Genomic DNA, 111,093 nt, shown 5'->3' on the forward strand with positions numbered 1-111,093 from the left:
GTTGACGCCGCGATGGCTCGTGCCGAGGAGCATGACCGTCTGCGTGGGGCGTGGCCGCCGCCGCGGGCCGCGACGATGCGAATCCGCCGTGGCCAGATCGGGACAGCGCGATGTTGAAGTTCCTGCTCGCGAAGGCGCGCGCCTCGATCGACGCCGGGATGGACGTTGATACCGCTTTGCTGTAACTCGCGACGCACGCCTGGTTTGAGGGAGGGATCGAGGGCTACGACCGAGGCCAGGCCGATGCCCGGCGGCCTTCGTGCCGCTGATTGAAATGTCCTACCCATTCGTTTCGACACCGGAGGGCAAGGCGATGGACTACGAAGGCGGGCGACTGGAAGCGTCGCCTTTCTCGGTGTTCCACTACACCGACGCTGCCGGTCTGCACGGGATCGTGTCCGGTCGCACGCTGTGGGCATCAGGAGCTGCCGGGTTGAACGACTCAGCCGAGGTCAGACAGGGCTGGGCCGCTGTCGCGGCGTTGCTGGCCGAGCTTCCCGCGACAGGTGCGGCAGACCTACTGCGAATGCGCGCCGAAGATCCGTTGCAGGCCCCGCACGAGGTCTTCGTGTTGAGCGCCTCAACCCGCGGAGACGATGCAGCGCAGTGGCGTCTCTATGCGAGCAGCGGCGCGGGATACGCCGTCGAGCTCGACCCCTCCGTCGGATTGGCTGTCGTCGAGCAGCAGTACCTCCGCAATCCACCACCGTTGTTGGCCACCGTGACCGACTTTGCCGATGTGAGTAGATGGAATGAGGTCCTTTACGACCGGGCGCGAGTGCGGGTCGCTTTGCAAGAGCTGGTCGCGAAGGTCGACGAGGAGCTCGACGGTCTCCCAGCGCCGACGGGCGATCCCGACGTCGACGATGCCTGGTTCGTGACCGAAACGAGCGCGTACAAGCAGATGGCAGAGCTTGCTCATCTGATCAAGGAGCCAGGCTTCTCCGGCGAATCTGAGATGCGCGTCGTTGCCACGTTCGACTGGGGTGACCGGCACGTCCGTTATCGGCCAGGACCGGGCGGTCTGGTCGGCTATGTGCCATTAGCCGTCCCGGGCGCAGACAGGTCCCCCGGTGTGGTCGTCCATCCCGGTGAGGAGCGACTGATCCCAATCCGTTCCGTACGCCTCGGCCCTCGCCTCGGAGCAGGCCACCTCGGAACCGTCACGGCGTTCCTGCGTGCCAACGGTTATCAAGACGTCGAGGTCCGGATGTCCGAGGTGCCATTGAGGTGACAGGCGGCTCATCAAGAGCTAGAGGCTGCTGCACTGATTGGTGCCATGGAGTCAACCGAACTGGGCGCAGACCCGGATGCAGGCTGAGGCGCGACGGTTTCGTTCGAGGCCGAATAGGGGCTGTTAGCAGGGTAGTTCAAGACGGAATGACCGAAGCCGGTTCTCTTCAAGGCATAGGACCATCAGGCGATCGCGGCTGCGGCCCGCTGAGTACCGCCCTCCTTGCTCGGCCGACCCGACATCTGCTCGATCAGCATCGACGCGCGCTCGTCCGAGATGTATCGCCAGCTCTGAGGAGGCTGGAGCGCATGCTTTCGAAGCTCTGCGAGCGGGACAGGGCATTCGGCGGCTGTGACATCGCCGAGTCGGAGCCCGTAGGCGTTGAGGCGACCTCCGAAGTAATCGCTGAACTCGGAGGCCGTGATGCCGGCCGCGTCCTTGTGTTCGTTCCACAGTGCGGTCGGCGTCGCCTGCACGATGTGTTCAACGGTCGCCCAGCCAACGAGCGCTTTGGTGGGCGTGGACGAATAGATCAGAGCGAGTGCGCCCGGCTCGAGAGTTGGCATCGTGCGCCGGAGTTCGATCGTCTTGGTGCCGGTGAGGATGGCCTCGGCGTAGCGCGGTTGGATCGAGATCAGCAAGGCGCGGGAAGGACGTGTTGCCACCTTGGTCGCCCAAGGACGCTTCCGTCCACTGGTCACCTTCGCACCCCCTCTTTGTAGATCCGCTCGTACGACTCGTCAGTTACCCGTTGGGCCGACCGTAGTAGAAGGCTCCGACCATCTGGCCAAAGCGCGCGGAGCAGGTCCAGAGTCACAGGCCTGCTGAACAGCTCGGTCTCGCTGATAAGCAGCGCAGCGGCCTTGCCGTTGCTCGCGGCGGATTCGATGTCGGCCTGCCTCCATACACCGAGGCGGCAGAAGCGGCGGTGGAGCCGCGCGGGCGTGTCGGTGACAACGTCAAGCAGATTGGACGAGGCGAATACGGCGCCGTGTTCCTTACCGCTGACGTACCAAAGGACCCGTGCTGGCGAGCGAACCGGACCTGCGCGGTTGCAGTAGTAGACGTGCTCGCGGGAGAGGCCAAGGTCATCAGCGCGGTTCATCAGCGAGGCGGGGTAGCCGAGCAACTGCGATGAGAACTGAGGTTTGATCGGCACCAGGAAATTGCTGATGCCCTGATCGATGATCTTGGCAGGGGCCCACAGCCGCTCGAACTCCGCCGTCTGGGCCATTGACGGGCTTTCCGGGAGTTCAAGGAAGCGGGCGAGCTCTCCGCCAGCCTGGTCCGCCAGAGACTGCGCCACTGCTGACACCTCTGCCCAAGCGCCAACTGTGGGTATCGCCAACGCGGTCAAACCTTCTTCTCCGCCGTCGAATCCGGCATCCTGCAAAGCCGCAATCACACCGCCGTGCAGATACGGGTCCGTCACCCGGATTACGTGCTGCCCGCCTTGGACCGCGGATTCGCGGAGCAGGTGCGCGACCTGGCGCGCGACCGTTACCTGCAGGTCCCCTCGGCCCACTCGGAGGAATGGGACCTCGAGGCGGTCCTGGTTGACCATGGTCGCCCAAACAGCCTGGAGAACCCCGCTACCGTCGTAGACGGCTGTGCGCACCACGTCCGACGTCGCTCTACCAGCTAGGCCAGCCACAAGGTCCCGAAGGTCCTTGATCCGTTCGCCCGCTGCCTTGTCCAGCAAGAGGTCCAATTCTTCCGGACTCAGACCCCTGTCGAGACGCTTCGTGATGAAGGTGGTCTCCTCCAGTTGCGCAGGACGGTAGGCGATGTCGCCCGCCTCCGCGTGAAGGAAGGTAGGGACCTCGGCCGGGTGCAGCGCGACCACCCCGTGCCGCTCTGCCGCCTCCGCTAGATACATCAGTGCGTTCTTGTCCCGGGTCACATACATGTCGACGCCGTTGGCGTGAGCTTCGGCGATCAGACGTGCGTCCTGCTCAAGGCTCGGGTCCTGGTCACGGAGTCGTTCCGGGACGTCCTGGAGCAGGTCGTCGAGGACGTACTCCGTGGCAGCGCCATCGAGACGCGTGTAGTTGAGCTGCGCATTGAGGAACCGCTTGCGTTCGTCCGCGTCCTTGGTCTTGTAGATCTCCGCCTGGAGTGTCGGCAGGAGGACCACGTTGACCTTGTCGTCGGCGATCAGTGGCGCGATCACCGCGGAGTGCTGGGAACCGGGCCGCCTCTTGGCGGAGTGCAGATCGGAATACACGTTGCTGTCGAGAGCGACTGCGCGCCGGTCGGATCTGGCACGGTCGAGCAAGGTGAACAGGTCGTCGTGTCCATGCGACCGCCACCAGACGGTGAGCGGGTGGCCCTGCTTGCTGCGCCCCGTGACCTGCGTCTGCGCGGTGAATCCGAGGCGGGGCCAGAGTGAGTCAGCGGGCCAGTCCGCGCGGCACTTGAGAACCATGCCCAGCCGGTCCGCGTGTTTGGTACTCACCGCGTCGATCAGACTTCGCGCGAGCCCGCTTTGTCGTGCATCGTCGCTGATGCAGAGTTGGACGACACGGATGATGTCGCGTGGGAGATCGAACAAGCAGTAGCCCGCCACCGAGCCATCGGACCGCCTCGCTAAGGCGATGTGTCCTTGAGTCGCCGCCGCGCGAAAGCCAGCGAAGGGCAGAAAGCCGAGACTCTTGCTGTTCGCGTCACCGAGGGCGGTTATCTCTGCCAAGACCGCGTGGGCGGTGATGGGCTCGATCGCAATGGGGTATGGCCGGGTCACGACCATGATGCTCCATCAATCGCGCAGGCCAGAAACCAGATTTCACCAAACACCTACCGGGATAGCTGAAATGTCGATCATTTCACGGAGAGTCGAGATGCAGGCGAGGGGACTGCTCCACCAACTGGTCAGACTGTCACTAGTTGGTGCAGCAGTCCGTAGAGTCGCGCAGCCGGGTTCGCTACTCCGAAGGGACCCTGGGTAGCGGGCCGGCGGGGCCGGTAGCGGCCTTTCCTCGGCCGCGGAGGCTCGGGCGCTTCCGGTGTAAGGAACGCGAACTTTACGATGATCCCGTCGGGATGTTGCTGTTTACGTGGGTGATCCTGTCCAGTTCGTGCTCATAGTAAGCAAGCATGTGCCGTCGATGAGGGCACAGCGAGCTGTCGGGATGACGCTCCAGCATCACCTGCATCGTGTGTTTGAGGTAGTGCAGCTCGCGCAGCGTGTAGGTCTGCTGGTGTGGTGCCGGATCGGTCGGCTCTTCGAGCACCCCAGGACGCCCGGGCCCCATGCTCGCTCGGTCCGCCGTGCCTGGGCGGCGGCAAGGATCGCGCATCGGTGGGCACGACCAGTGGGCTTGCCGGCGACCTTCGCGAAACTGCGGCGCACATGAGCGGCGCGCCGATACCCTCCGCTGAATGCAAAGGACCGCGAGACGACTGGCGATCCCAGCGCCTGGGAGCGGAGGGCGTGGCCGTGTGGGCCGACACCGAGACTGCATCGATTACATCAACTTCTCCACCGTCGCTGACTCGCTGGTGGAGCTGATCGAGCAGGCCCAAGGCAAGCCCCTGTCCATCGGAGTCTCGGGGGCCTGGGGAGTCGGCAAGTCCCTGCGATCACGACGGAGTGCCGGCCGCCGACCCGTGAACGGATCACCCAGGAAGACTTGAAGTGCGGCGCCGAGCGCGCATTCGGCATCAGCACGTCGACGCTGGTCCATGGAGGCAACGTCGTCGCAGGCGGCGAGCATCGGGCTGGCCTCGCTGAGACGGCGGACGCGGGCCATGTCGAACGAGGTCGATCTGAGCGTGATCGTGCCATCAGGGTCGGGGCGCATCTCGAGGATGCGAACGATGCGGGAGAGTTCGTCGGCCGCGATGTAGCCATCGAGGTGGCCGGGACGGGTTCCGACCAGTAGCGGTCCCAGCCCGTCAGGGTTGGCTAGTCGCTCCTGGATCACGGTCTCTGCGGTGATCGCGGACCGCGCCTACTCCACCGGCGTGATCCGCGCAGAGCTGCGTCGACGTCGGATCACCGCTGTCATCCCACCCAAGAGCGACAACATGGCTGCCCGGAAGAGACGAGGAAGCATGGGCGGACGACCGCACGCATTCGACGCCGAGACCTACAAGGACCGCAACGTGGTCGAGCGGTCCTTCAACGAGGCCAAGCAATGGCGCGGCCTGGCCACCCGCTACGACAAGCTCGCCGTCACCTACCGTGCCGCAGCCACGATCTTCGCGATCATCACCTGGCTACGCACATAGGGGAGACAGGCCTAATTGGCCCTGGGCATCCCCACCGGGGTCAGCAGCGTAGTCAGCCTAGTGCGAGACCAGGAGCCGATCTGAGCGGCCATACGTCGTGGACCTGTCGGCGTTTCAAGGTCGAGGTGACAACGCTGGGACCTAATCGGCGTCGAAATGGCTTCCAGAGCCATCGTCCACTCCCTGCCGTCCCACGGGCCTCCGGCGGATGAATGGACACACCACTGGTCGCCTTGAAGAGTCCAGTCGAGCAAGAGACAACGCCAACGCCAACGGCGCGTTGCCTGATTCACGACAACCTGGTTTGAAACCCCGGCACTCTCGGCGAGCTGCCTTAGCGCGTGAAGGTTCGGTGAGCGCGGCAGTTGAGAGAGGTGCGCATCGGAGACCAATAGGTTCGCGGCGATCGCGTCACACAATCGTTCTGTCGCAGCGTGGGACAAGCCGTGACTGGGGTGCGACCGCGGCGCGTGCTGATAAATCCAAAGATGACCAAGCTCGTGGGCGATGGTGAACCGAGCGCGTTTCGACGATGTGCCCACGCGGATACGGATCTCACCGCCGTTGTCCGGTGAGAGGTGCCCGTCGAAGGTTTGACGCCTGTACGTGACGCGTTGGCCGAGCGCAGCGGCCATTATGGCCACAGGAACCTTTTCGCCGCCAGCGGTTGGCCCGAGCTGAGCGAGCGAGCGAAGTTCCTCGGCGGCTTGACGTGCCCAATGCTGCAGTTGGCGATGGTCGACGCCCGACCCTGCAGTTCGAATCTCAGATACAGGGCGCGATCGGAAGCGAGTGGCGGCGGCGATGAACACCTCGTCCCACGCGGAGGTCGAATCCGGTGCTGTCATCAGTTGCGTCCGTCCAGGCCCGCCTGGTCGAAATATCGGTGCCACAACGCCGCATCGCTGAGTTCGCCCCGGCGCGCGCCGAGGGACGAGAGCTCGATCAGGAGTGCGTCGGCGGCCTGGTAGGCGTCGAGGATCCCCAGTTGGCGCTGTTCGCATGCCTCAGCCATCGCCGCCAGTTCGGGGTCCTCGAAGTGTGGAGCGGGCTGGATCGGGCCTGGAAGGGGAACATCGAGCGCCGCGTGAAGGTCGCCGACACATCCGACGCCCGCTAGCTCAAAGCCGACGGCAGTTTGGAGACTCGCCGTGACCTGCGCATCGGTGAGTCGGACCGTGCTGCTGATGAGGGAGCGTTGCGGCTCGGTGCTGTTGCGCCAGGCGGCGAGCAGCAGTGTCCGCTGACGGACTGTAACTAGTTCGCGGTCTGCCTTGCGGCGTGCGCTGTTGGCGAGCATCCAGTTGCTTGCAGCCATCCATTCGGCGACGAGCTGACCGGCGTGTTGGATGCGGCGTCCGTAGGGAATGAGGGTGACGAGGTCAGGATCGAACCTGTTGGAGAGCCGGCGGTTCTTCTTCAGCACTACGACGGGCAGCCGCAGTTGCTGCGCGATCATGATCTCGGCGCCGACCCCTGAACTGGCGTCGTCACCGAGCCCGAGGTAGACGGTGGCACGGCCCATCCTCACTGCCGCGTCCCCTCGGAGGATGGGGCCGGTCCTCCACGGCTCGTCGGCCCCTGTGTTGGGAGTGGGCGCCAGGACGTGAGCGCCGAGAGGCACGAGCGCCTCGTGAAGATGGCGAACCAGGTAGTCGTCTCGCTCGCGTGCTGGCCGGTCCGCCTCGGAGACCGGGCGGCCCAGAGCCACGACGTCGTTTCGCCTCGGCGGGTGCGTCTCGGGCACGGTCAAGGGCTGATCGGGAGAGCCGTTTACGATCCGAGTGCGCAGCCAGTCGGTGATGTCTTCGCTTGTGAGGTTCGCCAAGTTCCGAAGCCGGCTCAGGGCGGCCTGACTGGTTTTCAGAGGACGCAGGCTGAGTTCAATGTCGTGGCGTTGGGCGACGGACGCGATGACCGCGACCAGACACTCGTCGCGGCGTGTGACTGCGAACTTCTGGTCCGCGGTCAGTGCCCGATGGCACATGCTGCCGAGTGCGTCGATCACGGTCCTGTGCAGGGGCGCGTCGTCTCCCGCGTAGACGATGTTGAGGAGATGTCGCAGCTGGTTCAGGTCGAGCAGCTGAGCTGATGTGATCCGATCCGCTTCCAATACTCCAGCGACGGCGTCGATTGCATCACGAACCGTGTAAAGCATCGCTGCTTCTCCCGTCCAGGCAGGCTCTCTGTCTCTACCTGCATGACCTACGGACTGCACACGCGACGTGGTGCGCGCAGCCACGGCAAATGTCAGCATGTGGGACGCGAGCCGACCACGTCTCACATGCTCCTGCTCGTCCCTGCCCGGAATGGACGTGGGAGCGGGATGACCCTCCGCTAGGCAAATTGCGCTTTGGACAGCCCACGCAAGACTGCATTGTCCGTGGCCTCGCGCCGATAGGCGCGCCCACCTATGCAAGGTGCGGCTCAATGCCGCTTATCAGCAACCACGTCAAGCAGCTCAGCGACTGCGTTCGGCTCAGGATCCTCCGTGAAGGAGATCAATCCAGCCGTGGGGAACTTGTCGTACTTGACTCGTACCACTCCGGGCGTGGACGAGACGAGGTCTGCAACCGTGACCGTTGAGCGGCCGTGCCGCCAGGAACCGCCTGCGTTCTTGGGCAGGCCCACGACAAAACTGAGTTGCAACTTTCCCCCGACAGGCACCATTCCGCTCGCACTGAACCTGTAGCGCACACGTACATCTCGGATCTGATGCCCAGATTCGTCGAGGACCTCGATCGCCCCAATGTGGGTGCTCTCATCGACAGACGCTAGGCGCCCCGGTGCCTTGAAGGTGCCCAGTACGTCGACCGCTCCGGCAAGGTCCTGCGGTGTCGCCGTGGAGTCGGACTTCAAAGTGAACCGGTCACTAAGTACGCGAGCAACTTCCTTCTCGAACAGCGACCCCGATTCCTGGCGCCGACGTGCGGCCTGCCGATCGACGGCCGCGGCGACAAGGTCCAACGCGAACTCGTGGACATCGACACGGAAGTACGTGTCGCCGACGTCGTGCAGAGTGATCGCCCCGACCGACTCGAGGTACAACCGGGTCCCGATCGGGAGCAGTTGGAAACTGACCTGAAGTTCAGGAAGGGACTGACCCTCGTATCGGGCCAACATCATGATCCGGTTGTCGTCGAGCGGGCGGATGGCGGCGGCCGCATCTCGGCCGTCCTTGCGCTTGCGGTGACGCAAACGGTCCAGAACCTCCCGCATCTCTTCACTGACGTCCACTGCGTTCTCCTAGTTAGAGCGACTTACTAGTGATTGATGTGCTGTCCTACAACCGGGAAGGCAACCCCATCCACCCTCCTACGCGGGAAACCCAGGCCTTGGTGCGCTGCAGGGAAACATTTCGTCCGTCCGTGGTACTTCACCTAGTCATCTGTGACTAGGCGCGCAATGATCGAACGGGCCCATGCCAGCATCCGCTGCTCCCTATGCTCAGGCGTTGATCGGATGCGCCGACGCAACCGACGAAGAGAGTTCTGTGGCTCCGGGGGAGATGACACGACCCCAACGTCAGACGGTGCCGGCGTGACCTGGATCGTGTCCAACGCGTCGATCAACGCCAGGAGCTCGGCAGTGCGTCCCTCACGGCGGAGTTGCTCGAAGACCTTCCTGGCCCTAGCCAAGGTCAACGCGGGATCGAGTCCTTGCAGCGCCTCCTCATCGCCTCGAACGAGCCGACCACCCCTAAAGGCGCTCACGAATCGCCCCCGTCGTCGCGCCCCGATAACAACCGGCGCGCCCGATGCAAGGCCCGCACGACAGATGAGTGAGCCAGGTCCAACTCCGCGGCGACCTCGCGCGCGGTCGGATCAGAGTCTCCAGCAGACGCAAGATCCAGCCATGCAATCACCACCCGAAACGTCGTGTCGTCCCCAGATGACCTCAGTTCACGCAGGAGCTGGCGAACAGTCGACAGACTCGCCGACCTATCCAACAAGGCAAGCACTGCCGCATCATCGGTCGCCGGACCAGTCGGGATGGGCTCAACCAGCTTCCGGTCTGCGTCTACAACCCCAGCTCGTGCTCGCCCGAGAACAGGAAACAGGCCCAGTCCTTCTATCAGCGCCGACTGCAGAGCGAGAACCCCAAGCCCTATATTTCGGTCACGTCAGAAGACCGACGCGGGAGACTCCACACAGCTCTGATCCAGAACTACGCATTTGTCGAGGCGCACGGCGGGTGGAATCCTGACGCTCCGCTGATCATGGGAACTTTCTGCTCAAGGCACGTGCTTCCGCTGACTACGACACGGTGCGAGGGGCGTACTACGACGACCTGGGGTCTGGGTGCGCGACCGCAGGACCGATTGCGGTCGTTAGCGCGCTGAAGAAACTAGACTCAGCGGAGGATAACCTCGGCAGTGCTGAGGAGAAGACACTGGGACTTGGCGACGCAACGATTACCTTCCATGAGGCTTTGTTCGCGAAGTACGCGAAGACAATCGGCGACGAGGATGCGGCGGCACAACTTGAAAGAATCGCGGAACGATTCGGCCATGCTGGACTGGCCTTCTTGGCAGTGCAGTTGGGTGTTACGGCGTACCTGCATTGGAATGAGCAGGGCCTGACGGCCGGACAGAAGGCGTATAATGACGTAGGCACTGTCGCGTCCGGCGCGATTGGCGGCACATTGATGAAACTCCTGTGCGGAACGGCAGGCCGCATCTCGTGTGCGGTGGGCACGGTCGTCGTGGGTTCCGTGATCGGCGAAAAGGTGTTCAATAAGTTGCTGTCAATACCGCCGAACAATCCAGGTCAGCCATACCAGCCCACTAGCCAATGTCACCCAGTGATCATCAGCAACTGGCAGGAGCATTGGGATCCGAATCAGGGAGTCTTGGATTGTGAGAACTGATGGAAGACGAAGGTGAGTCGAGGCCGACCTCGAACCTGTGGCTCGCATGCATAATTGGCCTGGCCGGAATGTGGATATTTCGCGATGACCGACACGCTCCGAATGCTATCTGGCTGACCATCGGATGGGTATTCGCAGCGTGGGGGCTCTTGATGGGTGTCTCAACAGGTTTGCGCACAACTTCGGCCGGCGCCCGAACTAGTGCTGGACTGAGCACGGTTTCAAGTCTGTTAGGCGGAGCCGCCGTCGCCGCGTTCATGCTTGATAATCACTCGTATTATCCAGGCTGGGCTGCCAGTGTGTCGGCCCTGTGTATGGGCGTAGGCTTCTGCCTCTCGCTGTTATATGCCCGGGCGCGTTCGCGCACCGGCCCTAGAAGATGATTTCCGTGACTGCCCCCATCGGCGTCGATTACACACACTCAAAGATCGAACCGGTTCTCACGACCGAGATCGCGGGCGCTATAGAGCATCTCCGCCAGCAGAACCCCGGAGTCACGATCTCCAAGCGTGTATGGACGAGAACCAAGCCTGCGCACCGGCGGCCGTCGGCCTGGTTTCCTATTCGCTTGGTGCCGCATCGGTCACAATGAAGGCGGCGCGGGAGGGATCTCTCCTCATGCGTGCGGCAGCGATGATGGATCGCGCTTCGCGGGCAACTGGTGGTCTAGCCTTTGGCGGAGACGTCACCCATGCCGTGAATATTCAGGCCCAACTCGCTATCGGTGAGCAGTAGCTGAGGAGATTCGATGCAGCGCGGTGTTGAAGCGTTGTTTCAACCCGAGGTGTCACGGCGGCGGGCTATCACGACGTCGATCCCATTCTGCAAGGGAGTGCCGTGACCGGGCGAAGCTGGGGCACCGGACGGCCTTTCGATGGCGGGAGCGTCCCGAGCGATTTCGACATCGCGTTGGCGAGCCCCAGCCTCTTGCGTAGGGCATCCGAGTTGGGAATAGGCTTGCGTAGTTCCGGAACGCGCACAGGTCCTCTTTTGGAGGGCGACTTGCAGAACCTCAACCTTTCGAACCTGCAGGTGATCCTGTCGGGCGCTGCGGGCCGTGATGTCAACTTCATGATTTACGGTTCGGACTTGTCCGCCGTCAATCGCGCGCCGAGCGTGAGGATGCCCTGATGAGCCGATATTGGACCCTGGGGTCTACCGACAGTCTCGATGCGGTGGGTAGACATCTGGCAGAGCTGCTCGAGACCGATTTGGAAGAACGTGAAAGTGACTATCGCGGAGGCCGGTACTTGCGCGGGCGGTCGGAGCGCTACTCGGAAGTGATCGTGCAGCGAAACGAGGAGGATGAGGACGGCTTGGCTCTGGAACCACAGCACGTGGAGTTCCCCTACCATCGCGTACGTCGCAGAACGTGACGTGCAACTAGACGGGCCAGACTTCAGCAAACATGGCATCCACGTACTCAGGTTGAGAGAGACGTAAGCCGAGGCGTTCGTTGCTGGCGCGTTTGGCGGGGGATCCGCGTTCGATACGCCCTTGGGGCGCAAGCCGACCCCGCCAACGCCTTACCAGCAGCCCGCGGCCCGCGGCCCAGTGCCGGCCAGACATCACGCCAGACGCCAACCAGCCGTGGGACAGTTCCAAGAGTATTCTGAGTTGCTGAGGACCACATGACACCATTGCGCCAGATGGCGCGGAACTACCCCCTTCTGTTCGCTCTCGGGACAGTCCTTCTAGTGATGATGTGGCATTCCGGGGTTCTCGGTGGCGCCAGCTTCTGGGTGGCCGCATTGGCGGTAGTTCTGCTCTTTGGGTGCGTGGGTGCAGACCAATACCTCCATGCGGCTGGCCATCGACGCGGAGGCCGGGCCATCGCGTTGGGGCTCATTCCCACGGTTCTGTTCGCGTTTGGGATCTACTCCACCGCGAGTCGCCTGAACTCTGAGATGGTTCTTTGGTTCGTAGGCGTCGCGTTCGCATCCTTACCCGTGGGAGCCCTCCTCGCACGGGGGATCGACCTCCTGAACGACGGTGGAGACGGCAGGGAAGTCGGTCCCTAGGTTGCTGGACCGCCTGCGCTGGCGCCGGGGAGCCAGCGACCTCGAATCGATACGTCGTGTCCGTTTTCGCCAGTAAACGGACACCCCGTGCCGGTCGCTCTCGCCCACCCTTGACGCGCGCCGCGGTTGAATCGACCGCTCGATGAGCGGTGTCGTCAGCGTCATGCGAAAGGCCGCCGGGCAGCACGTCGCCCAAGTGATTCACGGAGACCAGGAGGGTCGATTCAGGTTCTCGCACTGGCGGGACCGGGGCCGCGCTCGCTTCGGCGCGCCCTCGATGCTCGGGTGGTCTGGAAGGGCATGGTGACGACGACGAGCGGGAACTGCACCGAGAATGCAACGGTATTGGTGTTAGTCGGGTGGCCGGATGAGTGAGATCTCGCCCGCGGCCGCCGACGTCGCCGGCATGGTGCACACCGGGATCTACTGGCAACGCGAGGTCGACGACCTGGCGCGCTCGGTGTACGTCGCCGACCTCGATGCCACGCCCGCCGGCCCGGAGTTCTTCGTCGAATGGCCGCGCCAGGCCCTCGAGGACCACGCTGAGCTGACGCCGGCCGCTCGTGCCGATCGCGCCGGCGGGCTTCTCGAGACCACGCCCGGGCGCGGCTTAAACCAGATGTACCCGCTCCCGGCCGAGCTGCTTGCCCAGGTCGAGGAAGCGCTCGTCGAGGACCGCCGCGAGCTCGGCCGCACCTCGTCGCGTTCCGGCTTCGTTCGCGAGGCCGTCCTGGTCGCGGTCGAGACGGCACGTCGGCGCCGAGGCGGGACGCTCCCGCCTCCACCGAACCAGCTGCCCAACCGCCGGCCCCGCCGGTTCGGCTGAGGGCCCCGCGGGCACTCGGGGGCGCAGGTCGATGAGGTTCATCTCGAGCGGCCATGAGCACGAGGGGGACATGCCGTGCCTTCTGTGGGTAGCGGGCGAACGCCCGCGCACCAGGACAGGAGGCGTTGCGATGACACTGAGGGTGCAGAGCCCCGACGAGCTGATAGCCGCCGTGGACCACATCATGGGGTTCCACGTCGAGGACTCGATCACGGTGATCCCGGTCAGCCCGGGACTTCCGGGCTCACGGCTCGACCTTCCGACGAACCAGGCCGATCGCACCGAGATGGTCAACACGCTGCTGCGCGCCTACGGCCGAAGCAGTGGCGGCGCCGTCATGGTGATCGGGTTCGCGGACAGCCCGAGCCAGGTCGAGCCGGGCACCCACCAGCTGTGCGAGGCCCTCGCCGGGGTCGGTGTCGGGGTTCGCGGGCGACTGTGGGCCGGCGACCAGCGTTGGACCGACCTGGACAGCGGTGTCAGCGGTATCCGTAGCGCCACGGCGGCGAACAGGATCGCGGCCGAGATGGTGGCTGAGGGTCGCAAGGCCCCGGCGGCGTCGCGGGCGGCGGTCGACCAGGAGTTCATCGGCAACCCCGAGCCGGTCACGCGCTACCTGCCCGCTGTGGCTGGCGACATGGAGAACAGCACCCCGGCGCGGGAACGGCAGTGGGCGATCGGCCGAGCCGAAGCGTTCCTCGAGGACGGCCACAGCCTGACCGACCCGCAGGCGGCTCGCATGCTCGCGTGCTTGCAGTCGGTCACCGTGCGCGACCAACTGTCCCAGCGGATCAGCACCGAGACCGCACACTCCTGGAGCCCGCTGTGGGACAACCTCACCCGCCGGTCACCCGACGAACTGGTCGCCCCGGCCGCAACGCTCTCCGCGATCTCGAACTGGTGCCAGGGAGACGGAGCCCGGGCATGGGCCGCGCTCGACCGCATCCTGGCCGACCAGCGCGCTGCTGACTCGCTTGCCGGCCTCGTTGCGTCGGCTCTCCAGTGCGGCGTGCACCCCGGCGCGTGGGACCAGGCCCGCTCCGCGGCTCCGGTGTACCCGCCGATCGAGAGCCGTGAGATCTCAGACGCCCGCCGACAACCACCAGAACCGACTGGTCTGGCGAACGGGCGCCCGCCCGCCGGGCCTGGCCGATGAACACCATCAACCCGGAAGGAGGGGGACAGGTGGATGCGACCAGACAGACCACCATGCAGGCCAACGGCCGTCCTGATCTGGCGTGGCGCAACCGCGCTCGCTCAGGCGCATCAGGAGGTTCCGTTTCCCTCGAGGAGCAGCTCGCGGCGCTGGCCCTTGACGCAGCGACTCGTTCCCGATTTCGAGTCGACGTTATCCACATCGCCAGCGAGACCCTCTGACGCGGAACCGGGCTGTGGATAAGCGCCAGCCGAGCGCACGAAAGGCGAAGACTCCCACCAAGCCGTGCACCCGGAGAAGGGACTGCCCGTGACCGAGTTGAGCCAAGTCGCTCAAAGCGCCCTTGCCGACGCCGGCGTCGCCACCGATGAATGGACCACCTACGGCGGCTGGCGCACCGAGGTAACAGCTGAGTCGGGGGAACCTCAACGGGTTCCTGAGACCGAGTGGCGCGGTGACAAATGCGGATGCACCGACGACCGTTGCGTCGGCTATCACCACAACGAGCACGAGGAATGCTCGTGTCTGCCTGCACTCCTCGACGACCTCGCCAAGCAGCGGGGGGCCTACGCCATCTGGCAGAGCTGGATCGCGCCGTTCTTCGTCGCCGGGTCCTGCCGCAGCTCGACCGCCATCCGGGTGGCGCGCTCACGCAGCTCGTCGGGGTACTTCCTGGGTGCTGCCATGACTCTCATCCTCCATGGATTGAGAGCCTCCATCAGACCCGGGGCGATTCAGAAGTGTGTTCACCGGCGGCGGAATGGCCTCCTGCAAGGTGTTGAACCGGGCACCGATGGACAAGAAGGCCTCTAGCCGGCAGGAGGCTTGGCTCAGGTCCCTCAGGCTGTCCACGATGTTGGGTGCGAAGCGAGCTCGCAGAAGCAACGCGAATCGAGGCGAAGCACAAGTTCATCCGGCCGCACTGCCCTTGGCAGAACGGCAAGGTCGAACGTTTCAACCGCACTCTGGCGACCGAGTGGATCTACCGCCAGGTGTTCACCACCAACGCCGAACGAGCCGCCGCTCTTGCGCCGTGGCTGGAGCACTACAACACTCAGCGATGCCACAGCGCACTCGGCGGTCCGCCTGGTCAGTCGACTGTCACCAACCTTGATGGCCGCGTACAGCTAGTCGTTGTACTTCGAGGGATGGAACACAGAGAGCTTTGCATAACCGCCGTAGCTGAACTTCGTGCGGGCTTGACCCTTTGGGACAGACAGGTCGAGTTCGTCGGTTGACTGGTAGGTGATCTTTCTGACCCCTCCGCTGCCGATGGCGGTGATGGTGGTGGCGTGGTCGGCGTATGACCAGGTGGGCCAGGTCCAGAAAATCAGGTCTCCGATCCTGCTGCCGCCGAGGTCGCCGGTGCCGTCCCCGGTCGCGTCGTACAACCATTTACCAGCGATGCCATGACGCATGTGCTGTTTGAGGTCTTCGGCCAGGGACCAGGTGCGGCTCCACGACCGCCGAGCGCCCCGCACCGCGTTGAACTCGACGTACCACCAGTCCGTCACCGGAGTGCTCATTACGCTAGTTCCGATACGTGTGGGCGTACCGATCATGGGGAACTGCGCTGCAGTATTGAGGATTCTCGACGCGAACGACGCGCAGCTGCTCATGCTGCCGAATTGGTGGTAGCCGTAGACATGGTTGTGGGCCCAGCGTACGACCGCGTCGCGCCATTCCTTGCCCGTTCCACTCGTGTCAGTCACAGGCACGGTCGTCTTGAGCGCACGCGCATACGTGAGGTCAGGTTGCCAGGAGACCTGCGGGGCACCACTGGTGTCGGTCGTGGTGCTCGGCGGTTCGCCATTGGCGACGGCTTCGAGGTTGCTGTTCAGGTCGCTGACGGCCGTCAGTTGCGGCGTGCCGCCGGTGAAGGTGAGCGCCTTGTCCTGCGACGCCGTCACGTCTGTGGCGACGCCGTTGTTGTCTGTGGCGACGCTCACGGTTGTCACGGCTACCTCGACCTGGGTGCTTCCGTTCGCGAGTGGAACGACCAGGGTGGGGCTAACCGTTGCGGTTGACGGAGTCGTGTTGTCGCTCGGGCCGAGCAACTGTCCAAGGCCGTCAATCGTCGCCTCGGTGGTGCTGACGTCGGTGAGCTGATCGGCGATATTGGTGCTCGAACTGCTCCCAGCAAGTAGCTCGGAAACAGCTTGCGTCGGATCATTCGAGATCGATCCGGCCGCAACGGAGTACTCGGCTGATGCCTGGGTGACGGTAGGAGCCGCCGTTCCGGCGGCGGCGGGAGTCGCCGTCGTGGACGCGTCAGGGCCCTGCCCTGCGGGTGTGGTGGCTCGAACGCTGATGGCGTACTGCGTTCCGTTCGCCAGACCAGATACGACCGCCGAAAGGTTTGCCGTGGTGAGGGTGACTGGCGAGCCGCCGCCAGCCTGGACCGTTACGACATAAGACACGTCTGCCGAGGATCCGCTCGATACGGGCGGTGCCCAGGTGACAAGCAGACCCGCCGTCGCCGCCGATCGCCGCCAGACGACGCGGCGATGTGGGGGGTGTGGGGTCAGCGACATCGACGGTGATGTAGGGCCGGTTCGTCTCGACGCTGTCCGTGGGAGCACCGATCTCGAGAGCGGCGCTGAGTGCCGTCGGCGCCTTGAGAACGATGCCTCCCTTGGGCGCACCGCCGCTGGGCCCAGATGGACAGCAGGTTGGTGATGTCGAAGGTGACGGATCCGTTGGCGTCTGCGGCCTGGGAGTCGATCACGGTGGCGAGATCGTCGTTCTCGATCGGCGCGCCAGCGACTTGCGAGGGGTCGAGAACCTGGTCCTCTTCGATCGCATTGGTGGATGTGCCGTAGGCGTGCAGGTGCAGGGTCGCAGCCACGATCGGGGTGCTGGCGTCAAACTGCGAGACGTCTGGGACGAGGTAGCCCTGGTTGTCCGCGCCCGAGGGGCCGCCAAGGTAGAGGTGGCCCGCCTCGCAAGTCGCACACGGCTGAGTCTGGAGTTGCGTGGCGTTGATCAGAGATGCCGGGAGCCTGACCTGATGCGTCGGGAGTGGGCCGACCGGTGTCCCGAAGTCCGTGGTCTGATGGGCGGTTGGGGCAGAGCACTGATCGACGTGACAGGTCACTACCCACCAATCGATGGGCCCGCGAGTTCCGTAGTCGTTGATGTCGACATAAGTGCTGACCCTCTCGCCGGGGGCATCGGCGACCTTTTCGTAGAACGGTGCCCCTGCGAGCGGGTTCCCGTCGGATCCGTTGACATAGAACTTGGTCACGACGTGGCCCTCTGCTGAGGGTGCCACGGCGCTGAGGTTGAGGGAGCCCGTGGAGTCGGGGAGACTCGTCAGTCCCGTGGCCTGCGCCGGCGCTTGGCTGGCCTCGATCGTGAAGGTGATCTGAGTCCACGGCCCGGCGTTGCCTGATGCGTCGATGGCTCGGACCTTGAAGGTGTGCGAGCCGGCGTCGGGGTACCAGCTGACACCGTCATCGCCAGACGCCGAGGTTGAGGTTGGACCACCGTCCTTGGAGACTTCGTAATGGTCGGTGTTGGCGTTTGCGTCAGCCCAGAACAGCGCGGGTAGGTCTTGTGGCGTGAGCCATGCAGACGTGGCGCCGTCGCGGTAAAGGGGACTGTAGATCGTCACGGGGCCGAGCGAAGCCGTGGGCGTCACTGCAGCGGTAGTGGCTGATTCGGGCCCGGTGCCGGTGCCATTGATGGCCGCAACCGTAAACGTGAAGCTTGACCCCGCGGAGAGGCCCTTCATGGTGGCGGAGGTCTGCATGCCGGTCACGGTTTGGCTCGCGCCGGTTTGGACGTTGGTGACACGGTAGGACGTGATCGGCGAGCGGCCGTCGCTGGAGGGATGGGACCAGGTCACGGTGGCTCCACCCTGCGCGGCGGTGGCGGCCACGTTGGTGGGCGCCGTCGGCAAGGTGGTTCCGGAGAAGTAGCCGTAGACGTCGATGTAGATGTCGACGGTGCCGGATCCGGAGAACCTGACGTCGATGGTTCCACTGGCCGATACGGGAAGGATCGCGGAGTTGACCCCCTTGACGCCGGAATCGACGTAGGTGATGGCGGTGCCCGATCCCCAGTGGTTCTTCAACGGGGTGGGGAATGCGGTGACCTGACCGTTGGCGGTGCCCGTCGGGGACTGGGCCGTGATCACGAGTTGGAGTGCGTTGACGTTGGCAAGGGGGATGCCGTTAGTGCCGGCGATCTGGAACGTCTCGTAGTTTCCTGCCGAAATCGTGTGCGCGCTGGCCGGCTTCGGAGCAGGGGTGGCCACCACTCGCTTCGGCGTCAGCGGGACGTACGCCGACCCCACGGCCCCGTTTGCGGAGGTGTAGTAACCCTGAACGTCGACGAAGAAGTCGGTCGGGGCGCCCGAGTTCTGGACGCTGATCTTCCCCTCTGAATCCAGTTTGGTGACGACCTGGGTTGCAGTCGTTTGCCCGGATGGCGCCTGCACGGCTGTGGCGGCCGGACGTGTGGACGAGGCCGGCCAGACGTACAGGTAAGTATCGCCCGTGGGGTTGACTGCGGTGACGTTGATGACAGCTGCACTCACCCCGGTGGAGGGGATGCCGCCGAGGCCGGCGAGCTTGAACGTACGGGTGCCGCCGGTGCTGATCCGGGACTGGGTAGTGACCAGACCCGTGGTGGAGTCCACGACGCGTTGCTGGGGAAGAGCGAAGAAGCCGGCCGCGCCTGCCCCTGTGGTGGTGTAGTAGGCCTCGACGTCGACCCGGATGCTGACGGTTCCCGACGAGTTGTAGATCGCGATCTTGCCGTCGGAGCTGGGGACCAGCGTAGTGAGATTCGAAGTGCGTTCCCCCGCCTGGTGCCACATCTGACTCGACGCGGGGATGGCGTCACCGGCGGTCCACAGCTTCATGTATCCCTGGGTGGTCGCGGTCGTCGCGGTCACGCTCAACACGACAGCGGTGACGCCAGAGGACGGGACGCCGCCTGTGCCGAGCACGTTGAAGCTCTTCGTCTGATCGCCCGTCATATCCGAGCTCAGCCCCAAGCCAGTGGAGGAGTTGACGATCCGTGCGGGGAGGAGCGGCACGAGCATCGATCCGGCTGGAGTGTCGGCGCGGGCAGATTGGATAGCCATCCCGGGAAGGAGTGCCACAAGCACGGCAACGGTCAGCGCTACAGCGTAAGTGCTGCGGATATGTCCCCAAAACGTCGTCACTGTCTACTTCCCTCACACGTCACGAGATCGCGTCGTCCAGTGGCCGCGACCTTGGCGAGCACATAGCAGCAGAGTGAGCCGGATGTCCGCAGCAGAACAGTCGGATTCATTCGGTTCTGTCCGGACTTTTTCCTGCGCTCCAAAGCGCACAGGCGACGAACTCGCGCATTGAGCACCGCGCCGCGGCTCGACGGACTAGGATCCCGGACGTGAAGATCGTTGGGATCGGCATGTTGCTGACGTCTGTGCTTGTACTGGCAGCACTGTGGCTCGTTCCGTTCAGTCCGGGCAACCCGCAATTCCATATTCAGCACTGCGTCCCGATTCGCGAAGCCTTGCGGCACACGGACATATTCGGCGGCGGCTTCGACATGTGCCACAGCCGTTCTATCGACCGCGTCGTAATCGGCGCCGTCGCGGCCGCCGCGCTCGGCCTTGTCGGGATCGGCATGCTGCTGGCTGGCCGGCAGCGTTCCGCACACCAGGGTTCGGCCTCGTGACATCGAGTTGACCCAGCACCGAAGCGAGCATGCCTCAATCTTTGTGAGAGCACGAGCACGCAGTACCCGCTCAAGTCGGCACGTTTGAGCGCCACGGTGCGAACTCAAGGTGCTAGTTGTACCCCGGCCATGAGGTTGGTACCAGCAGTTCGTTGACGTGAAGAGAAGCTACCGGGCCGCCGCGACGGCGGACCACGAAAACAGCGATCCAGCGGCCATTGCCGCCGTGCATACTCGAGCCGCTACCTGGGTCCAGCGCCACCTGCCTCGTGCGTTGACATTCTCTCTCGACGTCGTCGTCGTCGGCGTACGAGGAATCTCAGTCACCTATCTCGGTCCGGACACCGTCTACATAAGTACGACCCCCGAAGGAGACTGGTACCGCCGGCTGGTCTGGAGCGAAAACACTGACCCGTACGGCTACGTCGTCGATTCGCTCTGATGGTTCGCACTCATATGAGGCCAAGCCCGGAATCGGGACTCACTTGAGGAGATCGTCCTGGCTCCACGATGGCTCCAAATGTCCTCGGGTTGAGCTCTGGGCGGCAACGAGCGCACGCGAAACACCACCGGCATCAGATTCTCGGCGCCATCGGTCGGACCTGCTCGGCTGCAGGCTGGCCGACCCCAAGCGCAATCTCCTCTGGGCAAACACTGGAGGAGATCGGGATGCATGCGCCTGTGCGCACCGTCACGGGGGGCAAGGCGCCCGCGGCGGTCGCCGAGCAGTTGTAGGCCTTGGAAACGGCGCCATCGAGGGCGGCAAGGAGCGCGGGAGGCACCGGCCCGAGGCGGTTATCGCGTGCGGCGATGCTGATGAGCTCTGGACGAATCGTGTCGGCCGAGTCGGGGAGGAGTCCTTCGTCGATATCCGTAGCGAGGCGGTGCACGACCGCGCGCGAGGGCGCGACCAGGTCGGGATCGCGCAATGCGGGCCTGGTTGCCTCGGCGATCTCGACGGCCGCGTCGACGTAGTGGGCGATGACGGGCAGAGCCGCGGCGAGGTCGACTCGTTGGAGGATCACGGCTGTGGGGGCCAGCTGGTCGCCGTTGTGGGTGAGCTCGCGGCAGGCCGAGCGCAGCTGGGCCGCGGTTGCGCCGAGGGCGGGGTCGAGGCGAGTGCCTTGGGGCATGAGGTCGCGCCAGCGGCGGGCAAGGCCCATCCACGCTTCGCCGGCGGCGGTGAGGCGCTGCTCGAGGCGTGTTGGGTCGATGCCGGCGGGCTCGAGGTGTCCGGTCTCGGCCGCGGCGCGGGCGAGGACCAGGGCGGCGCCGAAGAACATGCCTTCGGTGCGGGCGGCGAGGACGAGGTTGCCGGCGTGAGGTGCGGCGACGAGGGTGCGGTGTGCCTGGATGTCGAACCGTGCCAAGGCTTCGCGGAGACGGGGGAGACCTTCCACGGGGGCGGTCCGCTCGTGGGCGAGGGCTTGCGCGTAGTTGCCGGGCTGGAGGTAGGAGCCGAGGACGCGTTCGGCGACGCCGAGCCGGCTAGCCCAGCGCACGCCGGGGCCGACTTCGTAGCGACCGCGGTAGTGGGCCGCAGCGGCCCGCAGGGCCTCGGTTCGGGTTGGGTCGCTGGCGCGCTGTCGCCCGTCTTCGTTGAGGGCGACTACAACGCCGTGGGTGGCGATGTAGAGGGTATGGACGATGCGGGTGCGTGCGGCCTCGAGGTCCTTCTGCACGCGGGGCTGGTGCGGGGCGATCTCGCTGCCGTACTTGTCGACGAGCTGGCGGGCCCGACCGAGGTTGTCGGTGATGCCGTGCATCCGGTGGTCGCCAGGCCCGGCGCCGGGCCACCGGGCGGTGTCGAGGTCGGCCTGGATGGAGCCGGCGAGCTCGGTGACGCGTTCGATCGTGCGGCGGCCGGCGACGCCGGCGTACTCGGGGCCGGGCAAGGCTTTCCAGAGATCGGCGGCCGCGGCGACGGTCTCGGCCCATGCGCGGAGCAGCCCTGGCGCGGCCGCGGCTTCGACGTCGAGGAGGAGTGTGCGGGCTTGGTAGTCAGAGGCGATGAGGAGCTCGCCGACGCTGCGCACATCCCCTGCCGCGGGCTCTGGGGCCACGGTGGGGGCGTGCTTGGGGCTGTGGGCGGTGAAGGTGCCCGGCGCCGGGATAGCGAGGTCAAGCGGCACTGGAGCGTGCCTCTCGTACGAGCTCGGCGACGGTAATGGAGAGGTCGCTGGCGCCGGCCAAACGGGGGTCGAGCTCGCGGGTGAGTTGCTCGGCGGCCTCGAGGACCCGTAGCGGGTCGCTGGACTCGCAGGGGGAGTACTCGAGCACTCTGCGGTCGGGCGGGAGCATCTCGGCGGCTTGGGAGGCGGCCAGGAACGAGCCCAGGCCCAGTGAGTGCAGGGGCGAGTCGATGCCGGCGGTGTCGGCGGCCTCCCAGAGGTGGTCAGCGGCAGATTGGAGGAGGTAAGCGATCTCGCTGAGGGGCTGCCAGAACAGGTCGGGGGTGAGGGTCTTGGCCATGGGTTTGGTCTCCTTCCGGGGGTCTGCGGTCCATCGAAGCCGGATCTGGGCCGGGATGGGGGCTGGGCTGCAAATGGCCTGTGGATAACTGCCTTCTTGTCGGTGGCTGGGCACAAACTGGGGATGGAAGCGTCGTCACCCACAGAAGGCGAGCGGCACGGTCGTGGTGCTCACAAGAGGAGGAAGTCGCTCGAAAGTCACTAGTCCCTGTTGGAGAAGAGGTAGAGCGATGGATATCGGGATCCGGATGTACCGGCTGGGTGCTGTCCTGCCTGGGATCGTGCTCAGCGCCGCGTTGCTGCTGGTCGTCTCGGCCATGCTTCCGGCGACGATGGGTGGGCTGCTGCTGGTCGGATATGTGGCCGCAGCGGTGGTGCTGGCCACTGGTGCGTTCGAGGAGCCGGCTGTCCAGGTGCTGGGGAGTGCCCGTCGCGCCAGCGTCGGGGAGCAGCTGCTGCTCCGGGGCCTCGCGGTGTGGTTGGCCGCTCGCGGGCAGCCGGTGCCGGATCTGTACGTCGGACGCAGTGATCGCGGACGCCCTGCGGCCGAGGCGGTCGGCCGGTGCTCGGTCGTGGTCGCTCCGCGGATCCTGGGTTGGCTGCACCGCGAGCAGGTCTCCCAGGCCGTCGTGGCGACGGTGGTTGCGCAGGCGGCGGCGGGCCTGCGGGTCGGCCCTTCGCGGTTCGACCTCGCGGTACGGCTGCTGACAGCTCCTGGCGCGATGGTTGTGGCCGGGTTCTCCCGGGTAGCGCGCTGGTTCACCTGGGTGCCCGGGGTGCTGGGGCTGTGGCGGGTCAGGGCGATCTTCGGGGGAGTCGCGGTCTGGCAGTGCCTCCAGACGCACCAGGTCACGATCGCGGTCACGACCGGCGTGCTGATCGCTGTCTCCTACAGCGCCCCGGCATGCGCGCGAGCCTGGCGACGTCGATGCGCAGCCGCGGCGGACGAGCTCGTGGCCACTCAGGGTCTGGGCGAGCACCAGGTCGCGGTGCGGTCGGCCGACGAGCCGGGCTCGATCGACCGAGCCGATCGGAACCGTCAGGCGACCGGGTCGGCATCACCAAGGCACGAAGGCGGGGCCTCCTCGACGAGAGCGTTGTACGTGGTGCGTTGACCGGTTCGCTAGTCAGGGTTCACCCCGGGGATGCTCAGATCACCAGCCGTGGGGAGGGATCTGTCGGTCGGCCGACTGAGTTCCGGAGACGTCGCCGTCCCGCGGGGCGTCAAGGCGCCGGCGCGCGACCGCGTCGACGGGCAGCAGGTCGTTGGCTACGACGGACAGGTCGCTAGCCAGGTCGTCGACGTCGGTGGTGCGCAGGTAGCGCATCAGCCGGTCCAAGCGGTCGGTACTGCCGTCATAGGTGGCGGCTAGAGCTTCGGCGAGTTTGTCCAAAGCGGCTTCTCCTGCGGGCGTCAGGGTGATATAGACGTCGTCGCCGGCACGCATCGAGCTCATGAACCTACTCCCTCTGGAGGACCGTGTGCTTGCCGCGGGGTGCGGCTCGGTTGCCCACAGAGGGCATCACGGGCGGTCCTCGTGCTCACCGCTGCTGGGCGGGTGGGGGCTGGTCACAGGCTGGCTCCGGGCGAGGCCGGGGGCCGCCCTCGGCAGGGGATGGCGCTGGTGTCCGGCCACGCGTTGGCGGGCGGCGGTGTCGACGTCGAGTCCTTCCGCTAGTGCGCTCGTCTCGTGACCATGAAGCGCTCTCGGCGACTCGGGAGCAGTCGGCGAGGTGCGATGCTGCCCCGCCGAGTGCTCGATCTGATGCTCAGGCTTGGCGACGTCCGGATCCGGTTAACTCGTTGCCCTTCGGTGAGCACGGGGACACGCGCTGCTGCCTTATGTGGGTAGAGCCGAACCTCGGAGGAACTCAATGGACGTCTATGGGATTGACCATGTATGCGGGGTCGCGCGAGTGTTCAAGTCAGGCCATCGCCGTTCGCCATCGCCCGACCTAATTCTCGTGTCGACGTGCCGAGTAAGGCGAACGCTTCGTGTCTGAGGTCCTCACCCCGGAGCAGGACGCTCGTGCCGTGCGCGCTCTGGCGACCTTCAAGGCAAAGTGCATTGCGTCGCGGGCAGGTCTGTCGCTACAGCAACTCGACGCGGATGGATGGGTTGTCGACGTAGATGCGCGTGACTCCGAAGTCGCGTAGCAGCGCCTGGCGCAACGCGATCGGTGCTTTGTCGTCCCCGAGTCCTTTAGCGAGTTCTGCAAACCGATCGCTGACGGTGCCGAAGAACGGCACGACCTCGATCCGTGTCGCCTGGTCCAGTTCGGCAAGTTCTGACTGAGCGGCGGAGACGACCGCGTCGATGTCTGCTCGAACGGTGGCCAGGTCCGAGTCATCGAGCAAGCCCTTGATTGCGAGTCGCTTTGCATTCGAAAGTTCTGCTTCGGCGGAGGCGATGCGTCCTTGCAGTCGTTCGCGCCGCTTTGCGTCGTTCGAATTCATCCTCACCCCGCGTGTCACCTTCACCTCGACGGTGGTGCCTCCCCGGATGGGCTGGGATGCGATCCCTTTGACGATGTTGTCAGCAAGCATGGTGTTGATCCGAGTGCACGGGCTGAACCCTGCACGATGGATCATCCCGGGACGGATACCTGGGCAGTAAAACCGGATCCGGAGGGTCTTGCACTTCGTCGGGTTGTCTACTCGGGCATACATGCGATGGCCGCACCGCCCACAGAAAACGATCCCGTCGAGAGCACTGTCAGGGGTTACTCGTTTGTTGGCCCGTCGCTGTCCTCGCGCGGCGAGTCTCCGGTCGTTGACCCGCTGCCACAGTTCGGCGTCGATGATCGCGCCCAAGGGCGAATCGCGAGTTACCCGTCCGGGGTCGTCTTCCGCACGCTCGTCGAGGTAAGGCTTGCCGTTCTCGTCGCGAAGGACCTGCTGGCGCCCCCACACCAGCTCGCCCTTGTAGAACGGGTTGTCCAGGATCCCGTTGACGGAGTTCGATGGCCAGGAGTCCTTGCCTGTCTTGGTGGGAACGCCTTCTCGCGTTAGTCGTCGGGCGATCTCCTCCGAGGCGACACCTTGATCGGCCCAGGCGAAGATCTGCACCAGCCACGGGTATTCCTCGGGGTGGAGCTCGGGTACGCCTGAGCGCACTTTGCGGCCACCGACGAAGGCAGGCATGCCGCTTGGCAGTTCGACTCCGTCGACGATAAGTGGCTTCATCCGCACTCCGTAGGGCGGGCGCATGGCAACCGTTGACCCGCTGATCACCTTCGCTCTCAAATTCCGTCTGGTTCGACGGCGGACCTTCAAGACCTCCCCTTTGGCGTTGACCGCCCGCAGGTCGGCGTCGTACATCGCGTCCTCGTCATGGGGATCGATTAGCCCGACGTCCTCGGTGACGAGTGTGATCCCGAGTCGCTTGCAGAGTGAAGTGATCTCTTGACGCTGTCCCACGCCTGCGGTCAGGCGCTCTAGCTCGTTGACGACGACGAATCGCACCTCGCGGTTGGCCTCCAGGTAGGCGAACAGCTCTCGCAATCCGGGGCGGTCGGCGAGGGTTCGAGACACGCCTTCGTCGGTGAACGTCTCTAGGAGAGCGATCCCATGATCGGCCGCGACGCCGTCGTTGATCGATCGCTGCTCGGTTGTTGAGCCCTGCTCCTCTGTTGAGTAGCGGGTGTAGCCGACGCCCAGCCGAGATGTAGGCGTTGCAAGCCGTGGCCGAGTGCTCATGCGTCAGGGTAGGCCGATTACGTTCAAAAAATGAAGAATACGTCCCACTTGGGCTCGAAGCTGAGTCCGGCGGGGTCGAGCTTGGCGATCGCGGCCGCGTCGGGCACTCCCTTGATCGGCTTGGCGAGCATCGGCTGGATCGGCGGCATGACGGGCAGGTCCACGCTCAGGACTCTAGTTCCAGCGACCAGCACAGCCGCGGGATCGCGTGCTACTCCCGGTGTGCGGACCGCAGAGCGCGACGGTAGGCGGTCGGTGCCATGGAGAACCAGGCGTGGGACCGCCGGGTGAAGGCGCTCTGCTCGCTGTAGCCGAGCACGCCGGCGAGCTGTGAGAGCGGCATGTCCGAGTCGCGCAGCAGGTGGGTGGCGACGTCGCGGCGTACCTGGTCGACGAGGCCGTCGAAGGTCTCGGACCGCTCCGCGAGCCGGCGTTGCAGGGTCCGCGGGTGCAGGTCGAGCTGGCGGGCGACGAGGGCGAACTTCAGGCTCCCGGTCGGGAGCAGATGGCGGATAAGGGTGGTCGTGGACCTCACCAGGTCGGCGTCGGTGTCCGCGAGCGCGGAGTCCAGGTAGGAACGCACGACCTTGTGCAGCTCGCCGCCGTGCCCGATGGGCCGGTGGAGGTCGCGTGTGCGCAGCGTGAACCCCATCAAGGGCTCGGCGAACCGGACCTTGGTCCCGAAGTAGCGCAGGTAGTCCTCACGCGCCGTGAGCGGATCGTGCGGGACGTGCACGGCGACCGGCGAGAACCCGCCACCGGCGAGCAGCCGCAGCATCCGGAACGCCACCGCGATGCTGAGCTCGTTCTGCTGGCGGTGGTCGCCCAGTCGATCGAGGATCACGCGGATCTCGAACAGCCTCCGGTCGCGGCCGGCGTCGCTGAGCGACGCCTCGAGAGCGGGGCTGTACGTCGACAGGTAGCGCGAGGCTGCGACCAGGGCGTCGCCGAAGGTCGGTGCGCTCAGTGCGGCTGCGCCGACGGGCCCCAGGATCTCGATGCCCTGACGCAGCGCCAACCGGCGTCCGAAGTCCGGTGCGCCGGTGACGGCTGCGGCGGACTCCATGACCTTCACCAGGGCCCGGAAGCTGATGAACGCGTCGTGATCGCCGACGGCCGCGCGCGGAATGCCGGCCCGGCGCAGCAGCGGGCCTGCGTCGGCGCCGAACGAGGCGACGAGGTCCTCGATGCCCTCCAACGCCGTACCCCGGATGAGGTCCATGTCGCCAAGAGTCAAATCTTTGTCGTCAGATGTCAAGTCGTTGCCGACCGGCCGGTGACATCGTCGGAGCCATCGCCACGGACCTGTGTGCGTGCCCTCTGAAAGGAAATGACATGACGATCTCCGCAACCCCTGGCCCGGTCTTCACAGCGTCCGGATCGCCCCTTCCCGTCGTCGCCCTGCCCCAGGGCGAGCTTCTCTCCATCGACAGCAACGACGTCGCGCTGCTGGAGAACGCGCTCGGGAAGGGCGTCCACTTCAAGCCGCTGCGCCTCGACCTCGAGGCCGGCGAGTGGGTCGTCCTGGCCACCTTCGAGCCCGGCTCGCAGGTGCCGTTCCACTACCACACCGGGGTCGCCGAGGTCTTCACGTTCTCCGGCAGCTGGCACTACCTGGAGTACCCCGAGAGCCCCCAGACCGCGGGCTGCTACCTGTACGAGCCGGGCGGATCGGCGCACACCTTCGTCTGCCCGGCGACGAACACCGAGAACACCACGATCCTCGTGCGCGTGGTCGGAGCCAACATCAACTTCGCCGAGGACGGCACGTTCCACTCGATCCTCGACGCATCGCTCATCAGGTTCGTCGCCGACCAACTCGCGGAGGCCCAGGGCGTCGCGCCGATCAACTACATCGGCGGTGGTGCGGCAGGTATGACGGCCGGCGGATGACGACGCGTCGTACGCCGGGACCGGCGCGCTCCGGCGTTCCGTTAACGCGGAGCACGCGCTGCGGCGCACCCGAGGTAACAGGTGCGACCGACGCGGCCGATCCCGCCGACACGGCCGTGGACCTCCCGGCGGTCGACAAGGTGCCGGCCGGGTAGCGCCGGCTCCGCCAGGACTTCTCGGCAAAGTCTCGAGAACCGACCCATCCGATGTGAGGTGGGTCACGAACTCCTCCACGGCGGCAGTCATCGTGGCTGCCCCTTCTCCACGAGGAGCTCAGATGAAGATGTTCCGTAGTGCACGGGTCCGGCTGGTCGCCGGTCTCACCGTCCTGCTGATGGCCGGTGGCCTCGGCGTCGCGGCCGCCGCTGGTGGTGGTCCGTCGAGCAACGCCATGAGCATGGGTCGCGGCATCCCGGAGTTCGGCCTGACCCGCGCGAACTTCCAGGGCCACACCCTCAACTTCCGCTACACGAAGGGCTTCTTCTGCGACACCTCGGTGTCGGCCCAGTCCTCCAGCGGCTGTGAGGTCGGCAAGAAGTTCCGCAACGCTCCGGCTGCGCACTTCGACCCGCTGTTCGTCCTGGTGCCGCTCGGGTTCAAGCTGCCGGCGATGAGCATGGAGTGCCCGGCCGGCCTGGTCTGCGTGGACCACCCCGGGACCCTGGACCTCACCCGGATCGAGCCCGCGCTCAAGCCGCTGTACCCGACCCTCACCGACGCCCAGCTCACGTCCGCGCTGAAGAACTTCGCCACGCCCGGGCACGACCACTTCATCACCGACCGCAACAACGACCGCCCCGAGTGGTGGGACGTCCGTGTCGTCGGCGTCACCAACAAGGCCGAGTACAACCGGATCGTGGAGCACAAGTCCGCCGGGTATCTCCTCCAGCAGGTCAAGGCCGGCAAGACGACGCCGGTCCTGCGCACCAACCTCTTCCTGTTCTTCTCCGTCCACTGAGTCGGTCCGGGGGGCGGCAGCTGCCGCCCCCCGCACCCGAAAGGGGTGGGTCTCGTGACGAGCTCGCCGAACCTGCCGGCGGTCGCCGCCGGCATCTCGTACGACGAGTGCCGGTCCTGGCGCTCGGACGACCGCTGGCTCGCGGCCACCTGCCTGGTGGTCTGCGCCGGAACGCACATCCCCCTGATCCCCGAGCACCTCGAGGAGGCGCCGTACGCCGGGGTGGCGTTCGTCCTCCTCGTCGTGACCGCGAGCGCGCTCGCGGTGCTGGTGCTGCTCCGCGACACCGCCGCGGTGTGGGCGATGGTCGCGGGGGTGAACGTGCTGGCGGTGGCGGCCTACGTCCTCACCCGCACCGTCGCGCTGCCGCAGCTCGCCGACGACGTCGGCAGCTGGACCGAACCGCTGTCGTTCCCCGCGCTGGGCAGTGAGCTTCTCGCGGTGGCTGTCGTCTGGTCCGCCTGGCAGGCCCGGCGCTCATCCCGAGCAGGAGCGCACGGGGGCCGCGACGACCTCGCGACCCGCGACCCGCGACACCGGTCCCTGCGAGGCTGAAGCGGGCGCGATCGGAGCCGCGCGGCGTTCCGGGTCCACGGTCTGTCACCACCGTCGGGGAGTCCGACGGACGTCGTTCTCAACGACCGTGACCTGGTCTATCGTGCAGGGAACGGGACTCTTGGGAGGGAGTGCCCGACGTATCCGAGTAGCTCGAGGTCTGCTGGGGGTCGGGGGTGACGATGGACAAGACGATGACGGGCGCCGCCACGATGGTGGGAGTCCCACCTGCCGAGGCGACGACCTATGTGGGCCGCGGCGCCGAGATCGCCGACGCCCGCCAGCAGCTGCAGTCGGGACCGCTGGTCACCCTCACCGGTCCCGGTGGCGTCGGCAAGACCCGGCTGGCCCTGCGGCTGTGCGCCATCGTCGGCGGCGACCACCCCGACGGGGTGCTGTTCGTCCCGCTGGCCGAGGTCGTCTCCTCCGACCTGCTGGTGAGCACCGTGGCGGACCTGCTCGACCTGCGTGACTTCAACGGGCGTGCGGTCCTCGACGTGGTGATCGACGCGTTGCGCGACAGCGAGATGCTCGTCGTCCTCGACAACTGCGAGCACCTCATCGAGGCCTGCGCCCAGTTCGTCGAGGCGGTGATCCGGTCCTGCCCGAAGGTCGTCGTGCTCGCCACCAGCCGCCAGTCGCTGGGGATCCCGGGCGAGCGCATCCACCCGGTGCTGCCGCTGGCCACGCCGGAGCCGGGGGAGCGACTCGACAGCCTGGAGAAGTTCGACGCGGTCCGGCTGTTCGTGGAGCGGGCCGAGGCGGTCGTCCCGTCCTTCGCGCTGACCGCCGAGAACGCCCGCGACGTGGTGCGGGTCTGCGACCAGCTCGAGGGGCTGCCGCTCGCCATCGAGCTGGCCGCCATCCGGCTGCGGGTGCTGTCGGTGCGGCAGCTGGCCGACCGGCTGGGCGAGCAGTTCGCCGTGCTCAGCGGCGACAGCCGCAAGATCGGCCCGAACCGCCACGGCACCCTGCGGGCCGTCATCGACTGGAGCCACGAGCGGTGCACCGACGCCGAGCGCCTGCTCTGGGCGCGCGCGTCGGTCTTCGTCGGCGGCTTCGACCTCGACGCCGCCGAGGCGGTCTGCTCGGGCGACGGCCTGCCCGCCGCCGAGGTCCTCGATGTGCTCGACGGCCTGCTCGACAAGTCCATCCTGCTGCGCGACGAGCGCAGCGGTGTCGTGCGCTACCAGATGCTCGAGACCGTGCGGCAGTACGGCGAGGAGCAGCTGGTCGCCGCCGACGAGCTGGTGCCCTTCCGCCGCCGTCACCGCGACTGGTTCCTCGAGCTCGCCCGCCGTTTCCAGGCGGCCTGGCTCGGACCCCACCAGGTCGAGTGGTCGAGCCGGCTGCGCCGCGACCTGGCCAACCTGCGCGCCGCGCTGGAGTTCTGCGCCGGTGACCCGGACGAGGCCACGGTCGGCCTGCAGCTCGCGGTCCACCTGCGCGAGTACTGGCTCGCCGGCGGGTTGTCCCTGGAGAGCCGGCGGCACTTCTCCCGGCTGCTCGACGCGGCCCGCCCCGACGCGAAGTGGCGCACGGACGCGCTCTGGATCGCGGCCTTCGTCGCGATCATCCACGGCGACCGCGCCACCTGGCAGGCCGCGACCGAGGCCGCGGCATCGGCGCCCCCGAGCACGGACACCTCGCCGGCGTACGTCGAGCTGGTGCGGGGCTACGAGGCCCTGATCGGCAACCGGATGCCCGAGGCGGCGTCGTACTTCCTGCGGGCCGACGAGATGTTCACCGAGGAGGGCAGCGATCCCTCCGGTGAGCTGTGGGCCCGCTACAACTACGGCATCGCCACGGTGCTCGCCGGAGATCTCGACGGCGGCCGCGTGGTCCTGCGCCGGTGCATCGCCGAGTACGCCGCCAAGGGCGAGATCTTCTGGCGGTCCTGGGCCGTCTGGTCGCTGGGCGCCGCCGAGCTGCTCGCCGGCGACCTCGAGCAGGCCCGCGAGGCCTGCCAGGAGGTGTTCCGGCTCGAGCGGCAGGTGCGCGATCGGCTGCTCGTCGCGTTCGCGCTGACCGTCAGCGCCGGCGTCGCCGCGCGCAACGGGCGCAGCGTGTCGGCGGCGCGCATCATCGGCGCCGCGGCGGCCGAGTGGAAGGCACTCGGGACCTCGCCGGACTACTACGTCGCCTTCCGCGAGCAGATGAACGCCGACACCGACCGGGTGGTGGCACGCATCGGTGAGGCCGCCGCCCACGCCGCCTTCCTGGAGGGCTACGCGCTCACCGCCGCCGAGGGCATCGCCGCCGCGCTGGAGGACCTCGCCGACGAGGTCCCCGCCGACACCGGTCCCGACGACCTGCTGACCCGCCGCGAGATGGAGATCGCCTGCCTGGTGGCCACGGGCATGACGAACCGGGAGATCGCCGAGCATCTCGTCATCTCGCAGCGGACCGTCGAGACCCACGTCAACCACATCCTCGGCAAGCTCGACTTCGCCAGCCGCACGCAGGTCGCGGCGTGGATCCACGAGCGCTCGAGCAACGCGTCCGACTGATCCGGTCACCGTCCGCCCGCGCCGTCGACACGTCACAACGCCGTGCGGCGGCCGCCGCGCTTTGGTGAGGTGCATGCCAAAGCAAGGTCTCGGTCGGGTAACGGGCGACGCGCGCCCGTCGGGCCGATTGCGACCCGCTCTCGCGCGCGCGAGCCTCGGACGCGGTTCGCCCTGCGCTCGGGCGCACCCTGCCGCGCCCGGAGAGGAAGGGCGTCGTGCGGGGCGGCGGATCCTCAACAGAGGGAATCGGGAGAGAGAACCATGCTCGGAACGAATGGGCGGGCGCGGAGGGCGCTCGCAGCCATCGCAACAGGAGCGGTGGGGGTGGGACTGGCCGTCACGGCGACCGCCGCCCCGGCACACGCCGTGGACCCCGCCACGCTGGACCTTGACTACACCTGCACGTTCCCGCTGATCAACCAGCAGCCCCTGCACGTGCACATCGCCGTCGGACTGCCGGCGACGGTGGACGCGGGCGTGCCCACGCCGCCCTTCGACGTGAACGCGATCGCGACGGTCAGCGCCAACACGACCTCCGGGCTCGCGCTGGTCGGCGGCAAGACGATCGAGGGCTCCGCCATCTCGCACGTCAACCTGCAGGCGCCGTCAGTCAACCTGCCGGACCTCCAGGTCCCGGTCACGATCGCCAAGACCGACGTACCGGCCTCCGGCACGTTCAACGTCGCAGCGGTCGGCCAGACCCCGTCGGTCACGTTCCCGGCGCCGGGCACCGGCACCATCGACGTGGGCGGCCTGAACATGAGGATGACCGTCCGCGACGCGAACGGCCAGCCGATCGCGCTGCCGGGCGGCAACGCGGACGGCTCGTTCAACGCGCCGTGCACGGTCGACGCGGGCCAGAGCACCCGGCTCGCGAGCTTCGACATCACCGGCACCCCGCCGGCCAACACCCCGCCCACCGCGGCCCCTGCGACCGCCTCGACGACCGCCAGCGCTCCGGTCGCGGTGACGCTGCCGGGCTCCGACCCCGACGGTGACGCCCTGACCTACACGGTGGGCACGCCGGCGAACGGCACCGTCAGCGTGGTCGGCAACAAGGCGACGTACAAGCCCAAGGCCGGGTGGATCGGGACCGACAACTTCACCTACACCGTCTCGGACGGAGCCGCTCAGGACACCAACACGGTGACGGTCAAGGTCGGCAAGGCGCCGACCACGACCAAGGCCACCCCCTCGGCGACCAAGGTGAAGATCGGCAAGTCCTTCAAGGTCAAGGTGAAGGTGGTGAGCAAGACCGGCGCCCTGATCCCCGTCGGCGCCGTGAAGCTCGCCTTCAAGAGCCTGGTGCTGGCCAAGGGCTCGCTGTCCGGTGGCGCCGCGGTGCTCACCGTGCCGTCGACGCTCAGCAAGAAGCTGCCCAAGGGCAAGGACACGTTCGTCGCGACCTACCTGGGCAACGCGTACACGACCGGCAGCAGCGCCAAGGTCGTCATCACGATGGTGAAGTAGCGCCCCAGGGCCTGCTGGCCGCGCCCGCGTCGTACCGCTCCCCATGCGGTACGACGCGGGCGCGGCTGCGCCCTTTTTCGATCGGTGGGCCACGGGCGCCGGGCGGCCCGGACACCTCGCCGGAACCGCCCTGCAGCCGCCGTGAGACCTGCGCCACGCCCCGTGACAACGGCGTAACGGCCGATCGGCCCCGCCCCTCACCTGTGTCGCAATCGAGTATCTCGGTTCGGTAACGAACCCCTGCCCGCCACCGAACCGATTGCCGCCGTGAACCGCCCGGTCGGACGTTGAGCACGCCGGACTCCGACAGGAGCGTCTGCCGAACCAGCTTCGCCAGGCCGAGTTGTCACGGGGGGTCCTGGTCTCAACTCACACCCGAGAAGCAGGAGAAACAACAATGGGAATCACGAAGCGACCCTCAAGGGCACTGGCGACCGTGGTCGCTGGCGGCCTCTTGGGCGCAGGTCTGATCGGGGCCGCGGGTGGATCACCCGCCAGCGCGGCGCCGGCCAGCCTGAACCTCAACTACACCTGCACGTTCCCGCTGATCAACCAGCAGGCGCTGAAGGTGGCCATCACGCTCAACCTGCCCGACTCCGTCGCGGCCGGCACCGCCACTCCGCCGTTCGACATCAACGCGGTCGCGACCGTGAGCGCGAACACGACCTCGGGCCTCTCCCTCATCGGGGCGAAGAGCCTCGAGGGCAAGGCCACGGCGCACGCCAACCTGCAGGCGCCCTCGGTCAGCCTGCCGAACCTGGCCGTCCCGGTCACGGTGGCCAAGGCCACCGTCCCGGCCTCGGGTGAGTTCAACCTCAACGCCACCGGGCAGACGCCGTCGATCACCTTCCCGACCGCGGGCACCGGCACCATCGACGTCGGCAACCTGGACCTGGTCATCACCGCGCGGGACGCCAACGGCGCCCCGATCGCCCTGCCGGGCGGCAACGCGGACGGCTCGTTCAACGCGCCGTGCACGGTCGACGCCGGCCAGAGCACCCGCCTGGCCTCGTTCTCGATCACCGGCGGCGGTACGCCGACCCCGACGCCGACGCCGACTCCCACGCCGACGCCGACTCCGACGCCGACTCCGACGCCGACTCCGACCCCCACGCCGACTCCGACGCCGACCCCCACGCCGACCCCCACGCCCACGACCATCCCGTACCACTTCGGTCTCACGGGCAGCTCGTTCATCAAGGGCGCGAACGGCACCGTCCCGCTCACCGGCTCGATCGACGCCAACTACAACCTGTCGACCGGCAGCTACGACGCGGCGCTGGTGCTCAACGACACCAGCGGCTCCTTCAAGATCATGAGCTTCCTGCCCGTGACCGCGAAGGTCGGCTTCAAGCCGGTCAGCACGACCGGCACCCTGCTGAACGGCCACCTGGTCGCGAACGCCTCGACGTACGTGAAGATCCTCAACGTCTCGGCGTTCGGCTTCCCGCTCGGTGGCGGCCCCAGCTGCCAGACCGTGACCCCGGCGAGCATCAAGCTGGAGTCGTCGGCCGACCCGTTCAACCCGCTGGTCGGTGGCCCCATCGCCAGCACCTACACCCTGCCCGCGCTGAACGACCAGTGCGGCTCGTGGGGCTCGATCATCAGCGCGTTCATGTCCGGTGGCGGCAACACCATCACCGCGAAGCTCGCGCCCTGATCGCACCGTGAGCACGTCGGGGGCGCGGCCGACCCCGTGCCCCCGACGTACCACTGACCGGGTCACTGACCGGGACGGCCGCGTCGTCGCTGATCGGCGACGACGCGGCCGCACCAGCAGGACCAGCAGGACCAGCACCGAACCAGAACCACCTGCCAGACGATGGAGGAACCCCGAGATGTGGAACCGCCGCACCACCAGCCTGCTCGCGGCAACCGCAGCAGGACTCACGATCTCCCTGACCGGCTGCGGCGCTGGCTCGCCGGGCGCCGGTGTCGCGCCGCCCGTCAACAGCGCGCACGCGCAGGGCCCCGGGGCTCAGAAGCACGCCCAGAAGCAGGGATCCGCGGCAGGAGCCCCCGCACCGTCGACCGCGCTGGTCTCGTGGGCGGCGGGCATGTGCCGCGTCGTCGCGGCGCACAACCAGAAGGTCACGCCCGCGACGATCAACCGGTCGGACCCGCGCGCCACCATCAACGGCATGTCCCAGATGTTCGGCACCATGGCCGGCATGCTGGCCGCCCAGCACCGGGAGCTGCAGAGGCTCCCGGCACCCACGTCCGCCGCCGACCGTGCCGCCTTCCGGCACGCGCTCGTGCGGCTCTCCCGCGCGGAGGCTGTCATGCGCCGGGCCCAGGGCACCCTGCACCGCGGCAGCGTGGCTCCGTCCCCCGACATCGTGAGCACCCTGCGCGCCGCGGGGTCGATGACCGTCGACGGCAAGGTCTACCCGGGCTTCGTGGTCGACCTGGCCGACCGTGAGCGGCGCCTGCACGCGGCGATCGCCGCGGCATCCGCGTGCGATGCGTTCGCCGTCGCCTGATCGACCGGAGCGGCGAGGTCGCGCCGGCCACGTGCCGGCGCGCCTCGCCGTGGCCGGCGTCCTCGTCGCCGCCTGCCTCGCGACCCTCGCGGGGGCCTCGCAGGCGTCGAGCCCCGGCCGCCTGCCGCCCTGGAGCCCGCCCTCCGACGCGCTGGCCGCGCAGGGCAACGTGGCGAACACCGGCCGGGGCGAGGTGGTCGCGAACAAGCAGTGGTTCCGCGTGCCCGTCACCCCGACCTTCGTCCGTGCGTGGATCAAGGACGACCAGGTCCACGCCGAGGTCTTCGCTCGCACCGGCAAGAGCGGGTACGGCGAGTTCTCGCCGTTCTCGGTGCGCTCGGTGGCCTTCGGCATCGCTCCCGCGGTCGTCACCATCCGGATGAGCCAGCTGCGTCGCGCCGACGGCACCGTCGAGCCCTGGGTCCTGGTGGGCCCGGTGTCGGGCTCCGGCCAGACCCTGCGCGGCCGGGTGGTGCTGGGGGTGACCCGGATGAGCGTGGACGGCCACGACGTCGCCACGCTGCGGGCCGGCTGCCACACCGCGTTCCCCGCCTGGGTCCAGCTGACCGGCCAGGACGGGTACAGCCCGATCAACGGCGGATCCCTGAGCGGCACCATCGACGTGCCCCCGTTCGTGGGCTGTGGCCGCGGCAACGACCAGCTGCTGACCTCCTTCGTCTCCGGCGCGGGGAGCCCGCTGGAGATCCGCCAGGGCAGCATCCTCAGCGGCAACACCCCGGACCCGTTCCCCCTGCCGGGCCGAGGGTGAGCGTCCACCGACCACGTACGTGGGGTGCGTACGCATCTCGGTAGTCGAAGTAAGTGATTTCGTCGATGTAACGGCTCCGCGTTCGCGACAGAGTGACGCTCGACACGCCTGGGGAGTTCTCGGGAGGCGTGCATGCAGCCTCAGGGAGGGGACGCCATGGGCTCGGCCGTGCAGGTCGAAGGGCTCACCAAGAGCTTCGGTCGCCAGACCATCTGGCGGGACGTGTCGTTCACGATCCCCGCCGGAGAGATCACCGCCGTCCTCGGGCCGTCGGGCACCGGCAAGTCGGTGTTCCTCAAGGCGCTGATGGGCCTGGTCCGCCCGGAGGCCGGCTCCGTGCTCATCGACGGCGTCGACGTCGTGACCGCCGGCGACGCCGAGAAGCAGGAGCTGCGGCGGCGCTTCGGTGTGCTCTTCCAGGACGGCGCCCTGTTCGGGTCGATGACCCTGGCCGACAACATCGCCTTCCCGCTGCGTGAGCACGAGCGGATGAGCGCGGCGAAGGTCCGCAGCCGGGTCGGCGACCTGCTCGACCTGGTCGGCCTGACCGGCGAGGAGCACAAGCTGCCGGGCGAGGTGTCCGGCGGCATGCGCAAGCGGGCCGGACTGGCCCGCGCGCTGGTGCTCGAGCCCGAGATCGTGCTGTGCGACGAGCCCGACAGCGGCCTCGACCCGGTGCGGACGTCGTTCCTCGCCCAGCTGCTCGTCGACGTCAACGCGGAGACCGACGCCACCGTCCTCGTCGTCACCCACAACATCGAGATGGCGGCCAGCCTGCCGGACAACCTCGGCATGTTCTACGGACGCGAGCTGATCCTCTTCGGCCCGCGTGAGGCCGTGCTCACCAGCGACGAGCCCGCCGTCGTGCAGTTCCTCGCGGGCCGGATGCAGGGGCCGATCGGGATGGCCGAGGAGGCCGACCGCGGACGGCACCTGCGCCCCGACGACACCCGGCCGTTCTCGACCATCGACACCCTCCCGGTCCAGCTCGAGCCGTCCCCGGGGCTGCCCCCGCGCGCCGGAGCGCTGGCCCGCGCCGAGCGCGTCGAGCAGGCCCCGGAGCTCGAGGACCTGGTCGTACGCCGGCCCCCGGCCGACGTCGAGCGCGCGGCGGTGCCGCTTCCGCCGGCGTACAACCTGGTCGTGCGGGGCCTGCGGGCCGTCGGCGGGCTCTACGCGCTCGGTCTCGATGTCGTGCTGTCGCTGTTCACCCGGCGCCCCTCGGCCCGCGAGACCGTCGAGCAGTTCTGGTTCGTCGCGAGCGTCTCGATCCTGCCCGCGGCCCTGGTGGCGATCCCGTTCGGTGCGGTGATCGCGCTGCAGCTCGGCACGCTGATCGTGCAGATCGGCGCCCAGTCCTTCACCGGCGCCGCGAGCGTCCTGGCCGTCATCCAGCAGGCGGCTCCGATCGTGACCACCCTCGCCATCGCCGGCGCGGGCGGTGCCGCGATCTGCGCGGACCTCGGGGCCCGCACGATCCGCGAGGAGATCGACGCGATGAGGGTGCTCGGCATCTCGCCGGTGCAGCGCCTCGTCGTGCCCCGGGTGCTGGCCTCGATGGGCGTCGCGGCACTGCTCAACGGCCTGGTGTCCGTGGTCGGCGTCGCCGGCGGCTACATCTTCAACGTCGTCCTGCAGGGCGGCACCCCGGGCGCCTACCTCGCCAGCTTCACCGCGCTGGCCCAGGTCGACGACCTGCTCGTGGGCGAGATCAAGGCGGTGCTGTTCGGCTTCATCGCCGGAGTGGTCGCGTCGTACTGCGGCCTGAACCCCGGCTCCGGTCCCAAGGGCGTCGGCGACGCCGTGAACAAGTCCGTGGTGATCACCTTCCTGATGCTGTTCTTCGTCAACTTCGTCACGACCACGCTGTACCTGCAGCTCGTCCCCGCCAAGGGGGCCTGAGCATGCGCGCCCTCATCCGTCGCCCCGTCACCGCCCTCGCCGGCCTCGGCTCGGAGCTGCGCTTCCACGTCCGCGCGATCAGCCGGATCCCCGAGGCCGCCCGCCGCTACCCGCGCGACGTGCTCCGCGTGCTCACCGAGGTCACCTTCGGGCAGGGCGCGCTCGCCGTCATCGGCGGCACCATCGGCGTGATGCTCGGCATGAGCCTGTTCACCGGGACCGTCGTCGGGATGCAGGGGTACGCCGCTCTCAACCAGGTCGGCGCCTCGGTGCTCAACGGCTTCATCTCGGCGTACTTCAACACCCGCGAGATCGCCCCGCTCGTCGCCGCGCTCGCCCTGTCGGCCACCGTGGGCTCGGGCTTCACCGCCCAGCTCGGCGCGATGCGGATCTCGGAGGAGATCGACGCGCTCGAGGTGATGGCGGTGCGCAGCCTGCCCTACCTGGTGACCTGCCGGATGATCGCCGGGTTCATCGCGATCATCCCGCTCTACGTGGTCGGCCTGCTGACCTCCTACATCGGGTCGCGCGCGATCACGGTGTGGTTCTACCACCAGTCGGCGGGCACCTACGACCACTACTTCCGGCTGTTCCTGCCGCCGGTCGACATCCTGCTGTCGTTCCTCAAGGTGCTCGTGTTCGCCGTCGTGGTCATCCTCATCCACTGCTACTACGGCTACCACGCGTCGGGCGGACCCGCCGGTGTCGGCGTCGCGGTCGGTCGCGCGGTGCGGCGCAGCATCGTCACGGTCGCGCTGCTGGACTTCGTGCTGTCGCTGGCCCTGTGGGGCGCCACCACCACGGTGAGGATCGCCGGATGAGGCGCGCGGTCGACGCGGGGCTCGGCCTGGTCTACCTGGGCCTGGCGGGCGTGCTCGTGCTGGTCGCCGCCGCGTCGTACCAGCACGTCTTCTCCGACGACATCACCGTGGTCCTGCACGCGGACGCGGTCGGCAACTCGCTGCGCACCGGGTCGGACGTCACCTACCTCGGGGTCCCCGTCGGCACGGTCGCGAGGATCGAGTCCTCCGCCGACGGCGCCACCCTCACCCTGGACATCGACAGCGACCGCGCCCGCACCATCCCGCGCGCCGTGGTGGCGCAGATGGTGCCGGAGTCGCTGTTCGGCGAGCGCGACGTCAGCCTGGTCCAGGCCGGCGACGCCACCACCGGGCTGCGCGACGGCCAGGTCATCGCGCAGGACTCCTCGGACCGTGCCCTGCAGCTGCAGCAGGTCTTCGACGCGCTGCTGCCGGTGCTCAAGGCCGTCCAGCCCGAGAAGCTCAACGCCACCCTCGGCGCGCTCACGACCGCGCTGCGCGGGCAGGGCCCGGCGATCGGCGACGCGATGGACGCGTGGGGCCGCTACCTGCGCCGCGTCGACCCCGCGATCCCCGCGCTGTCGCAGGACCTCGACCGGCTCGGGTCGGTGGCGAACACCTATGCGGTGGCCACGCCGGACCTGCTCGCGGCGCTGTCCGACCTCGCCACCACCGCGCACACCGTCACCGACATGGACGGCCAGCTGCACGCTCTGTTCACCGCCGTCACCTCCTCCTCCGACACCGCGAGCGGGTGGATCGGCCCGAACAGCGGCACCGTCATCGCGGTGGCAGCCAAGAGCCGCGCGGTCCTCGACGTGCTCGGCCGGTACGCCGCCGAGTTCCCCTGCCTCGCCTCGACCCTGACCGCGATGGTGCCGCGGGTCGACCGGGCCCTCGGTGCCGGGACGTCCCGCCCCGGGCTGCATGTGCGCGCGCAGGTCGTGGCGAGCCGGCGGCCCTACACGTCGGGCCCCTCCCTCTCCAGCGGTACGCCGAGCTGCCCCGACCCGAGCGGCGGCACCCGGTCCGCCCGCGCCTGGGCCGGGCTGATGCTCGGTCCGTCCCTGCGCGCCGCCGGGAGCGACCGATGAGGGGACTCCTGCCGCCGCTGCTCAAGAGCGCCGTGTTCGTGGTCGTCACGACGATCGCCACGCTGGGCCTCGCGTTCACGATCCAGAACGGTGGCTCGGGGACCGGCTCGACGTACCACGCCCTGTTCACCGCGGCCCCGAGCCTCAACGCGGGCGACGACGTGCGGATGGCCGGCGTACGCGTCGGGCAGGTGACCGACGTCGCGATCGCGAACCGCGACCAGGCGCTGGTGACGTTCAAGGTCGATGCCGGTGTCGACCTGACGTCCGACGTGGGTGCGGAGATCCGGTTCCGCAACCTGCTCGGCCAGCGCTACGTCTCGCTCGACCAGGGCACCGCGACCGGCGGGCTGCTCGCCGCGGGCTCGACCATCCCGCTGGAGCGCACCCGGCCGGCCCTGGACCTCACCCAGCTCTTCAACGGCTTCCAGCCGCTGTTCCGGATGCTCTCCCCGCAGGACGTGAACGAGCTGTCGGGGCAGATCATCTCCGTCTTCCAGGGCGAGGGGACCACCGTGTCGAGCCTGATCGCGCACACCGCAGGGCTCACCAGCACGCTGGCCGCGAAGGACCGCATCATCGGCGAGGTCATCGACAACCTCAACCGCGTCCTCGGCACGGTCAGCAGGAACGGCGCCGGCCTGAGCTCGCTGGTCGGATCGCTGCAGCGGCTGGTCACCGGGCTGAACCAGGACCGCTCGACGATCACCAGCGGCATCGCGGGGATCGGCGCGATGACCACGAGCGTGGGCGGCCTGCTGCGCCAGGCGCGGCTGCCGATCCGGTCCACGGTCGTCGACCTCGACCGGCTGGCGGGCAATCTCGCCGCGGCCCGCGGCACCCTGAACCGCACCCTGACCAACCTGCCGCTCAAGCTCGAGCGCCTCGGCCGGACCGTCAGCTACGGCTCCTGGGTCAACTTCTACCTCTGCTCGGTCGGCGGCGACATCCCGGCGGTGCAGGGCTACCTCGGCGGCCTCGGCGTCGACGCTGTCGCGGGGAGGTGCCACTGATGCGGATCAAGCAGTTCGGTGAGCGCAACCCGGCCTGGATCGCCGTGCTCGGCACGATCGCCCTGGCGATGGTCGTCGTGCTGACCTTCTTCTCGTCCTCGCTCCCGGTGATCGGCGGAGGTACGACGTACTCCGCACGCTTCACCGAGGCGGCCGGCCTGACGACCAGCAGCGAGGTCCGCATCGCCGGCGTGAAGGTCGGCAAGGTGACCGACGTCCGCCTCGACGGCGACTCCGTGCTGGTCTCGTTCAAGGTCAAGCACGCGTGGGTGGGCGACCAGACCACGGCCTCCGTCGAGCTCAAGACCCTGCTCGGCCAGAAGTACGTCGAGCTCGAGCCCGCCGGCGACCGGCCCCTCGCCGCCGGCGCGACGATCCCGTTGGAGCGCACGACCGTGCCCTACGACATGAGCACCGCGCTGGAGGGGCTCGCCAGCAGGGTCGGCAGGATCGACGTACCGCAGCTGGCGGCGAGCTTCCGCGCGCTGAGCGCGTCCTTCCAGGGCACGCCGAAGGACATCCGCCGGATGCTGACCGGGCTCACCGCGCTCGCGACCACCATCGGCTCGCGTGACACCCAGCTGGCCGGCCTCATGCGCAACGCGCGGCAGGTGACCGGCCGGTTCGCCGGGCTGGGCGGCCAGCTCGGCCGGATCCTCGCCGACGGCGACCAGCTGATCACGACGCTCGCCGCCCGTCGTACCGCCCTGCACCAGCTGGTGGTCGGCACCGACCTGCTCTCGCGCCAGGTCGCCGGCCTGGTGAACGACAACCGGCGCCGGTTGGCGCCGGCGCTGCGCAAGCTCGACACCGTCGCGCGGATCCTGCAGCACAACGGCGCGCACATCGATCGCGCGCTGCAGCTGCTCGCGCCCTACTACACGATGCTGACCGACGCGTCGGGCTCCGGCCCGTGGGTCGACGGCTACCTGTGCGGGCTGTTCGACAGCAACGGCCGGCCCGAGCTCGACCCGCGCGCGCAGCGCAACTGCCACCCGGGAGGCCGGCGATGATGCCCCGGATCCCCACGCTGCCCCGGAGCACCCGGCTGCGGGCGCTCGCCGCGATCGTGGCGCTGCTCGCGCTGGTCGGCGCTCTCGCCGTCGTGATCACCCGGCCGTTCGCCACGGCCCCGACCCGACTCACCGCCGACTTCACCACCGCGGTGGGCATCTACCAGGGCTCCGACGTCCGGGTCCTCGGGGTGAAGGTCGGCACCGTGACGTCGGTGCGGCCCGAGGGCTCGCAGGTGGTCGTCGCGATGGACGTCGACCCCGACGTGGCGCTGGCGCCCGACACGGGAGCGGTGATCGTCGCACCGACGCTGGTCAGCGACCGCTACGTCCAGCTGACCGAGCCGTGGGTCTCCGGCGACCGCATCGCATCCGGTACGACGATCCCGCTGTCCCGCACGGCGGTGCCCGTCGACGTCGACCAGCTCTACCAGAGCCTGGACCAGGTCGCGTCCCTGCTCGGCCCGCGCGGTGCGAACCGCGACGGTGCGCTGTCACAGCTGATCCGGGTCGCCGACAGGAACCTGCGCGGCAACGGGACCGCGATGCGGACCCTGGTCACCAGCCTCGGCCGGGCCGCGCGCACCCTCACCAGCTCCGGGTCCGACACGTTCGCGAGCTTCCGCAACCTCGACGTCCTCGCCCGTCTGCTGCGCGCCAACGGCCGCCACGTGCGCAATGTGGACGCCGGCCTCGCGGTGGTCACCGGTCAGCTCGCCCGCGACCGCCGCTCGATGAGCTCCGGGATCCGCAACCTCGCCTCGGCGATGGGCATGCTGCGCCGCTTCCTGGTGGACAACAGGTCCCACATCAAGCGATCGGTGGGCTCGCTCAGCTCCACGACCGAGCTGCTGACGGCGCGCCGCAGGTCGCTGGCCCGGCTGCTCCAGGTGCTGCCGGTCGCGCTGCAGAACGTGCTGGCCGCCTATGACCCGGCGCACCGGCTGCTGGTCGGCCGCGGTGATCCCAACGATGTGACGCTGTGGGGCGGGCCTGTCGTCGACGTCACCCGCCACCCCGCGCCGCGACTGCTCCTGCCCGGTGGAGGTGACCGGTGATGCGGCGATCCCTCGCTGTGCTCTGCGGCTGCCTGTGCCTGCTGCTCACCGGCTGCGGCCTGAGCCAGGGCGTGTACGGCGTACGCCTGCCCGGCGGTCCGGACCTCGGCTCCGACCCGGTGACGATCACGGCCGACTTCAGCGACGCGCTCGACCTGGTGCCCCAGTCCAGCGTCAAGCTGGACGACGTGCCCGTGGGCGAGGTGACCGGCATCCGGCTGGCGCCCGACGGCCGCAGCGCCGAGGTGACGATGGCCGTGCGCGGCGGCCTCGGCCTCACCGCGGACACCACCGCGCGCCTCGCGCAGACCAGCCTGCTCGGTGAGAAGTACGTCGCCCTCACGCCCGGCTCGTCCTCGGCACCGCTGGCCGACGGCGCGACGATCGGCCGGCTGGCCACGTCCCAGGCCGTCGACGCCGAGGAGGTGCTCGGCGCGCTGTCGATGCTGCTGACCGGCGGTGGCGTCGGGCAGTTCCAGGACCTCTCCCGCGAGATCCGTGACATCGGTCGCGGCCGCACCGGCGAGATCCGGCTGTTCCTGTCGCGGATGGACCACTTCGTCGCGACCCTGGATCGGCACCGCCGATCCGCGACGCGGGCGATCGAGGGCATGCGCGCGCTGAGCGTCTCCCTCGCCGACAACCGCAGCAGGATCGACACGGCGCTGACCCAGCTCGCTCCCGGCATCACGGCCCTCGAGGGCCAGCGGGCCGACCTGGTCAGGATGCTCACGTCGCTGAACACGCTCAGCGCGGTCACCGTGCGCACCGTCCGCGCCGCCGGCCGCAACATGATCGGCGACCTGCGCTCGCTGCACCCGACGCTGAACGCGCTGGCCCGTGCCGGCTCCGACCTGCCCCGGTCGCTGCAGCTGCTGACCACCTTCCCGTTCAGCGACGCCGTCCTCGACGCGGTCAAGGGCGACTACCTCAACCTGTTCGTGACGATGAACATCGCCGACCGGCGGACCCAGCAGCCCCAGGGCGCGCTGCGGGCGATGCCGCCGGTGCTCCTGTCCGGCCTGAAGGCAGGGGGCCGCTGATGTCGATGCGGAGCATGCGCCTGAAGCTCGCGATCTTCGGTCTCCTGGCGGCGCTGGGCATCACCTACGTCGCGGCCAGCTACGTCGGCGTCGGCCGGATGCTGGGCCTGTCCGGCTACACGGTGACGGCCACGCTGCCGCGGACCGGCGGGCTGTTCCAGAACGGCGAGGTGACCTACCGGGGTGTGCCCGTGGGCCGGGTGGCGCACCTCGAGGCCGGCCCCGACGGCGTACGGGCCTCGCTGCTGATCACCTCCGACGTGCCGATCCCGCGCGACGTGCAGGCGGTGGTCCGCAACCGCTCGGCGATCGGCGAGCAGTACCTCGACCTGCGTCCCTCGAGCGATGCCGGGCCCTACCTGGCCGGCGGCGACACCATCGCCGTCACCGACAGCGGGCTGCCCGTCCGGCTGAACCTGCTGCTGCAGGACATGGTCGACCTCAGCGACTCCCTGCCCACCCACGCCATGAAGCGCGTGGTCGACGAGATGTACGACGCGTCCGCGGGCTCGGCCACCGACCTGCGCAGCCTGCTGCAGACCTCGACCCGGTTCGCCCGGCTTGCCGACGCCAACGCCGGCCCGACGCTGGCGCTGATCAAGGACGTCGCACCGGTGCTGCGCACCCAGCAGCTGGCGGCCGGATCGATCGTGTCCTCCAGCTCCAGCCTGCGTGCGATCGCTGCGACGCTGGCGGGCTCGGACCGCGCGCTGCGCCAGGCGATCCTGCAGGCGCCGGGTGCGGCGCTCCAGGTCCAGCAGCTCTTCGCCGACGTGGGCCAGCCGATGACGATCCTGCTGCGCGACCTGCTCAGTCTCAACGGAGCGCTCGCGCCGCGCAGCCGCGACCTGGAGCGCATCCTGAGCACCGGCCCGCGGGTCGTCGGCGACATCGCCTCGACGCTGCGCGACGGCGCCTTCTCGATGGGCCTGACCACCAACTTCACCGAGCCGCTCCCGTGCCAGCGGGGCTACACCCAGCCCCGGCGTGCCGGCCTGGAGACCGGCGACGTACCCCTCCTGCTGACCGGCGGCTGCACCGCCGGCCCGCGCAGGGGTGCGGCGAGCGCGCGATGACCGACCCCACCCGACGGAGGACAGCCAGATGACCACGATCGTCACCGAGGAGCCGGCCGAGCGCACCAGCGCCGACCGGGTCGCCACCGGGGGAGCGCCCACAGCGCCGGACGGGCACGCCGCGCTGCGCCGGCACGGTGTGGCGGCGCTGGTGGTCTTCCTGCTCTGCGTGGGCCTGCTGGCCTGGAGCTGGGTGCGCTTCGACCGGGCACAGCACGACCCCCGGCGGATCGATGCCGCGACCCGCGACGCGGTGGTGGCGGCGACCACCCGCGACGTCGCCACCCTCAACACCTTCGACAGCGCGCACGTGGGCCAGGCGCTCGCGACCTGGCAGGCCGTGACGACCGGCGACCTGCACGACCAGATGTCGCGGGTCAGCGCCAAGGAGCGCACGGCTCTGGCTGCCACGCGCTCGGTGTCCACCGGCCGGGTGGCCGAGGTGGCCGTGACCGGCCTCGACAGCCACGCCGGCACCGCCGATGCGATGACCTTCGTGACCGTGACGGTGCAGCCCGCCCAGGGTCGCGCGCACGTCCTGCGCCACCGCTACCGCGTCGAGCTGCGCGAGGTGAGCGGCACCTGGCTGGTGTCGAGCATCGTCCCGATCGAGGTGGCACAGCGATGACCACGCGCATCTGGCGGCGGGCCGTCGTCTCGCTCGGTGCCTCCGCGGTGGCCGCGGCCGTGTGCTCCTCGGTCCTGCTGGACCGCACCGGCGCGCTGCACGCGGCCGCCGACGGCAACTCCGCCGTGGCCGACCGTGCCGCGACCAGCCAGGTCGTGCAGGCGGTCCGCGCCGATCTCGCCGCGGTGCTGTCCTACGACTACCGGCACCCCGACCGACCACGGAAGGCCGCGTCGCAGGTCCTGGTCGGCGACGCGCTGCACCAGTACGACCGCCTGTACGGCGCTCTCGCCGGGGTCGGGCGGCAGCAGCGGCTGGTGTACCGGGGATCGCTGCTGGACGTCGGCGTCCAGCGCCTCACCGGCACCGACGCCCAGCTGCTCGTCTTCATGAACCAGATGTCGACACGAGGGACCGACGGAGCCGTGAACGTCGCGCCCACCCAGATCAAGGTCGCGGCCCAACACCTGGAGGGGACATGGAAGATTTCATCGATCGAGCTGCTGTGACCCGAGCGGTCGCACGTCCTCGTGGCGCAGCCCCGCGCGGCGGATGTCCGGGTCTCCCGGCGGAGCTGGCGGCGGTCGCGCGACCCCTGATCGGCCCGATGACCGAGCAGATCGCCAAGGTCATCCAGCAGCGGGTGGCGGCGTACGCCGGGGCGCAGAGCGACTGGAGCGGCGCGATGATCGTCAAGGCGGTCCGGGTCGGCATCACCGACTTCGTCGACCGCATCGCCGGCGAGCGCACCCACCGCGCGGAGGTCGACGACGTGTTCCAGAAGGTCGGCCGGACCGAGGCGCTCAGCGGCCGGTCGCTGGAGCACCTGCGCTCGACCATGCTGATCGCGACCCGCTGCGCGTGGCTCACGATCCATCGCACCTGCCGCGACTACGACATCCCCGACGGGATGCTGGGCCGCATCGGCGACGCGCTGTTCGCCCACATGGACCACCTCGAGCAGCAGATGACGCTGGGCCACCGCGCGGCCGTCATGGAGCTGCAGCACGACTCCCAGCGCTGGCGCGGGTCGCTCGCCGCCGAGCTGCTCGCCGAGAGCCCGACCCGCGACGTCGCCCAGCTGGCCGCCCACACCGGGTGGCGGCTGCCCGACCTGCTGCAGGTGATCGCCATCAGCACCCCGCGCGACGAGCCGATGCCGGACCTCTCCGGGCTCCCCGAGGCGGCGCTGGTCCACCGCGCCCACCCGGTCTCCGCGGTCATCGGCTCTCCCGAGACGATCGAGCGCGCCCGGCACCGGCTGGTCCACCTCCTCGGCTCGGGCACGAGTGCCGCGACCAGCTGGCCGGTCGCCGTCCAGCACGGCGCATCGGCGTTCCGGTGGGCGTCGCGCGCGCTGCAGCTGCGGCACCTGGGCGTGATCCCCGGGACCGGGATGATCGAGTGCGTCGACTTCGTGGCCCAGCTGTGGGTGAACTCCGAGCCGCTGATGCGCGAGCTGGTGATCCAGCGCGAGCTCGCGCCGCTGCTGAGCGAGGCGCCCCGCAGCCGCCAGGTGCTCTCCGAGACGCTGCTGCTCCTGTTGGAGACCGGGGGGAGTGCTCCGGCACTGGCCGCGCGGCTCGGCGTACACCCCCAGACGGTGCGGTACAGGATGCGGCGGCTGCGCGAGCTGTTCGGGGACCGGCTGGACGCGGACGAGAACCTCACCCTGCTGCTGGCCCTGCGCGCGACGCTGCCGCGTTGGCGGGCGGGCTACCTGGACGAGGAGCCGCAGCCCGCGGCCTGAGCCGTCAGCGAGAGGGGGCTGTCCGGGATCTCCCGGACAGCCCCCTCCGACGCTCGGGATCAGTCCCGCGCGAGGCTGGCCGCGTGCAGGGCGACCTCGGTCTCGATCCGCCACTGCGGGTCCTCGAGACGCGCCCCGAAGAGGTCGCGCAGCTGTCGCATGCGGTAGCGCACCGTCTGCGGGTGCACCCCGAGCGCCTCGGCCATGTCGGCGACGTCGCCGCGCAGGCTCAGCCAGCACCCCAGCGTCTCCATCATCCGCTCCCGCCTGCTGGCGGTGAGCCCGTCGAGGGCCGCGAGGTGGTGGGAGCGCAGGCACGCGCCGAGGTGCGGGTGCTCGGTGAGCAGCAGGGACAGCACGTGGTCCTCGGTCCGGGCGACGCTCGTGTGCGTGACCTGGCCGCTCTCCTGCATCCGCAGCAGCCGGCGCGCCCAGTGCAGCGAGTCGGCAGCGTGCTCGGTGGGGACGGGCGGTCCCACGGCGAGCGAGGTCACCTGCAGGGCTCGCCGGAGGTCGTCGCAGACCTGCGGATCGGCGGCGCCGGGCACGAGCAGGATGGTCCGGGTGGTGCTGGTGTCGGTCAGGACCTCGCCGGGGAGGCGACCGGTCTCGACCTCGGCGCCCGGCGCGCGGACGGCGACCACGGCGGTGACCTGCGCGGGCAGCGGCCAGTCGGCGCGCTCCGCGTGCTCGGCGAGGGCCCGCGGGTCGGACGGGCCGTCGATCAGGACGCGGACGAGCTCGCGTCGTGACGCGGCCAGGTCGCCGCGGCTCGCCAGCGCGTCGGTGTGGCCCTCGCGCGCGAGGGCGGTCATCTCGGCGAGGTAGCCGAAGAGCTCGTCGGCGATGCGCGACTGCACCCGGGACGGGACCTGCGCGCGCTCGGCGAGCTGGACGAACCGCCGCCAGGACACCCGTACGCCGACACGCAGCGCCGTCTCCAGCGCGACCAGCCCGTCGGGCTCCCCGGCCTGGAGCCGGCCGAGCTGCCGGCAGATCTCGTCGCGCTCGGGGAGCCGGCGGTAGGGCATCTGCAGCCGGTCCAGGAAGGTCGTGACGTTGAGGGTGACCGCGCGCGCCGCCTGGGCCCGGTGCTGCTCGACGAGGGGTCGCAGCGAGGGGACGACCCGGCAGACGGTGCTCAGGACGTCGGCCGAGAGGGCGGGAAGGTCCGCACGGATGTGGGCGATCACCTGCGGCGGGACGGGCGCCGTCGCGGCTCTCGCGTTCCTCGCGGTCACGGGCAGCGCGGTCACGGTCACGGTCGTCTCCTCGGATCGGTGGCACCGGGCGGCGCCACCGATCCAGGTGTATCCCCGGGCCGGCCGTGCGGCAGCGGCCGGGCGTCGGCCCGCCCGTCGCCGTGTCCGAGCTGTGATCGGGCGTTGTGGCCGCGATGACAAACGGGGCTCCCGGTCCGGGGGCCCCGTTGTCACGCGCAGGGGGCCGGCGTCAGGAGGTGGGCGCCGTCGGCGTGAGCGTCACGTCGACGGTGTTGCCCGGTCCCGGGGCCACCATGTTGAGCGCCGCGGTGGCGTAGCCGCAGTTGGCGAAGCTGGGGAGGCTGTAGCTGCCGGTGAGCGCTCCGCCCTTGACCGGGTCGAACCCGGCGCCCGACCGCAGCGGGATCTGGGCCGGCGTGGTGGTCTGGCAGGAGGCGCCACCGCCCACCGGGAACCCGAACAGCGTGATGCTGGGCAGCCTCACGAGGACCTGCGAGGTCGACGTGAGCCCCGTCGGCGACAGTTGCCCGGTCGTGGATCCGACGGTGGCGAAGGTGACGCTGGCCGTCACCGGCAGGAAGCCGTAGAGCTTGAACGAGGTGGTCGTGGGGCTCAGCCCGAGGGTCGCGGTGAAGGCGCCGGTGCCGGTGGTCAGCGTGGCGGCCACCGTGCCGGAGAGGTGGGCGTCCGAGCCGGGCGCGGCCAGGTGCGTGGTGCCCTGCAGCCCGTAGGTGTAGCTGACCGTGCTCGGCTGGCTGGGCGGCGTCGTCACCTGCACCGCGGACGAGGCCGGCGAGACGTTCCCGGCCGCGTCGTGCGCCTTCACGGTGAAGGAGTACGACGTCGCGGGCGACAGCCCCGACACGGTGGTGCTGGTCCCGGTCACGGTGGCGACCGGGGTGCCGTCGCGGAGGACGTCGTACCCGGTCACGCCGACGTTGTCGGTCGAGCCGGTCCAGCTGAGGTTGGTGGCGGTCGACGTCGTACCGGAGGCGGTGAGGGCGCCCGGTGCCGTCGGCGGGGTCGTGTCCGCGGTGCTGCCGGTGGCCTGCACGGTGGCGACCACGCCACCCTGGCCCGGGTCCAGGGTGCAGTCGGAGTCGAAGGTGTCGAGGCCCGTCGTACGGCCGCCCGCGTCGTGCGGCGTGACGGTGAGCAGCATCGAGTCGATCGTGACGGTCCAGGTGCCGGCGGTCGGGAAGGTGAGCGGCGCGATCGTCGCCGAGGCGTCGACCTGGACCGGCCCGGACGACGGGATCTGGGTGGTCGCGACCTTGGCCGGCACCTTGAGCGGGAGCGCGCTGCCCGACGGGGAGACGAGGGACTCGCTGGTCAGGGCCGTGCCGTCGAGGCTGGCGGCGCCGACGGTGCGCAGGCCGCCCGCGGTCGCGCTGTCGATCGTGGCGACGGCCGTGACGTTCACCTGCCCGGTCGAGGCGCCGGCCGCGATCGACGTCGGCAGGCTGGTGCCGATCTGCAGGGTCACCGGCTGCTGGCCCATCAGCGGGAACGCGCAGTGGAACTGCAATGTGGCGGTGGAGTCGGCGGCCGCGGGGGAGGGGTGCGAGGCGCCGGCGGCGACCGCGGCCGCCGTCAGGGCGGCGCCGCTCGCGGCGACGGCGACGGCCCGACGCACCTGGTGGCGGTTGATCATCGTGGTCCCCTTCAGCAGTTCGTGGTCGCGGGCTTGCCGGCGAACCGGTCGGCGAGGAACGCCATGACGTCGTCGTTGGCCCAGGAGATCGGTGAGATGTGGGACGCCGGGGTCTTCCCGAGGCTGCTGGTGTCGTAGGTCTTCCAGGTCACCTGCACGCCCTTGGCGCAGTAGGTCTTGTGCAGCGCGTCGTCCTGGGCGAAGTCGACGAGACCGTCGGTGGTGCCGTGGTACTCGAGCACCGGCACCGGGACGGCGGTGTTGCCGAGCGTGCTCTGGCTGACCCGGGTCAGCCAGGTGATGTTGCTCAGCGGGTTGGTGGTCGTGTAGTCCGCGAGCGTCTTGCCCTGGTACTTCTGCAGCAGGTCGAGCGCGCAGTCGCCGTTCTCCATCTGCGCGAAGGCCTGCTTGCCCGCGTCGTTGAGATAGCTCTGCAGGTTCAGCTCGGGGTAGGCGTTGTCGAGGCCGATCAGCGCGATGGCCAGCAGGCCGAACCCGCTCGACCCGTTGAGGGGCAGCGCGACCTGCGACAGGTTGCCCGGTACGCCGCCGGCGGCGATCCCCTTCAGCGGCAGGCTCGGTGCGTACGTCGGCTGCAGCTGGCCCGCCCACAGGACGGCAGCACCGCCCTGGGAGTAGCCGCGCAGCGTGACCGGCGAGCTGGCCGACAGGCCGTCGGCGGGCAGCGACTGGGCCGCGCGCACCATGTCGAGGACGGCCGGCCCCATCGCGGGCCCGGTCATGTACGTCGCCGACGGGTCGGCGTGGTAGCCCTCGTAGTCGGGCACCGCGACGGCGTACCCGGCCCGCAGCATGGCGTTGACCGCGGGCTGCTCGTAGAAGGAGCCGCCGGCGATCATCTTCGACGGCGCACAGTTGAACGACAGGCCCTGGGTGCCGGGGGCGAAGCCGACGATCGGGGCGTGCGCCGCGTCGACGCCCTTGGGCACCAGCACCGTCCCGGTCGTCGCGATCGCCGCTCCGCTGGCGTCGGTCGACCGGTACATCACCTGCCACGCGTTCGCGATGGCCTGGGTGGTGCTCGGTCCCGCGGGGGCCACCCGCGACCGGATGACGTCGCCGGGGTTGCCCGCCGGCAGCGGGCTCGGCGGCGTGTAGAACGCGTCATCGAGGGTCGTCGTCGACGCGCTGACCGTGGCCGGGGCTGCGGCCTGCGCGCGGTCGGCCGCGACGCCCGCTCCGCTCAGGGTGACGATCGAGCCGAGCAGTCCGGCCGCGGCCAGCACGGCGTACGAGCGGCGCTGCAGGTGGGCGGGGAGTTCGGGCTTCCTCACGGTCGTTCCTCTCGGTGAGACGTCCTCATCCGCGGATGCTCGCACCGCTCCGCGGGTGTCCGCTGGGGCCGCGGCGGCATCCGGGTGAGGGTTGTCACGGCCGGACAATTCGCGGCCGCGAAGCGCGCGATCCGCGCCAGACAGGCGGCCCGTTAACGCGGAGCGGGCGCTGCGGCGTACCCGAGGTAACAGGGATGACCAGCGCCGCCCCCTTCGATGACGAGGGGGTTGCCGACACCTCCCGTCGGGCCGCGAGGAACGTGCGCACAACGGAACTGAACCGTGATGGTCGGGAAATCGGACCGCCGGATCCGTTCGACATCGTCCTTGTCATGGCACCGGTGATCCGGTGCCGCCGCTCTCGCGCACCGCTCCCGCCGAGACACCCGACCAGCAACGACCGGAATACGACCGGAAAGAGGTCTGATGAGCCTGGACGTCCCCACCACCGTGACGCGGAGGCACGCCGCGGTCGCCGCCGCTCTGTCCGGCGCAGCCCTCGTCGTGGTCGGCTACGCCTCGGGATGGGGGCTGACCCTGCCGGTCGCGGGGAGCGTCGTGGCCGGGTCCGCGCCGGTGACCACCCGGCCCGCAGCACGCCCGGCGGCCGCATCCCCGATGGCGATGCCGGCCCACCACTACGTCGGGTCCGGTCCGGCCGTGGCCCCGGCGGGCTCGGGTCCCACGGCCGCCGCCTCGCCCGCCTCGGCGTCCCCGACGACCTCCCCGACGACCATCCCGACGTCGCCCGCACCGACCTCCGGGCCGAGCAGCCCGCCCTCCTCGCCGGCCGGTGCGGGCGGCGGCTGCACCGGCGTACGCCCGATGCTCCGGACCCTGATCCAGCACGTCGACGCGGGCCACCTCGAGGAGTCGCCCACCCAGCAGGTCGCGGACCTCCTCGACCTCGACCAGTACGCCGCGACCCACACCACGCTCCTCGGCAACCTGCTCCAGCCGCTGCTGGGCGGCGCCTCCAGCGACCTCGAGGTCCTGCTGCAGCACATCGACGCCGGCCACCTCGAGGAGTCGCCCTCCCAACAGGTCGCCGACCTGTTGAAGACCGACCAGTACGTCAAGACCCACACCGTGCTCATCGAGAGCCTGCTGAAGCCGCTCGTCGGCGACAGCACCTGCTGACGAGGAGATGTCCATGCCGACCGTGATGCCGACCGTGATGCCGACCGTGACGCCCCGCACCTCCGTCCGCCTGCTTCTGGCCGCACTCGTCGCGATCCTCGCCGTCCTCGGCATCGGGATCGCGGGCTCGCCGGCCCAGGCCCACAACGAGCTCACGAGGTCCACTCCGGCGAACGGGGCCACCGTCAAGGCCGTCCCGCACTGGGCGACGCTGACCTTCGAGGAGGAGATCGGCGGGCCGCAGGACCTCACCGTCCGTTTCCACGGCCGGAAGCTCGCGATCCAGCGGGTCGCGGGCGACCCGACGGCGGCCCGGGTCGACCTCACGCCGGCACAGGGCGCACGCCGCGTGCTGCTGTCGTGGAGCAACATCGACGCCGAGGACGGGCACGCCAGCAGCGGCACCATCTTCTTCGAGGTCCGTGGCGCCACCGGTGCGTCCCTGGCCGGTACGCCGGCGGCCGGCGACCCCTCCGGACCCGACACCGCCGCCCTCGACCGCTGGTCGGTGCTGTCGCACGTCGTCGGCTACCTCGCCGCGGCGATCTTCCTGGGCGGGCTGCTGTTCGTCGCGCTGCTGTGGCGCGAGGGCGCCGACGAGCGGCGTACCCGGATGATGCTGGGCGGCTCGGTCCTGGCCGGCCTGCTGGCCGCCCTGCTCGGGCTGTGGGTCGACGTCCAGCGACTGCCCACGGCGTCGGTGGGCGACGTGCTGATCAGCGACTACGCCCGCGCCACCACGGGGCTGCTGCTGTTCTGGGTGCTCGCCGCGATCGTCCTCACCGCGCTGCTGCGCGAGGGCCGCGCCGCGGTCGCGAACACCGCCTGGCGGGTGGGCGCCGTCGTCGTCGCCTTCGGCCTGATCCGTACGACGGGCATGACGGCCCACGCGACGCACGCGGCCACCCCGTGGCTGGGTGCCGTCGCCGACTTCCTGCACCTCAGCGGCGTCAGCGCGTGGCTCGGCGGGCTACTGGTGCTGTGCATCGGCCTGCTGCCGCGGCGCGACCTGCGCCAGCTCGCGGCGGTCGTGCCGTCGTACTCCAAGGTCGCCATGATCGCCGTCGGGGCCATCGTCGCCTCCGGGCTGGTGATGCTCTACGAGCTGGCGACCCCGATCGAGCACTTCTGGTCGACGCACTACGCCCACGTGCTGCTGGTCAAGCTCGCGCTGTTCGCCGCCGTGATGGCGGCGGCGATGGGCAGCAAGCGCTGGGTCGACCGCTCCCTGGACCGGGCGGTCGCCGCCGGCAGCACCGCATCGGCACGCTCCTTCGCCACCTCGGTGGCCGTCGAGGCCGTGCTCGCGATCGGCGTCCTGTCGGCCGCGAGCGTGCTCGTGACCTCGAGCCCGGGTGTCTGAGGCACCCCCCACGATCCGCTCGGCAACGGGGCCGGGCACCTCCGCACCACCCATGCACCAATGCAGCACGGAAAGGCTCCCACCATGAGACCAGACCAGCCCCAGCCCCGGATGCCGTCGGCAGGGAAGTGGCGCCTGACGGTGGCACTCGTGGCCGCCGGAGCGGCCGCGGTCTTCTCGCTCAGCCAGATCGGCTCGGCGAGTCAGGCACAGACATCGGCCCACCTGGCGATGACCAAGACCTCGACGAGCACCGCGCGGTCGGCCACCGGTCGCGCCGTCGTGAGGTCGGCGTCGTCGGCCCGGCCCGCGAGCTCCAAGGCGCCCGCCAGCGCGTTGACCATCAAGATCCAGAACTACGCGTTCTCCGTGCCGGCCGCCAAGGTCAAGGTCGGCCAGACGGTCACGTGGATCAACATGGACACCGCACCGCACACCGTCACGGTGAGCTCGGGGCCGGTGAAGTTCACCTCCCCGAACCTGCAGAAGGGCGACACCTTCAGCTACACCTTCACCAAGGCGGGGACCTACTCCTACTACTGCGCCGTCCACCCGGACATGAAGGCGACGGTCACCGTCACGGGCACCAGCACCGGCGGCACCGGTGGCACCGGTGGCACCGGGGGCACCGGCGGGACCGGTGGCACGGGTGGCACGGGTGGCATGGGCGGCATGGGCGGGGGCAGCACCGACTGCACCGGTGCCCGGGTCGCCCTGGACACCTTCCTGCAGCACGTGTACTCCGGCCACCTCGAGGAGAGCCTCGGCCAGCAGGCCGGGGACATCTCGAACGTGGACCAGTACGCCAAGACCCACACGGTCCTGGTGGAGAACCTGCTCAAGCCCCTGGTCGGGGGCGGTGAGGACACGCTGAACACGTTCCTCCAGCACGTCTACGCCGGCCACCTCGACGAGGGACTCGGCCAGCAGGCCGGGGACATCCTCAACCTCGACCAGTACGTCAAGACCCACACCGTCCTGATCGAGAACATGGTCGCTCCGCTCGTCGGAAGCGAGAGCTGCTGACCGGTCCGACCTGCCCGACCTGCCCGGCCCGGCCGACGATCCGTCGGCCGGGCCGGGCACCCGTCCCTCCCACGTCGAAGGGGTCCGCATGTCCCACCCGTCTCCCGCACGCACCCCGGCCGCCCGCACCCGCGCGGCCGTGCTGGTCGCCACCGTCCTCACCGCGCTGCTCGGCGCCCTCGCCCTCGGCGCGAGCCCGGCGCATGCGGCGCAGCACACCATCACCATCAAGCAGTACGCCTTCCAGCCCGGCTCGATGAGCATCCGTCAGGGCGACACGATCACCTGGACCAACCAGGACAGCGTCGGCCACGACGTCGAGGTCACCAACGGCCCGGCGAGCTTCCACTCGCCGATGCTCTCGCAGGGCCAGAGCTGGAGCTTCACCTTCAGCGCCCCGGGGACCTACTCCTACATCTGCAGCGTGCACCCCGACATGCGCGCGACGGTGACGGTGGCCGCCGCCCCGGCCCCGCCCGCCGCGCAGCCGGCAGCGCAGCCACCGGCGCAGCACCAGTCCGCGGCCGGTACGACGACGACCACCCACTCCGGCCGCTCCGCCCCCAGGCACGCCGCCCGGGGCGGCACGAAGCCGGCGAAGCAGCCCGCGGCAGCGCCGACCGCCGCGCCGGCCCCGTCCGTGGTCACACCGGGGACCGACGCCGCCCTGGACCCGTTGCTGCTCGTCGCCGGGCTCGCGGTCGCGGTGGTGGTGTTCTGCCTGCTGCTGCTGACCTCGCGCCCCGAGCGGCCGCTGCTCGCTCCCGCCGACCCGGCGCCCGCTCCCGGGGGCGACCACCGGGCCGACGCCGCCGATCACGACACCGCCGTCGACCTGCCGGCGGTCGACAAGGTGCCGGTCTCGTAGGCGCGTCGATGACTCGTGCCTGCCCCCGGTCTTTGGGGGGTTAACCCCCCTGACGTCGTACGACGGCGACGGGAGAGTGGACGTGCCGGAGCTACCCGGCACCCGACACTTCCTGGGGGACACCGTGAAGACCCATGCCCGTCTCGCCGCTGCGTTCTCGGTCGCCGCGCTGGTCTCTGCCGCCGCCGCAGGGTGCGGCTCCCAGGACGACACCAGCAACGCCACCGATCCCGCGTCAGTGGCGTCGTCGACGCCGACGCTGAGCGCCCAGCAGACCGCCGCGTGCGCGGCTCTGCTCAAGGTGCCGGTCCTCATCCCGCAGATGGGCCACGGCGACGGCCCGCCGAGCCCGAAGGTGCTGGCCAAGGTCGAGACCGCGATGAAGACGATCGCGGGCGGCACGACCGGCCGGGCCCGGGCCGCGGCGACGTCGGTCGCCAGCACGATCGACGAGGCGACGTCGACGAAGAACTTCAAGCTGCTCGAGGCCGACGACTTCCAGGCGAGCCTGCTCGCCCCGGGCGTGGCGGGCGTGACGACCTGCGGCTTCCCGGAGACCGACGCGCGGATCGTCGAGATGGCGCCCATGAAGAAGGGCGACACCCCGATGTTCCACTACCGGGGCGTGCCCGCGACGATGACGGCCGGCACCCACAGCATCAAGATCACCAGTCAGTCCGGCAACTTCCACGAGATGACGTTCGTCCGGGTCAAGGACGCCACCACCAGGCCGAAGGACCTCCTCGACCTGCCGGACAAGCAGTTCGCGAAGGTGGCGGCCGGGGCGCCGTTCCTCACGCTGGTCGCGCCGAAGGGGACGTCGTACCTCAACGTGGACCTCAAGCCGGGTCGCTACATCGTGTTCTGCCACGTGCCGCTGATGGACAAGAAGGGCAACCTGATCATGGGCTCGCGCGGCCCGATCTGGCACTTCGACCTCGGCATGGCCACCGCGCTGACCGTCAGCTGATCCGCCGGAACCAGCGGTGGAACCAGGGATCTCGCGTCGCCGGCTGTTGAGCACGGCCGGCGGCGCGGCCATGGTCGCGGTGCTTCCGGTGCTCGACGGGTGTGGGGCCCGCCGCGCACCGGAAGCCGTGCCGGCGGCCGGCCCGCTCACCGGCCGGCAGGAGTTCGCGCAGACCGGGTTCCTGCTCAACAGCCAGCTCACCCTGCCGCCCCGGTTCACCCGCCCGCTGCCGCCGGCGAGCCCGCTCCCGCCGGTCCGCAGCGACGCCACCACCGACTTCTACGAGCTGGTCGCCAAGCCCGGCGAGGCGGAGATCATCGCCGGCCTCACCACCCCGATCTGGGGGTACGACGGCGGGTTCCCCGGCCCTCTCTTCGAGTCGCACCGCGGCCGGCGCATGAGCGTGCGGCTCACCAACGAGCTGCCGGTGCCGGTCGTGCGCCACCTGCACGGCGGGCTGACGCCGTCGCCGTCGGACGGCTACCCGCTGGACCTGGTCCTGCCGCGCGGCGGCTGGACCCACCCGATCCACCCCGGGGGCCGGATCCACCACGGCGTCCAGGAGCAGGTGTACCCGCTCCCGCAGCGCGCCTCGATGCTCTGGTACCACGACCACCGGATGGACTTCACCGCCCCGCAGGTGTGGAAGGGCCTGGTCGGGATGCACCTGCACCGCGACGACGAGGAGGCCGCGCTCGGCCTGCCCGACGGCGACCACGAGATCCCGCTGATCCTCACCGACCGCTCCTTCGGCCCCTCGGGCGAGCTGCTGTACCCGGCGATGGATCCCACGCTGACGCGGCGGATGGGGGTGCTGCCGAAGTGGGGCAACGGGGTGCTCGGCGACGTCGCCCTCGTCAACGGCATGCACGCCCCCTACGTCGAGGTACGCCGCGGCACCTACCGCCTCCGCATCGCCAACGCCAGCAACGCACGTCGCTACCACCTGACCCTCGATCCGCTGCCCGGGGCGGGGGAGCCGTTCGTCCAGATCGGCACCGACGGCGGCCTGATGGCGGCGCCGATGGTGATCCGCAGCTTCCTGATGAGCCCGGCGGAGCGGGTCGACGTGGTCGTCGACTTCTCCCGCTACGCGGTGGGGGACCGGGTGGTCCTCACCAACGAGCTGGCCTCCGAGCACACGACCCAGCTGCTGCAGTTCCGGGTCGTGGCCGACGACGACCGTCCGGCGTGGCAGCCGCCGGAGCGGTTGGGCGACGTACCGTCCATCGACGCCGGCGCGGCCGTGCGCACGCGGCGGTTCACCTTCTCCCGGGTGCCGATGCACGGCGGTGCGATGTTCCTGATCGCCGGCGAGATGTTCGCCGCCGACGTGGTCGCGGCGGCGCCGCGGCAGGGGGACGTCGAGATCTGGGAGCTGCGCTCGGACCTCGAGCACCCGGTGCACCTGCACAACACACACTTCCGGGTCCTGGGTGACGACGGCCCGGCCGCGCTCAAGGACGTGGTGCCGCTCACTCCGAACGACACCGTCCGGATCGTGGTGCGCTTCGCCAGCTTCCGCGGTCGCTACCTGTTCCACTGTCACAACCTCGAGCACGAGGACATGGGGATGATGGCGACCTACCTGATCCGCTGAGCCGCCGGTCAGGGGTGGGTGAACACGCAGAACGTGTGGCCGGCCGGGTCGGCGTACACCCGCAGCGGCTCCTCGGCATCCTCGGTGCGGTCCAGGCGCACCACCGCACCGAGGGCGAGCAGACGCTCGTGCTGCTCCTCCATCTCCTCGCGCGTCGCCGCCAGGAAGTCCAGGTGCGCCTGCTGCGGCACCTCGCCCGACGGCCAGGTCGTGGCACGCAGCTCCGGCACCTGCTGGAACGAGATCCGGACGCCCTCGGGCCCGATGATGCTCAGCCAGTCGTCGAAGTCGGCGGGGTCGTAGCCGGCGGGGTAGTCCCACCCCGTCAGGGCGCGGTAGAACTCGGCCAGCTCGTGCACGTCGAGGCAGTCGAGGACGACGGATCTCAAGGTCGGGTGGGAGGCCATGTCCCGACCCTGCCACCCACCACCGACAGCGCGCCTGCCTCAGGAAATCGGGCGCGGCCGTGCCGGTCCCGGTGGAACACTGTCGGCCGTGGGTCATGTCGAGGTCGCCGGGGTGCGCTACGAGCTGCCCGACGGCCGGGTGCTGCTCGACGACGTGTCGTTCCGCATCGGCGAGGGCGCCAAGGTGGCCCTGGTGGGCGCGAACGGCGCCGGCAAGACCACGTTGATGCGGATGATCACCGGCCAGCTGCAGCCGCACGCCGGCGCGATCACCCGCTCCGGGGGCCTCGGGGTCATGCACCAGAGCGTCGGTCGCGGCGTCGCCGGCATCGGCGACCCGACCGTCCAGGACCTGCTGCTCAGCGTGGCCCCGGCCCGGGTGCAGGCGGCGGCGCGCGAGGTCGACCGGTGCGAGCTCGCGCTGATGGAGGCCGATGACGAGCGGCTGCAGATGGACTACGCGCACGCGCTGGGGGAGTACGCCGACGCGGGCGGCTACGACATCGAGGTCACGTGGGACGTGGTCACCATGGCCGCCCTGTCGATCCCCTACGACCGTGCCCGGCACCGCAGCCTGTCGACGCTCAGCGGAGGCGAGCAGAAGCGGCTGGTGCTGGAGTACCTGCTGCGCGGGCCGGACGACGTGCTCCTCCTCGACGAGCCGGACAACTTCCTCGACGTGCCGTCCAAGATCTGGCTCGAGGGCCGGATCACCGAGAGCGCGAAGACGATCATGGTGATCAGCCACGACCGCGAGCTGCTCCGCAACACCGCGACCCGCGTGGTGACCGTCGAGCTGGGTGCCGCCGGCAACCTGGTGTGGACCCACCCGGGTGGCTATGCGTCGTACCACCAGGCGCGCACCGACCGCTTCGCGCGCTTCGAGGAGCTGCGCAAGCGGTGGGACGAGGAGCACGCGAAGCTGCGCGAGCAGATGCTGATGTACAAGCAGAAGGCGGCGTACAACAGCGACATGTCCAGCCGCTACCACGCGGCCGAGACCCGCCTGCGCAGGTTCGAGGAGGCCGGGCCGCCGACCGAGCAGCCGCGTCAGCAGAACGTCGTGATGCGGCTGCGCGGCGGACGCACCGGCAAGCGCGCGGTCATCTGTGAGGACCTCGAGCTGACCGGCCTGATGCGGCCCTTCGACCTCGAGGTCTGGTACGGCGAGCGCGTGGCCGTCCTCGGCTCCAACGGCTCGGGCAAGAGCCACTTCCTGCGGCTGCTGGCCGGCGAGCCGGTCGCCCACACCGGCGTCGCGCGCCTCGGCGCCCGGGTCCACCCCGGCTACTTCGTGCAGACCCACGACCACCCCGAGCTGCGTGGCCGCACGCTGCTCGAGATCCTGCACCGCGGCGACGACCACCGCGAGGGCATGGGGCGCGAGGAGGCCAGCCGGGTCCTGGACCGCTACGAGCTCGCCATCGCGGCCGAACAGACCTTCGAGGCCCTCTCCGGCGGGCAGCAGGCGCGCTTCCAGATCCTGCTGCTCGAGCTCTCCGGCGCGACCCTGCTGCTCCTCGACGAGCCGACCGACAACCTCGACGTGCAGAGCGCCGAGGCCTTGGAGGCCGGCCTGGCGGCCTTCGACGGCACGGTCATCGCGGTGACCCACGACCGCTGGTTCGCGCGCGGCTTCGACCGCTTCCTGGTGTACGGCGCCGACGGCACCGTCTACGAGTCCGACGAGCCGGTCTGGGACGAGCGCCGGGTGGTCCGGGGGCGCTGAGCGCTACCGTGGAGCGGGTGGACGACAGCACGCTGGCCCGGTTCCTCGCCCCCGACGGGAGCCTGCGCACGCTGCCGTCCAAGCACTCCAAGCTGCTGGTCGTCCTGGACCACGTGGTGCAGTCCTTCGACCTCGGCGTGGTCTACCCCGAGGCCGAGGTCAACGAGATCCTGCGCCGCTTCCATCCCGATGTGGCCGCGCTGCGTCGGTACCTGGTCGACGACCGGTTCCTCACCCGGCGCGAGGGCCATTACTGGCGGTCGGGCGGGACGGTCGACCTCGACACGGTGTGAGTCGGGTGGGACGGGGGAGCCGCGTGTCGGATTCGAACCGACGGCTTTCGCATTACAAGGGCGACACTCTGGCCAACTGAGTTAACGCGGCGCGTGCCTGTCAGGGCACACGCACATCGTAGTCAGCGGGAGATCGTCGGCGTTCACGCCCCGTTTGGTGCTGCGGTACGTCGATGGGCGACCATGGTGCGAGCCACACACCGCCGACTCGGAAGGCCCCCACCCGTGTCCGTCGCCAAGACCTACAGCCGCCGCATGTTCCTCACCTACCAGGAGCTCATCGACGGGAGCGGGCGTGATCTCGACGCCGCCGTCGACCGCTACGCCGCGGCCAACCGCAACGTGAACCTGGAGCAGCGGATCACCTTCGCGCAGTGGTTCGCGGAGACCGCGCCGCGGGGGACACGCGCCAAGTAGGGCGGGGCGGCCAGCTCAGGGCTGCTCGAACAGGCTCGGGAAAGTGAGCGCCCGCCACGGGCGCCGTCCCCCGACGACCTGGAGTCCGTGCCGCGCGGCGGCGAGGTTGCCGTAGCGGCCGTAGAGCGACAGCAGCAGCGTGCTGGCCGGCGCCTTGATCACGGCGTGCGGCCGGTCGCCCTCGGCTCGCGGCCGGCTGATCGCCGTGCGGTCGACGACGTGGGTGACCCACGGCCGGGCGCCCGGGAGCCGCATCTCGATCAGCACGTCCTTGCCGGCGGCGCGCTCCTGGTCGACGTACCCCGGGATGATCTGCTGGACGCCGGCGAGGACCAGCAGCGCGTCGCGCTCGGGGAGCGTCCACGGCGCCTTCACCGCTCGCGCGATGTCGTAGCCGTGGATGCGGAGCTCGCCGATCCAGTTCGTCGCACCGGACGTTGCGTCGATGAACTCGCCGCCGTGGAACGGGAAGATCCGGCCCTTCCCGACGGCGCCGCGGAGGAAGTGGCTGATCTCGCCGGCGCAGTCCTCGAGGCGGGTGAGGATCTCCGCGTACGGCACGTCGGCGAGGGCAGCGACCTCGGCGTCGTTGATGCTGTCCAGGTCACGCGGGCCCTCCGCCCGCCGGTAGGTGCCGGTGGCCGCGACGCTCGTGTACCGCTGCGCGACGGTGTACACGTGCGCCACGACGTCGCGCACCGACCAGTGCTCGCCCACCCGGGCGGTCGGATCGCTCGACCTCGCGAGCGCGACGAAGTCCTGCCGGGCACGGTTGATCGCCGCCTCGAGCTCGTCGATGTCGGTGTCGGTCATCAGGATCGCGTCGGTGCTCACGGCTGGTCCCCCTCGATTCAACTACTCCATGTTGGAGTAAAGGTACTGCTCCAACATGGAGTACTGTCAAGGAGTGGTTCGGACAAGTTCTTCGTCGTACGCCGTTCTCGGGCTCCTCGCGCTCCGGGACTGGACCGCCTATGAGCTGGTGCAGCAGACCCAGCGCAGCATGCGGCTGTTCTGGCCGCGCTCGGAGGCGCACGTCTATGCCGAGCTGAAGCGGCTCGTCGCCGCCGGGTGGGCCGATGCCGCGGAGGAGCCAGCCGGCAAGCGCAGCCGCACCCGCTACGCGATCACGCCGGAGGGGCGCGATGCGCTCGAGGACTGGCTCGGGACGACGCCGGCCGCGCCTGTGTTCGAGATGGAGGCGGTGCTGCGCCTCTTCTTCGCCGACCAGGGCACGCCGGAGCAGGTGGTCGCCTCGCTCGCCGTGCTGCGCAAGCAGGTCGGTGCCTGGGAGGTCCTCGGGCCCGCCCTCATGCGTCCGTACGTCGAGGGGGAGGGCCCGTTCCCGGAGCGGCTGCACCTGCTGCTGCCGCTCGTCGAGCTCTACCGCGACCTCTTCCGCCTGCTCGGTCGCTGGGCGGAGTCCACCGCGGAGCGTGTGGCCGATTGGGAGGCGACCGGTCCGCGGCCGCCGTCGGACGCGGACATCGCCGAGATCCGGCGCTACATCGCCGAGGCGCATCCCGAATACGAAACCCTTTCGTTCGGAAACTAGAACGCGTTACAGTTAGCGCGCAGTTCCGGCAGCGAGAGGGAATCGAGACATGGCCAAGCGCCCGTCGTACAGCAACGAGGCCGACTACGTGGTGGTCGGCTCCGGCAGCTCCGGAGGCATCATCGCCGCCCGGCTCGCGGAGTCCGGGGCGAGCGTGATCCTGCTCGAGGCCGGCAAGTCCGACGACAAGGGCATGCACGGCTACTTCACCAAGAAGCCCGGCATGATCGGCCCGATGCACTCCGAGCCCAAGCTCGAGAGGCTCTTCGACTGGGGCTACCGCTCGGTGCCGCAGCCGGGCCTGGACGGTCGCCGCATGCCGGCGCCGCGCGGCAAGGTGATGGGCGGGTCGAGCTCGGTCAACGGCATGGTCTACGTGCGCGGCAACCGCGCCAACTACGACTCCTGGGCCGCCGAGGGCAACACCGGCTGGTCGGCCGACGAGGTCAACGCCGCGTTCAAGCGCTACGAGGACTTCGAGGACGGCGAGAACGACTACCGCGGCGCGGGCGGGCCGATCAAGATCACCCGCAACAAGACGCCGCAGGACGCCACGCTGCAGTTCATCCAGGCCACCGCCGACACCCTCGGCGTGAAGATCCTCGATGACTACAACGCTGCGGAGCAGGAGGGCATCTCCCGCATGCAGCAGAACATCAAGGACGGCCTGCGCTACTCCTCGACCCGCGGCCACATCCACCAGCGCAAGCCGCAGGGCCTCGAGGTCCAGACCGAGGTCCTCGCCACGAAGATCGTCATCGAGAACGGCCGCGCCACCGGTGTCCAGGTGCTCGACCAGGGCAAGCACGGCGGCACCCGCCGCGTCGTACGCGCGGGCAGGGAGGTCATCGTCTCCGGTGGCTTCGTCAACAGCCCCCAGCTGCTCATGCTCTCCGGCATCGGCCATGCCGACCACCTGGCCGCCCTCGGCATCGACGTCGTCGCGGACCTGCCTGTCGGCGACAACCTGCACGACCACCTGTTCCACCCGCTGAGCTTCCACGTCCCGTCGGTGCAGTACCGCGGCAACCCGTGGACCTTCTTCAAGGGCATGGCGCGCGACCTCACGGTCGGCGGGTCGTTCCTCGACAACTCGGTCTTCGAGTCGGTCGGCTTCGTGCGCAGCTCGCTGGCCACCAACATCCCCGACATCCAGCTGCACATGCTGCCGTGGGCCTACCCGAGCCCGAACCAGGACGAGCCGATCCGGCACATCCCGGACCCCCGGCCCGCGCTCACGATCTTCTCCACCCTGATCTATCCCAAGAGCCGGGGGACGCTGCGCCTCGCGTCGGCCGACCCGACGGCCGCGCCGCTCATCGACTACGGCTACTTCACCGAGCCCGACGACGTCGAGGTGCTCGCCCAGGGCACCGAGATGATCCGCGAGATCATGGCCGGCGCCGCGTTCGGCGGGGGAGTCAAGGCCGAGATCCACCCGGGCCCGTCGATCCCCAACGGTGCCGAGCTCCGCACGGCACTCAGGAACCGCTCCACCTCGGTCTACCACGGCGTCGGCACCTGCCGGATGGGCGTGGACGACCGCGCGGTGGTCGGCCCGGACCTGAAGGTCCGCGGCATCGAGGGGCTGCGCGTCGCCGACGCCTCGATCATGCCGTCGATCACCGGCGGCAACACCAACGCTCCGTGCTACATGATCGGCGAGCGGGCCGTCGACTTCATCCTGGGTCGGGCATGAGTACGCCGCGCCCCGCATCGATCACCGACGAGCTCCTCGAGCGCCTGGTCTCCCGCGTCCCCGGCCGGACCGGCGCGACGTGGAAGCTCACCGAGGTCTACTCCGGCGACGTACTCGTCGAGCTGCCGCAGTCCACGCCCGAGGACATCGAGGAGGCCTTCGCGCGCGCCCGCAAGGCGCAGGAGCTGTGGGCGCAGTGGCCGGTCAAGCGGCGGCTCGAGGTCTTCGACCGCGCGCACGCGCTGCTTGTCGACAACGCGCACACGACCGCCGACCTGATCCAGGCCGAGAGCGGCAAGAACCGGCGGATGGCGATCGAGGAGACCTGCGACCCGCCGATGATCATCAGCCACTACCTCAAGCGTGCGCCGAAGCTGCTCGCCCCGAAGAAGCACGGCGGGCCGGTCCCGATCGTGTCCTCCTCGACCGAGGTCCGCGTGCCCAAGGGCGTCGTCGGCATCATCGCGCCGTGGAACTTCCCGTTCGCCACGGGCCTCTCCGACGCGATCCCCGCGCTGATGGCCGGGAACGCCGTCGTGGTGAAGCCGGACAACAAGACCGCGCTCTCGCCGCTCTACGGCATCTCCCTGCTGGAGGAGGCGGGCCTGCCGAAGGACCTGTTCCAGGTCGTCTGCGGCGAGGGACCGGACGTCGGCCCGACGCTGATCGACAGCGCGGACTACGTCATGTTCACCGGCTCCACCGCGACCGGTCGCGTGATCGGCGAGCGCGCCGGGAAGAACCTGATCGGCTGCTGCCTCGAGCTCGGCGGCAAGAACCCGATGATCGTCCTCGACGACGTCGACAAGGCCGAGTGGGTGGAGTCGGCGACGTTCGGCGTCTTCGGCAACACCGGCCAGATCTGCATGCACATCGAGCGGATCTACCTGCCCGAGAGCCGGTACGACGAGCTCCGCGACGCCCTCGTCGAGCGCGCGGCCAACCTGCGGATCGGTGCGGCGTACGACTTCGGCCCGGAGATCGGCTCGCTGGTCTCCCCGGACCACATGGAGCGCGTCGCCTCGCACGTGGCCGACGCGGTCGCCAAGGGCGCCAGGGTCCTGACCGGTGGCCGGGCGCGGCCGGACCTCGGCCCGGCGTTCTTCGAGCCGACCGTGCTCGAGGGCGTCACCAAGGACATGCTCGCCGGGTCGACCGAGACCTTCGGCCCGGTCGTCGGCCTGTACCCGTACCGCACGGTCGACGAGGCGGTGAAGCTCGCCAACGACACCGACTACGGCCTCAACGCCTCGGTCTGGAGCGGCTCGATCTCGCGGGCCGAGGAGGTCGCGGCGCGGATCGAGTCCGGCAACGTCAACATCAACGACGCGCTCGCCACGGCGTACGCCTCCAAGGCCTCGCCCTCCGGCGGCGTCAAGAAGTCCGGCGTCGGGGCCCGTCACGGCGACCAGGGCCTGCTCAAGTACACCGACGCCAAGAACGTCGCGGTCCTCAAGAAGCAGGTCCTCGGCGCCCGCCCCGGCCAGGACTACGACGCCTACGTCAAGCAGATGCTGTCCGGCCTGAAGATGATGAAGCGGCTCCACATCCGCTGACCCGCCGTCGTACCTGACGAACGCGTTGGGTCCGGACTGACAACCCACGCGTTCGTCAGGGAGAACGGTCGATCAGGCCTCGATGGCCTCGGGCTTCTCGGACGGGGCGACGCCGGCGATCCGGATCTTGCGCGGCTTCGCCTTCTCCGCGACCGGGACGGCCAGTCGGAGCACGCCGGCCTCGTACGCCGCCTCGATGTGCTCCAGGTCCAGGTTGTCGCCCAGCACCAGCTGGCGGCTGAACTGGCCGTGGACGCGCTCGGAGGCGAGGCGCTGCCAGTCGCCGTTGCCGGCGACGCGCTCGGCCCGCACGGTCAGCACGTTGCGCTCGACGTCGATGTCGATGCTCTCGGGCGCCACGCCGGGCAGGTCGAACTCGATGAGGAACTTGTCGCCCTGGCGCCAGGCGTCCATCGGCATGACGGCCGGGCGGTTGGTGGTGCCGTTGCCGAGCAGCTGGCTCGTCAGCCGGTCGAAGTCACGGAACGGGTCGGTGGTGCGCAGCAACATGGTGCTTCCTCCTTCGCATGTGGGTTGCTTGTCGAGGGGAGATCGATGCGTGAACGATCTGTATTGATCGTTATAGATCATCTGATCCCGTCGTTCAAGCTACGATCGTGCTCAGGATGAGCAGGATGCTCAGGAGGTGAGCCGGATGTCGGAGCGTGCGCGGGGCGTGTTCGCGATCTCGGTCGCGGCCGAGCTGGTCCAGATGGAGGTCCAGAACCTCCGGGTCTATGAGCGGCGCGGCCTGCTCACGCCCGACCGGTCCGCGGGCGGCACGCGCCTCTACAGCCGCGCCGACATCGACACGCTGCACCGCATCCGCGAGCTGCTGGCCGACGGGCTGAACCTGGCCGGGATCCGGCGGGTCCTCGAGCTCGAGGCCGAGCTGGCGCGGGCGCGCGCGGACCTGGCACGCCTGCGCTCGCGTCGGTCCTGAGGCCGCGCGGCCCAAAAATTAGGGTGCATCCCCCATGCGCCAGCCTGAGGCCTAGGACGAGGCTCGACCCAGGCTCGCGAAGGAGGAAGCGATGAGACGCTGGGTGGTAGTGGGGCTCGCGATGACGGTCATCCCGGCGGCGGGCGCGCTCTCGGCACCGGCCCGCGCTTCCGCAGGTACGCCGACGTGGCTGTTCGACTACGGCATCGCTCGTGCGGGCAGCGATCTCATCCCGGCGCTGACCAACGTGACGGCGCTCGGGCCGGGCAGCGACGGGCGCGTCCAGCTGGCCTTCCCCGACCGCGTCGACGAGCTGACAGATGCGGGGGAGCGCAGCCGGACGATGGCGGTCCCGACCCCGGTGGCGGTGTCGTCCGACGGCCACCGGGACTTCGTCGCGCTCGCGGGGGGCAACGGCATCCGGGTCTATCCCGACGACAGCGCCGTTCCCGTCACCTGGGATGCCGGGCGGACCGTCACGGCGATGGCCGTCGAGACGGCGGACCCCGCGTTCGACGAGGAGGTCGTGTGGGTGGCGGACGACCCCGACCCGGGCGCCGGCCCCTCGCCTCGGATCGCGGCCTTCGACTCCACCGGGGACCTGATCACGTCGTTCCCGTCGCGCGTCGCGCACGTCACCGGTCTCGCAGCCCTCCCGAGCGGCACGCTGCTGGCGTTGGACGGACCGGCCGGCGTGGTGCAGCGGCTGACGGCCCAGGGCATCCCGGTCGGTCGCTTCGGCAGCACCGGCGCGGGTGCCGGGCAGGTCAGCTCCCCGCTCGGCATCGCGGCGGACGCGGCGGGGACGGTGTTCATCGCCGATACGGGCAACTCCCGCGTCGACATCTTCGACGGCGCCGGCGACTACCAGGGCCAGTTCGGCGCCCATGTCGACTTCGGGACCGGAGTCGAGCAGATCTACCGCCCCGGCGAGTTCTCCGCTCCGCGCAGCGTCGTCGTGGACTGCATCGGCCGGCTGCACGTGCTCGACGTCGCACCCGTCGGTCCGCAGGGACGGGTCGCCGTCTTCGACGGCGTCGCCGCGCCGACCGGGCACTGCTTCGGGCCGGCCACGGACGGGTTCGCCGGACCGAAGGGCGGCGTCGTCGCCGTGGACCGCGCAGGTGACGTGTACGTCGCGACAGCCGACTCGATCTCGAAGTTCACCGCGTCCGGACGGCTCGTCACCTCATGGGCGTCGCCGGCGAGTGGCTCGGGTCGTTGGACCAGCGCGGCGTCGATCGCGGTCTCCCCGGCCGGGGAGGTCTACCTCGTCGACAGCGAGGCGAAGCGGGTGCTGGAGTTCCACGCGGCCGGGCGCTTCGTCCGCGGCTGGTCCGGAGGCGATGGCTACGGGCCGATCTCGATCGGGGTGCGACCCGCGGACGGACACCTGTTCGTCGTCTACCTGGACCACGCCGTCGACGAGTTCGCGGCGGACGGTCGCTTCGTGGGCCAGCTCAAGCTGGCTCCGCTGGACCGCGTGGACGTCTGGGGATGGCATCTCGGGTTCGACGGAAACACCCTCCTGGTCCCCGTCCAGCAGCAGGGACCCCCCTATCGCACCGCGGTCGAGCGCTTCGACCGCAACGACGGCTACCTGAGCCAGGTTCCCGGCCCCGGCCGGGCTGTCGAGGACGACTTCCTGTTCGGTGTCGCCCCGTATCCAGGCGGGGGCTATCTCCTCGACGCTGCGCCGAGCACAGGATCCGGGTACATCGACGGGATCGCATCGGGGCTGGTCGACGTCAGCCCGAGCGGCACGGTCGGTCGGGTCGCCGAGCCGCTGATCCCGGTGGGCACGGCGCCGAGCGGTGGGCTCGCGGTCGACTGCGCGGGACGGATCATCGGCGACAACTTCGTCACCGGCCGGGTCTTCCGGCTGCAGACGTCGGGCACGGTCTGCCGCTGGCTGCCGACCGCCACGACCGGGCCGGTCACGACCAGCACGACGAGCAGCCTCGTGATCCGCGCAACGGTGAACCCGTCTGCCCAGGTCACCAGGGTCCGCGTGCAGTACGGCGCCACGGCGGCGCACGGCCACGTGACGCCCTGGATCACCCTGCCGAGCGACAACGTCGCCCTGGTCCGGTCCGTCACCCTCGCGGGACTGGCGCACGCGCACCGTTGCCACTACCGGGTGCAGGCAATCAACGCCTCGGGCACGGTTGTCGGCCGCGACGCCACCGGCACGACCCGTTAGGCGACCTGCAGCGACCGCTTCGACAGTCCCATCCAGAAGCCGTCGATCACCTGGATGCCGGGCTCCGAGGGGTCGCTGGCGGCGCCGAGCGTGACGAACAGCGGGCTGTAGTGCTCGACCGTCGGGTGGGCGTACGGCATCCCCGGCGCCTTCGAGCGGTACGCCGCCAGGGTGTCGACGTCGCCGCGGGCCATCGCCTCGCCGGCCCAGGCGTCGAACTCCGTCGACCAGCCGGGCGCGTCGGCCTCGATCCGCCAGTCCTTGAGGAAGGGCAGGCCGTGGGTGAGGAAGCCCGAGCCGATGATCAGCACGCCCTCCTCGCGCAGCGGGCGGAGTCGCTCGCCGAGCGCCAGCAGCCGCTCCGGGTCGTGGGTGGGCAGGGACATCTGCAGCACCGGGATGTCCGCGTCGGGGTACATGATCTTCAGCGGCACCCACGCGCCGTGGTCCAGGCCGCGGGAGGTGTGCTGGTGCACCGGCTCGGTGTCGGGCATCATCGCCGCGATCCGCGCGGCCAGCGCCGTGGAGTCCGGTGTCTGGTAGGTCATCCGGTAGTACTTCTCGGCGAAGCCGCCGAAGTCGTAGACCAGGGGAGCGCCGTTCGCGGACAGCGAGACGGGCGCCGACTCCCAGTGCGCGCTGACGATGAGGATCGCCTTGGGTCGCGGCAGGTCGCCGGCCCAAGCGGCCAGCTGGCCGGACCAGATCGGGTCGTCGAGCAGCGGCGGAGCGCCATGGCCGATGTACAGCGCGGGCATCAGATCGTTCATGACCACTCCAATGGTTGAAGATTGAACTTTATTCCGGCAGGGTCCAGTCGACCGGGGCGGCGCCCTGCTCGACGAGAAGGGTGTTCACCCGGGTGAACGGCCGTGACCCGAAGAACCCGCGCGACGCCGAGAGCGGGGACGGGTGTGCGGACTCGACGTACGGGATCGGGCCGAGGTGCGCCTTGAGGCCCTGGGCGTCGCGACCCCACAGCACCGCCGCCATCGGTACGCCGGCCTCCGCACGTCGTACCAGCGCCGAGATCGCGCACGCGGTGACGTGCTCCCAGCCGCGCCCCCGGTGCGACGCGGGCGCGCCCGGCGCGACCGTCAGCACCCGGTTGAGCAGCATGACGCCCTGCTCGGTCCAGGCGGTCAGGTCGCCGTGGGCGGGCGTCGCGATGCCGACGTCGTTGGCCAGCTCGCGGTAGATGTTGGCCAGCGACCGCGGGATCGGCCGCACGGTCCGCTCCACCGCGAAGCACAGCCCGATCGGGTGCCCCGGCGTCGGGTAGGGATCCTGGCCCACGACCAGCACCCGCACCGAGGCGAGCGGCTGCCGGAAGGCGCGGAAGATGGCGTCGCCCGCGGGCAGGTAGGGCCGGCCGGCGGCGAGCTCGGCACGCAGGAACTCGCCCAGCGCGGCCACGTGCGGCTCGACGGGCGCCAGCGCCTCGGCCCAGTCCGGTGCCATCAGTCCCTTGTCGACCAGTCCGCTGAGCGCACCCATGGCCGCCAAGATACCGGCCAAAAATGCCTTGAGGCGCCCCTCTCCCTCCCAGGGGCGCCGCACAGCAGCTGGGGGCTGCCAGGCATAGCTCCGACGCGGATCTCGAGCGCCGGTCCTCCGGTGGCACTCCGTGACGGGGCCTTCCGGAGGGGCTCCCTCCGGCGGTATCGAGATCCGCGTCGGTAGTGAGAAATCTACGGTTCCCGCGGCGCCCGCGAATCGGGCGGACGTTCGGTCCCCTCTAGTCCTTTGTGACTAGAGATGCCGGGCGAGGGTCCCGGGACCTACTTGGCCAGCGACCGCGACGCGGAGGACGTGTGCCGGCGCTTGCGGTTGGTGCCGATCGCCGCCGGCTTCGCGGGCCCGGTCCCCGAGCCGGGCTCGGGGGCAGGAGCGTCGGTCGACCAGCGCGCGACCCACTCGTCCATCACCAGCCAGGTCGTACGCCGGGCGGCCCGGCCGGTCAGCATCCCCAGGTGCCCGCCGGGCACGATCTCGAAGCGCACCTCCGGAACCCCGGTCAGCAGCGGTACGACGGCGCGGACCGACCCGACCGGCGCGATGCCGTCGGTGGAGCCCGCGAACACCAGCGTCGGCACGGAGATGTCGCCGAGGGAGATGGTGCGGTCGTCGAGCTCGAACTCGCCGGTCGCGAGCTGGTTGCCCTTCGCGAAGCGGTGGTAGAGCTGCCCGAACGTGCGCCCCGGGTAGGCGATCATGTTGTCGGTGAACCGGTCGACGGCCTCGATCTGCGCGAGGAACTCCCGGTCGTCGATGTGGGTGGCGAGCGCGATCGGCTTGGTGATCAGCTTCTGCGCGGCGGAGAGCTGGAAGGCCCACTTCACCAGCGGCTTCGGCGCCCCGCCCATCCACTGGTAGCCCTTGGTGATCGGCCCGCGGCCGTTGAACCAGTTGAGCAGCGGCCGCAGCGGCGCGATCAGCGGCACCTGGGTGATGTCGACCGGCGAGCCGATGACGGTGAGCGACGCGACCGGCAGGTCGCCGGAGCGCTGGTCGGCGAGGGCGAGCATGGAGAAGATGCCGCCCAGGCTCCAGCCCATGACGTGCACGGGCCGGCCGCCTGCGTGCGCGGACACCTCGCGGATGGCGGTCGGGACGACCTCGTCGATCCAGTGCTCCATGCCGAGGCTGCGGTCCTTGAAGGACACCTCGCCGTACTCCAGGAGGTACGTCGGACGCCCCTCGCTCACGAAGTGCTCGACCAGGGAGCACCCGCGGCGCAGGTCGTAGCAGATCGCGGGGGCCGCCAGCGGCGTCACCAGGAGCACCGGGTCGCCCTGCTCCTTGACGGTGCCGACCGGGCGGTAGTGGTAGACCTCGCGCAGCCGGCCCTCGTCGATCAGGGTCCGTGGCATCGGCCGCAGGTCGGCGAGGCCGCCGTACAGGAACTTGTGGGCCACGTTGCTGGCGGCGGCGACGACCTGGTCGGGCCCGGGCGTGAGCCGGCCGACCAGGTTGGCGGGGGCCGAGGTGAGGGAGCGCACGGGCACGAGGTCCATGCGCGAAAACTACCCCCGCACGTCCTTGCTGTGCAGGAAGTGTCCGTCGTCCAGCTCGGTCATGAAGCTCTGCGCCCACGCCTGTACGTCGTGCTGGCGGATCTGCTTGCGCATCGCCTTCATCCGCTTGGTCAGCTCCGACCCGTCCGCGGTGTACGCCGCCAGCAGGGCCGACTTCATCCCGTCGATGTCGTAGGGGTTGACCAGCCACGCCTGCCGCAGCTCGTCAGCGGCGCCCGCGAACTCGCTGAGGACGAGTGCGCCGTCCTCCTCGATCCGGCAGGCGACGTACTCCTTGGCGACCAGGTTCATCCCGTCGCGGTAGGGCGTGACGACCATGATGTCGGCGGCGCGGTAGAAGGCGGCCATCTCCTCGCGCGGGTAGGAGGAGTGCAGGTAGCTGATGACCGGCTTGCCGATCCGGCCGAGGTCGCCGTTGAGCCGGCCGACCAGCCGGTCGATCTCGTCGCGCAGCAGCCGGTACTGCTCGACCTGCTCGCGCGACGGCACCGCGACCTGCACGAACACGGCGTCGTCGACGTCGATGGCGCCGTCGCGGATCAGCTCGCCGAAGGCGCGCAGCCGGGCGTAGATGCCCTTGGTGTAGTCGAGCCGGTCGATGCCGAGGAAGATCTTCTTCGGGTTGCCGAGCAGTTCGCGGATGGTCTTGGCGCGCTGCTCGACGATGGGGGAGTCGGCGAGCTCCTCGAACCCGGCCGCGTCGATCGAGATCGGGAAGGCGGCTGCCCGGACCGTGCGGCCGTCGGGCAGGTAGACGAGGTCGCGGTGGGTCTTGTGCCCGACCCGCTGGCGCACCAGCCGTACGAAGTTCTGGGCCGCACCCGGCAGCTGGAAGCCGACCAGGTCGGCCCCGAGCAGCCCCTCGAGGATCTGGCGGCGCCATGGCAGCTGCTGGAACAGCTCGGCCGGCGGGAAGGGGATGTGCAGGTAGAAGCCGATTCGCAGGTCCGGGCGCAGGTCGCGCAGCATCTGCGGCACCAGCTGCAGCTGGTAGTCGTGCACCCACACGGTCGCGCGCGGGTTGGCGAGCTCGGCGGCCCGCTCCGCGAAGCGGCGGTTGACCTCGACGTACTGGTGCCACCACTCGCGGTGGAACTCCGGCTTGGCGACGACGTCGTGGTAGAGCGGCCACAGGGTGCCGTTGGACATGCCCTCGTAGTGGCGCTCGATCTCCTCGGCCGTCATCGTCATCGGCACCAGGTGGAGGCCGTCGATCTCGAACGGCTCCAGGTGCTGCTCGGTGCCGCCCGGCCAGCCGATCCAGACCCCGTCGCCGGCACGCATGACGGGCTCGATGGCGGACACGAGGCCGCCCGGCGAGGCGCGCCAGGTCATCTTCCCGTCCGGTCCTTCGACCCTGTCGACGGGAAGTCGGTTGGCAACGATGACGAGGTCGTGCGCCACGTCCTTCACCCTAGCCCGACGCGTCCGGGGCCCCGACAGGACCTGCGCCCACCTGGCGGCGGAGGTCGTCGATCTGGCCCAGGATCGTGAGCGTCTGCGCGTGCGGCACCCACGGCGACTCGGTCAGCCCCTGACGCAGGCAGTCGCCGACGTGCGCGACCTCGTTGCCGTAGCCCAGGCCCACCACCGGCTCGGGCGGGTCGAACCGGGTGACCACCGGAGGCGTCCCGCGGGAGGCGAGCCGGTGGAAGGTGAAGTACGCCGGCTGGTGGAAGTCGCCCGGCACCTCGATCCACCCCTGGTCGGTGCCGATCACCGCCGTGTTCGGGGAGTACGACGTCAGGCTGGTCTTCAACTCGGCCAGCACGTCGCCCGGGTAGCGTCCGGCGACCGCCACGTCCACGTCGACCGCACCGGAGGCGTCCAGCGCCCCGGTCGCCCGCAGCTCGTCCGCCTCGCCGAGCATGACGTGCGCGAAGGTCAGCGGGTAGATCCCGATGTCGAGCAGCGCGCCGCCGCCCAGGGCCGGGTTGAGCAGCCGGTGGTCCGGGGCGACGCCGGCCGCGAAGGAGAGGTCCGCGGAGAGGTGGTGGGGCGTGCCGAAGTCGCCGGCCCGCAGTCGCGCGGCCAGGTCGCGCCAGACCGGGTGGCAGGCGCTCCACATCGCCTCCATGAGGAACCGGTCGCCCGCGGACGCGATCAGCGCGGCGGCGCTGGCGCGGTCCAGGGTGAGCGGCTTCTCGCACAGGACCGCCTTGCCGGCGGCCAGCGCGAGCGCGGCGTGCTCGGCGTGCAGGGAGTGCGGGGAGGCGACGTACACGACGTCGACGGCGGGGTCGGCGACCAGGGCCGCGTAGTCGTCGTACGCGCGCGCCTCGGGGTCGTGCTCGGCGGTGAAGGCCCGGGCCCGGGCGAGGTCGCGGGAGCCGACGGCGACCAGGCGCGCGTCCGGCACCAGCGCGAGGTCGCGGGCGAGCTTGGCGGCGATCCGGCCGGGCGCGAGGATCCCCCAGCCGATCGGAGGGGTGGCACTCGAGACGCTCACCTCGTTCACCCTAGTCGGCTCGGCGTGGGAATGACATCGGTGTGATTCGGTCGCTACAGTGGGAGGTCCAGAGCACGCGTATACCGATCCTTGGGGGACAGCACGCGATGAATGCGGAGCGGAGCACCCAGCCCGACCTCGCCGAAGGTGCCGTCGACGGCGCCCTCAGCGAGCGCGATCGGGGCATCTTGGAGTTCGAGCGCCAGTGGTGGAAGTACGCCGGCGCCAAGGAGACCGCGGTCCGCGAGCAGTTCGACATGAGCTCGACGCGCTACTACCAGGTCCTCAACGCGCTCATCGACCGTCCCGAGGCCCTCGAGGCCGACCCGCTGCTCGTCAGGCGGCTGCGCCGGCTGCGCGCCCAGCGCCAGCGCCAGCGCTCCGCCCGTCGACTCGGCTTCGAGGTGTGAGCGTGGGCTCCGTCTCTCGGTCGCACTCGCAGCGCGGTGCCGTGCTGCCCTCCCCGGTCGTCATCCTCAGCATCGTGGCGGTCGCCCTCGCGGCGCTCACCTTCGTGATCACCCGCGGCGACGGCCCGAAGGAGAAGGACATCACCCCGGTCGCGGCGTCGTCCGCCCAGACCACGGGCGCGACCTCCAGCACCCCGACCGCGACCGACACCTCCACTCCGACGGCCACCCCGACCCACAAGCCCAAGGTGATCCACCGCGGGCAGATCGGCGTCGTGGTCTTCAACGACACCTCGATCCGGGGGCTGGCCGGGTCGGTCGGCGCCAAGGTCGCTCAGGCCGGCTGGCACTTCGTCGCCGCCGACAACTGGTACGGCACGGTCGTCTCGACCACCGTCTACTACCCGAAGGGCATGAAGGCCGCCGCCCACCAGCTCGCGCTCGACCTGGGCGTTCAGCGGGTCATGCCGGCCGACATCTCGAGCAACATGAGCACCGCCAACCTGACCCTGATCCTGACCGGCCCGCTGAGCTGAGTCCTCCGGCGGTTGCCGGGTCTCACCGCCTCCATGGTGGGATAGACGCGTGGACTTCTCGTCGAACGAGGGTGAACACCGGTACGCCGCACTCGTGCGGTGTGCGTCGCGCACCCTGATCGGGCTCGACTTCGACGGCACGCTGGCCCCGATCGTGGACGACCCGGCCTCGGCCCACATCCACCCCGACGCCGGCGAGGTCCTCGTCGAGCTGGCACGCGAGGTCGCGGCCATCGCGGTCATCACCGGCCGGCCCGCGCGCCAGGCCCTGGACCTCGGCGGGCTGGAGGAGGTGGGGGACGCCCTGTCCGGGCTGGGCAAGGAGCTCTACCTGTTCGGGCAGTACGGCAACGAGCGGTGGAGCACCCACGAGCGCCGCATCGTCGGCCCGCGCCCCGCCCGTGGCCTGGCCACCTTCGAGCGCGACCTCCCGCGGGTCCTGCGCGAGGCCGGAGCGGCGGACGCCTACATCGAGGACAAGGGCCTCGGCGTCGCGGTGCACACCCGGCGGATGGCCGACCCCGGCGCGGCGTACCAGCGCATCCTGCCGGGCCTGGTCGCGCTCGCCGACCGCACCGGGCTGCACGTCGAGCCGGGCCGCAACGTCGTCGAGATCCGCTCGCCGGGCATCCACAAGGGGCAGGTCGTCGACCTGCTCGTCGACCGGCTGCAGCCCGAGGGGTTCCTGTTCGCGGGCGACGACCTCGGCGACCTGGAGGCGTTCGAGGCGCTCGACCGGCTGCCCGAGCACGGCATCACCCCGCTGCGCGTCTGCTCGGCCTCCGACGAGCAGAGCGCGCTCCTGGCGATGTCCGACGTCGTCGTGGCCGGGCCGGGCGGGGTGCTGGATCTGCTCCGCCGTTTCGCGCAGGACGCCCGCGCCGAGCGCTCCGCGCACCGTTGAGTCTCAACAAGTGGACAGCGGTCCCGGCATGCGAGATTCGGATTCGATGCCATGGCAACCACCCCGTAGTCTGAGCGTGCTCATCCAGAGGGACTGAGGGAACGGCCCGACGACGTCCCGGCAACTGCCGCGAACCTCCCGAACCACACGGTTCGGACGCGGAGCACGGTGCCAATTCCGACCAGGCGGACCAGAGGGGTCCGCCCGGGCAGATGAGAGAGAGGACCCCCATGAGCGCCGCTGTGACCGAGACCGCCACCACCTCCGGTACGCCGGAGGGCCCCCGGGGCCCCCGCGCGGGCGCCTTCGGCAACGCCACCGCCCTGTCGTGTCGGGAGTGCGGCCACCGGGTCGAGCTCGGCCCGTTCTACGCGTGTCCGGAGTGCTTCGGCCCGCTGGAGATCGCCTACGACTTCCCGGCCATCACCCGCGAGGAGATCGAGGCCGGCCCCCGCAACATCTGGCGCTATCAGGCGCTGCTGCCGGTGCCCACCGACATCACGCAGTCGCCCAACATGGAGCCCGGCTTCACCCGGCTGCTCGAGGCCCACAACCTGGGCAAGGCGATCGGCATCGAGAAGCTCTGGGTCAAGGACGACTCGACCAACCCGACCAACTCCTTCAAGGACCGCGTCGTCGCGTGCGCCCTGTCGGCCGCCAACGAGCTCGGCGCGAAGGTCTTCGCCTGCCCCTCGACCGGCAACCTGGCCAACGCGGTGGCCGCCGCGGGCGCCCGCGCCGGCATCCCGACCGTGGTGTTCATCCCGAGCAACCTCGAGCAGCCCAAGCAGGTCAACTCCGCGATCTTCACCGAGAAGCTGGTCGCGGTCGACGGCAACTACGACGACGTGAACAAGCTCGCCCAGGAGATCGCGGCCGAGGAGGAGGGCTGGGCCTTCGTCAACGTCAACGTCCGCCCCTACTACGCCGAGGGCTCCAAGACGCTCGGCTACGAGATCGCCGAGCAGCTCGGCTGGCGCCTGCCCGACCAGATCGTCATCCCGGTCGCGTCCGGCTCGCAGCTGACCAAGGTCGACAAGGCCTTCCAGGAGCTGATCAAGCTCGGCCTGGTCGAGGACAAGCCGTACCGGGTCTTCGGCGCCCAGGCGACCGGCTGCGGCCCGGTCGCGACCGCGTTCAAGGCCGGCGTCGACGCCATCCGCCCGGTCAAGCCCGACACCATCGCCAAGTCGCTCGCGATCGGCAACCCCGCCGACGGCATCTACGTCCTCGACATCACCCGCCGCACCGGCGGCGCGGTGGAGGAGGTCACCGACGACGAGATCCGCGACGGCATCGTGCTCCTCGCGCGCACCGAGGGCATCTTCACCGAGACCGCCGGCGGCACCACGGTCGCGGTCACGAAGAAGCTGGTCGAGTCCGGCCTGCTCGACCCGACGCTGGAGACGGTCGTCATCAACACCGGCCACGGCCTCAAGACGCTCGACGCGATCTCGGGTCAGGTCGGAGCGGCGGCCACCATCGCGCCGTCGTACGACGCCTTCGTGGCCGCCGGCATCGTCTGACCCACCCTCGCGGTCGTCAGGTTGAGGGCGGCCTGTAGGCCGCCCTCAACCTGACGACCCGACGAGATCCAGGGCAAGACGGGTGCTGGCCGGGTAGTCGACCTTGCTGACCGGGGTCCGCGGCACCTCGTCGACGAACAGCACGAGCTTCGGCACCTTGTAGTTGGCGATCAGCGCCCGGCAGTGGTCGCGCAGGTCCTCGGCCGAGACCGTGGTGCCGTCGCGTACCTGCACGAGCGCGGTGACCTGCTGGCCCCACCGCTCATGGGGTACGCCGACCACGACCGCGTCGAAGACGTCCCGGTGCCGCAGCAACACGGCCTCGACCTCCTCGGGGTGCACCTTCTCGCCGCCGGTGTTGATGCACACCGAGCCGCGGCCGAGCACCGTGATCGTGCCGTCGGCCTCGAGCCGGGCGGCGTCGCCGGGGATCGACCAGCGCCGGCCGTCGATCTCGCGGAAGGTCGCGGCGGTCTTCACCGGGTCCTTGTAGTAGCCGAGCGGGATCGGGCCGGAGCGCCCGAGCAGGCCCTCCTCGCCGACCGCGGCCGGCTTCAGGTCGGCGGTGAAGACGCGCACGTCGTCGCCGGCCTGGAACCTCGGCGCCCCCATCTCGCCGTCGGTGCCGTCGTCCACCCGGGACGCGGTCGCGCCCGACTCGGAGGCGCCATAGGTGTCGAGGATGAAGCGCCCGGGCAGGGCCCGGCGGATCTCGGCGCGCACGCCGTCGGACAGGGGAGCGGCCCCGTTGGAGACGGCCGCGAGGGAGGACAGGTCCCACCGCGAGGGCTCCGCCAGGATCGCCTCGGCCACCGGCCGCCCCATCGCGTCGCCCAGGAAGGTCAGCGAGTTCACGCGGGCGTGCTCGACGAGGTCGAGGACGCCGGTCGCGGAGAAGCTGGGCTCGGTGGAGAGCGCGATCGTGTAGCCGGCGACGTGCCCATTGCCGAGGATCCACTGGCTGCCGCCGTGCATCATCGGGCCGCACGCGAGCAGCGTCATCGGGCTCTCGTTGGCCGCGGCCTCAGCACCGAGCGCCTCGACCGACTCGATCGGCGCCCCGAACCGCGCCGAGTTGAGCGCCGCGCGGATGAGGTCCTCGTTGCGCCACACGACGCCCTTGGGGTTGCCGGTGGTGCCGCCGGTGTAGAGCACGTACGGGTCGTCGGCGCTCCGCTCGGCCCGGCGTCCGCCGAGCTCGCGGTCGGTCGAGGCGGCGGCCAGCGCGGCGTCGTACTCCTCACCGAGGACGAGGGTCGACCGCAGCGTCGCGGGCGCCACCTCGCGGACCGCGGCGACGTGCTCGGGTGCGACCAGCGTGGCCACGCAGTCGGCGTTGTCGTAGAGGTAGGCGAGCTCGTCGCGCAGGTACTTGTAGTTGATGTTGATCGGCACGGCCCGGGCCTTGAGGCAGCCGTAGAACGCGTCGACCCACTCGATCCGGTTCGCGGAGTGCACCGCGACGTGCTCGCCCGGCTGCACGCCGAGACCGACCAGCACCCCGGCCAGCCGGGTGGCGCGCTCGTCGATCTCGGCGTAGCTGTAGGTCCGCTCCCGCGTGACGATGCAGGCCCGGTCCGGGACGGCGTCGGCGACCGACTCGAAGACGTCGGCGAGGTTCAGGGGGCGCGCGGTGACCATGCGCCGACTGTAGTAGAACGTGTTCTCGTTCGGTGGCTGTCACACAATGGGACCGTGACCGACCACCGCTACACGCTCGCCGTCACCTGGCAGGGCAACCGAGGCTCCGGGACCAGCGGCTACCGCGACTACGCGCGCGACGTCCTGCTCCGCGCCGAGGGCAAGGCCGACCTGCTCGCCTCCGCCGACCCCGCCTTCCGCGGCGACGCCGGCCGGTGGAACCCCGAGGAGCTCCTCGTCGCCGCGCTCAGCCAGTGCCACCTGCTGTCCTACCTGCACTCCGCGGTCAACCACGGCATCGTCGTCACGGCGTACGACGACGAGCCGGTCGGCACCATGGAGCAGGTCGGCCAGGGCGGCCGGTTCACGTCGGTGGTGCTGCGGCCGCGGGTCACCGTCGCCGACGCGTCGATGGTCGAGGCGGCGCAGGCGATCCACCGCGAGGCCAGCGAGAACTGCTTCATCGCCGCGTCCGTGGGCTTCCCGGTGACCCACGAGCCGACGACCCTCGTCGCTCAGTAGCGCTTCTCCACCGAGGTCACCTTGTCGGTGCTGTCGCGGTGCGCCCTGTCGGTGCCGGCGCCGCCGTTGAGCGTGTCGACGCCGCCGGCCACCGTCTGGAAGTCGTCGTTGCCGGCGCCCCCGAGCAGCAGGTTCGGCGTCGGGCCGCCGACGAGCAGGTCCGCCCCCCTGCCGCCGGTCAGGTTCTCCACGTCGGTGCCGATCCGATCGCCCTCGCCGGCCGCCCCGTCGTCGTAGCGGCCGTTGAGGGAGAGCCGGAGCGCCGCCGACCGCAGGGCGTACGACGCCGTGTCGGTGCCCGTCCCGCCCACGAGCAGATCCGCGCCGTTCGCCGTGGTGCCCTCGGTGAAGGTGTCGTCGCCGGCATAGCCGAACTCGTCGTCGTCGCCGTTGCCGCCGTCGAGGGTGTCCTTGCCCGCGGTCTGCACGTCATTCGGGTCGTCGCCGCGCAGCAGGTCGTCGCCGTCGCCGCCGGACAGCCGGTCGGCCCCGCCCAGGCCCAGCAGGGTGTCGTCACCGCTCCCGCCGGCCAGGTTGTCGGCACCGGTGCCGCCGGTCAGGCGGTCGGGTCCGCCGCGGCCGCTGAGGGTGTCCGCACCGTCGAGGCCGAGGAGGAGGTTGGCGACGCTCGAGCCGACCAGGGTGTCGTTGCCCGCGCCGCCGATCAACGTGGTGACCCGTGATCCGATGTCGTCGCCCTCGCCGGTTGCGCCGTCGTTGGCCTCGTCGTCGGCGGTGAGCGAGACGCCCGTGGTGCGCTGGGAGTAGTCGGCCACGGTGCTGACGCCGTCGGCGGCCGTCACCACGTCGGCGCCGTCGGGGACGGAGTCCGCTGAGAACGTCGCCCCGTCGGCGTCGAGGCCGACGGTGTCGGCGCCATCGCCGGGTTGCACGCCGCACGCGCAGCTCACGGTGAAGGCGTCGGCGAAGGGCGTGCCGATCACGCCCTCCAGGTTGCTCGCGTTGACGACAACCCCGCTGCCCATGGAGAAGGAGGAGTTCGTCGTCGAGACGAATCCCTCCGCGCCCGCGGTCTGACCGCTGAGGTCCAGGGTGTCGTTGCCGCCGCCGGCGTCCCAGGACGGGCCGATCCCGGAGGCTGCCGGGATGAGGGTGTCGTCGCCGTTGCCGGTGCTCACCGAGAAGAGGTCCGCTCCGCTCACGGTGTCGTCGCCGCCGCCGGTGATCACGGTGCCGACGCTGCCGATGTCGTCGTTCTCGCCCGCGGCGCCGTCGTTCGCGACGCCGTCCAGCGACACCGAGACGTCGTCCAACATCCCCTGGTCGTCGTACTGCAGGGTGTCGCTCAGGTCGCCGTTCGTCCCCACGTCCACGGTGTCGGCTCCTGCGTGGGGGGTGAGCACGATCGAGTCGGGCCAACCGTCCGCGCCGGAGCCGGTGCCGCCGGCGTAGTCGTCGTTGCCCTGCCCGTCGTAGATCGTGTCCATACCGCTGCCGCCGGTCACCGTGTCGTTGCCGTCGCCGGCGGTGATCGTGTCGAAGGTCGCGCCGCCGTGGATCACGTCGTTGCCCGCGCCGGTGTCGATCGAGACGTCCTGGCCCTCGTCGAGCGCCGAGATGTCGACGGTGTCGGCACCGGAGCCGGTGTGGAACGACAGCGGTCCCGCGCCGCCGACCGCGAGCTCGTAGGTCATCGGATCGCCGCCGGTGTCGAAGGCACGCGCGCCGCCGGGGGAGGACCGCCACAGCCGCGATGTCGCGGAGCTCGAGGCATCGAGGGTCACGGCGTCGGCGCTCTGGGCGTTGAGGTTGATCGCGTTGATCGACGTCGCGTCGGCCGACGTGAACGGCGCGTCGAGGCGCAGCGTCCAGGTGTGCGGGTTGCTGCTCCCGATGGTCAGCAGGATCCCGGACCCGCCGGAGGCGCTCGGGATCGCGCACGTCGTGAAGTCAGGGCTGGCGACGACCTGCACGGCAGAGGAGTCGCGATAGATCGTGACGGCGTCGACCGCCGTGGTGACCTGGATGGAGAGCGTGTCGCCGACCGTCGTGCAGGTCGCCGCTGCAGCGGCGTGGGCGGGTGCGGTGAGGGCGACCGGCGCCGCCGCGAGCGCCATCGCGGAGAGGGCGACGCAGAGGCGTCGTACCGAAGTCCTGGGCATCCTTTGGACGCTAGAGCGTCGCCTCCCGGCTGTCAGCCGTTCAGGCCCACCTGTCTAGATGGCTCCATGTCCCGCGTTCGTACGGCGCTGGTGTCCGCCGGCGTCCTCTCCGCGGGGGCCGCGCTCACCGCCCACGGCACCCGCGAGCTCCTGCGCCGGCAGGCGGCCGCCGCGCGCCGGATCATCGGCAAGCCGCACGGCGAGGCCGCCCCGGACGCCGACCGCGTCTACAAGAAGAGGTACGGCGACCGCATCGAGCTGCTGGTGCTCGGCGACTCCATCGCGGCCGGCCTCGGTGCCGAGCTGCCGCGGCACACCCTGGGCGCGCGGCTCGCCCGCAAGACGGCCAAGCGGACCGGCCGGGCGGTGCGGCTGCGGACGGCGGCCTTCGTCGGCGCGGAGACGTCGATGCTCGGTGGGCAGCTGGACTCGCTGCCGGCGTCGTACCGTCCCGACCTGGCGATCGTCGTGGTCGGCGGCAACGACGTCACCCACCGGGTGCCGATCGCGGAGTCGGCGCGCGACCTCGCCGACTGCCTGGACCGGCTGTCGGCGCTCGGTGCGGGGGTCGTGGTCGGGACCTGTCCCGATCTCGGTGCGCTGCGGCCGGTGCCGCAGCCGCTGCGGGCCCTCGGCTCGCTGGCCTCGCGCCAGCTGGCGGCCGCCCAGCACGAGGTGGCCCTGGCCCACGGCGCGCGGCCGCTGTCGCTGGCCGAGCTGGTCGGGCCCGACTTCCGCGCCGCGCCGGACGAGATGTTCAGCGCGGACTTCTTCCACCCCTCCTCGTTGGGCTACAAGCGGACGGCCAAGGCGATGCTGCCGGCGGTGCTGGAGGAGCTCGGGCGCTTGCACTCGGTGGGGTCGAGTGCTAAACATGACGCTGGCACTCTCAGCATGAGAGTGCCACCACCGGACCGTCGGGATTGAGGTTCGTGGGGCCGGCGAGAAAGGGTTCGTCGCTCCTGCGCACCTGGCCGTCGCGGGCAGCCCGCCGTTCCGGGACAACCGAACTTCCCAGTGAAGGATCGCCAGGCAATGCCGAAGCTGATTGCTTTCAACGAGGAGGCCCGTCGCGGTCTCGAGCGGGGTATGAACACCCTCGCCGACGCCGTCAAGGTCACCCTCGGCCCCAAGGGCCGCAACGTCGTCCTCGAGAAGAAGTGGGGTGCCCCCACGATCACCAACGATGGTGTGTCCATCGCCAAGGAGATCGAGCTCGAGGACCCCTACGAGAAGATCGGCGCCGAGCTGGTCAAGGAGGTCGCGAAGAAGACCGACGACGTCGCCGGTGACGGTACGACGACGGCGACCGTCCTCGCCCAGGCCCTCGTCAAGGAGGGCCTGCGCAACGTGGCCGCGGGTGCCAACCCGATGGGCCTCAAGCGCGGCATCGAGGCCGCTGTGGCCGCGGTGACCGAGCAGCTGCTGTCCCAGGCCAAGGACGTCGAGACCCGCGAGCAGATCGCGGCCACCGCGACCATCTCCGCCGGTGGCGACACCACCGTCGGCGACGCCATCGCCGAGGCGATGGACAAGGTCGGCAAGGAGGGCGTCATCACGGTCGAGGAGTCGAACACGTTCGGCATCGACCTGGAGCTCACCGAGGGCATGCGGTTCGACAAGGGCTACATCTCGGCGTACTTCGTGACCGACCCGGAGCGCATGGAGACCGTGCTCGAGGACCCCTACGTCCTCATCGCCAACTCCAAGGTCAGCAACGTCAAGGACCTGCTGCCCCTGCTCGAGAAGGTCATGCAGTCCGGCAAGCCGCTGGTCATCATCGCCGAGGACGTCGACGGCGAGGCGCTGTCGACCCTGGTCGTCAACAAGATCCGTGGCACCTTCAAGTCCGTCGCCGTCAAGGCGCCGGGCTTCGGTGACCGCCGCAAGGCCATGCTGCAGGACATCGCGATCCTGACCGGTGGCCAGGTCATCTCCGAGGAGGTCGGCCTCAAGCTGGAGACCGCCGGTCTCGAGCTGCTCGGCCAGGCCCGCAAGGTCGTCATCACCAAGGACGAGACCACCATCGTCGAGGGTGCGGGCGACGCCGGCCAGATCGAGGGCCGGGTCAACCAGATCCGCGCCGAGATCGAGAAGTCGGACTCCGACTACGACCGCGAGAAGCTCCAGGAGCGCCTCGCCAAGCTGGCCGGCGGCGTGGCCGTCATCAAGGTCGGCGCGGCCACCGAGGTCGAGCTCAAGGAGCGCAAGCACCGCATCGAGGACGCCGTGCGCAACGCGAAGGCGGCCGTCGAGGAGGGCATCCTCCCCGGTGGCGGTGTCGCGCTGGTCCAGGCCGGCGCGGTCGCGTTCGACAAGCTCGAGCTCGAGGGTGACGAGGCCACCGGTGCGAACATCGTCAAGGTCGCGCTCACGGCTCCGCTCAAGCAGATCGCGATCAACGCGGGCCTCGAGGGCGGCGTCGTGGCGGAGAAGGTCGCGAACCTTCCCGCCGGCCAGGGCCTGAACGCGGCCACCGGTGAGTACGTCGACATGCTGGGCAACGGCATCATCGACCCCGCCAAGGTGACCCGCTCGGCGCTGCAGAACGCCGCGTCGATCGCCGCGCTGTTCCTCACCACCGAGGCCGTCGTGGCCGACAAGCCGGAGAAGGCCGCGGCCGCTCCGGGTGGCGGCGACATGGGCGGCATGGGCGGCATGGACTTCTGAGTCCATCCCCGACGCAACACCCACAGGGCCCTCGCTTCGGCGGGGGCCCTGTGGCGTTCCCACAACCCGGCGTCGCGATCCCTGGGCCCCGCACCCAACCCGCGACCAACGCCCCGCCCCTAGCCTGAGAGCCATGGACCCCCGTGTCTCCGATCTGGCGCGCCGTCTGGGCGAGACGGGCTACCTCGCGGACGACGACCTGGCGACGGTGCTGTTCCTGGCCCTCGAGATGCGGCGCCCGCTGCTGCTCGAGGGCGAGCCCGGGACCGGCAAGACCGCGCTGGCCGAGGCGGTGGCGGTCGCGATGGACCGCCCGCTGGTGCGGATGCAGTGCTACGAGGGCATCGACGCCACCCAGGCCCTCTACGACTGGGACTTCCCGCGCCAGATCCTGCACCTGCGCGCGCTCGAGGCCCTCGGTGCCGGCGGTGCGGACGTCGCCGAGGCCGAGAAGAGCCTGTACGACGAGCGCTTCCTACTCGCCCGCCCGGTGCTGACCGCGCTGCAGCGCGGGCCGAGCGTGCTGCTGGTCGACGAGGTCGACCGCGCCGACGACGAGTTCGAGGCGTTCCTGCTCGAGGTGCTGTCGACGTACCAGGTGACGATCCCGGAGCTGGGCACGATCGCGGCGACGACGCCGCCGGTCGTGGTGCTCACCTCCAACCGGACCCGCGAGCTGCACGACGCGCTGAAGCGCCGCTGCCTCTACCACTGGATCGACCACCCCGGCCTCGAGCGCGAGGTCGAGATCCTGCGGTCCCGGGCGCCCGAGGTGAGCGCGGAGCTCGCACGGCAGGTGATCGGCGTCGTGCAGCAGCTGCGCTCCGGAGCCGACCTGCTCAAGCCGCCGGGGGTCGCCGAGACCCTGGACTGGGCGCGCGCCCTGCACCACCTCGGCACCACCGAGCTCGACGTGGCGACCGCCGCGCGGACCCTCGGCGCGCTGGTCAAGCACCGCGACGACGCCGACCGGGTGCGAGCCGCCCTCGACCGGATGCTCACGCCATGACCGTGACCGAGGTCCGCGGCGGCGACGAGATCCTGGTCGGCTTCGCGACCGCCCTGCGCGCCGCGGGCGTGGCGGTGACGCCCGACCGCACGCAGGCGTACGTCGCCGCGGTGGCGGCCCTCGGCATCGAGGACCGCGCCGCGACCCGGGTGGCCGGGCACGCGACGCTGTGCGCCCACCCCGACGACCTCGAGCGCCACGACCGGATCTTCGAGGAGTGGTTCTCGACCGACCTCGGCGCCCTGCGCACGCGGCCCCTGGCCCGCAAGGCGACGACGCGGCTGCAGATGGTGCCCGCGGAGGAGCCGAGCGGCGCCGAGCAGGCCGACGACGGCGAGGTCGTGCGCGCGGCCGCGAGCGCCCACGAGGTCCTCCGCCACCGCGACGTCGCCTCGCTGAGCGCCGCGGAGCGCCGCGAGCTCGCCGCCCTGTTCGGCACGCTGCCGGTCGTGCTGCCCCGGCGGCCCGCCTCCCGGCGTACCCCTCACCGCCGGGGCGACGTCGACGTCTCCCGCACCCTGCGTGCCAGCCTGCGCCGGCTGGGGGAGCCGGCCCCGATCCAGCGCCGGCGCCGCGGCACCCGGGTGCGCCGGGTGGTGCTGCTGCTCGACGTCTCCGGCTCGATGCAGGCGTACGCCGATCCGCTGCTCCGCCTCGCCCACCGGATCACCACCGGCTCGGCGAACCCAGGCGCGGTCGAGGTCTTCAGCCTCGGCACCCGGCTGACCCGGCTGACCACCGCGCTCCGGCTGCGCGACCCCGACCGTGCGATCGCGCATGCAGGCGAGCTGGTGCCGGACTGGTCCGGCGGCACCCGGCTGGGGGAGACCCTGGCCGCGTTCAACCGGCGCTGGGGCCGGCGCGGCCTCGCCCGCGGTGCCGTCGTGGTGATCGTCAGCGACGGGTGGGAGCGGGGCGACCCGAGCGCGCTCGGCGACGCGGTCGCCCAGCTGCACCTGCTCGCGCACCGGGTCGTCTGGGTCAACCCGCACCGCGGCCGGCCCGGCTACGAGCCGGTGCAGGGCGGCATCGCCGCGGTGCTGCCGCACGTCGACGACTTCCTGGCGGGCCACTCGCTCGCGACCTACGAGCAGCTGATGGAGGTGGTGCGGCGTGCGTGAGGTGCTGCCGGCGCTGATGGAGTGGTGGGAGGCCGGCGAGACGGTCGGGATGGGCACCGTCGTCGCGACCTTCCGCTCCGCCCCGCGCCCGCCCGGCGCGTCGATGCTCGTCGGCCCCGACGCCTCGGCGGTCGGGTCGGTCTCGGGTGGCTGCGTCGAGGGCGCCGTCTACGACCTCGCCCAGGAGGTCGTCGGCTCGGGTGCCCCCCAGCTGCAGCGGTACGGCGTCTCCGATGACGACGCGTTCGCCGTCGGGCTCGCCTGCGGCGGCATCCTCGACGTGTACGTCGAGAAGGTCGACCGCACCAGCTTCCCCGAGCTCGGCGAGATCGCCGCCGACGTCGCGGCCGGCCGCCCCGTCGCCGTCGCCACCGTGGTCGAGCACCCCGACCCGGGGCGGGTCGGGCTGCGGGCGATCATCCGTCCGGACACCGAGCTCGCCGGGACCCTCGGCTCGCCCCGCGCCGACGACGCCATCCTCGACGACGCCCTGGGCATCCTGGCGACCGGCCACGACGCCCTGCTCACCTACGGCCCGGACGGCGAGCGGCGCGGCGAGGGGATGCGGGTCTTCGTGTGGGCGTTCGCGCCGGCGCCGCGGATGCTGGTGTTCGGGGCGATCGACTTCGCGGCCGCGGTGGCCCGGGTCGGCACCTTCCTCGGCTACCGGGTCACCGTCTGCGACGCCCGGCCGGTCTTCGCCACCAACACCCGCTTCCCCGACGCCGACGAGGTGGTCGTGGAGTGGCCGCACCGCTACCTGGCCGCCGAGCACGAGGCGGGCCGGCTGGACGGCCGCACGGTGGTCGCGGTGCTGACGCACGACCCGAAGTTCGACGTACCGCTGCTGGAGAGGGCGCTGCGGATGCCGGAGCTCGCGTACGTGGGGGCGATGGGCTCCCGGCGTACCCACGAGGACCGGCTGGCGCGGCTCGAGGAGGTCGGGGTGACCGGGGAGGAGCTCGCGCGGCTGCACAGCCCGATCGGTCTGGACATCGGCGCCCGCACCCCCGAGGAGACGGCGATCAGCATCGCCGCGGAGATGGTCGCCGGGCGCTGGGGCGGCACGGGCCAGCCGCTCGCCCGGGGAGAGGGCCGGATCCACGGCGGGGAGGGAGTGTGACCCCGGTCACCCCCGGTGTAGCGTGACGCCATGACGCAGCAGGAGCTGCAGGACAAGCGGCTCGCCACCGTGCGGGCATGGACCGCGTTCATGGCCGAGACCGGCGACTACCGCCGCTTGGTGCGCCCCGAGATCCTCACCAGCTGGCGTCGCTCCCGCGACGCCGTCGACGCCGACCACGTGGCCGCCGCACCCCTCGACGACGAGTCCGAGACGCGCGCGTCGTGGCACGACTCCCCGCTCGAGGTCGCCGTGGAGCGGGTCGAGTCCGAGCTGCGCCGTACGGCGGAGGACGGCGACCTCGTCATCGGCGTCACCGACCAGGAGACGCGCGTGCTGTGGACGTACGGCGGACGCGTCATGCGCCGCCGCGCCGAGAGCGTCAACTTCGTGCCGGGTGGGCGCTGGGACGACCGCTCGGTCGGCACCAACGCCCTCGACCTCGCCAACCGCACGGCCGCACCCGCGATGGTGTTCAGCGCCGAGCACTTCGCGCCGTTCGTCCACCAGTGGGTGTGCTGGGCCGCGCCGGTCCACGACCCGGTGACCGGCACCCGGCTGGGCGTCATCGACCTCTCCACGACCTGGGACCGCACCCACCCGATCGGCCTGGCCACCGCCCGGGTGCTCGCGACCCTGATCGAGCAGGCCATGCCGAGCTCGCGCCACTACGTGCAGGAGGAGACCGCCGACCCCGGTGTCGTGATGACGCTGCTGGGCAACGCGGAGGTCCGCCTGGACGGGCAGCGGCTGCTGCTCACCCGCCGCCAGACCGAGGTCCTCGCGCTGCTCGCGCTGCACCCCGACGGACTCTCGCTGGAGCAGCTCCACGCCGCCCTGTACGGCGACCAGGCCGTCACCTTCTCCACGCTCAAGGCCGAGGTCTCCCACCTGCGCCACGCCCTCGGCGGCCAGCTCTCGTCGCGGCCCTACCGGTTGACCCTCCCGGTCTCCACCGACGTCGACCTCGTCCTCTCCCTGCTGCGCCGGGGCCGGGTCCGCGCGGCCGCGGAGGCGTACGGCGGCGACCTGCTGCCCGGCACCGACTCCCCGGCCCTCATCCAGTACGGCGAGTACGTCGCGGTCGCCGTACGGGAGGCGCTGCTGCGCGATCCGGAGCCGGACGCGGTCGTCCGCTACAGCGAGCTCGCCCCCGACGACACCGAGGTCCTCGAGGTCGCGCTCGCCGCGCTGCTGCGCAACGGCGACGCCCACCACCCCGCGATCCCGCTGCTGCGGGCGCGGTTGGTGGTCGCGCTCGGCTGAGCCCAGGGCCCCAACCGTCCACCAACCCCACCCTCCCTAGCGTGATCGACACCACAGATCTCGCGAGGGGAGCGTCATGACCCGGATCAACCTCACCGTCGACGGACAGCAGGTGGTCGACGACGTCGAGCCACGGATGCTGCTGGTGCAGTACCTCCGCGAGGTGCTCGGCAAGACCGGCACCGTGGTCGGCTGCGACACCAGCAACTGCGGCGCCTGCACGGTCCACCTGAACGGCTCGAGCGTGAAGTCGTGCAACGTCCTGGCCGTCCAGGCCGACGGCGCCGACGTGACCACGATCGAGGGCCTCGCCGGCGAGGACGGCGGGTTGCACCCGGTGCAGGCCGCCTTCCACGAGTGCCACGGCCTGCAGTGCGGCTACTGCACGCCCGGCATGATCATGCAGAGCGTCGACCTGCTCAAGGACAACCCGAATCCCTCCGAGGAGGAGATCCGGCTCGGGCTCGAGGGCAACCTGTGCCGGTGCACGGGCTACCACAACATCGTCCGTGCGGTGCAGGCAGCGGCGGGAGCGGGCTCGTGACCGCCGTGCAGGAGCCGGTGCAGGCCGAGATCGGCCGCGACCGCCGCCGCAAGGAGGACCAGCGCCTGATCACCGGTCGCACCCGCTGGACCGACAACATGGTGCTCCCGGGGATGCTGCACCTGGCGATGGTGCGCAGCCCGCTGCCGCACGCCACCATCACCAGCATCGACACGGCCAACGCCAAGGCCAGCCCGAACGTGGTCGCGGTCCTGACCGGTGCCGACCTCGGCGAGGCGCAGGGCGTGTGCATCAACGCCTGGGCGGTCGTCCCCGACCAGGTCACGCCGACGCACCTGCCGATGCCGATCGACCGGGTCGCGTTCGCCGGCGAGATCGTCGCGGTCGTCGTGGCCCGCAGCGCCGCGGCCGCGCGCGACGCGGTCGAGCTGGTCGAGGTCGAGTACGACGACCTCCCGGCCGCCCTCGACCTCAAGGAGGCCGCCGAGGACACCGTCCTCGCGCACCCCGACCTCGGCACCAACATCTCCGCGGTCTGGGCGTTCGACTCCGGCGAGGCCGGCACCGGCGGCGACGTGGAGGAGGCGATCGCGAAGGCCCGCACCGACGGGATCGTGATCGAGCGGGAGTACCGCCAGCAGCGGCTGATCCCCGCCTTCATGGAGCCTCGCAGCGTCGTGGTCGACCCGACCGGCGAGCAGATCACGATGTGGTCGGCCACCCAGGTCCCGCACATCCTGCGCTTCGCGCTCGCGGCCACGACCGGCGTCCCCGAGTCGAAGATCCGGGTGATCGCGCCCGACGTCGGCGGCGGCTTCGGCGGCAAGCTGCAGCAGACCCCGGAGGAGATGATCGCGTTCGCGGTCGCCCGCCGGATCGGCAAGCCGGTGAAGTACACCGAGACCCGCAGCGAGTCGCTCGTCGCGGCCCACCACGGCCGCGACCAGTGGCAGCGGCTGACCCTGGCCGCGGACAAGGACGGCCACGTCACCGGCCTCAAGGTCGACCTGCTCGCCGACCTCGGTGCGTACGTCGCCATCGTCGGCGGCGGCGTCCCCGTCCTCGGCGCGTTCATGTTCAACGCGATCTACAAGTTCCCGGCGTACCGCTTCCAGACCACGAACGTCCTCACCAACAAGGCCTGGACCGACGCCTACCGCGGCGCCGGCCGGCCGGAGGCGACGTACGCCATCGAGCGGTTGATGGACGAGCTCGCGGCCGAGGTGGGCGTCGACCCTCTGGAGATCCGCGAGCGGAACTGGATCAAGCACGAGGAGTTCCCGTTCACCACGGTCGCGGGCCTGGAGTACGACTCCGGCAACTACGAGGCCGCGACCGCCCGGGCCAAGGAGCTCTTCGGGTACGACGAGCTCCGCGCCGAGCAGCGGCGGCGGCGCGAGAGCGGCGACAAGGTTCAGCTCGGCATCGGCGTCTCGACCTTCACCGAGATGTGCGGCCTCGCCCCCTCCCGGGTCCTGGGCAGCCTCAACTACGGGGCGGGCGGCTGGGAGCACGCGGAGGTGCGGATGCTGCCGACCGGCAAGGTCGAGGTCGTCACCGGGGCCAGCGCCCACGGGCAGGGCCACGAGACAGCGTTCAGCCAGATCGTGGCCGACCGCCTCGGCGTACCGTTCGAGGACGTCGAGGTCCTGCACGGCGACACCGCGATCTCGCACAAGGGCCTGGACACCTACGGCTCGCGCAGCCTGGTCGTCGGCGGCGAGGCGCTGGTGCGGGCCGTCGACAAGGTGATCGAGAAGGCGCGGCCGGTGGCGGCCCACCTGCTCGAGGCCTCGGTGGACGACCTGGAGTTCGGCGGCGGGCGGTTCACCGTGCGCGGCACCGACCAGGGCCTGGCGATCGCGGAGATCGCGGGCGCCGTCTTCGCCGCGCACAACCTGCCCGACGGGATGGAGCCGTCGCTGGACTCGGAGGCGACCTACGACCCGGTCAACTTCAACTACCCGCACGGCACCCACCTGTGCGCGATCGAGGTCGACACCGAGACCGGGCAGGTGAAGATGCGCAAGTACGCCGCCTGCGACGACATCGGGCACATCATCAACCCGCTGATCGTGTCCGGCCAGGTGCACGGCGGGCTGGTCCAGGGCATCGCCCAGGCGCTGTGGGAGGAGGCCGTGTACGACGAGAACGGCACCCTCGTCACGGGGTCCTTCGTCGACTACCTGCTGCCGACCTCGGCCGACACGATCAGCTTCGACCTCGACCACACCACGTCGCCGGCGACCACCAACACGCTCGGCACCAAGGGCGTCGGCGAGGCGGGCACCATCGCGTCCACCCCGGCCGTCGTCAACGCCGTGGTCGACGCGATCCGGCACCTCGGCGTCAACGACATCCGCATGCCCTGCACGCCCGAGCGCGTCTGGCGGGCCATCCAGGAGGGCTCACCCGGGGGCGCCACGACCGGCGCCGCCGCACCCCACTTCGACCCGTCGACGGGCATGAGCGGCACCGTCGACCGCAGCACGGGAGGTGCCCAGTGATCCCCGCAGCCTTCGAGTACGTCGCCCCGGCATCGGTCGAGGAGGCGCTGGCCGCCCTCACCGAGCATGGGGACGACGCGAAGATCATCGCCGGGGGGCAGAGCCTCCTGCCGGTGCTCCGGATGCGGCTCAACGCCCCGGAGTGGGTGATCGACCTGGGCCGGATCGACGCGCTGCGCGGCGTCCGGGACGCGGGCGACCACCTGGTCATCGGTGCGATGACGACCCACCACCACGTGGGCCACGACCCCGCCGTGCGCGAGCACGCGCTGCTGGTGACGGAGGCGCTCGCCGAGCTCGCCGACGCCCAGGTGCGGCACCGGGGGACCTTCGGCGGGGCGCTCGCCCACGCCGACCCGGCGGGAGATCTGGGGGCTCCCGCACTCGCCCTGGGCGCGACGTTCGTGATCCAGGGCCCGGGCGGCACGCGGGAGGTGGCGGCCGACGACTTCTTCGTCGACCTCTTCGAGACCGCGATCGGCGAGGACGAGATCCTCACCGAGGTCCACCTGCCCAAGCGCAGTGGCTGGGGTGCGGCGTACGAGAAGTTCGTGCGGGTGGCGCACCAGTGGCCGATCGTCGCGGTCGCGGCGACGGTGCGGCTCGACGGCGACACCATCGCGGAGGCCCGGGTGGGGCTGACGAACATGGGGTCGACGCCGCTGCGCGCGCGTGCCGTGGAGGATGCGCTGGTCGGGCAGCCCGCCACCGAGGAGGCGGTCGCCGCCGCGGCGGCGCACGCGGCGGACGGCACCGAGCCGCCCAGCGACCTCAACGGCGACGCCGACTACCGCCGCCACCTCGCCACGGTGCTGACGCGGAGGGCCGTCCTGACGGCCGCCGGAAGGAGCTGAGCGTGGAGCTGACCCACTCCTTCGCCGTCCCGTCCTCACTCGACACCACGTGGGCGTCGTTCCAGGACATCGGCGCGCTCGCGGAGTGCTTCCCCGGCGCCCAGGTCACCTCGGTCGGCGAGACCGAGGACGGCGCGCCGACCTTCGAGGGCACCTGCAAGGTCAAGCTCGGCCCGATCGCCCTCGTGTACGCCGGCGCCGGCTCCTTCGTCGAGCGCGACGAGGCCGGCCACCGGTTCGTGGTCGACGCCAAGGGCAGGGACAAGCGCGGCAACGGCACCGCGGGAGCCACGGTCACCGTGACCATGGCGGCCGCGGAGCAGGGCACGCAGGTGGACGTCCGGACCGACCTCGCCATCACCGGCAAGCCCGCGCAGTTCGGGCGTGGGGTGATGCAGGACGTGTCGGACAAGCTGCTCGGGCAGTTCGTGGCGTGCCTCGAGCAGAGATTGGCGGCGGAGCCGGGGGCATCGCCGGCAGATGGGGAGACGGCCCCCGCGGCCGACTCGGTTGCGTCCCCGGCTCCGTCCGCTCCCGCCTCGTCGCCGCCCGCGTCTGCGCCGGGTGGCGACGAGGCGCTGGACCTCGGTGCCGCGGTCCTGCCGATCCTGCTGAAGAGCTACGGCAAGCAGCTCGCCGCCGGTCTGTTGGTGCTGCTCGGCCTGGCCGTCGTCCTCCGCCGGCGCCGCCGCTGAGGTCGCTGGTTTCGATATGTCGCTCGCTGGCGCTCGCTCCTACTCAACCAACGACATGTCGGTGGTTGAGTAGGCCGAGCCGCTAGGCGAGGCCGTATCGCAACCACTCACCAGCTCGGCTGGTAGCCCACCCCGCCGTCGCGGTTCTGCTGGTCCTTGCGGTCCTTGAGACCCTTCCGGTTCTGCTGCTGCAGCCTCTGCTCGCGCTGCTGCTGCTGACGCCGGCGCTTCTCCTGCTGCTGCTTCTCCTGCTGCTTCTGCTGCGGGGTCTTCTTCTTGTCCTGCTGCTGTTGCTTCTTCTTCTGCTGTTCCTGCTTCTTCTTCTGCTGCTGGTTCTGCTGGGTCTTCTTGTGCAGCCGGTCGTCGACGGCCTTGGCGTCCTTGGTCTGGTCCGCCCCACGGCCCGAGTCGGTGGGGCAGTCGCCGTCCTCGAGCGCGGAGATCCCGTCCTGGTAGGCCTTGTTCGCATCGTCGAGGCGGTTCGCCTTCGTGGCCCCGTCGCCGATGGCCTCCTCGGCCAGGGCCAGGTTGATCCGGACGGTGCACTCGTCGCGGTGGGGTACGCCGAGGTCGAGTGCTGCCCGGTAGGCGAGGATCGCGGCGTCGTACTCACCGTCGACGTGTCGCGCCGCTCCCGCGTCGAACGCCGCGAGCCAGTCCTGGAACGGGTTGAGGTGTCCCGCCGAGCGGTAGTGCCCGGCCGCGTCGAGGTAGTGACCGTCCTCGTAGGCGTTGTTGCCGGAGTGCTGGACGGCGAGGAAGCGCAGCACCATCGCGGCGAACAGCAGCGCGGCGACGGCGGGCAGGATGCCGGCGAACATCAGGATCGTGCGGAGCCGGGTCCGCGTCATCGGTCCGCTCATCCCAGTGCCTTCCTGGTGCGCCACACCGCGCGCCAGCCGTCGCGCAGCTCGAGCAGCACCAGCGCGAGCAGCACCAGCCCGAACACCCAGCTCAGGTCGTGGGCCGCCACGCCGTCCTCGTCGCTCGACGCGGACACGTAGCTGGACTTGAACGAGTCGGCGATCTCGCCCATCCCGCCGGGCCGGTCGCGCTGCACGAAGCGCAGCCCGAGCTGCTGCGCGACCGCCTGCAGCGCCTTCGGGTCCTCGTGCGAGATCGCGGTCTGGCCGGTGGCCGGATCGATGATCATCCCCTGGGAGTCACTGAGGTCGTCGGCGTTCGGCATCGGGCCGCCGGCCTCGGTGCCGTAGCCGAGCACGACGCCGCCCTGGACGTACTGCTTCGCGTCGGCCATCGACGTGACCGGTGTGGGGCTGGTGTTCTCGCCGTCGCTGACGAACACGACGACCTGGCGGCGGTCCGGGTACTGCTCCCGGGCGCCCTGCAGGACCTGGATCATCTCCTGCTTGGGGCGGTCGATGCTGGAGCCGATGCCGGCCGTCGGCTGCTCGAGGGTCAGCGTGTCCACGCCCGCGTCGAACGCGTTCGCGTCGTCGGTGAAGGGCAGCTCCAGCCGCGCGTCGAAGCCGAAGGTCAGCAGCGCGAAGCGGGCTCCGGGCAGCGCGGCCGCCAGGGCCTTCAGGTCCTGGCGCACGCCGTCGATCCGGGGCCGGCCGCCGGCGTAGTCCGCGGCGGCCATCGAGCGGGTGCGGTCCACCACGACGAGCACCTGCAGGTCGGCGACCTGGGTCGGCACCTTCGCGTGACCGAAGCCCGGGTGGATGAGCACCAGGATCAGTGCGATCACGATGCCGATCCGCCGCGCGATCAGCAGACCGAGCCTCATCCCCGTGCTCATGCCGGATCCCGGTCGAGGAGGAAGAACAGTCCCTGCACCAACCACACCACGACCAGCAGCCCGACGCCCACCCCGGCGATCACGGTGCCGAGGTGCGGGTCGTCGACGGTCTGGATCAGCGGCGGCTTCTTGATCCGCTTGCCCTCCAGCGCCTCGATGGAGTCGACCACCGTGCCGACGCTGCCGTCCTGGCCGAGCAGGGAGAACGTGCCCCCGGTGGCGAGCACCGCGGCCTTGTACTCCGCGAGCGCGGCCGGGCGCGAGGACGTGGTCGGGGCACAGATGCCGTGCACGATCACGTGGTGCTCCTTGGCGTACGCCGCCGCCTGGCCGAGTGTGAAGACGCCCTTGCCGTAGGGCTCGTTGTCGGTGGCGAGCACGATCGCGCGGGAGCGGCCCTCGTCGGATCGGTCGAAGCGCTGCACGCAGGAGGCCAGCCCGTCGCCGGCCTGGGACGCCGTGTTGTCGTTGATCAGGGTGCCCTCGGTGAACCGCTGGTAGGCGTCGGAGAAGACGTCGTCCGAGGCGAACGCGGCCTGCGCCTTGGTGAGCTGGTCGGTGATGAAGGCGTAGTCGTCGGTCAGCGGGAAGACGGTGACCGCCGTGCCGCTCCAGATCGTGAGCCCCACGCGGTCACCGTGCAGGCCGTCCACGATCTGCTGGAACTGCGCCAGGACGTCGCGGTCGATGGTGATCATCGATCCCGACGAGTCCAGGCACAGCATGATGTCGCGCGAGCTCTCGTCCTGGTCGGTCGTGCGGGTCACCTGCACCCGGCCCGCCAGCACGATCGCGCCGGTCGCGGCGATCAGCGCGGTCAGGGCCAGCGCCGCGCCGAGGGCCACCCGGCGGCGTACCAGCGCACGGAAGCGGGGGAGCGCCGCGAGCCGCGTGGCGTGGGCGACGTACGCCGCAGTGCGGGGTGTGCGGTGCCGCCAGTCGCGCACCCACCAGACCAGCAGCGCCACGACCAGCACGCCGAGCGCGACCATGACCCACGGCCAGTGCAGGTGCCGGCCCGACTCGGTGGCCGTCATCAGCGGCGCCACGTGATCACCAGCCCCCGGGCCTGGCCGAGCGCGTGCTCGAACCGCGCCGCCGCCTCGCCCGCGTCGGGCGCGAACTCGGGCGGGTAGATCTCCTCGATGATGTCGGCCAGCGGGCGGGGAGCGCGCAGCCGGAAGTCGGCCAGCGTCATCGTCCGGGCCGGCAGCGGGGTGATCGCCTCCACGTAGGAGCGGACCACCTCGCTGAGCTGCTGATGGGCCTGCTTGGGCGCGACCTCGCCGGACCGCACGGTGGCCTCGATGGCGTCGAGACGGGCCAGGTGCAGGGCGCGTACGTCGGGCACCACGACCGGCTCCGGCGGGGGCGGCGGAGGGGTCCGGGTGAACCAGGCGACGGCCAGGTAGTAGACGCCGACCAGCAGCAGGCCCAGCAGCGCCAGCCAGATCCAGCGGTCCTGGTAGTCGAGAGGGCCGTGGAACTCCTTCGGAACCCCCACCAGCACCAGCTCAGCGGCGGCGGGCATGGCGATGCCTCTCCAGCAGCCGGAACACCGCGGTCATCGCGGAGTCGGTGTCGCGGACGCGCTCGTGGACGATGCCGAGCTGGTCCAGCCGGCGGCGCAGCCCGTCCTCCTCGGCGCCGACCAGGGCGGCGTACTCCTGCTGCAGCTTGCGATCGCCGCGCAGCCAGGCGGGGACCTCGGTGGCCGCGTCGACGTCGTACAGCGGGGCGCCGGCGTGCGCCAGCGTCGGGTCGAGGTCGCCGATCGTGACGAACAGGATCTCGTGCTGGACGGCCAGCCGGCGCAGCACGTCGGCCAGCGGCTCGGAGATCGCCACCTCGTCGCTGACGATGAGCAGGATCGTGCGGCGGCGTACGACGCGCGCGGTGTAGTGCAGCAGCGCGCACAGGTCGCTCGGCCCGGACGCGAGCGTGGTGCTGTCGTGGATGGTGGCGAGCAGGCGCTCCAGGTGCACCTCGGTCGACCCGCGCGGGCGGGCGTGCTGCGTGGTCGCGTCGCCGTGGACCAGGGACACCAGGTCGCCGTGCCGCACCGCCAGGTAGCCGAGCAGCCCGGACACGAAGATCGCGAGCTCGCGCTTGGCCACCGCCCGGCCGCCCTCGGCCTCGTTGAGCGCGGCCATCGACCGGCCGGTCGAGACGCAGAGCAGCACGGTGTGCTTGCGCTCGGCGACGTACCTCTTGACCAGCAGCTGCCGACCGCGCGCCGACGCCTTCCAGTCGATGTCCTTCACGTCGTCGCCGCGGACGTACTCGCGCAGGTCGTTGAAGTCCATGCCGCGGCCGATCTGCGCGGCGGCGTACTCGCCCTCGAGCAGGCCCAGCGTCTTGCGGTGGGCGTGGATCGTCAGCCGGGCCTTGACCTTCTGCAGGTACGTCATGGCGGGGTCAGGGCGTGGGGATCGTGCGGAACAGCGCGTCGATGATGGTCTCCGGCGCGACCCGGTCGGCCATCGCCTCGAAGGACAGGTGCAGGCGGTGGCGCAGCACGCCGTGGCGCAGCTCGCGGATGTCCTCGGGGATCACGTAGTGGCGGCCCTGGACCAGCGCCATCGCGCGGGCGGCCTGGAAGAACGCGATCGAGCCGCGCGGGCTGGCACCGATCTCCACGTAGTTGCCGAGCTCGGGACCGAGGGTCGCGGTGAGGTTGCGGGTCGCGCGGATGAGGGTGATGACGTAGCGCTTGATCGCCGGGTCGACGTACACCCGGCGGGCGAGGTCCTGCAGGTCGGCGACCTCGGAGGTGGTGATCGCGGGCGCGACCCGGGCCATGTGCTGGCCCAGGGTGCCGTCGTCGAAGCGGTCCAGGACCTGCAGCTCCTCCTGCTCGGAGGGGTAGTCGACGACCTCCTTGATGAGGAACCGGTCCATCTGCGCATGGGGGAGGACGTAGGTGCCCTCCTCCTCGATGGGGTTCTGGGTGGCGAGCACCATGAACGGCTCCGGCAGCGGGTGCACGGTGCCGGCGATCGAGGTCTGCCGCTCCTGCATCGCCTCCAGCAGGGCCGACTGGGTCTTGGCGCTGGCCCGGTTGATCTCGTCGAGGAGCACGAAGTTGGCGTGCACCGGGCCGAGCTGGGTCTCGAACTCGTGGCGGCGCGGGTCGTAGACCTGGGTGCCGATGATGTCGCTCGGCAGCAGGTCCGGGGTGCACTGGATCCGCGAGAAGTGCGCGCTCACCGACCGCGCGAGCGTCGAGGCGGCCAGCGTCTTCGCCAGGCCCGGCACGCTCTCGAGCAGGATGTGCCCCTCCGACAGCAGCGTCACCAGCAGCGCCGTGCGCACCCGGTCCTGGCCGACGACGCGGGTGTTGAACGTGGTCGAGACCCGCCCGAGCATCTCGGTCGCGCGCGCGACGTCGTCAGGTGTCAGTGGACCGACGGCGGGGCGAGCCCCACCGGGGCTGGTGGGGTCGGGGCGCAGCTGCGTCATCTCGGCCGGTCTCCTCTTCGCGGTCTCGGTCGCGGTGTAGGGCGACGCGGTGATCGTCGCCGCGCGCGAGTGCCACCAAACCTACTGTCGGGGGCCCAGGAGGCGGGACCGGTTCTCCCGGTCGCGCGCCATCCGGCGCAGGTCCCGGTCCCGGCGCTCGGCGATGATCGCCGCGAGGACCAGGTCGGGAGGCGCGTCGGCGGGCGGTGGTGGGGCGACGTACGGCGCGACCAGGGCGAGCAGCTCGCCGCCGACCCTGTGCCGCGCGGCCGGATCGATCGTCTCGCCGCGGGAGAGGAACTGGCGCGCGGCGAGCGCCACGCCCGTGGGCAGCGCGGTGATGTCCGCGGACCGTGCCCACGCCGCCAGCTGGGGATGGGCCACGGCGGGCGGGGGCAGGACCAGCGGCTGCCGTTCGCGTACGACGACGGTGCCGGCCGCGAAGTCGCCGAGCCGCTTGCCGCGGGAGCTGATCAGCACGCTGAAGAACGCGGGCACCCCGTAGAAGCTGTAGATCTCGACGAACCCGATGAGCGCGCGGACGAGTGCGTGCTGGAAGCTGATCGCGCCCCCGTCGTCGCGGACCGTCCGCAGGCCGAGTGCGAGATGCCCCACCGACCGGCCACGGGTCAGCGTCTCGAGCGTCACCGGAAGCCCCACGAAGGCGCCGACGGTGGCGAGGACCAGCCCGGCCTGCACCAGCGCGTCGTCCGTGGCGACGGTCGCGGCGAGCAGCAGCAGCACCGAGGCGATCAGCACGGCGAAGGTGATCAGCACGTCGATCAGGCCCGACGCCATCCGCAGCCCGACCGATGCCGGGGGGAGGTCGAGCGCGACGCCTTCGCCGGTGACGAGGTCATCGGCGGTCACGGAGGCGAAGTCCGACAGTGCCATCCCGGGCAACCTATCCTTCGGATGTGCCGCGGATCGACCTGGACGCCTATGTGATCGCGCACCGGCCTGCCTGGCTGCAGCTCGAGCAGCTGGTCAAGCAGCGGCCGCGGTCCGGTCCGGCGGCCGACCGGCTGGTCGACCTGTACCGGGAGGTCGCGACCGACCTGTCCGTCGTCCGCACCTCGGCTCCGGACCCGACCGTCATCGCCTACCTCTCGGCGCTGCTCGGCCGGGCGCGGATCGCGATGCTCGCCTCGCGGGTTCCGCGCTGGCGCGAGGTGGGGCGGTTCTTCACCGAGCGGTTCCCTGCCGCGCTCTACCGGCTGCGCTGGTGGTGGCTCGGCACGCTCGCGGCGAACGTCGCGGTGACCGCGGTGATGATGCTCTGGCTGCTGGACCACCCGCGGGTCGAGCAGAGCCTGCTGTCGCGCGACCAGATGGACCAGCTGGTCAACCACGAGTTCGCGGGCTACTACAGCGCGAACGCGGCGAGCTCGTTCGCCACCCACGTCTGGCTGAACAACTCCTGGGTCGCTGCGCTGTGCATCGCGCTCGGGATCCTCGGGTTCCCCATCGTGCTGCTGCTGTTCAACAACGTCGCGAACCTCGCGATCATCGGCTCGATCATGACGCGGCACGGTCGCGCCGACCTGTTCTGGGGGATGATCCTGCCGCACGGGATGCTCGAGCTGACGGCCGTCTTCGTCGCCGCCGCGACCGGCCTGCAGCTGTTCTGGTCGTGGATCGCCCCCGGTGACGTGTCGAGGACCACCGCGATCGCGCGGGCCGGCCGCTCCGCCGTGACCGTGTCGATGGGCCTGGTCGCGGTGCTCGCGGTGAGCGGTGTCATCGAGGCCTTCGTGACGCCCTCGGGCCTGCCGACGTGGGCGCGCATCGCCATCGGCGTCCTCGCCGAGACCGCCTTCTTCCTCTACGTCTTCCTGGTCGGCCGCGCCGCCGCCCGGCGGGGCGTGACGGGCGACCTCTCGGCCGACCAGCTCGAGGACCGCGTCGCCACCCAGGGCTGACCCCCTCGCGAATCAACCCTCCGGGCCCGCCGAATCAAGCGTTGTGGCCCTTCGAGATCCCGATCGCGAAGGGCCACAAGCCTTGATTCGCGGGGCCGCGAGGGCTGATTCGCGCTAGAGGCGGCCGGCGGCCTTCAGCGCCAGGTAGTGGTCGGCCAGCGCGGGCGGCAGCCGCTCGGCGTCCGCCTCGACGATGTCCACACCGAGGCCGCGCAGCGCGGCGGCGACCCGCTCGCGGGCCTCGAGCTCCTGGGACGCGGCCGCGGCGTCGTACACGCTCTCGGCGGTGACGGCGCCGGCGGCCGACCCGGACGCCAGGGAGGAGAGCCGGGTCAGCTCGGGGTCGCGGACCGAGGCGATCACCACGTGGTGGTGGCGCAACAGGGTCGGCAGCACCGGCAGCAGGCCCTCGGCGATGGCGGAGGGCTCCAGCGGCGTGAGCAGGCACAGCAGTGCCCGGTGCCGGCCGAGCCCGTGGACGGCGCCGGCGAGGGCGTCCCAGTCGGCCTCGACCAGGGTCGGGTCCAGCGGCGCCATGGCGTCCTGGAGCCGCGCCACGATGTCGCGGGCGCCCGCCAGCCGCTCGCGTGAGCGCACCCGCCGGTCGCCGGCCACGAAGTCGACCCGGTCGCCGGCCCGCGCCGCGAGGGCCGCCAGCAGCAGCGTCGCGTCCATCGCCGCGTCCAGCCGGGGCGCGGCGGCGGTCGCGGTGTCGGCGTCGACGCCGCTGCCGACCCGGCCCGCCGACGTACGCCCGGTGTCCAGGACCAGTACGACGCGGCGGTCGCGCTCCGGCTGCCAGGTGCGTACGACGACGTGGGTGCTCCGTGCCGAGGCACGCCAGTCGATCGACCGTACGTCGTCGCCGCGGACGTACTCCCGCAGCGAGTCGAACTCCGTCCCGGCCCCGCGTACCCGCACCGCCGCGCGGCCGTCGAGCTCGCGCAGCCGCGCCAGCCGCGAGGGCAGGTGCTTGCGCGCCCCGAACGGCGGCAGCGCGCGCACCGAGCCGGGCACGTCGTAGGTGCGCTGCCGGGCCGCGAGGCCCAGCGGCCCCCACGACCGGACGGTCACGCCGGCGGCGCGCAGGTCGCCGCGCCGGCGGGGGAGCAGCGGCGTCACCAGCGTGCGCTCCTCGCCCGCGGCCAGCGCGAGGCGGTGCCGGTTCTCCCGCGCCCCGGCGGTGGGCTGCCAGGCGTCGCGCACCTGGAGCCGGATCCGACGACGGGAGCCGTTGGTGACGAGCAGCCGGGAGGTGGCGGGATCGCCGAGCCGGACCGAGCCGGGCTCGTTGCGCCGCAGCCGGACCAGGCGCGGGCTGCGGGCCAGCCACAGGTCGACCAGCGCGAAGAGCACCACGACGAGCGTCCAGAGCGTCACCGTGCCGGCCGTCGGGCGCACCACGACCGCCACCACCCCCAGCAGGAGCAGCAGCGGGACGCGTCCGGAGATGGCCATCGAGTGTCGCGATCAGCGGGGGACCGGCACGGACCCGAGCGCCGAGGCGAGCACCTGCGCGACCCCGACGCCCTCGAGCTCGGCCTCGGGCCGCAGCCCGATGCGGTGGGCGAGGGTCGCGTTCGCGAGCGCCTTGACGTCGTCGGGCGTGACGAAGTCGCGCCCGGACAGCCATGCCCACGCGCGCGCCGCGTGCAGCAGTGCGGTCGCGCCGCGCGGGCTCACGCCGAACAGCACCGACGGCAGCGCCCGGGTCGCGCGCGCGATGTCGACGATGTACGCCGCCACATCGGCCGCCACCTGCACCTCCCCGACCGCGGCCCGGGCGGCGGCGAGGTCGTCGGCCGAGGCCACGGCCGTGACCCCCGCCGCCGCGACGTCGCGCGGGTCGAAGCCGGCCGCGTGCCGCTCCAGGATCGCGACCTCGTCCTCGCGTGGCGGGATCGGCAGGACCACCTTGAGCAGGAACCGGTCGAGCTGGGCCTCGGGCAGCGGATAGGTGCCCTCCTGCTCGACCGGGTTCTGCGTCGCGGCGACCAGGAACGGCCGCGGCAGCGGCCGGGTGACACCGTCGGCCGACACCTGGCCCTCCTCCATCGCCTCCAGCAGCGCGGACTGGGTCTTGGGTGGGGTCCGGTTGATCTCGTCGGCGAGCAGCAGGTTGGTGAAGACCGGCCCCTCGCGGAAGGACAGCTCCCGCGTCGTGCCGTCGATGACCAGCGAGCCGGTGATGTCGCCGGGCATCAGGTCGGGCGTGAACTGCACGCGCCGGGTCTCGACCTCCAGGCTCGCCGCGAGGCTGCGCACCAGCAGCGTCTTGGCGGTCCCGGGGACGCCCTCGAGCAGCACGTGGCCCCCGCACAGCAGCGCGACGAGCAGCCCGGACACGGCGGCGTCCTGCCCGACGACTGCCTTGGCGACCTCCGCCCGGACGGCCAGCAGGCGCTCACGTGGGTCGGTCATCGGCGTACCTCTCGTTCGATGCGCTCGAGCTCCTCGGCCAGGCCGATGAGCTCCTTGTCGGTGGTGGGCTGACGCCCGTAGGTGGTCAGGATGTCGACGACGTACGCCGTCGGGCGGTCCAGCCGCGCCGCGACCTCCGCCGCGATCTCGGCCTCTCCGAGCGATCGGTCCAGGCGCAGCGAGCGCACCACGGACCGCTGCGCGGCACGCCGCAGGATCGCCGCGGCGTGCGCCCGGTCGCCGGTCCGCCGGTAGAGCCGGCCCCGGCTGTACGCCGTCTCCGCAGCCCGTACGACGGCGGGCAGCGGCTCGACGCTCAGCGGACCCAGTCGCCGGCCGCGCCACAGCAGCAGCCCGATCACCGCGATGGCCACGAGCGCCAGCGAGGGCCCGATCCACAGCGGCAGCAGCGACGCGCTGGCGAGCTCGTCGGTCGTGGCGTCGGCCGCGGTGGGGACGTACCAGACCAGATGCGGCCGCTGGCCGAGCAGGCGCAGCGCCACGGCCGCGTCGTCGGCGCGCAGCACCTGGTCGTTGGTGAGCGCCTCGCCGGCGCCGAAGAGCACCACGGCGCCGTCGCGGACGACCGCGGAGCGCTGCGGGCTGCCGAAGCAGCCCGGCCCGCGGTAGGTGATCGCGTGGTCGACGGCCAGTCGCAGGTCGTCGAGGGGTACGCCGACGGAGGCGAAGCACGAGGACGGCAGCTCGGTCCCGTCGACCCGGACGGCCTGCTGCCGCGGGTCGAACCAGCGCACCGTGCGCTGGTCGGGGTCGACCACCACCACGGTCGCACCGGCCGCCGCACCCAGCAGCCGCTGCACGGTGCTCGGCACCAGCTCGTCGGTGCTGGTCACCACTACCGTCGTGTCCGCGCCGGGGCGCAGCTGCTCGAGCTCGGCCGCCGACCGCGCGATCCGCACATGAACGCCCTGGTCGTCCAGCACCCGCGCGACGGCCTGGGCGCCGTTGCTGCCGGGGTTCTGCGGGTCGAGGTCGCCGGGGTGCGCGACGTGGCCGCGCTGCAGCCACACCGTCAGCCCGACCGACACCAGCAGGGCGGCGGCGACGATGAAGGTCCACCGGCTCGGCCGCCAGCCCCGCCCGGCGGCGGGCTGCGCGGCCGGCGGCGCGGCGACGGCCGTCATCGCGCCACCGTCCGGCCGGTGAGCCGCTCGTCGAGGAGGAGTACGCCGGCGGCCTGGTCGCGGGTGGCGGGGTGGTCGCCGTACAGGGCGGCGTCGAAGAGGTCGGCCGCCCGGGCCGTCTCCTCGCCGAGCGCCGGCTCGACGCGGCCCGAGGCCGCGATGGCCCGGACGATCTCGTGCGCGGTGGCCTGGGGGACGTCCTCGATGGTGTCGCGCTCGATCTGGCGCCGCGCGAGCGCCCGGAACGCGTCGACCAGTGCGTCGTCGTACCGTCCCGCGGCGAGGTGGGACTCGGCCCGCGCGCGCAGCTCGGCGGCGGTGGTGGTGCGGTCGGGGAGCACGGCCCGGTCGTCGGCGGCCGAGCGCGCGCTGCGCCGCGCCCGCGACGCGACCAGCAGCACGGCCACGAGCAGCGCCACGACCACCATGATGGTGGCGAGGGTGGTGAGCAGCGGGACCTGGCTGACCGCACCGGTGGTGTGGCTGACCAGCCGGTCGAGCCAGCGCATGATCCGCTGCGGCAGGTCGGAGCGGAGGTACTCGCGTTGGGCGAGCTCGTCGCGGAGCAGGGATCGCGCCTGGTCTCCGCTGGGGTCGAGCGGGGGAGAGGTCATCGGTCGAGCAGCCCGGCCTGGCGCATCAGCTCCACGTCGTACCCCTCCTTGCGGATGCGCTGGTCGAGGTACTGCAGCGTCGCCACGGACGCCTTGAACGGCGCGGTGAAGGCGTTGGACACGATGCTGGAGAGCGCGGACATGATCGAGATGACCAGCAGGGCGTGCGCGGGCGAGGTGAAGAGGATGACCTCACCGATGATCGTGACCGGTGTGCTGATGATCCCGCCGGCGAATCCCGCGACCAGGACGGTGAGCAGCCCGACCCCGAGCACGCGCCAGAACTGGGACCGCGTCAGCGCCACGGCCCGCCGCATCGCGCCGATCACCCCGACCGGCTCGAGCATGAGCGCGACGCTCGACAGCAGGATCACGCGCGTCCAGAACATCACCATGGCGACCAGCAGGCAGATGCCGAGGACGATGCCGACGATCACGGTGACGGCCGTGTCCTGCGTCGTGACCCCGACCAGGACCACCGATCCCACCACGAGCGCCATCGCGCCGAGGGTGCACAGGCTCAGCAGGATCGCGAGGCCGATCAGGCGCCACCGCTTGCCGTGCGTCGCCGCCCACGCCTCCGCGAGCGTGAGACGCCGCCCGACGGCGGCCGCGTGCGTGACGTGGGCGATCATCCCGGTCACGACGATCAGGCCGAGCTGGCTGCCGTAGCCCCCGATCAGCAGCGACACCAGGCTGATGAGGTCGCCGGTGGAGAAGGAGGGCGTCGGGTCGGTGATGTCGTACGTCGCGCCGAGCAGCGCCGCCGTGACGCTGCTGACCAGCACCGGGATGACCATGAACAGTGCGCAGACCAGCACGGTCGCGCCGATGGTGGCGCGCGGGTTGTAGCGGATGATCCGGAAGGCTCCGTCGTACATCGCGCCCAGGTTCAGCGGACGCAGCGGTACGGCGCCGGGGCGGTGGACCGCGGCGAGGACGCCCGGTCCGGGGCGCTGGGGGAGCTGCGCCCACTGGGCCCACTGCTGCTCCGGCGGCTGGCCGGGCGGCGCCGGCGCGCCCGGGGCCGGTGGGACCGGTGGTGTCAGCGGTGCGCCCGGGGGCGGCGGAAAACCTCCCGGCGGCGGGAAGTCCCGGCCCTCCGTCATGCGTTCCCTCCCGCGATTTGGCGCACCCCTCGGCGTTCTGCCAAGATATCCAGGTTGCTCCGGCGTGGGTCGCTGGGGTGCGTCACACCTTGACTACTGAATCGTGTCTCCGCTCGCGGCGAGCTTTCGCTGCGACGAGCGTGCTCAGTGTCTCTGCGCGGCGCTCCGGGTGACCCGATCGGTTCCCGAACCCTACGGGGTCCGGAACGGCCCGCAACAGCAGTTCCCGGCGATCCTCGGATCGTCGCGTGCCTCGCCCAGTGCGACACGCCCGACCTCGGGGGTCGGAGGGGAGCCCACAGATTCCGGTTGGTACGACGAGTAAGGACGAGAGAGACCTATGGCGGGACAGAAGATCCGCATCAGGCTCAAGGCCTATGACCACGAGGTGATCGACACCTCGGCGCGCAAGATCGTTGACACGGTCACCCGTACGGGCGCGAAGGTCGCCGGTCCGGTGCCGCTGCCCACGGAGAAGAACGTCTTCTGCGTCATTCGCTCGCCGCACAAGTACAAGGACTCGCGCGAGCACTTCGAGATGCGGACGCACAAGCGTCTGATCGACATCATCGACCCGACGCCGAAGACCGTCGACAGCCTCATGCGACTCGACCTCCCGGCCGGTGTCGACATCGAGATCAAGCTCTGAGGTCTGAGGGAGCAATCGACATGACTTTCGAACGCAATGTCAAGGGCCTTCTGGGCACCAAGCTGGGCATGACCCAGGTCTGGGACGAGAACAACCGGGTCGTCCCGGTGACCGTGATCGCCGCCCCGACCAACGTCGTCACCCAGGTTCGCCAGCCCGAGCCCGACGGCTACAACGCCATCCAGATCGGCTTCGGCGAGATCGAGGGCCGCAAGGTCAACAAGCCGCAGGCCGGGCACTTCGCCAAGGCCGGCGTCACCCCCCGCCGTCACCTGGTGGAGATCCGTACGGCCGACGCGTCGACGTACGAGATCGGCCAGGAGCTGCCCGTCGACACCTTCGAGGTGGGCGAGGACATCGACGTCACCGGCACCAGCAAGGGCAAGGGCTTCGCCGGTGTCATGAAGCGTCACGGCTTCGCCGGCGTCAGCGCCTCCCACGGTGCGCACCGCAACCACCGCAAGCCGGGCTCCATCGGCGCCTGCGCGACCCCCGGTCGCGTCTTCAAGGGCCTGCGGATGGCCGGTCGCATGGGCTCCGACACCGTCACGACCCAGAACGTCACTGTGCACGCGGTCGACGTGGAGAAGGGCCTGATCCTCATCAAGGGCGCCGTTCCCGGTCCCAAGGGTGGCGTCATCGTCCTCCGCACGGCTGCGAAGAAGGGCTGATCACCATGGCTTCCAAGACTGTTGCCGTCGAGTTCCCCGCCGAGATCTTCGACGTCGAGCTCAACGTGCCGCTGATCCACCAGGTCGTCGTGGCCCAGCAGGCCGCTGCGCGCCAGGGCACGCACGCCACCAAGACCCGCGCCGACGTGCGCGGCGGTGGCCGCAAGCCCTACAAGCAGAAGGGCACCGGCCGCGCCCGCCAGGGCTCGACCCGCGCCCCGCAGTTCGCCGGCGGTGGCGTGGTCCACGGCCCGCAGCCGCGTGACTACAGCCAGCGCACGCCCAAGAAGATGAAGGCCGCCGCTCTCCGTGGCGCCCTGTCCGACCGGGCGCGCAACGAGCGCATCCACGTCGTCGAGTCGCTGATCGGTGGCGACAAGCCGTCGACCAAGACCGCGCTGGCCGCTCTGCTCGAGCTGACCACCCGCCGCAAGTTCCTCGTCGTGCTCGAGCGCAACGACGTCGTCACCTGGCTCTCGCTGCGCAACGCGCCCGAGGTCCACTTGGTGGCCGTCGACCAGCTCAACACCTACGACGTGCTCGCGAGCGACGACGTGGTCTTCTCCAAGGCCGCCTACGACGCGTTCGTGGCGGGCAACGAGTCCACCAAGGAGGGCGACAAGTGAGCACCCTGCACAAGGACCACCGCGACATCCTGATCGCGCCGGTCGTGTCCGAGAAGAGCTACAGCCTCCTCGACGCGAACAAGTACACCTTCCTGGTGCACCCGGACGCGAACAAGACCGAGATCAAGATCGCGGTCGAGAAGGTCTTCAACGTCAAGGTCACCTCGGTGAACACGCTCAACCGCCAGGGCAAGACCCGCCGTACCCGCACCGGCGAGGGCAAGCGCAAGGACACCAAGCGCGCCATCGTCAGCCTGGCCGAGGGTCACCGCATCGACATCTTCGGGGGTCCGGTCGCCTGACCGGGCCACTGGAATCCGTGTAAGGACTGCTGAGACATATGGCTATTCGCAAGTACAAGCCGACCACCCCGGGCCGTCGTGGCTCCTCGGTGGCCGACTTCGTCGAGATCACCCGGACCACGCCGGAGAAGTCGCTGACCCGCCCGCTGCCCAAGACCGGCGGCCGCAACAACCAGGGCCGGATCACCACCCGGCACATCGGTGGCGGTCACAAGCGCGCCTACCGCGTCATCGACTTCCGTCGCTATGACAAGGACGGCGTGCCGGCCAAGGTCGCTCACATCGAGTACGACCCGAACCGCACCGCGCGGATCGCGCTGCTGCACTACGCCGACGGCGAGAAGCGCTACATCATCGCGCCGAAGGGCATCGAGCAGGGCACGGTCATCGAGTCGGGCGTCACCGCCGACATCAAGCCGGGCAACAACCTGCCGCTGCGCAACATCCCGGTCGGTTCGACGATCCACTGCGTCGAGCTGCGCCCGGGCGGCGGCGCCAAGCTGGCCCGCTCGGCCGGCAACAGCGCGCAGCTGGTCGCCCGTGAGGGCAGCCGCGCCACGCTGCGTCTGCCGTCGGGCGAGATGCGGTTCGTCGACGTCCGCTGCCGCGCCACGATCGGCGAGGTCGGCAACGCCGAGCAGTCGAACATCAACTGGGGCAAGGCCGGCCGCATGCGGTGGAAGGGCGTCCGCCCGACCGTCCGCGGTGTCGTCATGAACCCGGTGGACCACCCGCACGGTGGTGGTGAGGGCAAGACCTCCGGTGGTCGCCACCCGGTCAGCCCGTGGGGCAAGCCCGAGGGTCGCACCCGTCGGCGCAAGGCCTCCGACTCCCAGATCATCCGTCGTCGCAAGTCTGGCAAGGGTAGGAAGTAACTGACATGCCTCGCAGCCTGAAGAAGGGCCCCTTCATCGACGGCCACCTCCTGAAGAAGGTGGACGCCGAGAACGAGAAGGGCACCCACAACGTCATCAAGACCTGGTCGCGCCGGTCGATGATCATCCCCTCGATGATCGGTCACACCATCGCGGTCCACGACGGCCGCAAGCACGTGCCGGTGTTCGTGTCCGACTCGATGGTCGGCCACAAGCTCGGCGAGTTCGCGCCGACCCGCACCTACAAGGGTCACGTCAAGGAAGACCGGAAGGGACGCCGTCGATGACCACCACGGAGCGCAACAACATCAGCGCGCGCCGCGAGCGCCTGCTCGGCAACCAGCCGGGTGCCTTCGCGGTCGCCCGCTACCAGCGCATCACCCCGATGAAGGCCCGCCGGGTCGTCGACCTGGTCCGCGGCCTGCCCGTGGACGAGGCCCTGACGCTCCTGCAGTTCGCGCCGCAGGCCGCGT

107 protein-coding genes, 1 tRNA gene, 2 pseudogenes and 1 riboswitch (1 of these 111 running past the window's edge) are annotated in these 111,093 nt (G+C 70.4%); of the genes and pseudogenes, 70 read left to right on the forward strand and 40 right to left on the reverse strand.

Annotated elements, in window-relative coordinates; all coding sequences use genetic code 11:
* Positions 1-50 precede the first annotated feature (50 nt).
* On the forward strand, positions 51-185 hold the full coding sequence (locus ACYU8V_RS01415) for a hypothetical protein (protein WP_460844649.1): 135 nt from the start codon (positions 51-53) through the stop codon (positions 183-185).
* Positions 186-259: 74 nt separating this feature from the next.
* Complete coding sequence (locus ACYU8V_RS01420; RefSeq protein WP_460844650.1) at positions 260-1,234, forward strand: hypothetical protein; 975 nt, start codon at positions 260-262, stop codon at positions 1,232-1,234.
* A gap of 182 nt (positions 1,235-1,416) precedes the next feature.
* On the opposite strand, the gene ACYU8V_RS01425 is transcribed toward ACYU8V_RS01420, so the two are convergent.
* The 3 genes from ACYU8V_RS01425 to ACYU8V_RS01435 all read right to left on the reverse strand — a co-directional run bounded on the left by ACYU8V_RS01425 (position 1,417) and on the right by ACYU8V_RS01435 (position 4,467).
* Entirely contained in the window at positions 1,417-1,935 is a 519-nt protein-coding gene (locus tag ACYU8V_RS01425; RefSeq protein ID WP_460844651.1) for an ASCH domain-containing protein, read from the reverse strand.
* The gene (locus ACYU8V_RS01430) at positions 1,932-3,983 is read right to left on the reverse strand and encodes a PIN domain-containing protein (protein WP_460844652.1); all 2,052 of its coding nucleotides are present in this window, start codon (positions 3,981-3,983) and stop codon (positions 1,932-1,934) included. The genes ACYU8V_RS01425 and ACYU8V_RS01430 overlap by 4 nt, the downstream gene beginning before the upstream one ends.
* A gap of 274 nt (positions 3,984-4,257) precedes the next feature.
* On the reverse strand, positions 4,258-4,467 hold the full coding sequence (locus tag ACYU8V_RS01435) for a hypothetical protein (protein WP_460844653.1): 210 nt from the start codon (positions 4,465-4,467) through the stop codon (positions 4,258-4,260).
* A 148-nt stretch (positions 4,468-4,615) separates the two neighbouring features.
* Between ACYU8V_RS01435 and ACYU8V_RS01440 the strand changes: the two genes are divergently transcribed.
* Both ACYU8V_RS01440 and ACYU8V_RS01445 read left to right on the forward strand, forming a co-directional pair.
* Positions 4,616-4,870 (forward strand): P-loop NTPase fold protein, encoded by a 255-nt coding sequence (locus ACYU8V_RS01440; RefSeq protein WP_460844654.1) that lies wholly within the window; start codon positions 4,616-4,618, stop codon positions 4,868-4,870.
* Positions 4,871-5,170: 300 nt separating this feature from the next.
* A complete protein-coding gene (locus ACYU8V_RS01445) occupies positions 5,171-5,467 on the forward strand; it encodes a transposase (protein WP_460844655.1) in 297 nt (98 codons plus the stop codon).
* Positions 5,468-5,478: 11 nt separating this feature from the next.
* Here ACYU8V_RS01445 and ACYU8V_RS01450 read toward each other — a convergent pair whose 3' ends face one another.
* The 3 genes from ACYU8V_RS01450 to ACYU8V_RS01460 all read right to left on the reverse strand — a co-directional run bounded on the left by ACYU8V_RS01450 (position 5,479) and on the right by ACYU8V_RS01460 (position 8,704).
* Positions 5,479-6,315 (reverse strand): ImmA/IrrE family metallo-endopeptidase, encoded by an 837-nt coding sequence (locus ACYU8V_RS01450; protein WP_460844656.1) that lies wholly within the window; start codon positions 6,313-6,315, stop codon positions 5,479-5,481.
* Positions 6,315-7,625, reverse strand: a complete 1,311-nt coding sequence (locus ACYU8V_RS01455) for a hypothetical protein (RefSeq protein WP_460844657.1) — start codon at positions 7,623-7,625, stop codon at positions 6,315-6,317. The genes ACYU8V_RS01450 and ACYU8V_RS01455 overlap by 1 nt, the downstream gene beginning before the upstream one ends.
* Before the next feature lie 269 nt (positions 7,626-7,894).
* A complete protein-coding gene (locus ACYU8V_RS01460; RefSeq protein ID WP_460844658.1) occupies positions 7,895-8,704 on the reverse strand; it encodes a hypothetical protein in 810 nt (269 codons plus the stop codon).
* A gap of 1,029 nt (positions 8,705-9,733) precedes the next feature.
* On the opposite strand from ACYU8V_RS01460, the gene ACYU8V_RS01465 reads away from it, so the two are divergent.
* From ACYU8V_RS01465 to ACYU8V_RS01490, 6 genes and pseudogenes are all read left to right on the forward strand, one after another.
* Complete coding sequence (locus ACYU8V_RS01465; protein WP_460844659.1) at positions 9,734-10,336, forward strand: hypothetical protein; 603 nt, start codon at positions 9,734-9,736, stop codon at positions 10,334-10,336.
* A gap of 1,002 nt (positions 10,337-11,338) precedes the next feature.
* Positions 11,339-11,467: a hypothetical protein gene (locus ACYU8V_RS01470; RefSeq protein WP_460844660.1), complete on the forward strand. Its 129-nt coding sequence runs from the start codon at positions 11,339-11,341 to the stop codon at positions 11,465-11,467.
* A 1,257-nt stretch (positions 11,468-12,724) separates the two neighbouring features.
* Entirely contained in the window at positions 12,725-13,183 is a 459-nt protein-coding gene (locus ACYU8V_RS01475; protein WP_460844661.1) for a hypothetical protein, read from the forward strand.
* A gap of 31 nt (positions 13,184-13,214) precedes the next feature.
* Positions 13,215-14,339, forward strand: coding sequence for a DUF4192 domain-containing protein (locus ACYU8V_RS01480; protein ID WP_460844662.1), 1,125 nt, complete (start codon positions 13,215-13,217; stop codon positions 14,337-14,339).
* Entirely contained in the window at positions 14,336-14,560 is a 225-nt protein-coding gene (locus tag ACYU8V_RS01485; protein WP_460844663.1) for a hypothetical protein, read from the forward strand. The genes ACYU8V_RS01480 and ACYU8V_RS01485 overlap by 4 nt, the downstream gene beginning before the upstream one ends.
* Before the next feature lie 654 nt (positions 14,561-15,214).
* Positions 15,215-15,470: pseudogene (locus tag ACYU8V_RS01490) on the forward strand (integrase core domain-containing protein); the annotation flags it as partial.
* Here the strand turns inward: ACYU8V_RS01490 and ACYU8V_RS01495 are convergent.
* Positions 15,467-16,873 (reverse strand): amidase domain-containing protein, encoded by a 1,407-nt coding sequence (locus ACYU8V_RS01495; RefSeq protein WP_460844664.1) that lies wholly within the window; start codon positions 16,871-16,873, stop codon positions 15,467-15,469. The pseudogene ACYU8V_RS01490 and the gene ACYU8V_RS01495 overlap by 4 nt on opposite strands.
* Positions 16,864-19,392, reverse strand: coding sequence for a fibronectin type III domain-containing protein (locus ACYU8V_RS01500; protein WP_460844665.1), 2,529 nt, complete (start codon positions 19,390-19,392; stop codon positions 16,864-16,866). Before ACYU8V_RS01500 ends, ACYU8V_RS01495 begins: the two co-directional genes overlap by 10 nt.
* 332 nt (positions 19,393-19,724) lie before the next feature.
* Between ACYU8V_RS01500 and ACYU8V_RS01505 the strand changes: the two genes are divergently transcribed.
* Positions 19,725-20,015, forward strand: coding sequence for a hypothetical protein (locus ACYU8V_RS01505; RefSeq protein WP_460844666.1), 291 nt, complete (start codon positions 19,725-19,727; stop codon positions 20,013-20,015).
* Between the two features lie 157 nt (positions 20,016-20,172).
* Positions 20,173-20,457 (forward strand): hypothetical protein, encoded by a 285-nt coding sequence (locus ACYU8V_RS01510; RefSeq protein WP_460844667.1) that lies wholly within the window; start codon positions 20,173-20,175, stop codon positions 20,455-20,457.
* A 133-nt stretch (positions 20,458-20,590) separates the two neighbouring features.
* On the opposite strand, the gene ACYU8V_RS01515 is transcribed toward ACYU8V_RS01510, so the two are convergent.
* Positions 20,591-22,147, reverse strand: a complete 1,557-nt coding sequence (locus ACYU8V_RS01515) for a hypothetical protein (RefSeq protein ID WP_460844668.1) — start codon at positions 22,145-22,147, stop codon at positions 20,591-20,593.
* Complete coding sequence (locus ACYU8V_RS01520; RefSeq protein WP_460844669.1) at positions 22,137-22,487, reverse strand: hypothetical protein; 351 nt, start codon at positions 22,485-22,487, stop codon at positions 22,137-22,139. The genes ACYU8V_RS01515 and ACYU8V_RS01520 overlap by 11 nt, the downstream gene beginning before the upstream one ends.
* Positions 22,488-22,716: 229 nt before the next feature.
* Between ACYU8V_RS01520 and ACYU8V_RS01525 the strand changes: the two genes are divergently transcribed.
* The gene (locus ACYU8V_RS01525; protein ID WP_460844670.1) at positions 22,717-23,601 is read left to right on the forward strand and encodes a hypothetical protein; all 885 of its coding nucleotides are present in this window, start codon (positions 22,717-22,719) and stop codon (positions 23,599-23,601) included.
* A gap of 39 nt (positions 23,602-23,640) precedes the next feature.
* On the opposite strand, the gene ACYU8V_RS01530 is transcribed toward ACYU8V_RS01525, so the two are convergent.
* From ACYU8V_RS01530 to ACYU8V_RS01545, 4 genes are all read right to left on the reverse strand, one after another.
* Positions 23,641-23,943 (reverse strand): hypothetical protein, encoded by a 303-nt coding sequence (locus ACYU8V_RS01530; RefSeq protein ID WP_460844671.1) that lies wholly within the window; start codon positions 23,941-23,943, stop codon positions 23,641-23,643.
* 635 nt (positions 23,944-24,578) lie between these two features.
* On the reverse strand, positions 24,579-26,186 hold the full coding sequence (locus ACYU8V_RS01535) for a recombinase family protein (protein ID WP_460844672.1): 1,608 nt from the start codon (positions 26,184-26,186) through the stop codon (positions 24,579-24,581).
* Between the two features lie 23 nt (positions 26,187-26,209).
* Positions 26,210-26,350, reverse strand: coding sequence for a hypothetical protein (locus tag ACYU8V_RS01540; RefSeq protein WP_460844673.1), 141 nt, complete (start codon positions 26,348-26,350; stop codon positions 26,210-26,212).
* A 47-nt stretch (positions 26,351-26,397) separates the two neighbouring features.
* Positions 26,398-27,408, reverse strand: coding sequence for an AraC family transcriptional regulator (locus ACYU8V_RS01545; protein WP_460844674.1), 1,011 nt, complete (start codon positions 27,406-27,408; stop codon positions 26,398-26,400).
* A 113-nt stretch (positions 27,409-27,521) separates the two neighbouring features.
* Between ACYU8V_RS01545 and ACYU8V_RS01550 the strand changes: the two genes are divergently transcribed.
* The 20 genes and pseudogenes from ACYU8V_RS01550 (at position 27,522) to ACYU8V_RS01645 (ending at position 48,222) form a co-directional block, all read left to right on the forward strand.
* Complete coding sequence (locus ACYU8V_RS01550; protein WP_460844675.1) at positions 27,522-28,079, forward strand: 2,4'-dihydroxyacetophenone dioxygenase family protein; 558 nt, start codon at positions 27,522-27,524, stop codon at positions 28,077-28,079.
* A 277-nt stretch (positions 28,080-28,356) separates the two neighbouring features.
* Positions 28,357-29,037 carry a hypothetical protein gene (locus ACYU8V_RS01555; RefSeq protein ID WP_460844676.1) on the forward strand — a complete coding sequence of 227 codons (681 nt, stop codon included), beginning with the start codon at positions 28,357-28,359 and terminating at the stop codon, positions 29,035-29,037.
* Between the two features lie 54 nt (positions 29,038-29,091).
* The gene (locus ACYU8V_RS01560; protein ID WP_460844677.1) at positions 29,092-29,592 is read left to right on the forward strand and encodes a hypothetical protein; all 501 of its coding nucleotides are present in this window, start codon (positions 29,092-29,094) and stop codon (positions 29,590-29,592) included.
* Positions 29,593-29,774: 182 nt separating this feature from the next.
* Positions 29,775-32,102 (forward strand): ATP-binding protein, encoded by a 2,328-nt coding sequence (locus ACYU8V_RS01565; RefSeq protein ID WP_460844678.1) that lies wholly within the window; start codon positions 29,775-29,777, stop codon positions 32,100-32,102.
* 324 nt (positions 32,103-32,426) lie between these two features.
* A complete protein-coding gene (locus ACYU8V_RS01570; RefSeq protein ID WP_460844679.1) occupies positions 32,427-33,572 on the forward strand; it encodes a DUF6801 domain-containing protein in 1,146 nt (381 codons plus the stop codon).
* A 454-nt stretch (positions 33,573-34,026) separates the two neighbouring features.
* Entirely contained in the window at positions 34,027-35,232 is a 1,206-nt protein-coding gene (locus ACYU8V_RS01575) for a DUF6801 domain-containing protein (RefSeq protein WP_460844680.1), read from the forward strand.
* 178 nt (positions 35,233-35,410) lie between these two features.
* Positions 35,411-36,055: a hypothetical protein gene (locus tag ACYU8V_RS01580; protein ID WP_460844681.1), complete on the forward strand. Its 645-nt coding sequence runs from the start codon at positions 35,411-35,413 to the stop codon at positions 36,053-36,055.
* A gap of 31 nt (positions 36,056-36,086) precedes the next feature.
* Positions 36,087-36,824 (forward strand): hypothetical protein, encoded by a 738-nt coding sequence (locus ACYU8V_RS01585; RefSeq protein ID WP_460844682.1) that lies wholly within the window; start codon positions 36,087-36,089, stop codon positions 36,822-36,824.
* 156 nt (positions 36,825-36,980) lie between these two features.
* A pseudogene (locus tag ACYU8V_RS01590) lies at positions 36,981-37,526 on the forward strand (ABC transporter ATP-binding protein); the annotation flags it as partial.
* A 435-nt stretch (positions 37,527-37,961) separates the two neighbouring features.
* Complete coding sequence (locus tag ACYU8V_RS01595; protein WP_460844861.1) at positions 37,962-38,726, forward strand: MlaE family ABC transporter permease; 765 nt, start codon at positions 37,962-37,964, stop codon at positions 38,724-38,726.
* A 2-nt stretch (positions 38,727-38,728) separates the two neighbouring features.
* Entirely contained in the window at positions 38,729-39,547 is an 819-nt protein-coding gene (locus tag ACYU8V_RS01600; protein WP_460844683.1) for an MlaE family ABC transporter permease, read from the forward strand.
* On the forward strand, positions 39,544-40,641 hold the full coding sequence (locus ACYU8V_RS01605) for an MCE family protein (protein ID WP_460844684.1): 1,098 nt from the start codon (positions 39,544-39,546) through the stop codon (positions 40,639-40,641). The genes ACYU8V_RS01600 and ACYU8V_RS01605 overlap by 4 nt, the downstream gene beginning before the upstream one ends.
* Positions 40,638-41,654 carry an MCE family protein gene (locus ACYU8V_RS01610; protein ID WP_460844685.1) on the forward strand — a complete coding sequence of 339 codons (1,017 nt, stop codon included), beginning with the start codon at positions 40,638-40,640 and terminating at the stop codon, positions 41,652-41,654. The genes ACYU8V_RS01605 and ACYU8V_RS01610 overlap by 4 nt, the downstream gene beginning before the upstream one ends.
* The gene (locus ACYU8V_RS01615; protein WP_460844686.1) at positions 41,654-42,667 is read left to right on the forward strand and encodes an MCE family protein; all 1,014 of its coding nucleotides are present in this window, start codon (positions 41,654-41,656) and stop codon (positions 42,665-42,667) included. Before ACYU8V_RS01610 ends, ACYU8V_RS01615 begins: the two co-directional genes overlap by 1 nt.
* Complete coding sequence (locus ACYU8V_RS01620) at positions 42,667-43,725, forward strand: MCE family protein (RefSeq protein ID WP_460844687.1); 1,059 nt, start codon at positions 42,667-42,669, stop codon at positions 43,723-43,725. Before ACYU8V_RS01615 ends, ACYU8V_RS01620 begins: the two co-directional genes overlap by 1 nt.
* Positions 43,725-44,768 carry an MCE family protein gene (locus tag ACYU8V_RS01625; RefSeq protein WP_460844688.1) on the forward strand — a complete coding sequence of 348 codons (1,044 nt, stop codon included), beginning with the start codon at positions 43,725-43,727 and terminating at the stop codon, positions 44,766-44,768. Before ACYU8V_RS01620 ends, ACYU8V_RS01625 begins: the two co-directional genes overlap by 1 nt.
* A complete protein-coding gene (locus ACYU8V_RS01630; protein WP_460844689.1) occupies positions 44,768-45,844 on the forward strand; it encodes an MlaD family protein in 1,077 nt (358 codons plus the stop codon). The genes ACYU8V_RS01625 and ACYU8V_RS01630 overlap by 1 nt, the downstream gene beginning before the upstream one ends.
* 28 nt (positions 45,845-45,872) lie before the next feature.
* Entirely contained in the window at positions 45,873-46,472 is a 600-nt protein-coding gene (locus tag ACYU8V_RS01635) for a hypothetical protein (protein ID WP_460844690.1), read from the forward strand.
* Entirely contained in the window at positions 46,469-46,981 is a 513-nt protein-coding gene (locus ACYU8V_RS01640) for a hypothetical protein (RefSeq protein WP_460844691.1), read from the forward strand. The genes ACYU8V_RS01635 and ACYU8V_RS01640 overlap by 4 nt, the downstream gene beginning before the upstream one ends.
* Before the next feature lie 98 nt (positions 46,982-47,079).
* On the forward strand, positions 47,080-48,222 hold the full coding sequence (locus tag ACYU8V_RS01645) for a helix-turn-helix domain-containing protein (protein WP_460844692.1): 1,143 nt from the start codon (positions 47,080-47,082) through the stop codon (positions 48,220-48,222).
* A gap of 59 nt (positions 48,223-48,281) precedes the next feature.
* Here ACYU8V_RS01645 and ACYU8V_RS01650 read toward each other — a convergent pair whose 3' ends face one another.
* The 3 genes from ACYU8V_RS01650 to ACYU8V_RS01660 form a co-directional block, all read right to left on the reverse strand.
* Positions 48,282-49,484, reverse strand: a complete 1,203-nt coding sequence (locus tag ACYU8V_RS01650) for a PucR family transcriptional regulator (RefSeq protein ID WP_460844693.1) — start codon at positions 49,482-49,484, stop codon at positions 48,282-48,284.
* A gap of 190 nt (positions 49,485-49,674) precedes the next feature.
* Positions 49,675-51,099, reverse strand: coding sequence for a DUF6801 domain-containing protein (locus ACYU8V_RS01655; RefSeq protein WP_460844694.1), 1,425 nt, complete (start codon positions 51,097-51,099; stop codon positions 49,675-49,677).
* 11 nt (positions 51,100-51,110) lie between these two features.
* Positions 51,111-52,394, reverse strand: coding sequence for a lipase family protein (locus ACYU8V_RS01660; RefSeq protein ID WP_460844695.1), 1,284 nt, complete (start codon positions 52,392-52,394; stop codon positions 51,111-51,113).
* A gap of 426 nt (positions 52,395-52,820) precedes the next feature.
* Between ACYU8V_RS01660 and ACYU8V_RS01665 the strand changes: the two genes are divergently transcribed.
* The 6 genes from ACYU8V_RS01665 (at position 52,821) to ACYU8V_RS01690 (ending at position 59,361) form a co-directional block, all read left to right on the forward strand.
* On the forward strand, positions 52,821-53,534 hold the full coding sequence (locus ACYU8V_RS01665) for a hypothetical protein (RefSeq protein ID WP_460844696.1): 714 nt from the start codon (positions 52,821-52,823) through the stop codon (positions 53,532-53,534).
* A gap of 13 nt (positions 53,535-53,547) precedes the next feature.
* Positions 53,548-54,897 (forward strand): copper resistance CopC/CopD family protein, encoded by a 1,350-nt coding sequence (locus ACYU8V_RS01670; protein ID WP_460844697.1) that lies wholly within the window; start codon positions 53,548-53,550, stop codon positions 54,895-54,897.
* A gap of 84 nt (positions 54,898-54,981) precedes the next feature.
* Positions 54,982-55,923, forward strand: coding sequence for a cupredoxin domain-containing protein (locus tag ACYU8V_RS01675; RefSeq protein WP_460844698.1), 942 nt, complete (start codon positions 54,982-54,984; stop codon positions 55,921-55,923).
* A gap of 88 nt (positions 55,924-56,011) precedes the next feature.
* Positions 56,012-56,791, forward strand: coding sequence for a cupredoxin domain-containing protein (locus ACYU8V_RS01680; protein WP_460844699.1), 780 nt, complete (start codon positions 56,012-56,014; stop codon positions 56,789-56,791).
* An 82-nt stretch (positions 56,792-56,873) separates the two neighbouring features.
* Positions 56,874-57,761, forward strand: a complete 888-nt coding sequence (locus ACYU8V_RS01685; protein WP_460844700.1) for a hypothetical protein — start codon at positions 56,874-56,876, stop codon at positions 57,759-57,761.
* A 16-nt stretch (positions 57,762-57,777) separates the two neighbouring features.
* Positions 57,778-59,361 (forward strand): multicopper oxidase family protein, encoded by a 1,584-nt coding sequence (locus tag ACYU8V_RS01690; protein ID WP_460844701.1) that lies wholly within the window; start codon positions 57,778-57,780, stop codon positions 59,359-59,361.
* Between the two features lie 8 nt (positions 59,362-59,369).
* Here the strand turns inward: ACYU8V_RS01690 and ACYU8V_RS01695 are convergent, their stop codons facing one another.
* Positions 59,370-59,768, reverse strand: coding sequence for a VOC family protein (locus ACYU8V_RS01695; RefSeq protein ID WP_460844702.1), 399 nt, complete (start codon positions 59,766-59,768; stop codon positions 59,370-59,372).
* A gap of 88 nt (positions 59,769-59,856) precedes the next feature.
* Here ACYU8V_RS01695 and ACYU8V_RS01700 point away from each other — a divergent pair, with 88 nt between their 5' ends.
* Together ACYU8V_RS01700 and ACYU8V_RS01705 are read left to right on the forward strand one after the other, a co-directional pair.
* Positions 59,857-61,497 carry an ABC-F family ATP-binding cassette domain-containing protein gene (locus tag ACYU8V_RS01700; protein ID WP_460844703.1) on the forward strand — a complete coding sequence of 547 codons (1,641 nt, stop codon included), beginning with the start codon at positions 59,857-59,859 and terminating at the stop codon, positions 61,495-61,497.
* 17 nt (positions 61,498-61,514) lie between these two features.
* A complete protein-coding gene (locus tag ACYU8V_RS01705; protein ID WP_460844704.1) occupies positions 61,515-61,790 on the forward strand; it encodes a DUF2087 domain-containing protein in 276 nt (91 codons plus the stop codon).
* Positions 61,791-61,807: 17 nt separating this feature from the next.
* Here ACYU8V_RS01705 and ACYU8V_RS01710 read toward each other — a convergent pair.
* Positions 61,808-61,881: transfer RNA gene (locus tag ACYU8V_RS01710), tRNA-Thr, on the reverse strand.
* Between the two features lie 134 nt (positions 61,882-62,015).
* Between ACYU8V_RS01710 and ACYU8V_RS01715 the strand changes: the two genes are divergently transcribed.
* A complete protein-coding gene (locus tag ACYU8V_RS01715) occupies positions 62,016-62,207 on the forward strand; it encodes a hypothetical protein (protein ID WP_460844705.1) in 192 nt (63 codons plus the stop codon).
* Positions 62,208-62,222: 15 nt separating this feature from the next.
* Here the strand turns inward: ACYU8V_RS01715 and ACYU8V_RS01720 are convergent, their stop codons facing one another.
* Positions 62,223-63,041, reverse strand: a complete 819-nt coding sequence (locus ACYU8V_RS01720; protein WP_460844706.1) for a maleylpyruvate isomerase N-terminal domain-containing protein — start codon at positions 63,039-63,041, stop codon at positions 62,223-62,225.
* A gap of 73 nt (positions 63,042-63,114) precedes the next feature.
* On the opposite strand from ACYU8V_RS01720, the gene ACYU8V_RS01725 reads away from it, so the two are divergent.
* The 3 genes from ACYU8V_RS01725 to ACYU8V_RS01735 are packed head-to-tail and all read left to right on the forward strand — an operon-like array spanning position 63,115 to position 67,017.
* Positions 63,115-63,762, forward strand: coding sequence for a PadR family transcriptional regulator (locus tag ACYU8V_RS01725; protein ID WP_460844707.1), 648 nt, complete (start codon positions 63,115-63,117; stop codon positions 63,760-63,762).
* A gap of 49 nt (positions 63,763-63,811) precedes the next feature.
* Complete coding sequence (locus ACYU8V_RS01730; protein ID WP_460844708.1) at positions 63,812-65,461, forward strand: GMC family oxidoreductase; 1,650 nt, start codon at positions 63,812-63,814, stop codon at positions 65,459-65,461.
* Entirely contained in the window at positions 65,458-67,017 is a 1,560-nt protein-coding gene (locus ACYU8V_RS01735; RefSeq protein WP_460844709.1) for a succinic semialdehyde dehydrogenase, read from the forward strand. The genes ACYU8V_RS01730 and ACYU8V_RS01735 overlap by 4 nt, the downstream gene beginning before the upstream one ends.
* A 72-nt stretch (positions 67,018-67,089) precedes the next feature.
* On the opposite strand, the gene ACYU8V_RS01740 is transcribed toward ACYU8V_RS01735, so the two are convergent.
* Positions 67,090-67,527, reverse strand: coding sequence for an Hsp20/alpha crystallin family protein (locus ACYU8V_RS01740; protein ID WP_460844710.1), 438 nt, complete (start codon positions 67,525-67,527; stop codon positions 67,090-67,092).
* 145 nt (positions 67,528-67,672) lie between these two features.
* On the opposite strand from ACYU8V_RS01740, the gene ACYU8V_RS01745 reads away from it, so the two are divergent.
* On the forward strand, positions 67,673-67,960 hold the full coding sequence (locus ACYU8V_RS01745; RefSeq protein WP_460844711.1) for a MerR family transcriptional regulator: 288 nt from the start codon (positions 67,673-67,675) through the stop codon (positions 67,958-67,960).
* Between the two features lie 91 nt (positions 67,961-68,051).
* Positions 68,052-70,163: a hypothetical protein gene (locus ACYU8V_RS01750; RefSeq protein ID WP_460844712.1), complete on the forward strand. Its 2,112-nt coding sequence runs from the start codon at positions 68,052-68,054 to the stop codon at positions 70,161-70,163.
* Here the strand turns inward: ACYU8V_RS01750 and ACYU8V_RS01755 are convergent.
* From ACYU8V_RS01755 to ACYU8V_RS01775, 5 genes are all read right to left on the reverse strand, one after another.
* Complete coding sequence (locus ACYU8V_RS01755; RefSeq protein WP_460844713.1) at positions 70,160-70,933, reverse strand: dioxygenase family protein; 774 nt, start codon at positions 70,931-70,933, stop codon at positions 70,160-70,162. The genes ACYU8V_RS01750 and ACYU8V_RS01755 overlap by 4 nt on opposite strands.
* Before the next feature lie 28 nt (positions 70,934-70,961).
* Complete coding sequence (locus tag ACYU8V_RS01760; RefSeq protein WP_460844714.1) at positions 70,962-71,660, reverse strand: uracil-DNA glycosylase; 699 nt, start codon at positions 71,658-71,660, stop codon at positions 70,962-70,964.
* A 284-nt stretch (positions 71,661-71,944) separates the two neighbouring features.
* The gene (locus ACYU8V_RS01765) at positions 71,945-73,180 is read right to left on the reverse strand and encodes an alpha/beta fold hydrolase (RefSeq protein ID WP_460844715.1); all 1,236 of its coding nucleotides are present in this window, start codon (positions 73,178-73,180) and stop codon (positions 71,945-71,947) included.
* Positions 73,181-73,189: 9 nt separating this feature from the next.
* The gene (locus tag ACYU8V_RS01770) at positions 73,190-74,614 is read right to left on the reverse strand and encodes an alpha,alpha-trehalose-phosphate synthase (UDP-forming) (protein WP_460844716.1); all 1,425 of its coding nucleotides are present in this window, start codon (positions 74,612-74,614) and stop codon (positions 73,190-73,192) included.
* A 1-nt stretch (position 74,615) separates the two neighbouring features.
* Positions 74,616-75,650, reverse strand: a complete 1,035-nt coding sequence (locus tag ACYU8V_RS01775) for a Gfo/Idh/MocA family protein (RefSeq protein ID WP_460844717.1) — start codon at positions 75,648-75,650, stop codon at positions 74,616-74,618.
* Positions 75,651-75,757: 107 nt separating this feature from the next.
* Between ACYU8V_RS01775 and ACYU8V_RS01780 the strand changes: the two genes are divergently transcribed.
* From ACYU8V_RS01780 to thrC, 4 genes are all read left to right on the forward strand, one after another.
* Positions 75,758-76,060 (forward strand): DUF3263 domain-containing protein, encoded by a 303-nt coding sequence (locus ACYU8V_RS01780; RefSeq protein WP_460844718.1) that lies wholly within the window; start codon positions 75,758-75,760, stop codon positions 76,058-76,060.
* A 2-nt stretch (positions 76,061-76,062) separates the two neighbouring features.
* The gene (locus tag ACYU8V_RS01785) at positions 76,063-76,596 is read left to right on the forward strand and encodes a LytR C-terminal domain-containing protein (protein WP_460844719.1); all 534 of its coding nucleotides are present in this window, start codon (positions 76,063-76,065) and stop codon (positions 76,594-76,596) included.
* A 49-nt stretch (positions 76,597-76,645) separates the two neighbouring features.
* On the forward strand, positions 76,646-77,500 hold the full coding sequence (gene otsB, locus ACYU8V_RS01790) for a trehalose-phosphatase (protein WP_460844720.1): 855 nt from the start codon (positions 76,646-76,648) through the stop codon (positions 77,498-77,500).
* Positions 77,501-77,577: 77 nt separating this feature from the next.
* Positions 77,578-77,719, forward strand: a riboswitch (SAM riboswitch).
* A gap of 11 nt (positions 77,720-77,730) precedes the next feature.
* Complete coding sequence (gene thrC / locus ACYU8V_RS01795) at positions 77,731-79,026, forward strand: threonine synthase (RefSeq protein WP_460844721.1); 1,296 nt, start codon at positions 77,731-77,733, stop codon at positions 79,024-79,026.
* A 45-nt stretch (positions 79,027-79,071) separates the two neighbouring features.
* Here the strand turns inward: thrC and ACYU8V_RS01800 are convergent, their stop codons facing one another.
* Positions 79,072-80,667 carry an AMP-binding protein gene (locus ACYU8V_RS01800; protein ID WP_460844722.1) on the reverse strand — a complete coding sequence of 532 codons (1,596 nt, stop codon included), beginning with the start codon at positions 80,665-80,667 and terminating at the stop codon, positions 79,072-79,074.
* A gap of 54 nt (positions 80,668-80,721) precedes the next feature.
* On the opposite strand from ACYU8V_RS01800, the gene ACYU8V_RS01805 reads away from it, so the two are divergent.
* Positions 80,722-81,189, forward strand: coding sequence for an OsmC family protein (locus ACYU8V_RS01805; protein ID WP_460844723.1), 468 nt, complete (start codon positions 80,722-80,724; stop codon positions 81,187-81,189).
* Here ACYU8V_RS01805 and ACYU8V_RS01810 read toward each other — a convergent pair.
* Positions 81,183-83,312, reverse strand: coding sequence for a hypothetical protein (locus tag ACYU8V_RS01810; protein WP_460844724.1), 2,130 nt, complete (start codon positions 83,310-83,312; stop codon positions 81,183-81,185). The two genes, ACYU8V_RS01805 and ACYU8V_RS01810, sit on opposite strands and share 7 nt — an antisense overlap.
* 66 nt (positions 83,313-83,378) lie before the next feature.
* Here ACYU8V_RS01810 and ACYU8V_RS01815 point away from each other — a divergent pair, with 66 nt between their 5' ends.
* From ACYU8V_RS01815 to ACYU8V_RS01860, 10 genes are all read left to right on the forward strand, one after another.
* A complete protein-coding gene (locus ACYU8V_RS01815) occupies positions 83,379-84,239 on the forward strand; it encodes an SGNH/GDSL hydrolase family protein (protein WP_460844725.1) in 861 nt (286 codons plus the stop codon).
* Between the two features lie 108 nt (positions 84,240-84,347).
* Complete coding sequence (gene groL, locus ACYU8V_RS01820; RefSeq protein ID WP_460844726.1) at positions 84,348-85,982, forward strand: chaperonin GroEL; 1,635 nt, start codon at positions 84,348-84,350, stop codon at positions 85,980-85,982.
* 133 nt (positions 85,983-86,115) lie between these two features.
* Positions 86,116-86,991 (forward strand): AAA family ATPase, encoded by an 876-nt coding sequence (locus tag ACYU8V_RS01825; RefSeq protein ID WP_460844727.1) that lies wholly within the window; start codon positions 86,116-86,118, stop codon positions 86,989-86,991.
* On the forward strand, positions 86,988-88,112 hold the full coding sequence (locus tag ACYU8V_RS01830; protein ID WP_460844728.1) for a vWA domain-containing protein: 1,125 nt from the start codon (positions 86,988-86,990) through the stop codon (positions 88,110-88,112). Before ACYU8V_RS01825 ends, ACYU8V_RS01830 begins: the two co-directional genes overlap by 4 nt.
* Positions 88,105-89,235 carry an XdhC family protein gene (locus tag ACYU8V_RS01835; protein WP_460844729.1) on the forward strand — a complete coding sequence of 377 codons (1,131 nt, stop codon included), beginning with the start codon at positions 88,105-88,107 and terminating at the stop codon, positions 89,233-89,235. The genes ACYU8V_RS01830 and ACYU8V_RS01835 overlap by 8 nt, the downstream gene beginning before the upstream one ends.
* A 30-nt stretch (positions 89,236-89,265) precedes the next feature.
* Complete coding sequence (locus tag ACYU8V_RS01840; RefSeq protein ID WP_460844730.1) at positions 89,266-90,501, forward strand: transcriptional regulator; 1,236 nt, start codon at positions 89,266-89,268, stop codon at positions 90,499-90,501.
* 76 nt (positions 90,502-90,577) lie between these two features.
* Positions 90,578-91,045, forward strand: a complete 468-nt coding sequence (locus ACYU8V_RS01845) for a (2Fe-2S)-binding protein (RefSeq protein ID WP_460844731.1) — start codon at positions 90,578-90,580, stop codon at positions 91,043-91,045.
* The gene (locus ACYU8V_RS01850; RefSeq protein ID WP_460844732.1) at positions 91,042-93,513 is read left to right on the forward strand and encodes a xanthine dehydrogenase family protein molybdopterin-binding subunit; all 2,472 of its coding nucleotides are present in this window, start codon (positions 91,042-91,044) and stop codon (positions 93,511-93,513) included. The genes ACYU8V_RS01845 and ACYU8V_RS01850 overlap by 4 nt, the downstream gene beginning before the upstream one ends.
* Positions 93,510-94,367: an FAD binding domain-containing protein gene (locus ACYU8V_RS01855; RefSeq protein WP_460844733.1), complete on the forward strand. Its 858-nt coding sequence runs from the start codon at positions 93,510-93,512 to the stop codon at positions 94,365-94,367. The genes ACYU8V_RS01850 and ACYU8V_RS01855 overlap by 4 nt, the downstream gene beginning before the upstream one ends.
* Before the next feature lie 2 nt (positions 94,368-94,369).
* A complete protein-coding gene (locus ACYU8V_RS01860; RefSeq protein ID WP_460844734.1) occupies positions 94,370-95,062 on the forward strand; it encodes an SRPBCC family protein in 693 nt (230 codons plus the stop codon).
* Between the two features lie 107 nt (positions 95,063-95,169).
* Here ACYU8V_RS01860 and ACYU8V_RS01865 read toward each other — a convergent pair whose 3' ends face one another.
* The 7 genes from ACYU8V_RS01865 to ACYU8V_RS01895 form a co-directional block, all read right to left on the reverse strand.
* Positions 95,170-95,925, reverse strand: coding sequence for a hypothetical protein (locus ACYU8V_RS01865; protein WP_460844735.1), 756 nt, complete (start codon positions 95,923-95,925; stop codon positions 95,170-95,172).
* Entirely contained in the window at positions 95,922-96,824 is a 903-nt protein-coding gene (locus tag ACYU8V_RS01870; protein WP_460844736.1) for a vWA domain-containing protein, read from the reverse strand. The genes ACYU8V_RS01865 and ACYU8V_RS01870 overlap by 4 nt, the downstream gene beginning before the upstream one ends.
* Positions 96,821-97,861, reverse strand: a complete 1,041-nt coding sequence (locus tag ACYU8V_RS01875) for a VWA domain-containing protein (RefSeq protein WP_460844737.1) — start codon at positions 97,859-97,861, stop codon at positions 96,821-96,823. Before ACYU8V_RS01875 ends, ACYU8V_RS01870 begins: the two co-directional genes overlap by 4 nt.
* The gene (locus ACYU8V_RS01880; protein ID WP_460844738.1) at positions 97,861-98,355 is read right to left on the reverse strand and encodes a hypothetical protein; all 495 of its coding nucleotides are present in this window, start codon (positions 98,353-98,355) and stop codon (positions 97,861-97,863) included. The genes ACYU8V_RS01875 and ACYU8V_RS01880 overlap by 1 nt, the downstream gene beginning before the upstream one ends.
* Positions 98,339-99,235 carry a DUF58 domain-containing protein gene (locus tag ACYU8V_RS01885; RefSeq protein ID WP_460844739.1) on the reverse strand — a complete coding sequence of 299 codons (897 nt, stop codon included), beginning with the start codon at positions 99,233-99,235 and terminating at the stop codon, positions 98,339-98,341. The genes ACYU8V_RS01880 and ACYU8V_RS01885 overlap by 17 nt, the downstream gene beginning before the upstream one ends.
* Positions 99,236-99,242: 7 nt before the next feature.
* Positions 99,243-100,286: an AAA family ATPase gene (locus ACYU8V_RS01890; RefSeq protein WP_460844740.1), complete on the reverse strand. Its 1,044-nt coding sequence runs from the start codon at positions 100,284-100,286 to the stop codon at positions 99,243-99,245.
* An 81-nt stretch (positions 100,287-100,367) separates the two neighbouring features.
* Positions 100,368-101,180 carry an RDD family protein gene (locus tag ACYU8V_RS01895; protein ID WP_460844741.1) on the reverse strand — a complete coding sequence of 271 codons (813 nt, stop codon included), beginning with the start codon at positions 101,178-101,180 and terminating at the stop codon, positions 100,368-100,370.
* A 23-nt stretch (positions 101,181-101,203) separates the two neighbouring features.
* Between ACYU8V_RS01895 and ACYU8V_RS01900 the strand changes: the two genes are divergently transcribed.
* A complete protein-coding gene (locus ACYU8V_RS01900; RefSeq protein WP_460844742.1) occupies positions 101,204-102,208 on the forward strand; it encodes a stage II sporulation protein M in 1,005 nt (334 codons plus the stop codon).
* A 114-nt stretch (positions 102,209-102,322) separates the two neighbouring features.
* Here ACYU8V_RS01900 and ACYU8V_RS01905 read toward each other — a convergent pair whose 3' ends face one another.
* The 5 genes from ACYU8V_RS01905 to ACYU8V_RS01925 are packed head-to-tail and all read right to left on the reverse strand — an operon-like array spanning position 102,323 to position 107,497.
* Positions 102,323-103,666, reverse strand: coding sequence for a DUF58 domain-containing protein (locus tag ACYU8V_RS01905; RefSeq protein WP_460844743.1), 1,344 nt, complete (start codon positions 103,664-103,666; stop codon positions 102,323-102,325).
* Positions 103,667-103,678: 12 nt separating this feature from the next.
* Positions 103,679-104,629, reverse strand: coding sequence for an AAA family ATPase (locus ACYU8V_RS01910; RefSeq protein WP_460844744.1), 951 nt, complete (start codon positions 104,627-104,629; stop codon positions 103,679-103,681).
* A complete protein-coding gene (locus tag ACYU8V_RS01915) occupies positions 104,626-105,774 on the reverse strand; it encodes a DUF4350 domain-containing protein (RefSeq protein WP_460844745.1) in 1,149 nt (382 codons plus the stop codon). Before ACYU8V_RS01915 ends, ACYU8V_RS01910 begins: the two co-directional genes overlap by 4 nt.
* Complete coding sequence (locus tag ACYU8V_RS01920) at positions 105,771-106,388, reverse strand: DUF4129 domain-containing protein (protein ID WP_460844746.1); 618 nt, start codon at positions 106,386-106,388, stop codon at positions 105,771-105,773. The genes ACYU8V_RS01915 and ACYU8V_RS01920 overlap by 4 nt, the downstream gene beginning before the upstream one ends.
* A complete protein-coding gene (locus ACYU8V_RS01925) occupies positions 106,385-107,497 on the reverse strand; it encodes a hypothetical protein (protein ID WP_460844747.1) in 1,113 nt (370 codons plus the stop codon). Before ACYU8V_RS01925 ends, ACYU8V_RS01920 begins: the two co-directional genes overlap by 4 nt.
* 340 nt (positions 107,498-107,837) lie before the next feature.
* On the opposite strand from ACYU8V_RS01925, the gene rpsJ reads away from it, so the two are divergent.
* The 7 genes in view from rpsJ to rplV are tightly spaced (at most 38 nt apart) and all read left to right on the forward strand, a layout consistent with a single transcriptional unit that may run on beyond the window.
* Entirely contained in the window at positions 107,838-108,146 is a 309-nt protein-coding gene (gene rpsJ / locus ACYU8V_RS01930) for a 30S ribosomal protein S10 (RefSeq protein WP_007078637.1), read from the forward strand.
* Positions 108,147-108,166: 20 nt separating this feature from the next.
* Positions 108,167-108,817, forward strand: coding sequence for a 50S ribosomal protein L3 (rplC, locus tag ACYU8V_RS01935; protein WP_460844748.1), 651 nt, complete (start codon positions 108,167-108,169; stop codon positions 108,815-108,817).
* 5 nt (positions 108,818-108,822) lie between these two features.
* Entirely contained in the window at positions 108,823-109,443 is a 621-nt protein-coding gene (rplD, locus tag ACYU8V_RS01940) for a 50S ribosomal protein L4 (protein ID WP_460844749.1), read from the forward strand.
* On the forward strand, positions 109,440-109,745 hold the full coding sequence (gene rplW / locus ACYU8V_RS01945; RefSeq protein ID WP_460844750.1) for a 50S ribosomal protein L23: 306 nt from the start codon (positions 109,440-109,442) through the stop codon (positions 109,743-109,745). Before rplD ends, rplW begins: the two co-directional genes overlap by 4 nt.
* A gap of 38 nt (positions 109,746-109,783) precedes the next feature.
* Entirely contained in the window at positions 109,784-110,620 is an 837-nt protein-coding gene (rplB, locus tag ACYU8V_RS01950; RefSeq protein WP_460844751.1) for a 50S ribosomal protein L2, read from the forward strand.
* Positions 110,621-110,625: 5 nt separating this feature from the next.
* Positions 110,626-110,907, forward strand: coding sequence for a 30S ribosomal protein S19 (gene rpsS / locus ACYU8V_RS01955; protein WP_460791473.1), 282 nt, complete (start codon positions 110,626-110,628; stop codon positions 110,905-110,907).
* Positions 110,904-111,093, forward strand: the beginning of a protein-coding gene (rplV, locus tag ACYU8V_RS01960; protein ID WP_460844752.1) for a 50S ribosomal protein L22. Its footprint extends 218 nt past the window's final position; only the first 190 of its 408 coding nucleotides appear in the window; it begins with the start codon at positions 110,904-110,906; its stop codon lies off the right edge, out of view. Before rpsS ends, rplV begins: the two co-directional genes overlap by 4 nt.

Source organism: Nocardioides ultimimeridianus (assembly GCF_054777895.1).

Excerpts from the sequence above, each read along its gene's own strand:
- ACYU8V_RS01430 (WP_460844652.1), bottom strand. The coding sequence starts at position 3,983 with ATGGTCGTGACCCGGCCATACCCCATTGCGATCGAGCCCATCACCGCC.
- ACYU8V_RS01440 (WP_460844654.1), top strand. The coding sequence starts at position 4,616 with ATGCAAAGGACCGCGAGACGACTGGCGATCCCAGCGCCTGGGAGCGGA.
- ACYU8V_RS01450 (WP_460844656.1), bottom strand. The coding sequence starts at position 6,315 with ATGACAGCACCGGATTCGACCTCCGCGTGGGACGAGGTGTTCATCGCC.
- ACYU8V_RS01455 (WP_460844657.1), bottom strand. The coding sequence starts at position 7,625 with ATGCTTTACACGGTTCGTGATGCAATCGACGCCGTCGCTGGAGTATTG.
- ACYU8V_RS01475 (WP_460844661.1), top strand. The coding sequence starts at position 12,725 with ATGAGTGAGATCTCGCCCGCGGCCGCCGACGTCGCCGGCATGGTGCAC.
- ACYU8V_RS01480 (WP_460844662.1), top strand. The coding sequence starts at position 13,215 with ATGAGGTTCATCTCGAGCGGCCATGAGCACGAGGGGGACATGCCGTGC.
- ACYU8V_RS01485 (WP_460844663.1), top strand. The coding sequence starts at position 14,336 with ATGAACACCATCAACCCGGAAGGAGGGGGACAGGTGGATGCGACCAGA.
- ACYU8V_RS01495 (WP_460844664.1), bottom strand. The coding sequence starts at position 16,873 with ATGTCGCTGACCCCACACCCCCCACATCGCCGCGTCGTCTGGCGGCGA.
- ACYU8V_RS01500 (WP_460844665.1), bottom strand. The coding sequence starts at position 19,392 with ATGCTCGTGCCGCTCCTCCCCGCACGGATCGTCAACTCCTCCACTGGC.
- ACYU8V_RS01520 (WP_460844669.1), bottom strand. The coding sequence starts at position 22,487 with ATGGCCAAGACCCTCACCCCCGACCTGTTCTGGCAGCCCCTCAGCGAG.
- ACYU8V_RS01525 (WP_460844670.1), top strand. The coding sequence starts at position 22,717 with ATGGATATCGGGATCCGGATGTACCGGCTGGGTGCTGTCCTGCCTGGG.
- ACYU8V_RS01530 (WP_460844671.1), bottom strand. The coding sequence starts at position 23,943 with ATGAGCTCGATGCGTGCCGGCGACGACGTCTATATCACCCTGACGCCC.
- ACYU8V_RS01535 (WP_460844672.1), bottom strand. The coding sequence starts at position 26,186 with ATGAGCACTCGGCCACGGCTTGCAACGCCTACATCTCGGCTGGGCGTC.
- ACYU8V_RS01545 (WP_460844674.1), bottom strand. The coding sequence starts at position 27,408 with ATGGACCTCATCCGGGGTACGGCGTTGGAGGGCATCGAGGACCTCGTC.
- ACYU8V_RS01550 (WP_460844675.1), top strand. The coding sequence starts at position 27,522 with ATGACGATCTCCGCAACCCCTGGCCCGGTCTTCACAGCGTCCGGATCG.
- ACYU8V_RS01555 (WP_460844676.1), top strand. The coding sequence starts at position 28,357 with ATGAAGATGTTCCGTAGTGCACGGGTCCGGCTGGTCGCCGGTCTCACC.
- ACYU8V_RS01565 (WP_460844678.1), top strand. The coding sequence starts at position 29,775 with ATGGACAAGACGATGACGGGCGCCGCCACGATGGTGGGAGTCCCACCT.
- ACYU8V_RS01580 (WP_460844681.1), top strand. The coding sequence starts at position 35,411 with ATGTGGAACCGCCGCACCACCAGCCTGCTCGCGGCAACCGCAGCAGGA.
- ACYU8V_RS01600 (WP_460844683.1), top strand. The coding sequence starts at position 38,729 with ATGCGCGCCCTCATCCGTCGCCCCGTCACCGCCCTCGCCGGCCTCGGC.
- ACYU8V_RS01605 (WP_460844684.1), top strand. The coding sequence starts at position 39,544 with ATGAGGCGCGCGGTCGACGCGGGGCTCGGCCTGGTCTACCTGGGCCTG.
- ACYU8V_RS01610 (WP_460844685.1), top strand. The coding sequence starts at position 40,638 with ATGAGGGGACTCCTGCCGCCGCTGCTCAAGAGCGCCGTGTTCGTGGTC.
- ACYU8V_RS01615 (WP_460844686.1), top strand. The coding sequence starts at position 41,654 with ATGCGGATCAAGCAGTTCGGTGAGCGCAACCCGGCCTGGATCGCCGTG.
- ACYU8V_RS01620 (WP_460844687.1), top strand. The coding sequence starts at position 42,667 with ATGCCCCGGATCCCCACGCTGCCCCGGAGCACCCGGCTGCGGGCGCTC.
- ACYU8V_RS01625 (WP_460844688.1), top strand. The coding sequence starts at position 43,725 with ATGCGGCGATCCCTCGCTGTGCTCTGCGGCTGCCTGTGCCTGCTGCTC.
- ACYU8V_RS01630 (WP_460844689.1), top strand. The coding sequence starts at position 44,768 with ATGTCGATGCGGAGCATGCGCCTGAAGCTCGCGATCTTCGGTCTCCTG.
- ACYU8V_RS01635 (WP_460844690.1), top strand. The coding sequence starts at position 45,873 with ATGACCACGATCGTCACCGAGGAGCCGGCCGAGCGCACCAGCGCCGAC.
- ACYU8V_RS01640 (WP_460844691.1), top strand. The coding sequence starts at position 46,469 with ATGACCACGCGCATCTGGCGGCGGGCCGTCGTCTCGCTCGGTGCCTCC.
- ACYU8V_RS01645 (WP_460844692.1), top strand. The coding sequence starts at position 47,080 with ATGACCGAGCAGATCGCCAAGGTCATCCAGCAGCGGGTGGCGGCGTAC.
- ACYU8V_RS01655 (WP_460844694.1), bottom strand. The coding sequence starts at position 51,099 with ATGATCAACCGCCACCAGGTGCGTCGGGCCGTCGCCGTCGCCGCGAGC.
- ACYU8V_RS01665 (WP_460844696.1), top strand. The coding sequence starts at position 52,821 with ATGAGCCTGGACGTCCCCACCACCGTGACGCGGAGGCACGCCGCGGTC.
- ACYU8V_RS01670 (WP_460844697.1), top strand. The coding sequence starts at position 53,548 with ATGCCGACCGTGATGCCGACCGTGATGCCGACCGTGACGCCCCGCACC.
- ACYU8V_RS01675 (WP_460844698.1), top strand. The coding sequence starts at position 54,982 with ATGAGACCAGACCAGCCCCAGCCCCGGATGCCGTCGGCAGGGAAGTGG.
- ACYU8V_RS01680 (WP_460844699.1), top strand. The coding sequence starts at position 56,012 with ATGTCCCACCCGTCTCCCGCACGCACCCCGGCCGCCCGCACCCGCGCG.
- ACYU8V_RS01695 (WP_460844702.1), bottom strand. The coding sequence starts at position 59,768 with ATGGCCTCCCACCCGACCTTGAGATCCGTCGTCCTCGACTGCCTCGAC.
- ACYU8V_RS01730 (WP_460844708.1), top strand. The coding sequence starts at position 63,812 with ATGGCCAAGCGCCCGTCGTACAGCAACGAGGCCGACTACGTGGTGGTC.
- ACYU8V_RS01735 (WP_460844709.1), top strand. The coding sequence starts at position 65,458 with ATGAGTACGCCGCGCCCCGCATCGATCACCGACGAGCTCCTCGAGCGC.
- ACYU8V_RS01740 (WP_460844710.1), bottom strand. The coding sequence starts at position 67,527 with ATGTTGCTGCGCACCACCGACCCGTTCCGTGACTTCGACCGGCTGACG.
- ACYU8V_RS01745 (WP_460844711.1), top strand. The coding sequence starts at position 67,673 with ATGTCGGAGCGTGCGCGGGGCGTGTTCGCGATCTCGGTCGCGGCCGAG.
- ACYU8V_RS01750 (WP_460844712.1), top strand. The coding sequence starts at position 68,052 with ATGAGACGCTGGGTGGTAGTGGGGCTCGCGATGACGGTCATCCCGGCG.
- ACYU8V_RS01755 (WP_460844713.1), bottom strand. The coding sequence starts at position 70,933 with ATGAACGATCTGATGCCCGCGCTGTACATCGGCCATGGCGCTCCGCCG.
- ACYU8V_RS01760 (WP_460844714.1), bottom strand. The coding sequence starts at position 71,660 with ATGGGTGCGCTCAGCGGACTGGTCGACAAGGGACTGATGGCACCGGAC.
- ACYU8V_RS01765 (WP_460844715.1), bottom strand. The coding sequence starts at position 73,180 with ATGGACCTCGTGCCCGTGCGCTCCCTCACCTCGGCCCCCGCCAACCTG.
- ACYU8V_RS01780 (WP_460844718.1), top strand. The coding sequence starts at position 75,758 with ATGAATGCGGAGCGGAGCACCCAGCCCGACCTCGCCGAAGGTGCCGTC.
- thrC (WP_460844721.1), top strand. The coding sequence starts at position 77,731 with ATGAGCGCCGCTGTGACCGAGACCGCCACCACCTCCGGTACGCCGGAG.
- ACYU8V_RS01800 (WP_460844722.1), bottom strand. The coding sequence starts at position 80,667 with ATGGTCACCGCGCGCCCCCTGAACCTCGCCGACGTCTTCGAGTCGGTC.
- ACYU8V_RS01810 (WP_460844724.1), bottom strand. The coding sequence starts at position 83,312 with ATGCCCAGGACTTCGGTACGACGCCTCTGCGTCGCCCTCTCCGCGATG.
- ACYU8V_RS01815 (WP_460844725.1), top strand. The coding sequence starts at position 83,379 with ATGTCCCGCGTTCGTACGGCGCTGGTGTCCGCCGGCGTCCTCTCCGCG.
- groL (WP_460844726.1), top strand. The coding sequence starts at position 84,348 with ATGCCGAAGCTGATTGCTTTCAACGAGGAGGCCCGTCGCGGTCTCGAG.
- ACYU8V_RS01825 (WP_460844727.1), top strand. The coding sequence starts at position 86,116 with ATGGACCCCCGTGTCTCCGATCTGGCGCGCCGTCTGGGCGAGACGGGC.
- ACYU8V_RS01830 (WP_460844728.1), top strand. The coding sequence starts at position 86,988 with ATGACCGTGACCGAGGTCCGCGGCGGCGACGAGATCCTGGTCGGCTTC.
- ACYU8V_RS01840 (WP_460844730.1), top strand. The coding sequence starts at position 89,266 with ATGACGCAGCAGGAGCTGCAGGACAAGCGGCTCGCCACCGTGCGGGCA.
- ACYU8V_RS01845 (WP_460844731.1), top strand. The coding sequence starts at position 90,578 with ATGACCCGGATCAACCTCACCGTCGACGGACAGCAGGTGGTCGACGAC.
- ACYU8V_RS01865 (WP_460844735.1), bottom strand. The coding sequence starts at position 95,925 with ATGAGCGGACCGATGACGCGGACCCGGCTCCGCACGATCCTGATGTTC.
- ACYU8V_RS01870 (WP_460844736.1), bottom strand. The coding sequence starts at position 96,824 with ATGAGCACGGGGATGAGGCTCGGTCTGCTGATCGCGCGGCGGATCGGC.
- ACYU8V_RS01875 (WP_460844737.1), bottom strand. The coding sequence starts at position 97,861 with ATGACGGCCACCGAGTCGGGCCGGCACCTGCACTGGCCGTGGGTCATG.
- ACYU8V_RS01880 (WP_460844738.1), bottom strand. The coding sequence starts at position 98,355 with ATGCCCGCCGCCGCTGAGCTGGTGCTGGTGGGGGTTCCGAAGGAGTTC.
- ACYU8V_RS01885 (WP_460844739.1), bottom strand. The coding sequence starts at position 99,235 with ATGACGTACCTGCAGAAGGTCAAGGCCCGGCTGACGATCCACGCCCAC.
- ACYU8V_RS01890 (WP_460844740.1), bottom strand. The coding sequence starts at position 100,286 with ATGACGCAGCTGCGCCCCGACCCCACCAGCCCCGGTGGGGCTCGCCCC.
- ACYU8V_RS01895 (WP_460844741.1), bottom strand. The coding sequence starts at position 101,180 with ATGGCACTGTCGGACTTCGCCTCCGTGACCGCCGATGACCTCGTCACC.
- ACYU8V_RS01905 (WP_460844743.1), bottom strand. The coding sequence starts at position 103,666 with ATGGCCATCTCCGGACGCGTCCCGCTGCTGCTCCTGCTGGGGGTGGTG.
- ACYU8V_RS01910 (WP_460844744.1), bottom strand. The coding sequence starts at position 104,629 with ATGACCGACCCACGTGAGCGCCTGCTGGCCGTCCGGGCGGAGGTCGCC.
- ACYU8V_RS01915 (WP_460844745.1), bottom strand. The coding sequence starts at position 105,774 with ATGACGGCCGTCGCCGCGCCGCCGGCCGCGCAGCCCGCCGCCGGGCGG.
- ACYU8V_RS01920 (WP_460844746.1), bottom strand. The coding sequence starts at position 106,388 with ATGACCTCTCCCCCGCTCGACCCCAGCGGAGACCAGGCGCGATCCCTG.
- ACYU8V_RS01925 (WP_460844747.1), bottom strand. The coding sequence starts at position 107,497 with ATGACGGAGGGCCGGGACTTCCCGCCGCCGGGAGGTTTTCCGCCGCCC.
- rpsJ (WP_007078637.1), top strand. The coding sequence starts at position 107,838 with ATGGCGGGACAGAAGATCCGCATCAGGCTCAAGGCCTATGACCACGAG.
- rplC (WP_460844748.1), top strand. The coding sequence starts at position 108,167 with ATGACTTTCGAACGCAATGTCAAGGGCCTTCTGGGCACCAAGCTGGGC.
- rplD (WP_460844749.1), top strand. The coding sequence starts at position 108,823 with ATGGCTTCCAAGACTGTTGCCGTCGAGTTCCCCGCCGAGATCTTCGAC.
- rplB (WP_460844751.1), top strand. The coding sequence starts at position 109,784 with ATGGCTATTCGCAAGTACAAGCCGACCACCCCGGGCCGTCGTGGCTCC.
- rpsS (WP_460791473.1), top strand. The coding sequence starts at position 110,626 with ATGCCTCGCAGCCTGAAGAAGGGCCCCTTCATCGACGGCCACCTCCTG.